General features: G+C 65.0%; 88 protein-coding genes, 1 other RNA gene and 7 pseudogenes (2 of these 96 cut by a window edge). 46 read left to right on the top strand and 50 right to left on the bottom strand.

From position 1 onward, the window contains the following. The 3 genes in view from ACCQ00_RS00735 to ACCQ00_RS00725 are tightly spaced (at most 37 nt apart) and all read right to left on the bottom strand, a layout consistent with a single transcriptional unit that may run on beyond the window. Positions 1–189 carry the 5' end (the start) of a TRAP transporter small permease gene (locus ACCQ00_RS00735; RefSeq protein WP_039573519.1) on the bottom strand. The gene continues 333 nt to the left of window position 1, outside the view, so only the first 189 of its 522 coding nucleotides appear in the window; it begins with the start codon at positions 187–189; its stop codon lies beyond the left edge, outside the window. A 10-nt stretch (positions 190–199) separates the two neighbouring features. After that, positions 200–1,198 carry a TRAP transporter substrate-binding protein gene (locus tag ACCQ00_RS00730; RefSeq protein WP_039573518.1) on the bottom strand — a complete coding sequence of 333 codons (999 nt, stop codon included), beginning with the start codon at positions 1,196–1,198 and terminating at the stop codon, positions 200–202. A gap of 37 nt (positions 1,199–1,235) precedes the next feature. Continuing rightward, complete coding sequence (locus tag ACCQ00_RS00725; RefSeq protein WP_007968138.1) at positions 1,236–2,057, bottom strand: 2-keto-4-pentenoate hydratase; 822 nt, start codon at positions 2,055–2,057, stop codon at positions 1,236–1,238. A 139-nt stretch (positions 2,058–2,196) separates the two neighbouring features. Between ACCQ00_RS00725 and ACCQ00_RS00720 the strand changes: the two genes are divergently transcribed. Both ACCQ00_RS00720 and ACCQ00_RS00715 read left to right on the top strand, forming a co-directional pair. Next, entirely contained in the window at positions 2,197–3,273 is a 1,077-nt protein-coding gene (locus ACCQ00_RS00720; protein WP_039573513.1) for an alpha/beta hydrolase, read from the top strand. After that, positions 3,270–4,892 carry a carboxylesterase/lipase family protein gene (locus ACCQ00_RS00715; protein WP_099770659.1) on the top strand — a complete coding sequence of 541 codons (1,623 nt, stop codon included), beginning with the start codon at positions 3,270–3,272 and terminating at the stop codon, positions 4,890–4,892. The genes ACCQ00_RS00720 and ACCQ00_RS00715 overlap by 4 nt, the downstream gene beginning before the upstream one ends. Before the next feature lie 44 nt (positions 4,893–4,936). Here ACCQ00_RS00715 and ACCQ00_RS00710 read toward each other — a convergent pair whose 3' ends face one another. The 5 genes from ACCQ00_RS00710 to ACCQ00_RS00690 form a co-directional block, all read right to left on the bottom strand. After that, positions 4,937–6,085, bottom strand: a complete 1,149-nt coding sequence (locus ACCQ00_RS00710) for an aldo/keto reductase (RefSeq protein ID WP_039573510.1) — start codon at positions 6,083–6,085, stop codon at positions 4,937–4,939. Between the two features lie 67 nt (positions 6,086–6,152). Then, entirely contained in the window at positions 6,153–6,647 is a 495-nt protein-coding gene (locus ACCQ00_RS00705; RefSeq protein WP_017158105.1) for a metallophosphoesterase family protein, read from the bottom strand. 192 nt (positions 6,648–6,839) lie between these two features. Next, positions 6,840–9,023, bottom strand: coding sequence for a 1,4-alpha-glucan branching protein GlgB (glgB, locus tag ACCQ00_RS00700; protein ID WP_039573508.1), 2,184 nt, complete (start codon positions 9,021–9,023; stop codon positions 6,840–6,842). An 11-nt stretch (positions 9,024–9,034) separates the two neighbouring features. Beyond that, a complete protein-coding gene (treS, locus tag ACCQ00_RS00695; protein WP_039573506.1) occupies positions 9,035–12,385 on the bottom strand; it encodes a maltose alpha-D-glucosyltransferase in 3,351 nt (1,116 codons plus the stop codon). Continuing rightward, a complete protein-coding gene (locus ACCQ00_RS00690; protein ID WP_039583375.1) occupies positions 12,382–15,498 on the bottom strand; it encodes a maltotransferase domain-containing protein in 3,117 nt (1,038 codons plus the stop codon). Before ACCQ00_RS00690 ends, treS begins: the two co-directional genes overlap by 4 nt. Before the next feature lie 876 nt (positions 15,499–16,374). On the opposite strand from ACCQ00_RS00690, the gene ACCQ00_RS00685 reads away from it, so the two are divergent. The 3 genes from ACCQ00_RS00685 (at position 16,375) to ACCQ00_RS00675 (ending at position 18,848) form a co-directional block, all read left to right on the top strand. Continuing rightward, positions 16,375–16,863 carry a MarR family winged helix-turn-helix transcriptional regulator gene (locus tag ACCQ00_RS00685; protein ID WP_039573499.1) on the top strand — a complete coding sequence of 163 codons (489 nt, stop codon included), beginning with the start codon at positions 16,375–16,377 and terminating at the stop codon, positions 16,861–16,863. A gap of 7 nt (positions 16,864–16,870) precedes the next feature. Then, positions 16,871–17,728, top strand: a complete 858-nt coding sequence (locus ACCQ00_RS00680) for an SDR family oxidoreductase (protein WP_039573495.1) — start codon at positions 16,871–16,873, stop codon at positions 17,726–17,728. 136 nt (positions 17,729–17,864) lie between these two features. After that, positions 17,865–18,848 (top strand): IS5-like element ISXfu1 family transposase, encoded by a 984-nt coding sequence (locus tag ACCQ00_RS00675; protein WP_022557821.1) that lies wholly within the window; start codon positions 17,865–17,867, stop codon positions 18,846–18,848. A gap of 2,850 nt (positions 18,849–21,698) precedes the next feature. On the opposite strand, the gene ACCQ00_RS00670 is transcribed toward ACCQ00_RS00675, so the two are convergent. Further along, positions 21,699–22,052: a SymE family type I addiction module toxin gene (locus tag ACCQ00_RS00670; protein WP_046735971.1), complete on the bottom strand. Its 354-nt coding sequence runs from the start codon at positions 22,050–22,052 to the stop codon at positions 21,699–21,701. Positions 22,053–22,689: 637 nt separating this feature from the next. Between ACCQ00_RS00670 and ACCQ00_RS00665 the strand changes: the two genes are divergently transcribed. Continuing rightward, on the top strand, positions 22,690–23,265 hold the full coding sequence (locus ACCQ00_RS00665; protein WP_372354041.1) for a hypothetical protein: 576 nt from the start codon (positions 22,690–22,692) through the stop codon (positions 23,263–23,265). A 63-nt stretch (positions 23,266–23,328) separates the two neighbouring features. Here ACCQ00_RS00665 and ACCQ00_RS00660 read toward each other — a convergent pair whose 3' ends face one another. Further along, on the bottom strand, positions 23,329–24,555 hold the full coding sequence (locus tag ACCQ00_RS00660) for an IS256-like element ISXax1 family transposase (RefSeq protein ID WP_011345585.1): 1,227 nt from the start codon (positions 24,553–24,555) through the stop codon (positions 23,329–23,331). A 68-nt stretch (positions 24,556–24,623) separates the two neighbouring features. Between ACCQ00_RS00660 and ACCQ00_RS00655 the strand changes: the two are divergent. Beyond that, a pseudogene (locus ACCQ00_RS00655) lies at positions 24,624–24,902 on the top strand (XVIPCD domain-containing protein); the annotation flags it as partial. A 582-nt stretch (positions 24,903–25,484) separates the two neighbouring features. On the opposite strand, the gene ACCQ00_RS00650 reads toward ACCQ00_RS00655, so the two are convergent. The 9 genes and pseudogenes from ACCQ00_RS00650 to ACCQ00_RS00610 form a co-directional block, all read right to left on the bottom strand. Next, complete coding sequence (locus tag ACCQ00_RS00650; protein ID WP_150115864.1) at positions 25,485–25,943, bottom strand: hypothetical protein; 459 nt, start codon at positions 25,941–25,943, stop codon at positions 25,485–25,487. A gap of 31 nt (positions 25,944–25,974) precedes the next feature. Beyond that, a pseudogene (locus ACCQ00_RS00645) lies at positions 25,975–26,592 on the bottom strand (IS3 family transposase); the annotation flags it as partial. A 41-nt stretch (positions 26,593–26,633) separates the two neighbouring features. Continuing rightward, positions 26,634–27,721, bottom strand: a protein-coding gene (locus ACCQ00_RS00640; RefSeq protein WP_087944778.1) for an IS3-like element ISXac2 family transposase whose coding sequence is annotated in 2 segments (ribosomal slippage) — positions 26,634–27,469 and positions 27,469–27,721 — 1,089 coding nt in all. Because the reading frame shifts where the segments join, the coding sequence is not laid out codon by codon here. Positions 27,722–27,788: 67 nt separating this feature from the next. Continuing rightward, a pseudogene (locus ACCQ00_RS00635) lies at positions 27,789–28,318 on the bottom strand (transposase); the annotation flags it as partial. 78 nt (positions 28,319–28,396) lie between these two features. Continuing rightward, positions 28,397–28,801 carry a hypothetical protein gene (locus tag ACCQ00_RS00630; RefSeq protein ID WP_145999012.1) on the bottom strand — a complete coding sequence of 135 codons (405 nt, stop codon included), beginning with the start codon at positions 28,799–28,801 and terminating at the stop codon, positions 28,397–28,399. 40 nt (positions 28,802–28,841) lie between these two features. Continuing rightward, on the bottom strand, positions 28,842–29,237 hold the full coding sequence (locus ACCQ00_RS00625) for a hypothetical protein (RefSeq protein WP_039584253.1): 396 nt from the start codon (positions 29,235–29,237) through the stop codon (positions 28,842–28,844). Between the two features lie 60 nt (positions 29,238–29,297). Continuing rightward, positions 29,298–29,507 (bottom strand): hypothetical protein, encoded by a 210-nt coding sequence (locus ACCQ00_RS00620; RefSeq protein WP_162292409.1) that lies wholly within the window; start codon positions 29,505–29,507, stop codon positions 29,298–29,300. Positions 29,508–29,694: 187 nt separating this feature from the next. Beyond that, positions 29,695–33,537 carry a LamG-like jellyroll fold domain-containing protein gene (locus ACCQ00_RS00615; protein WP_039584255.1) on the bottom strand — a complete coding sequence of 1,281 codons (3,843 nt, stop codon included), beginning with the start codon at positions 33,535–33,537 and terminating at the stop codon, positions 29,695–29,697. 384 nt (positions 33,538–33,921) lie between these two features. Beyond that, on the bottom strand, positions 33,922–36,702 hold the full coding sequence (locus ACCQ00_RS00610; RefSeq protein ID WP_039584251.1) for a TonB-dependent receptor: 2,781 nt from the start codon (positions 36,700–36,702) through the stop codon (positions 33,922–33,924). A gap of 285 nt (positions 36,703–36,987) precedes the next feature. Between ACCQ00_RS00610 and ACCQ00_RS00605 the strand changes: the two genes are divergently transcribed. Further along, a complete protein-coding gene (locus ACCQ00_RS00605) occupies positions 36,988–38,010 on the top strand; it encodes a sugar kinase (RefSeq protein WP_039584249.1) in 1,023 nt (340 codons plus the stop codon). Between the two features lie 182 nt (positions 38,011–38,192). Here ACCQ00_RS00605 and ACCQ00_RS00600 read toward each other — a convergent pair whose 3' ends face one another. Both ACCQ00_RS00600 and fabV read right to left on the bottom strand, forming a co-directional pair. Next, positions 38,193–38,480: a hypothetical protein gene (locus ACCQ00_RS00600; RefSeq protein WP_039584247.1), complete on the bottom strand. Its 288-nt coding sequence runs from the start codon at positions 38,478–38,480 to the stop codon at positions 38,193–38,195. A gap of 167 nt (positions 38,481–38,647) precedes the next feature. Next, complete coding sequence (fabV, locus tag ACCQ00_RS00595) at positions 38,648–39,856, bottom strand: enoyl-ACP reductase FabV (protein ID WP_039575331.1); 1,209 nt, start codon at positions 39,854–39,856, stop codon at positions 38,648–38,650. Positions 39,857–40,134: 278 nt separating this feature from the next. On the opposite strand from fabV, the gene ACCQ00_RS00590 reads away from it, so the two are divergent. Genes ACCQ00_RS00590 through ACCQ00_RS00580 form a run of 3 tightly spaced genes read left to right on the top strand, consistent with a single transcriptional unit; the run spans position 40,135 to position 43,873 of the window. Further along, entirely contained in the window at positions 40,135–41,109 is a 975-nt protein-coding gene (locus tag ACCQ00_RS00590) for an nSTAND1 domain-containing NTPase (protein WP_372354040.1), read from the top strand. Further along, positions 40,992–43,478, top strand: a complete 2,487-nt coding sequence (locus ACCQ00_RS00585) for an nSTAND1 domain-containing NTPase (RefSeq protein WP_372354136.1) — start codon at positions 40,992–40,994, stop codon at positions 43,476–43,478. Before ACCQ00_RS00590 ends, ACCQ00_RS00585 begins: the two co-directional genes overlap by 118 nt. Then, positions 43,475–43,873, top strand: coding sequence for a hypothetical protein (locus tag ACCQ00_RS00580; RefSeq protein WP_039575328.1), 399 nt, complete (start codon positions 43,475–43,477; stop codon positions 43,871–43,873). Before ACCQ00_RS00585 ends, ACCQ00_RS00580 begins: the two co-directional genes overlap by 4 nt. A gap of 138 nt (positions 43,874–44,011) precedes the next feature. Here the strand turns inward: ACCQ00_RS00580 and ACCQ00_RS00575 are convergent, their stop codons facing one another. The 4 genes from ACCQ00_RS00575 to ACCQ00_RS00560 all read right to left on the bottom strand — a co-directional run bounded on the left by ACCQ00_RS00575 (position 44,012) and on the right by ACCQ00_RS00560 (position 48,365). Then, positions 44,012–44,560, bottom strand: coding sequence for a hypothetical protein (locus tag ACCQ00_RS00575; RefSeq protein ID WP_039575326.1), 549 nt, complete (start codon positions 44,558–44,560; stop codon positions 44,012–44,014). A gap of 289 nt (positions 44,561–44,849) precedes the next feature. Further along, positions 44,850–45,248: a hypothetical protein gene (locus ACCQ00_RS00570; RefSeq protein ID WP_039575323.1), complete on the bottom strand. Its 399-nt coding sequence runs from the start codon at positions 45,246–45,248 to the stop codon at positions 44,850–44,852. A 1,288-nt stretch (positions 45,249–46,536) separates the two neighbouring features. Next, positions 46,537–47,169 (bottom strand): response regulator transcription factor, encoded by a 633-nt coding sequence (locus ACCQ00_RS00565; protein ID WP_039574445.1) that lies wholly within the window; start codon positions 47,167–47,169, stop codon positions 46,537–46,539. Further along, the gene (locus ACCQ00_RS00560) at positions 47,166–48,365 is read right to left on the bottom strand and encodes a sensor histidine kinase (protein WP_039574443.1); all 1,200 of its coding nucleotides are present in this window, start codon (positions 48,363–48,365) and stop codon (positions 47,166–47,168) included. Before ACCQ00_RS00560 ends, ACCQ00_RS00565 begins: the two co-directional genes overlap by 4 nt. Positions 48,366–48,425: 60 nt before the next feature. Between ACCQ00_RS00560 and ACCQ00_RS00555 the strand changes: the two genes are divergently transcribed. After that, the gene (locus ACCQ00_RS00555) at positions 48,426–48,992 is read left to right on the top strand and encodes a methyltransferase family protein (RefSeq protein ID WP_039574440.1); all 567 of its coding nucleotides are present in this window, start codon (positions 48,426–48,428) and stop codon (positions 48,990–48,992) included. 146 nt (positions 48,993–49,138) lie between these two features. Further along, positions 49,139–50,305, top strand: a complete 1,167-nt coding sequence (gene lldD, locus ACCQ00_RS00550; protein ID WP_039574437.1) for an FMN-dependent L-lactate dehydrogenase LldD — start codon at positions 49,139–49,141, stop codon at positions 50,303–50,305. 367 nt (positions 50,306–50,672) lie between these two features. On the opposite strand, the gene ku is transcribed toward lldD, so the two are convergent. After that, positions 50,673–51,632, bottom strand: coding sequence for a non-homologous end joining protein Ku (gene ku, locus ACCQ00_RS00545; protein WP_039574436.1), 960 nt, complete (start codon positions 51,630–51,632; stop codon positions 50,673–50,675). Further along, complete coding sequence (locus tag ACCQ00_RS00540) at positions 51,632–51,997, bottom strand: hypothetical protein (protein ID WP_228508045.1); 366 nt, start codon at positions 51,995–51,997, stop codon at positions 51,632–51,634. The genes ku and ACCQ00_RS00540 overlap by 1 nt, the downstream gene beginning before the upstream one ends. A gap of 184 nt (positions 51,998–52,181) precedes the next feature. Here ACCQ00_RS00540 and ACCQ00_RS00535 point away from each other — a divergent pair, with 184 nt between their 5' ends. Next, positions 52,182–52,361 (top strand): hypothetical protein, encoded by a 180-nt coding sequence (locus ACCQ00_RS00535; RefSeq protein ID WP_017157964.1) that lies wholly within the window; start codon positions 52,182–52,184, stop codon positions 52,359–52,361. Between the two features lie 316 nt (positions 52,362–52,677). On the opposite strand, the pseudogene xopAP reads toward ACCQ00_RS00535, so the two are convergent. Together xopAP and ACCQ00_RS00525 are read right to left on the bottom strand one after the other, a co-directional pair. After that, positions 52,678–53,927: pseudogene (gene xopAP, locus ACCQ00_RS00530) on the bottom strand (XopAP family type III secretion system effector). A 167-nt stretch (positions 53,928–54,094) separates the two neighbouring features. Continuing rightward, positions 54,095–56,233, bottom strand: coding sequence for a TonB-dependent receptor family protein (locus ACCQ00_RS00525; protein WP_039574432.1), 2,139 nt, complete (start codon positions 56,231–56,233; stop codon positions 54,095–54,097). Positions 56,234–56,389: 156 nt separating this feature from the next. On the opposite strand from ACCQ00_RS00525, the gene ACCQ00_RS00520 reads away from it, so the two are divergent. The 14 genes from ACCQ00_RS00520 (at position 56,390) to ACCQ00_RS00455 (ending at position 75,170) form a co-directional block, all read left to right on the top strand. Next, positions 56,390–57,592 (top strand): amino acid aminotransferase, encoded by a 1,203-nt coding sequence (locus ACCQ00_RS00520; RefSeq protein WP_039574430.1) that lies wholly within the window; start codon positions 56,390–56,392, stop codon positions 57,590–57,592. A 267-nt stretch (positions 57,593–57,859) separates the two neighbouring features. After that, positions 57,860–58,870, top strand: coding sequence for a class 1 fructose-bisphosphatase (locus tag ACCQ00_RS00515; protein ID WP_372354039.1), 1,011 nt, complete (start codon positions 57,860–57,862; stop codon positions 58,868–58,870). A gap of 322 nt (positions 58,871–59,192) precedes the next feature. Next, the gene (locus ACCQ00_RS00510) at positions 59,193–59,660 is read left to right on the top strand and encodes a hypothetical protein (RefSeq protein ID WP_052756688.1); all 468 of its coding nucleotides are present in this window, start codon (positions 59,193–59,195) and stop codon (positions 59,658–59,660) included. 404 nt (positions 59,661–60,064) lie between these two features. Continuing rightward, positions 60,065–60,304 carry a hypothetical protein gene (locus tag ACCQ00_RS00505; RefSeq protein WP_039574424.1) on the top strand — a complete coding sequence of 80 codons (240 nt, stop codon included), beginning with the start codon at positions 60,065–60,067 and terminating at the stop codon, positions 60,302–60,304. 97 nt (positions 60,305–60,401) lie between these two features. Next, a complete protein-coding gene (locus tag ACCQ00_RS00500) occupies positions 60,402–60,860 on the top strand; it encodes a hypothetical protein (RefSeq protein WP_039574423.1) in 459 nt (152 codons plus the stop codon). Positions 60,861–61,235: 375 nt separating this feature from the next. Beyond that, the gene (locus ACCQ00_RS00495; RefSeq protein WP_039574420.1) at positions 61,236–62,864 is read left to right on the top strand and encodes a TldD/PmbA family protein; all 1,629 of its coding nucleotides are present in this window, start codon (positions 61,236–61,238) and stop codon (positions 62,862–62,864) included. Positions 62,865–63,747: 883 nt separating this feature from the next. Further along, entirely contained in the window at positions 63,748–65,382 is a 1,635-nt protein-coding gene (locus ACCQ00_RS00490) for a TldD/PmbA family protein (RefSeq protein WP_039575536.1), read from the top strand. A 14-nt stretch (positions 65,383–65,396) separates the two neighbouring features. After that, entirely contained in the window at positions 65,397–66,731 is a 1,335-nt protein-coding gene (locus tag ACCQ00_RS00485; protein ID WP_372354038.1) for a TldD/PmbA family protein, read from the top strand. A 12-nt stretch (positions 66,732–66,743) separates the two neighbouring features. After that, the gene (locus ACCQ00_RS00480; RefSeq protein WP_080948821.1) at positions 66,744–67,553 is read left to right on the top strand and encodes a DUF4159 domain-containing protein; all 810 of its coding nucleotides are present in this window, start codon (positions 66,744–66,746) and stop codon (positions 67,551–67,553) included. 115 nt (positions 67,554–67,668) lie between these two features. Next, entirely contained in the window at positions 67,669–68,661 is a 993-nt protein-coding gene (locus ACCQ00_RS00475) for an AAA family ATPase (RefSeq protein WP_039569747.1), read from the top strand. Positions 68,662–68,674: 13 nt separating this feature from the next. Continuing rightward, positions 68,675–69,571, top strand: coding sequence for a DUF58 domain-containing protein (locus ACCQ00_RS00470; RefSeq protein ID WP_039569745.1), 897 nt, complete (start codon positions 68,675–68,677; stop codon positions 69,569–69,571). Between the two features lie 43 nt (positions 69,572–69,614). Continuing rightward, positions 69,615–70,814 (top strand): BatA domain-containing protein, encoded by a 1,200-nt coding sequence (locus tag ACCQ00_RS00465; RefSeq protein WP_039569743.1) that lies wholly within the window; start codon positions 69,615–69,617, stop codon positions 70,812–70,814. Beyond that, positions 70,811–73,087, top strand: coding sequence for a hypothetical protein (locus ACCQ00_RS00460; protein WP_372354037.1), 2,277 nt, complete (start codon positions 70,811–70,813; stop codon positions 73,085–73,087). Before ACCQ00_RS00465 ends, ACCQ00_RS00460 begins: the two co-directional genes overlap by 4 nt. A 118-nt stretch (positions 73,088–73,205) precedes the next feature. After that, on the top strand, positions 73,206–75,170 hold the full coding sequence (locus ACCQ00_RS00455; protein WP_039569738.1) for a thioesterase domain-containing protein: 1,965 nt from the start codon (positions 73,206–73,208) through the stop codon (positions 75,168–75,170). A gap of 360 nt (positions 75,171–75,530) precedes the next feature. On the opposite strand, the gene ACCQ00_RS00450 is transcribed toward ACCQ00_RS00455, so the two are convergent. After that, the gene (locus ACCQ00_RS00450; protein WP_099770657.1) at positions 75,531–76,187 is read right to left on the bottom strand and encodes a DUF938 domain-containing protein; all 657 of its coding nucleotides are present in this window, start codon (positions 76,185–76,187) and stop codon (positions 75,531–75,533) included. A gap of 185 nt (positions 76,188–76,372) precedes the next feature. After that, a complete protein-coding gene (locus tag ACCQ00_RS00445; protein WP_372354135.1) occupies positions 76,373–77,167 on the bottom strand; it encodes an EcsC family protein in 795 nt (264 codons plus the stop codon). Positions 77,168–77,337: 170 nt separating this feature from the next. On the opposite strand from ACCQ00_RS00445, the gene ACCQ00_RS00440 reads away from it, so the two are divergent. Together ACCQ00_RS00440 and ACCQ00_RS00435 are read left to right on the top strand one after the other, a co-directional pair. Continuing rightward, positions 77,338–77,811 carry an SRPBCC family protein gene (locus ACCQ00_RS00440; protein WP_017157983.1) on the top strand — a complete coding sequence of 158 codons (474 nt, stop codon included), beginning with the start codon at positions 77,338–77,340 and terminating at the stop codon, positions 77,809–77,811. A gap of 44 nt (positions 77,812–77,855) precedes the next feature. Continuing rightward, positions 77,856–78,122: a hypothetical protein gene (locus ACCQ00_RS00435; protein WP_127446443.1), complete on the top strand. Its 267-nt coding sequence runs from the start codon at positions 77,856–77,858 to the stop codon at positions 78,120–78,122. Positions 78,123–78,230: 108 nt separating this feature from the next. Here the strand turns inward: ACCQ00_RS00435 and proP are convergent, their stop codons facing one another. The 5 genes from proP to ACCQ00_RS00410 all read right to left on the bottom strand — a co-directional run bounded on the left by proP (position 78,231) and on the right by ACCQ00_RS00410 (position 85,851). Then, the gene (gene proP, locus ACCQ00_RS00430) at positions 78,231–79,718 is read right to left on the bottom strand and encodes a glycine betaine/L-proline transporter ProP (RefSeq protein ID WP_039584817.1); all 1,488 of its coding nucleotides are present in this window, start codon (positions 79,716–79,718) and stop codon (positions 78,231–78,233) included. A gap of 522 nt (positions 79,719–80,240) precedes the next feature. Then, positions 80,241–80,570 (bottom strand): thioredoxin family protein, encoded by a 330-nt coding sequence (locus ACCQ00_RS00425; RefSeq protein ID WP_039569731.1) that lies wholly within the window; start codon positions 80,568–80,570, stop codon positions 80,241–80,243. 20 nt (positions 80,571–80,590) lie between these two features. After that, positions 80,591–80,989 carry a host attachment family protein gene (locus tag ACCQ00_RS00420; RefSeq protein WP_003487911.1) on the bottom strand — a complete coding sequence of 133 codons (399 nt, stop codon included), beginning with the start codon at positions 80,987–80,989 and terminating at the stop codon, positions 80,591–80,593. A 379-nt stretch (positions 80,990–81,368) separates the two neighbouring features. Beyond that, the gene (locus tag ACCQ00_RS00415; RefSeq protein ID WP_372354134.1) at positions 81,369–85,097 is read right to left on the bottom strand and encodes a M48 family metalloprotease; all 3,729 of its coding nucleotides are present in this window, start codon (positions 85,095–85,097) and stop codon (positions 81,369–81,371) included. Positions 85,098–85,380: 283 nt separating this feature from the next. Continuing rightward, positions 85,381–85,851, bottom strand: coding sequence for an NUDIX domain-containing protein (locus ACCQ00_RS00410; RefSeq protein WP_039569728.1), 471 nt, complete (start codon positions 85,849–85,851; stop codon positions 85,381–85,383). A gap of 232 nt (positions 85,852–86,083) precedes the next feature. Here ACCQ00_RS00410 and ACCQ00_RS00405 point away from each other — a divergent pair, with 232 nt between their 5' ends. From ACCQ00_RS00405 to ACCQ00_RS00395, 3 genes are all read left to right on the top strand, one after another. Then, on the top strand, positions 86,084–86,740 hold the full coding sequence (locus ACCQ00_RS00405; protein ID WP_039569725.1) for an SDR family oxidoreductase: 657 nt from the start codon (positions 86,084–86,086) through the stop codon (positions 86,738–86,740). Between the two features lie 109 nt (positions 86,741–86,849). Continuing rightward, on the top strand, positions 86,850–87,920 hold the full coding sequence (locus tag ACCQ00_RS00400) for a M4 family metallopeptidase (RefSeq protein WP_039569722.1): 1,071 nt from the start codon (positions 86,850–86,852) through the stop codon (positions 87,918–87,920). Next, positions 87,917–88,228, top strand: coding sequence for a protealysin inhibitor emfourin (locus ACCQ00_RS00395; protein ID WP_039569719.1), 312 nt, complete (start codon positions 87,917–87,919; stop codon positions 88,226–88,228). Before ACCQ00_RS00400 ends, ACCQ00_RS00395 begins: the two co-directional genes overlap by 4 nt. A 301-nt stretch (positions 88,229–88,529) precedes the next feature. Here the strand turns inward: ACCQ00_RS00395 and ACCQ00_RS00390 are convergent, their stop codons facing one another. Both ACCQ00_RS00390 and ACCQ00_RS00385 read right to left on the bottom strand, forming a co-directional pair. Further along, positions 88,530–89,060 carry an SRPBCC family protein gene (locus ACCQ00_RS00390; protein WP_039569718.1) on the bottom strand — a complete coding sequence of 177 codons (531 nt, stop codon included), beginning with the start codon at positions 89,058–89,060 and terminating at the stop codon, positions 88,530–88,532. A gap of 58 nt (positions 89,061–89,118) precedes the next feature. Continuing rightward, the gene (locus ACCQ00_RS00385) at positions 89,119–89,271 is read right to left on the bottom strand and encodes a hypothetical protein (protein WP_162292266.1); all 153 of its coding nucleotides are present in this window, start codon (positions 89,269–89,271) and stop codon (positions 89,119–89,121) included. Between ACCQ00_RS00385 and ACCQ00_RS00380 the strand changes: the two genes are divergently transcribed. The 3 genes from ACCQ00_RS00380 to ACCQ00_RS00370 all read left to right on the top strand — a co-directional run bounded on the left by ACCQ00_RS00380 (position 89,270) and on the right by ACCQ00_RS00370 (position 91,077). Next, positions 89,270–90,436: an HDOD domain-containing protein gene (locus tag ACCQ00_RS00380; RefSeq protein WP_039569714.1), complete on the top strand. Its 1,167-nt coding sequence runs from the start codon at positions 89,270–89,272 to the stop codon at positions 90,434–90,436. The two genes, ACCQ00_RS00385 and ACCQ00_RS00380, sit on opposite strands and share 2 nt — an antisense overlap. A gap of 241 nt (positions 90,437–90,677) precedes the next feature. Then, positions 90,678–90,866 carry a CsbD family protein gene (locus tag ACCQ00_RS00375; RefSeq protein ID WP_022557884.1) on the top strand — a complete coding sequence of 63 codons (189 nt, stop codon included), beginning with the start codon at positions 90,678–90,680 and terminating at the stop codon, positions 90,864–90,866. A gap of 43 nt (positions 90,867–90,909) precedes the next feature. Further along, positions 90,910–91,077 (top strand): hypothetical protein, encoded by a 168-nt coding sequence (locus ACCQ00_RS00370; protein ID WP_157859479.1) that lies wholly within the window; start codon positions 90,910–90,912, stop codon positions 91,075–91,077. Positions 91,078–91,191: 114 nt separating this feature from the next. On the opposite strand, the gene ACCQ00_RS00365 is transcribed toward ACCQ00_RS00370, so the two are convergent. From ACCQ00_RS00365 to ACCQ00_RS00355, 3 genes and pseudogenes are all read right to left on the bottom strand, one after another. Then, positions 91,192–92,175, bottom strand: coding sequence for an IS5-like element ISXfu1 family transposase (locus ACCQ00_RS00365; RefSeq protein ID WP_022557821.1), 984 nt, complete (start codon positions 92,173–92,175; stop codon positions 91,192–91,194). Between the two features lie 182 nt (positions 92,176–92,357). Beyond that, a pseudogene (locus ACCQ00_RS00360) lies at positions 92,358–93,032 on the bottom strand (IS5 family transposase). Positions 93,033–93,182: 150 nt separating this feature from the next. After that, positions 93,183–93,428 (bottom strand): GNAT family N-acetyltransferase, encoded by a 246-nt coding sequence (locus tag ACCQ00_RS00355; RefSeq protein ID WP_223842580.1) that lies wholly within the window; start codon positions 93,426–93,428, stop codon positions 93,183–93,185. Between the two features lie 500 nt (positions 93,429–93,928). Here ACCQ00_RS00355 and ACCQ00_RS00350 point away from each other — a divergent pair, with 500 nt between their 5' ends. From ACCQ00_RS00350 to ACCQ00_RS00340, 3 genes and pseudogenes are all read left to right on the top strand, one after another. After that, positions 93,929–94,909, top strand: coding sequence for an IS5 family transposase (locus tag ACCQ00_RS00350; protein ID WP_046736103.1), 981 nt, complete (start codon positions 93,929–93,931; stop codon positions 94,907–94,909). Between the two features lie 272 nt (positions 94,910–95,181). Further along, positions 95,182–95,310, top strand: a pseudogene (locus ACCQ00_RS00345) (transposase); the annotation flags it as partial. Between the two features lie 81 nt (positions 95,311–95,391). Further along, positions 95,392–96,009, top strand: coding sequence for an NAD(P)H-dependent oxidoreductase (locus tag ACCQ00_RS00340; protein WP_039575748.1), 618 nt, complete (start codon positions 95,392–95,394; stop codon positions 96,007–96,009). 342 nt (positions 96,010–96,351) lie between these two features. On the opposite strand, the gene ACCQ00_RS00335 is transcribed toward ACCQ00_RS00340, so the two are convergent. Then, positions 96,352–97,439, bottom strand: a protein-coding gene (locus ACCQ00_RS00335) for an IS3-like element ISXac2 family transposase (protein WP_099770635.1) whose coding sequence is annotated in 2 segments (ribosomal slippage) — positions 96,352–97,187 and positions 97,187–97,439 — 1,089 coding nt in all. Because the reading frame shifts where the segments join, the coding sequence is not laid out codon by codon here. Between the two features lie 70 nt (positions 97,440–97,509). Further along, positions 97,510–98,118, bottom strand: a pseudogene (locus tag ACCQ00_RS00330) (hypothetical protein); the annotation flags it as partial. A 622-nt stretch (positions 98,119–98,740) separates the two neighbouring features. Here ACCQ00_RS00330 and ACCQ00_RS00325 point away from each other — a divergent pair. Beyond that, positions 98,741–99,820, top strand: a complete 1,080-nt coding sequence (locus ACCQ00_RS00325; protein ID WP_039570052.1) for an ATP-grasp fold amidoligase family protein — start codon at positions 98,741–98,743, stop codon at positions 99,818–99,820. Positions 99,821–100,033: 213 nt separating this feature from the next. Here the strand turns inward: ACCQ00_RS00325 and ACCQ00_RS00320 are convergent, their stop codons facing one another. Next, positions 100,034–100,945, bottom strand: a complete 912-nt coding sequence (locus ACCQ00_RS00320; protein ID WP_372354036.1) for a LysR family transcriptional regulator — start codon at positions 100,943–100,945, stop codon at positions 100,034–100,036. Between the two features lie 125 nt (positions 100,946–101,070). Here ACCQ00_RS00320 and ACCQ00_RS00315 point away from each other — a divergent pair, with 125 nt between their 5' ends. Together ACCQ00_RS00315 and ACCQ00_RS00310 are read left to right on the top strand one after the other, a co-directional pair. Next, positions 101,071–101,808 carry an SDR family oxidoreductase gene (locus tag ACCQ00_RS00315; RefSeq protein WP_039570049.1) on the top strand — a complete coding sequence of 246 codons (738 nt, stop codon included), beginning with the start codon at positions 101,071–101,073 and terminating at the stop codon, positions 101,806–101,808. 59 nt (positions 101,809–101,867) lie between these two features. Further along, the gene (locus ACCQ00_RS00310; protein WP_039570047.1) at positions 101,868–102,767 is read left to right on the top strand and encodes an SDR family NAD(P)-dependent oxidoreductase; all 900 of its coding nucleotides are present in this window, start codon (positions 101,868–101,870) and stop codon (positions 102,765–102,767) included. A 41-nt stretch (positions 102,768–102,808) separates the two neighbouring features. Here ACCQ00_RS00310 and ACCQ00_RS00305 read toward each other — a convergent pair. The 4 genes from ACCQ00_RS00305 to trhA form a co-directional block, all read right to left on the bottom strand. Further along, positions 102,809–102,884, bottom strand: a non-coding RNA gene (locus ACCQ00_RS00305) — sX9 sRNA. Positions 102,885–102,894: 10 nt separating this feature from the next. Beyond that, a complete protein-coding gene (locus tag ACCQ00_RS00300) occupies positions 102,895–103,239 on the bottom strand; it encodes a type II toxin-antitoxin system RelE/ParE family toxin (RefSeq protein WP_236493599.1) in 345 nt (114 codons plus the stop codon). Further along, positions 103,227–103,484: a type II toxin-antitoxin system prevent-host-death family antitoxin gene (locus tag ACCQ00_RS00295; RefSeq protein ID WP_039570045.1), complete on the bottom strand. Its 258-nt coding sequence runs from the start codon at positions 103,482–103,484 to the stop codon at positions 103,227–103,229. The genes ACCQ00_RS00300 and ACCQ00_RS00295 overlap by 13 nt, the downstream gene beginning before the upstream one ends. 66 nt (positions 103,485–103,550) lie before the next feature. Continuing rightward, a complete protein-coding gene (trhA, locus tag ACCQ00_RS00290) occupies positions 103,551–104,213 on the bottom strand; it encodes a PAQR family membrane homeostasis protein TrhA (protein WP_039570042.1) in 663 nt (220 codons plus the stop codon). A 177-nt stretch (positions 104,214–104,390) separates the two neighbouring features. On the opposite strand from trhA, the gene ACCQ00_RS00285 reads away from it, so the two are divergent. After that, positions 104,391–106,886: a DEAD/DEAH box helicase gene (locus ACCQ00_RS00285; protein ID WP_039570041.1), complete on the top strand. Its 2,496-nt coding sequence runs from the start codon at positions 104,391–104,393 to the stop codon at positions 106,884–106,886. Beyond that, positions 106,883–108,340, top strand: a complete 1,458-nt coding sequence (locus ACCQ00_RS00280; RefSeq protein WP_039583542.1) for a ribonuclease H-like domain-containing protein — start codon at positions 106,883–106,885, stop codon at positions 108,338–108,340. The genes ACCQ00_RS00285 and ACCQ00_RS00280 overlap by 4 nt, the downstream gene beginning before the upstream one ends. A 487-nt stretch (positions 108,341–108,827) precedes the next feature. Here ACCQ00_RS00280 and avrBs2 read toward each other — a convergent pair whose 3' ends face one another. After that, on the bottom strand, positions 108,828–111,017 hold the full coding sequence (gene avrBs2 / locus ACCQ00_RS00275) for a type III secretion system effector avirulence protein AvrBs2 (protein WP_039570038.1): 2,190 nt from the start codon (positions 111,015–111,017) through the stop codon (positions 108,828–108,830). 144 nt (positions 111,018–111,161) lie between these two features. After that, the gene (locus tag ACCQ00_RS00270) at positions 111,162–112,319 is read right to left on the bottom strand and encodes an ROK family protein (RefSeq protein ID WP_039570036.1); all 1,158 of its coding nucleotides are present in this window, start codon (positions 112,317–112,319) and stop codon (positions 111,162–111,164) included. Between the two features lie 102 nt (positions 112,320–112,421). Here ACCQ00_RS00270 and ACCQ00_RS00265 point away from each other — a divergent pair, with 102 nt between their 5' ends. After that, entirely contained in the window at positions 112,422–115,079 is a 2,658-nt protein-coding gene (locus tag ACCQ00_RS00265; RefSeq protein WP_180301609.1) for a TonB-dependent receptor, read from the top strand. 10 nt (positions 115,080–115,089) lie between these two features. Further along, positions 115,090–115,343: the beginning of a DUF1868 domain-containing protein gene (locus ACCQ00_RS00260; RefSeq protein ID WP_039570034.1), read on the top strand. The gene runs 532 nt beyond the window's last position; the window shows 254 of its 786 coding nt (coding positions 1–254); the start codon lies at positions 115,090–115,092; its stop codon lies off the right edge, out of view.

The following is a 115,343-nucleotide window of genomic DNA, read 5'->3' as shown; positions in this document are numbered from 1 at the left end:
CAACAGGGTCACCGGCTCGGTCCAGCTGGGTGAGTCGTTGAGCACGTAGCGGGTGAATACCTGCCAGCCCTGCACGACCACCAGACCCAGCAGCGCCAGCGAGGCCACGCCAATGGCAATGTCGGAAACGCGGTCCAGCGCGCGCTGCAACGGCGCGACCGTGACGGCAACAGTTTCGGGTTCGGTCATCGGGACACCTCTATGCGAAATCGCGGATGCGGCGGTACAGCGCTTCGATCTCCGGCTGCTTGCGGTATTCGGCCAGCAGCGGCGCGGCAGCGGCGCGAAACGCCAGCATGTCGACCTGGTTGAGCTTCACGCCGTAGTCGATCACCTGCTTGCGCGCCACCGTCTCGGAGGCATCCCACAAGTTGCGCATCACCGGCACCGAGGCGCGCGCCAGTTCCACCACCAGGCCACGGTCGGCCGCGCTCAGCGATTGAAAACTCCTGCGCGACATCACCAGGATGTCCGGCGCGTAGGAATGTTCGCTCTGCGACCAGTAATGCGCGGCTTCGAAATGCCGGCTGGACTGGAAGCTGCGCATGTTGTTTTCCGCACCGTCGATCATGTGCGTTTCCATCGCCGAAAACGTTTCGCCCAGCGACATGGGCGTGGGGTTGGCGCCCAGCATGCGCATCAACTTGAGGAAGATGTCCGACGAAGCCACCCGCAATTTCAGGCCCTTGAGATCTTCCGGGCGATGCAGCGGATGCTTGGTGTTGTAGAAGCAGCGCGCGCCCGAATCGTAGATGGCAAGACCGACCAGATCGCGCTGCTCGAAGCTGCGCAGCACGCTGTCGCCGACATGCCCGTCGATGGCGCGACGCAGATGCGGTACCGAGTCGAACACGTACGGCAGGCACAGCGCTTGCGTGAGCGGGAAGGTGTTGTTCAACGCGCCCGAATACACACGGGTGATGTCGATGGCGCCGAAGCGCGCCATGTCGATCGCCTCCGATTCGCGGCCCAGCTGGCCGGAGTGGTACTGGCGCAGCTTGAGCCGGCCATTGGTGCGTTCTTCCAGTTGCTTGCCGAACCAGCGCACCGCTTCCACGGTGGGGTAGTCTCCGACATGCACGTCGGTGGCGGTGAGCAACTGCCCGCCGGGAATCGGCGTGGTGGCGCCGGCACCCAGCCAGGGGGCGGCGGCAGCGGCGCCGAGCCCGGCACCAAGAAAATGTCTGCGTGTGATCATTGGCGCCCTCCCAAGCGTCTGGTCACGGGGACCGCCGTCAACTGGCGGACACGGCCGTACAGGAAATATCGCCGATGCCGGCGAAGCGAATCAGGGCACGTTGCCCCACTTCGATGTCGTGGATACCGGTGGCATTGCCGGTGGCAATCAGATCACCGCGCTTGAGCGGACGCCCGCGCTGTGCCGAACGGCTGAGCGCGAATGCGTAGGCCGCGCGCAGCCCGCCCGGCAGCGTGGTGGCCCCGCCGGTGCCGACCACCTTTTCGTCGATCAGCGTCTGGGCAGTGAGCGCAGCCTCGTCGCGCGCCAGCCAATCGGTCACTTCCGGGCCCAGAATCAGGCCGTTGTTGTTGCCGAAGTCCGAAATCACCACCCGCGGGCCCAACTGGTTGATGGTGGCCAGCGGGCTGCTGGCGATCTCCACCCCGATGAACAACGTGGCCGGCAGCTCTGCCGCCTGCTCCGGCGTGAAGTGGGTCTGCTCGGCCGGGGCGTCGGCGCCGAGCATCAGGACATATTCGGCTTCCACTGCGCCGAAGCCGCCGACAAAGATCGGGAACTCGGTTGTTCCACCGGTAGCATTCCAGACCTTCTGGGAGAAGATCGGGCCGAGCAGACGCTCGTCGCCGGACGCGTCGCGGCGCTCGGCGGCGATATACCCCACCTTCCAGCCGACGACGTGGTCGTGCCACTGGCTGATGGCGATGTCCTGCACCTGGTAGGCGGTGACCAGATCGTCGGGGATTTGCCCGGGAAAGTCGGGCAGCGATGCCCCTGCACGGCGTGCTTCCACAAAGCGCTGGGCGATGGCGGACAGCGCGGGTGTGGACGATGGCGGAGTGGCGGCGTCGTTGCTCAAGGGTGTCTCCCCGATAGGTGTTTTGTTGCACTGCCAATCGACAGCGGCACGGTGTGCTGTATATGGTAAACCGGTGTCATTGGCAATGTGCACTGCGGCAATTGTGGTCGCGGTGACGAAGTGGCCCTGGGAGGGGTGAATGGAACAGACACGCCAAACGCGTGCTTTGACCGCGCTTTCGCGCGCCACGCGGCATGGCCTGGCGGTCCTTGTGCTGGGCGCGCTGCTGGCCGGCCCGGCGCCGGCGGCCCAGCGACCGAGCGCCGACACTGCCGCCGAACAAGCCAGCCGGATCGCGCTGTGGCCAACGCGCCTGGCACCGGGGGATACGGCGTTGCCGCAACCGCAGCGCATCGTCGAGCGCAGCAGCGAGCCGGCGCAGCCGGATCGCTACATCCAGCAGGTCAGTACGCCGTATCTGGTGGTCTACCGGCCCAAACAGCCCAATGGCACCGCCCTGCTGGTCACGCCTGGCGGCGGCTACCAACGCATCGTGCTGGACAACGAGGGCAGCGCGCTGGTGCCCGGCTTTGTCGACGCCGCCGGCATCACCCTGTTCGTGCTGCGCTACCGGCTGCCGGGTGAAGGCCACCCGAACGGCGCCGACGTGCCGCTGGCCGATGCGCAACGTGCCTTGCGGCTGATCCGCGCCAACGCGGCCCGCTATGGCATCGATGCACAGCGCGTGGGCGTGATGGGCTTTTCGGCCGGCGGCCATGTCGCCGCCAGCCTGGGCACGCGCTACGCCGCGCAGGTGTATTCGCCCATCGACGCGGCCGATGCACTGAGCGCGCGACCGGACTTCCAGTTGCTGATCTACCCGGTGATCGACATGGACAGCGCCAACGCGCACAAAGGCTCCCGCGACCGTCTGCTCGGCAGCGCCCCGAGCCAGGCGCAGGTACAGGCCTATTCGCCGCAGCGGCACGTGGACGCGCGCACGCCGCCTACCTTTCTGCTGCATGCGCAGGACGACAGCGTGGTGCCGGTACGCAACAGCCTGCTGATGCACGATGCGCTGCTGCGCGCCGGGGTCCCCAGCGAGTTGCATGTGTTCCCGCAGGGCGGCCATGGTTTCGGTACCGCCAACGGCAGCGGTCTCACCGTGTCCGCATGGCCGCAACTGGCGCAAGCCTGGATCGCGCATGTCACCAAGCCGCAGCCGCCTGTGGCCAAGCCCGCTTCACCCGCACCCGCGAAGGAGATGGCGCAATGACCACCCAAGCCTCGCCTGATACGCGGCGCCGCACGCTGCTGCGTGGTGGCCTGTTCGCGACAGCGGCAGCAACGCTTCCCGGCTTCGCTGCCGCGGCCGTACGTGCACCGCCACGCGACGAGGGCGCGCCGCTGGCACGCGTGCGTGGCGGCGCGCTGCGCGGCTATCGCGACCAGGGCGTCTGCGTGTTCAAGGGCATCCCGTATGGCAGCGACACCGCCCCGCGGCGCTTTCAGGCACCGTTGCAGGAAACGCCGTGGCAGCACGTGCGCGACGCCAACGGTTTCGGTGCAGCGGCGCCACAGCTCAAGGCCAGCGAGCCCACCAGTGAGGACTGCCTGTTCCTCAATGTGTGGACACCCGGTCTGCGCGATGGCGGCAAGCGGCCGGTGTTGTTCTATATCCACGGCGGCGGCTACACCACCGGCTCCGGCAGCGACCCGCTCTACGACGGCGTGCGCCTGTGCAAGCGCGGCGACGTGGTGGTGGTCACCGTCAATCACCGGCTCAACGTCTTCGGCTATCTGTCGCTGGCGCAGCTGGGCGATGCCAGTTTTGCCGACTCCGGCAATGCAGGGCAGCTGGACCTGGTCCAGGCCCTGCAGTGGGTGCGCCAGCATGCGGCCGAATTCGGCGGCGACGCCGGCAATGTCACGGTGTTCGGGCAGTCCGGCGGTGGCGCCAAAATCGCCACGCTGATGGCGATGCCGGCCGCGCGCGGGCTATTTCATCGCGCCTGGACCATGAGCGGGCAACAGGTCACCGTGGCCGGGCCGCGTGCGGCCACCCAGCGCGCGCAGCTGCTGCTGGACGCGTTGAAGATCTCGCCAGATGAGATCGCGCGCATGCGCACGTTGCCTGTGGCCCAACTGCTGGCCGCCGCGCAGGTGCGCGACCCGTCGCGGGTGGAAAACACCGCGCTGTATTTCGGCCCGGTGCTGGATGCGCGCAACGTGCCGGTGCATCCGTTCTGGCCCACCGCGCCGGTGCAGTCGGCACGCATCCCGATGGTGATCGGCAATACGCGCGACGAGACGCGCGGCTTTCTCGGCCACGATGCGAAGAATTTCGCGCTGAGTTGGGACGAGTTGCCGGCCAGGCTGGAGGCGCAGCAATACGTGGACCTGTTGCCGCAGGTGGTCATCGCCGAATATCGGCGGCTCTATCCGCAGTACACGCCGTCGCAGGTGTTCTTCGCAGCCACCACCGCCGGCCGCTCGTGGCGCGGCGCTGTGGAAGAAGCCGACGCACGTGCCCGTCAGGGCGCGCCCACCTGGGTCTATCAACTGGATTGGGGTTCGCCCCTGGATGGCGGCAAGTTCGGTGCCTTCCATACCCTGGATATTCCGCTGGTATTCGACAACGTGCGCCAGCCGGGCTCGCGCACCGGCGATGGTGCCGATGCGCAGCGCATGGCCGAGCAAATGAGCGAGGCGCTGATTGCGTTTGCGCGGCATGGCGACCCCAATCGTCGCGGTGCGCCGCACTGGCAGCCATTTTCCTTGAAACGGCGCGAAACGCTGGTGTTCGATACGCCAAGCCGCCTGGAACTGGATCCGCGTGGTGGCGAGCGCGTGTTGTATCAACAAGCGCCCTTCATTCAACGCGGGACGTTTTGATTGCCTGGCGCGCTGGAACACTACGCGTTGCGCGCGCTCAGGCCTCAACGTGCAGCGGGCACGGGCGCGTCTGCCTCGATCACACCTTCGCGCTTGAGCGCTTCCCACAGCGTCGACGGAATCGCCACCTGCATCGAGCTCGCATTGGCGCGGGCCTGCTCGGCCGTGCGTGCACCGGGAATCACGGCCGACACCACCTTCGGGGCCGCGGCAAATTGCAGCGCAACGGTGCGTAGATCCACACCGTGCTTGTCGCAAATGGCCAACGCCTTCTGCCGCTTGGCAGGCGCCCACGACGGAATGGTGCCGTCGTAGAGATAACGCTCGCGCCCGGCCAGATAACCCGCCAACAACGGTGCACCGACCACCACCGAGGCGCCGTGCCTTGCGATCTTCGGGAAGGTGTCATGCAAGGCCTGCGCATGGTCGAGCAGCGAGTATTGGCAGGCGAGCAGGAAGATGTCGGGGTCGGCCTCTTCGATTGCACGCAAGGCCGGCTCAGGACGATTGACGCCAAAGCCCCAGGCCTTGATCAGGCCCTCCTTGCGCATCTTGGTCAACTCGGGCATCGCGCCCTTCACCGCCTCGGCGAACCGCCGCTCCCACGGCATGCCCAGGTCCTTTTCGTTCTCTGGCGAGAGATCGTGGATATACGCGATGTCGATCTGCGACACCCCCAGACGCTGCAGGCTGTCTTCGATCGAGCGCCGCACACCGGAGGCGCTGTAGTCGTAGCGATAGTCGAACGGCGAAGGTTGCTGCCACATCGTCTTGGGCGGCGTGTCGGTCGCGGTGAGCAGGCGCCCGACCTTGGTCGACAGCACGTACTCGTCGGCCGGATGGGTGTGCAGATGATGGCCGGTACGTCGCTCCGACAAGCCCAGCCCGTACCAAGGCGAGGTATCGAAATACCGCACGCCCGATTCCCATACCGCTGCCAGCGTCTGCTCGCTCTGTGCGTCGCTGGCCGGCGCAAAGCCATTGCCGATGGCCACGCCACCGAAGCCGAGACGGCTGCGCGGCCGGTAGCGTGCGCCCTTGACGACCGGATTGGTCGGCAATGCGCCCGCCTCGGTGTTTCCGCGCGTGGGCATCACGCTGCCCGGCGCCGACGATTGCGCCATCAACGGCGCAGCGGCCAATGCCGCGGTACCGGCCGCGGCAGCGGAAAGGAATTGGCGACGTGTATTCATGGGAATTCCCTGCAACAACGTGGCCCACGAGCATGGCCCCGCCGGTGTGCATGCCGAGTCAGCGGACTCAGCCCACCGCGAGTTGCTGCACATGCGCGCGTGACGCGCCATCGCCCAGCCACAGCATGGCCACACTGATCGGCAGACTGAAGCGGCGCGGCCCGGCGCTGCCCGGATTGAGGTACAGCACCCCATCGTGCATGTGCACCCGCGGCTTGTGCGAATGGCCGCTGATGACGACGTCGGCCTGCACCTGCGGTGCCAGCGTCTTCAGATCGTGCAGCACATGGATGCGCACGCCCTGGATCTGCAGATCCAGCGTCTGCGGTAAACCCCTCGCCCACGGCTTGTCGTCGATATTGCCTGCGATGGCATGCAGCGGTGCCAGTGCCCGCAACGCCTCAAGCACCTGCGGCGTGCCCACATCGCCGGCATGGATGATCTGCGTGCAGCCCTCGAGCGCGGCAAGCGCCTGGGGCCGGAGCAGGCCGTGCGTATCGGAGATCACGCCGATTCGCGTGGCGGCGCCCGTCTCGCCGTCACCGCGTTTGCGCACGATCATCAAGACGACCTGCTGCTGGATGACGTGCTATGTGCGTGTCGGCCTGCAGTGATCGATGCCATCGCAACCGAGTGGGAGCACAACAATGCAAACGATGCCAGCGCATGACCCACCCCGTCGAGAAGAGCTGGATGCATGACGCAGCTGCCGCCCACCACCGGGCCAGTTGCCCGATGGTAGGCGCAGGCGGCATCAGCCATACGGCGTCAGCACGATGGCGCCCAGCGGTGGCAACAGCAACGGCAGCGACTGCGCGTGCCCGTGCATGGATTGCTGCTCGGCCGTCACGCTGCCGCCGTTGCCCAGGTTGCTGCCGCCGTAGACGCCGGCGTCGCTGTTGAACACCTCGCGCCACTGGCCGCCTTGCGGCACGCCGATGCGGTAGCCGTGCTGCACGACCGGGGTGAAGTTGATCACCACCAGCACCGGTGCGTCGCCGCGTTTGCCCTTGCGCAGGAACGCCACCACGCTGTTGCCGGCATCGTCACCCACTACCCAGGCGAACCCGGACGGATCGTCGTCGTGCGCATGCAGCGCCGGGTATTGCACATACAGCCGGTTCAAATCGCGCACCAGCGTCTGTACGCCGCGGTGGCGCGGGTCGTCGAGCAAATGCCACGGCAGGCCGGCGTCGTGGTTCCATTCGGTGGGCTGGCCGAATTCGCAGCCCATGAACAGCAACTTGCGCCCCGGGTGGGTGAACATGAAACCCAGGTAGGCACGCAGGTTGGCGAAGCGCTGCCAGTCATCGCCGGGCATGCGGCCCAGCAACGAACCCTTGCCGTGCACCACTTCGTCGTGCGAGATCGGCAGCACGAAGCGCTCCGAATACGCATAGACCATGCTGAAAGTCAGTTCACCGTGGTGGTAGCGGCGATAGATCGGATCCAGCCCGGCGTAATGCAGGGTGTCGTGCATCCAGCCCATGTTCCACTTGTACTGGAAGCCCAGGCCGCCGTGCGCCACGTCGGCGGTGACACCGGGAAACGCAGTGGATTCCTCGGCAATCATCACCGCACCCGGCGTGTGCTCGCGCACCACCTCGTTGAGCCGGCGCAGGAACGCGATGGTCTCGTAGTTCTCGCGCCCGCCGTGGATGTTGGGTATCCACTCGCCGGCGTTGCGGCTGTAATCGCGGTACAGCATCGAGGCCACCGCATCCACGCGCAGGCCGTCGACGTGATAGCGCTGCAGAAATTCCATCGCACTGGCGATCAGGAACCCGGACACCTCACGGCGGCCGTGGTTGTAGATCAGCGTGTTCCAGTCGCGATGGAAGCCTTCGCGCGGGTCGGCGTGTTCGTACAGCGCGGTGCCATCGAAGTGCGCCAGGCCATGCGCATCGGTCGGAAAGTGCGCCGGCACCCAATCGACGATCACGCCGATGCCTTCGCGATGGCAGCGGTCGACAAAGCGCGCAAACCCATCGGGCGTACCGAAGCGCGCGGTCGGCGCGAACAGACCCAAGGGCTGATAGCCCCAGGAGCCGCCGAACGGATGCTCGCTCACCGGCATCAGCTCGACATGGGTAAAGCCCATATCGGCCACGTACGGAATCAGGCGGTCGGCCAGGCCATCCCAATCCAGGTCCACGTCCGCTTCGCGCAACCACGAGCCGGCGTGGATCTCGTAGATGCTCATCGGCGCGTCGTGGGCCTGGCGGCGCGCACGCGTGGCCATCCAGCCGTCGTCGCTCCACTGATGCGGCGTGGGATCGGCCACGATGGACGCGGTGCCTGGCGCAAGCTCCGCGCGGCGTGCCACCGGGTCGGCCTTGGCCGGCAGTTCGTGCCCGTGCGGGCCGCGCAGCTGGTACTTGTAATGCGCGCCCGGGCCAACGTCGGGCACGAACAACTCCCACACGCCGGCCTGGTGCCGCAGCCGCATCGGATGACGCCGCGCGTCCCAGCTATTGAAGTCGCCCACCACCGCCACGCGCGAGGCATTCGGTGCCCAGACGGCAAAGCGCGTGCCGCGCACGCCGTCCACTTCCACCACGTTGGCGCCCAATGCGTCCGCCAGTTGCAGATGGTGGCCTTCGCTGATCAGGTGCAGGTCGAAATCGCTGAGCTGCGGGCCGAACGCGTAGGGGTCGGCGGTTTCCTGCTCGCCACCGGGCCAGCCGATGCGCAGCCGATATCCGCCGTGGGCCGGCAACTCGCCGGCGAACAGGCCCGGCTCCGGGCCGGCATCCAGCGCGATCACCTGCCCGTCGTCGAGCACCGCACAGACGCGGTCGGCGCCGGGGAGATAGGTGCGCAACACCCGCCCGTTGTCGGACGGGTGTGCGCCCAAGACGGCAAACGCATCGCCGTGGCGCGCCTCTGCCAGGGCGCGTACCACGCCGGAATCCCATCGATTGCTCACTGCTGTCATTACTCCACTCATCATGTGTCTCCTGCACCGGCGCGTGCGCGTTGCAGGATGCGTCGCAAGCCTTCGATCGGCACCATCAACCAGCCAGGGCGATTGGCCGCTTCATAACGCACTTCGTAGCAAGCCTTCTCCACCAGGAACAGCAAGGTGGCTGCATTGAACGCCGCCGGCGCAATCCACGGATGGGCGCTGGCGTCGAGCACGGCATGGTAAGCGTCCAGGAAGGCTTGTGTGGAGCGGCGGCGGAATTGCACCAGGAATTCGTCCAGATGCGTGTCCACCCCGACGCCCGCGCGGGCGGCGGTACCCTCCTCGCCCCGTGCCGACACTTCGCTGGCGTAATCGAGCGAGCGCAGGAAGCCGGCCACATCGCGCAGCGGGCTGGCCTTGGCGCGGCGTTCGGCCAGCGGCTTGGCCGGCTCGCCTTCGAAGTCGATCAGCACCACATCGTCGAAGGCCACCAGGATCTGGCCCAGGTGGAAATCGCCATGCACGCGCGTGAGCAGGGAATCGGCCAGCACGCTGGGCGCCTTCGCGAGCAGGGCATCCAGCTGCGGGCGCTGCGCCAGCACCGCTTCCAGCGCCTCGCATTCGGCACTGTCTTCGCTGCCGGACAGGCGTGCATTGACGGTGTCCCACATCTCCTCGACCTGGCGTCCCACCCCGGCCACCACATCGTTGGCGGTGGGCAGGTCGATGCGTTGCGGCGCGAAGTCGGCATCGTCGGTGGCGCGCGACAGCGCTTCGTGCAACTCGGCCAGGCGCTTGCCGACCACCGCGGCGAAGGCGTCGTAGCCGGCGACTGCTTCGGCGCGCGCTTCGTCGGTCTGCGCGGTGGCGTATTCGTCGAAGCTGCGCGCCAGATGGTCCAGCGTCCAGCGCCAGGCATCGCCCTGGTTGCGGATGAAGCCCTGCAACAACGCGATGGTGGTGACGGTGCCCTGCCCGTCGATGCGGCTGACGCTGCCCAGCAGCGGCGCGGCATTGGCGTAGCCCATCTCGGTCAGGCGGCGGCCGATCTCGATCTCCGGGTTCGCGCCCACGGCCACATGCCGCAGCAGCTTGAACACGGCCTTGTCGGCGACCACCAGCGAGCTGTTGCTTTGTTCGGCCGACAACCAGCGGATTTCCGGATCTTGCGGGATGTCCAGCGTTGCCAGTGCCGGGGTGGCTTCGAAGCAGACCTGCCCCTGTTGCGAGGCATCGTCGCCATCGCAGAAATCCAGCGCTGCGTTGCTGCGCAGCGCATCGATCACGCCGCGCACCATGGGCTTGAGCGCAAACGCATCGGTGAGATACCCCACCTCGCGGCCCTGGCGCACACGCGCCAGCGCCAGCTGCTCGGCCAGCGTGCTCGGCTGCTCGCGCTCCCACACGATGCCCACCGGCAGCATGTAGCGCTCGTGGCGGCCGTCTTCCAGCTCTACCTCCAGCTCCAGCAGCGTCATCGGCTCATCGCCCGGCAGCGGCGTACGGCGCGCGATGCGCACGCTGCGCAGCGCCTGGTCCTTGGCCGAGAACCAGCGCCGTGCCGATAGCCAGGCCGGCAGGATCTCCCCTTCCAGGGTGGGCAGATGCGGCAGCAGTGCAGCGCTTTCGTCGGCATCGCTGCGCAGCACCAGCGTGCGGTAATCCGGCAGCGGTACCGGGCTGGGAACATGCCAGTCCGGCAGCCTGCCTTCGCTCACCAGCTGGAAGGCATAGAACCCGAACGGCGGCACCGTCAGCAGATAAGTCAGCCGCCCGATCGGCGGGAAGCTGCCGCCACCGATGATGTCCACCGGCACGCGGCCTTCGAACTCGGACAGATCCAGCTCCACCGCCTGCAGCGTGTGCGACAGGTTGGCCACGCACAGCACGGTTTCGTCCTGATAGCAGCGCAGGTAGGCCAGCATGCGGCGGTTGCCCGGGTACAGGAAGCGCAGGCTGCCGCGGCCGAAGGCCTGGTAGCGCTTGCGCACGCTGAGCACGCGGCGGGTCCAGGTCAGCAGCGAATGCTGGTCGCGGATCTGCGCTTCCACGTTCACCGCCTGGAAGCCGTACAGCGGGTCCATCACCGGTGGCAGCACCAGCTGCGCCGGGTCGGCCCGCGAAAAACCGCCGTTGCGATCGATCGACCATTGCATCGGCGTGCGCACGCCGTCGCGGTCGCCCAGATGGATGTTGTCGCCCATGCCGATCTCGTCGCCGTAATACAGCACCGGCGTACCGGGCATGGTCAGCAGCAACGAGGTCATCAATTCGATGCGGCGGCGGTCGCGCTCCAGCAGTGGCGCCAGGCGGCGGCGAATGCCTAGGTTGATGCGCGCGCGGCGGTCGGCGGCATAGGTCTGCCACAGATAATCGCGCTCCGAGTCGGTGACCATTTCCAGCGTCAGCTCGTCGTGGTTGCGCAGGAAGATCGCCCACTGGCAGCTTTCCGGAATCTCCGGGGTCTGCCGCATGATGTCGGTGATGGGGAAGCGGTCTTCGCGCGCGATCGCCATGTACATGCGCGGCATCAGCGGGAAGTGGAACGCCATATGGCATTCGTCGGCGTTCTGGCCGAAGTATTGCTGGGTGTCTTCCGGCCACATGTTGGCTTCGGCCAGCAGCATGCGGTCCGGGTATTCGGCATCCAGGGTGGCGCGGATCTTGCGCAGGATGGCGTGGGTTTCGGGCAGGTTTTCGTTGGAGGTGCCGGCGCGCTCGATCAGGTACGGCACCGCATCCAGACGCAGTCCATCCACGCCGCGATCCAGCCAGAAGCGCATCACTTCCAGCACCGCTTCCAGCACCGCCGGATTATCGAAATTCAGATCCGGCTGGTGCGAGTAGAAGCGGTGCCAGAAGTACTGCCCGGCCACCGGGTCCCAGGTCCAGTTGGATTTCTCGGTATCGCAGAAGATGATCCGCGTGCCTTCGTATTGCTGGTCGGTGTCCGACCACACATAGAAGTCGCGCTCCGGCGAGCCGGCTGGCGCATTGCGGGCGCGCTGAAACCACGGATGCTGGTCGGACGTGTGGTTGATCACCAGCTCGGTGACGATCCGGATGCCGCGCGCATGCGCCTGCGCCACCAGCTGCTCGAAATCTTCGATGCTGCCGTAGTCCGGATGCACCGCCATGTATTCGGCGATATCGTAACCGTCATCGCGGCGCGGGCTGGGATAGAACGGCAGCAACCAGATGGTGTCCACGCCAAGTTCGGCGATGTAATCCAGCTTGGAGATCAGCCCCGGAAAATCGCCGATGCCATCGTCGTTGGAGTCGAAGAACGACTTGACGTGCACCTGGTAGATGATCGCGTCCTTGTACCAGCGCTGGTCGGCAACCACCGCAGACTGCTCTGCGTCGGCTTGTAACGATGCCACTGCATTCATGCGACCTCTCCTGCGCGGATGCGCCATAACGCGAACGGTCGCGTTGCCTCTAGACGGATGTGTTGGTATTTGCCGTGCCACTCAAAGCGGTGCCCGTCCCACAGATCGTCCACGGCAACGCTGGCGTGATCGGGCAGGCCCAACTCCCACAACGGGATTTCGATATCGGCGTCCTGCCCGGCATGCGGGTCCAGGTTGATCGCCACCAGCACCATGCTGCGGCTGCGCGACAGGTAACCCGCATCCAAAAACTTGCCGTAATACAGCACTTGATCGTTGTGCGCCTGATAGAAGCGCGTGCCCAGATGCGACTGCAGTTCCGGATGCATGCGGCGCAGCTGGTTCAAGCGGGTGATCTCATCGACGATGTCGCCGGGCGCCCGTTCGGGCCACGCGCGCAGCTGGAATTTTTCCGAGTCCAGATACTCTTCCTTGCCCGGCGCCAGCGGTGTGGCTTCGCAGAGCTCGAAGCCCTGATACATGCCCCATAGCCCTGAAAGCGTGGTGGCCAGCGCAGCGCGGATCAGATGGCCGTTGCGCCCACTGGTCTGCAGGAACAGCGGATTGATGTCCGGCGTGTTGACGAAAAAGTGCGGGCGGAAACATTCGCGCGGCACGCCCTCGTTCAACTCTTCCACGTAGGCCTGCAACTCGTGCTTGTGGTTGCGCCAGGTGAAGTAGGTATAGGACTGCGAAAAGCCGCACTTGGCCAGGCGGTACATCATCTTTGGCCGCGTGAACGCTTCGGAGAGGAACACCACATCCGGGCGCCGGCCGCGCACATCGGCAATCAACCATTCCCAGAACGGGAACGGCTTGGTATGCGGGTTGTCGACCCGGAACAGCGTGACGCCTTCGTTGACCCAGAACAGCACCGCGTCGCGCAACGTATTCCACAGGTCCGGCACCGCGCCGCTGGCGTAGAAGTCGACGTTGACGATGTCCTGGTATTTCTTGGGCGGGTTCTCTGCGTACGGAATCGACCCATCCGCGCGCCAGGTGAACCAGTCCTTGTGCTCCTTCAACCACGGGTGGTCGGGGGCGCACTGGATCGCGAAATCCAGCGCCACTTCCAGCCCGTGCCCACGCGCCGCCTGGATCAGCCGGCGGAAGCCGTCCAGCCCACCAAGTTCGGCATGCACCTCGGTATGCCCGCCATCGCTGGCACCAATCGCATACGGGCTGCCGGGCTCGCCTTCCACCGCCGTGACCGAGTTGTTGCGGCCCTTGCGGTTGTTCAGGCCGATCGGATGGATCGGCGGCATGTACAGCACGTCGAAGTTCATCGCGCGGATGTGCGGCAGCCGCTTGATGACGTCGTCGAACGTGCCATGCCGGCTGACATCGCCACTTTGCGAGCGCGGAAACAGCTCGTACCAACTGGCAAAGTGCGCCGCGCGACGCTCCGATTCCACCCGGAAGGTGACCGGGTATTCCGAGCGGAATGGCTTGTCGTCGGCCAGCGCCATCGCCTGCGCGGTGTCCGGCTCCAGCACGATGGCCAGCTGCTGCAAGGGTTCGCTCTGCGCACCGATACGGGTCAGCACTGCCTGCAGGCGCTCGGCCAGCGCGCCGTCGCTGCGTGCCTGTGCGGCCTGCACGGCCGCAATCGCTTCCTGCACATCGACCGGCAATACCGTGTTGGCAGCGCGTTTCTTCTCCAGATCCGCGTGCAGGGTGGCGAAGACATCGCGCCAGGCTTCCACGCGGAATTCGTAGGTGCCGATGCGTTCCAACGGAAACTCCGCGCGCCAACGGTCGTTGCCCAACGCACGCATGGGCGCGCTGGCCCAGGCCTTGGCATCGGCCGGACGCCACAGCACCGCCACCGCAATGCGGTCGTGTCCATCGCAGAACGCGTCGGCTTCAACACAGATGCGGTCGCCCACCGTGCGCTTGACCGGAAAGCGGCCGTTATCCACCGACGGCGTCACCGACTCGATGCACACGCGTGGCCAGGTGCCGGCGGCCTGCGCACGCGGGCGCATGCGCGGCACTGCCAGCACATGGCGCGCCGGCACGCTGCGGTACACGCGTACTTCGCCCGGCTCCAGCGCTTCCAGCGTGGCCCCGGACAAGGTGCGGCCATCTTCGGCCACCAAGGCTTCGGCATCGCCGAGCAGCCGCAACAGGTCTGAGGCCGGCACCGGCACCACATGCCGGGTGTCGCCATTGATCAATAACAAGGAGGGCAAGCCGCGCCGTGGCTCGATCGCTACCGCGGTGAGCCCGGTCGCCTCACGCAGTAGCGGGCGCAACCGCATGCCTGCATTGCTGGTCGGCAGGCCATCGGTGGCACGGATCGACGATGGCAATGGCGCCAGGTGCGCGTCGTCCAGCAACCATGCCCCGCCCAACGCCAGCGCCAGTTGCCAATGCTGCTCGGGCGCCGCGGCGCGCTTGCCATCGGGTGCATCCAGCACCGCGACCACCTGCGCGGCCAGCGCGCGCAGCGCGCTGTCTTCGTCGAAGAACCAGCTGCCGCGACCATCCCACCAGGCAAGCGACGAAAACGCCGCATCGAACCCGGCACCGGCCAGCTGCTGCAATGCGTCCAGCCCCAGGCCCGGGGTCCACGCTGCAAACACCACGTCCGGCGCCTGCGCGTGCACGCGCGCAATCAGCTCGCGCCAGCGCTGTACCGGGACCTGCTGCGGCTGCAACAGGCGGAAGCCACCGACGCCCTGGCTCACCCACTCCAACAGGCGCGCGCTCCACCACTCCACCAGCGCCGCGCCTTCCTGCGCATAGGCAAAGCGGGCTTCGGCCACCTCCGGCGTCGCACGCGGCTGACGCGGGTCCGGGACCGTGGTGCTGCGCGCGCGGAACCACTGCGGGTTATCGCGTACCACCGCACTGGCACCGCCCACTTCGTCCAGGCGCACATCGATCAACAACGTGACGCCCGCGTGGCGCGCCGCCTGCGCTGCCTCGTGCAGGCGCTGCGCCTGCGTCTGCGCACCGGCCGCCGGCTCGATCAAACGTCCTTCGGCATCGCGCTCGAAGGGTGCGGCCATCACCACGTAATCGCAGCCGGCCTCACGCGCCGCCACGCAGCGCTGCTCCAGCCCGGTGGAGTCCTTCAGTGCTTCATTGAGAACACAGATGCGCATGGTGCCCCCTCAGCAAATAACGGCGCGCAGGGGCGCCGTTACGAGCGGAGCCGGCGCATGCTTGCCGCTCACCAGTGGTGCAAGCCTTTGCTCGCCACACGCCGCGCCATTACCTATCCGTACCGAACCTTGCCGTATTGACGCCTGCCGGCACGCTGCCCGACCGCCCCTGCCACCCGTGACTGCACTCATGCGCAACTCCGCAACGATTCTTGACCCATGCAGTCAAGCACCCCCGCTGCGAATTTCATGTGTCGGTGGAATTGACGAAAATCAAACAAGCGCGGCTGTGGTGTGTCAGTGGGGCACCGCCGTTCTGCGTGAGTGATCGCCTGCGCCGTCGGGTGACAGGGGCACACAGGTGAAGCGAGTCCACAGTGCAGGCCGACATGTCAACTAAGGAATACATCAGTTACGTCGCTGCCACAGTTACGTCGCTGCCACCGAGGCGGGCGCTTTTTTCGACGCCGGTCGTCTCGCTAGCCGATCGCATTGGGTCTAGCACGTAACTTCGATAACGGACCTCCCGCATCAGTAAGCCTGACATCCACGGGACACAGCGCTCCAGCGGTGCCAGAAAAACAGCGTGCTCCGCTGCGTCCATGCTGCGTGCTCGTCTAATGACAATGGGCCATCAAAACCATTGCGTTGATTATTTTTTATTTGGCTTTGAGGCAAATTTCTCTGCATTTCGACACCAAGCATGCTCGGCCGGTCTGCGTCGATTGCGCAGATGCACTCTCAAGACGCGTGACCCGCTTGGCCCGCTTTCGTTCGTGGTGGGCCCACGTCTCGTAACCGGCCCCTACGCCATACATCACGCGCAGCTCACTCTCCAATTGACAGCATGTTGTCAAATTGAGAAAGAGCTTTCGTATGCAGACCGACAACGAGCATGTCCGCGCGTTGGCGCTGGCGGTGTTCGCAGCTAACGGCCGCCTGGTCAGCGCTGGCAACGAGCTGGTTGCTCACCTGGGGCTCACTAGCGCGTGGTGGCAGGTGCTGGCCGCGCTGCGCTACGCGCCGATGCCGCTGCCCGCTGCTTCCATCGCACGCAACATGGGACTCACCCGACAGGCAGTGCAGCGCATCGTCGATGTGCTTGCCGAACATGGACTGGTCGAGTTCCAGCCGAATCCGCAGCACCTGCGCGCCAAGCTCGTTGTCCTGACACGCGCAGGCATCAAGGCCGTCAACGGCGCTGAAAACGCCGTGGCCCCCGTCGATCAAGCAATTGCAGACAGGATCGGCACCGATCGCATCCGCGATGCCGTCCGCACGCTTGAGCAGATGAGCGCCGTCATCTCGGAGTACCTGGGTGATGCGCCCAGCACTTCCAGTTCCATCGTCAAACTGCAGGAGTAATGCAATCATGATTCTGGTCTCAGGTGCCACGGGTGGTATCGGCGGCGAACTGTGCAGGCTCTTACAGGAAGCCGCCACGCCGTTTCGCGCGATGTGCCGCAAGCACGAGCAGGTGGAAAATCTGCAGCGCAAGGGCATGGACGCCGTGTTGGGCGACTTCGACACGCCGGACACACTGCAAAACGCCATGCAGGGTTGCGACACGTTGTTTCTCATCACCCCGCCCACACCCGATCAAGTGGCCCAGGAAACCGCCGCCATCGATGCGGCCAAGCGTGCCGGCATCGGCCGGATCGTGAAAGTGTCGGCATCCGATTGCAACGTGCGCTCACCGGTGCCGTGGGCGAAATCGCATGCGCTGATCGACCACCACCTGCGTGCGTCAGGCATCGCGTGGACCATCCTCAAGCCCACGGCTTACATGCAGAACTTCCTGTGGTTCAAGGGTCCGATCGCCAAGGGCGTGTTCCCAATGGCTGCCGGTCGCGGCAGCGTGTCGTGGATCGACCTACGCGACATCGCGCGCGTAGCCGCGACGGTGTTGACCGAGCAAGGCCACGCAGGCGCAACCTATTTCCTCACCGGGCCAGAGACGCTCGATATGAGCGATGTAACCTCGCGCCTTTCGAAAGGCATCGGGCGCAAGGTGCGCTATCTCGACCTGCCGACACCGGTCTTCCGCGTGCTGATGCGTGCGACCGGCAACTCACCCTGGATGGCCAAAGGCCTGACCGTGCAATTCGCAGATGTAGTGGCAGGCCATCACGATATCGATCCCACCTTCGAGATCGAGCGGCTCACCGGTAAGCGGCCGCGCACCTTCGATGATTTTGTTCGCGATCATCGGCAGGCGTTTGTGGGTTAGTCGTTGGGAGACCGCTGGGAACGAGTTGGGTGGCTTATGAAGTGAACCTGACCCCGTCGCCGCCGCTTTTAAGGAAACTCTGAACAATCCGTCCTGATCTGCCACAATCGATCATCGACCCGAGTAGACGATTTCGATGCAGCTGACCTTCGGCGACGCGGAGTACGACGGCAAGCGCAAGCGGACGCGGCGTGAGGTGTTTTTGGCCGAGATGGAGCAGGTCGTGCCGTGGAAGGAGCTGCTGGGGCTGATCGAGCCGCACTATCCGAAGTCGGGGCAACCGGGACGACAGCCGTATCGGCTGGAGACGATGCTGCGCATCCACTTTTTGCAGCAGTGGTATGCATTGAGCGATCCATCGGCGGAAGAAGCCTTGTACGACACGGTGTCGATGCGCCGTTTCGCCAAGATCGGCGGGCTGGATGAGGTGCCGGACGAGACGACGATTCTCAACTTTCGCCATCTGCTGGAGCAGCACGATTTGGCGCGCAAGCTGTTCAATCGGGTGAACGCGCATCTGTCGCGCAAGGGTCAGAGCCTGCGCGGCGGGACGATTGTGGATGCCACGATTATCTCTGCGCCCAGTTCGACCAAGAACAAGGACGGTGAGCGCGATCCGGAGATGCGCCAGACCAAGAAGGGCAACCAATACTTCTTCGGGATGAAGGCGCACATTGGAGTGGATGATGAATCCGGCCTAGTGCACCACGTGGAATGCACGGCAGCCAACGTGGCGGACATCACGCAAGCGCACAAGCTGCTGCATGGCAAGGAAGACACGGTGTGTGGGGACAGCGGCTACACCGGGCTTGAGAAGCGCGATGAGATCAAGGGCAAGCGCAAGCTACGCTACCTGATCGCGGAGAAGCCCTCGAAGCTGAAGCAGATCAAGAACAAGCGCGAACTGAAGTTGGCCAAGCGCTGGGAGCACACCAAGGCCAGCCTGCGTGCGAAGGTGGAACATCCGTTTCGGGTGATCAAGCGCCAGTTTGGCTATGCCAAGGTGCGCTATCGCGGCCTGGTCAAAAACACCGCGCAGGTGCTGACGCTCTTTGCGCTGTCGAACCTGTGGCTGAAGCGGAAGCAGTTGATGCCTGCCGTTGGGAAGTTGTGCCTGTAATGGGGAGAACGCCCCGAGAATGCGCTGGAAACAGCGAAAAACCGAAGGTGTGAGCGTAGTCAGCGCTACCGATGCGGGTCGACGCATCCTCTGGCCGCATTGATCAGACCATCCTTAAGTATCCGGATGACGGCAAATATCGGGTAGCTGATACATGCAACCAATACAAGCGGCTTGGCGAATCCCGCTAATAATCTAAGCCAGAAGTCCAGCCTATCAATTAACCGCAACTCGAATGTCGTGGCGGGTGACTTGGTGATATAGTAAGCGTGATACGCGATATTGAGAATAAGCAAGCATGATGCTGCTCCGAGGAGTGCGCGGAATAATAATGAAGGCTTTGGCATTTTGGAGCGTAGCGGAAAATAAGCGATGACCCACGGTGCAGTAGAAAGAAAAAGAATAGGAAGGTCACGATAATGATATCCAAAATTTTCGTTTGCGAATTGGGTCGACTGCCAAGAATGGGTTAGCCAATAAGTCAGGAATCCATAGCAAATTGGGATAAAGATCATTAGCTTCCTATTCATATTGATCTACTTGAGCGTGGTACGACGTGATCCTCTTTGACTTCCTGCCTGCCGTCAATCCCCACACGCAGCATTGCCACTTCGCTTGGTAGCAGCAGTGGATAAATTAGAAGCCGCTTATGCTCGGCTGTTTATAGGGCGCTGCCCCTGCCGACTCGGCTTACATCTCTTAGTCCTTATCAAGTTGGCCTATTAATTGCACCTGACCCCGTTTTTTGGAGATTGCTAGGGGTGTGCTGGGGTGTCCACTGCTGTGGTGGCACACCGAGAGTGCAACCCTGCCGATGAGATACGCGCAAGATTTCTCTGAGTCCCAGCCTGCCAATCTATCCCCACAAACAAGCTTGCCCACCCTTTCACAGTGAATGTCCGCGGAGCCTTGGCTGTCTCGCGGGCCGTACGAATTCCATGTAATATCATGCGGGCTGGGTTCGCGAATAAGGCTAGAGGCTCTCACGCAAATAGTTGGCCGGTACATCAATGGGGATTTCCCGAACCAATTCGAGGCTTACACAATATGCAAGACGCTTTTTGTGCCAATTCGGTGAGGGATGTTCTTACGGCAATTTTTATCTTCATAGGCTTGTTAGTCGCCGACCAAGCCATCGCGCAGAGCCCAAAGCAGAATCTTCAGTACTTTGCCGTTTGCCAGTCGGGTCCGTGCGACATTTACAATGGCAGATCACGCGATCCGTTTGGGTATCGGACCCGAATGTATTCCGGAGAAAATGAGGCGGCATCTAGAGCCATCGCGGATTATCTCGAAATTGATGGTTGGGATGTGGCTGAGATTCAATCGTTATGGCGGCGTAAATGCGAAAGGGCTGAGGTGACAACATTCCCCGTTGTCTATTACCCGTTCCCACAGCAGTGGATAGGACGTGTTGACTTCACTCATGAATGCTACACCTATCGGCCCGACGGTCTATCCCCCCCATCCAGTTCAGCTCCATACGTACGAAGCATAGCTATAAGTGCAAACTGTAGGCCGGGGTTCGTCGTGAAGGACTACGACACAGGCGAATGTTGGCGTGTTCCTAGCGCCTGTCCAGGATATCCAGAAAATAGCACTTTCGGATGCGGAGAAAGCGTGGCGGAACTTCAAGCAACTCGAAAGAGCTGGGTTGATCCCCGTCGTCTTTTTCACAGTCAGCAAGAGTGCATCGCCAGGACATCATGTGAATTGCGCTGCCAAATGGACAATTGCCAATGGATGGATTTGGTGATCCCCGCGTTCACCAGGCCTTATCTAGACGGGGATGGCATCTGGCCAATAGTCGAGACTAACTGTGGTGCAATGCAGGGCCTGTTGAGCGTGGTGCCTGGTGGCAAGTGGATCGCGGATAGAGAGTGTTTCTCGACTATGGGCTGGAATCACGTTCAGATAGACCTCAAGGCTGCGCTTGAGGCACATGGATGTGGAACGCAGAAAGATTGGGACTTGGTCGGAGACCAAATTGCACCGTGCCTACTTAAAACAGACCCCGGGTATCCTAACCAGTACTACGAATTTGGCGGCGTCTTCGTTCGCTTGGCTCGAGAGAGAGTGAGATCGCAGTGCCTTGCTAGTCGCAATGCCCGTGGCTTACCCATTGATATTAATTCTGGATTTGGAGGAAAGGTATGCCGAGCCGGGCCCTAATTTTTTTGCTTCTCGCCGCTAGCTCAATGCGCGCTCATGCACAGAACGACGCTCCACCTACTTGGACCATCCGTGCAGCGATTTCCGGAAATCAGCTAGTGGGAGAATGGGAGCTATCGAAGATAACTTCTCAGGATGAATTGCTCCAAAGAGCAGCATCTGCCCAGATTGGCATCGCCCGTGGAGCTTCATTCCAGATTCAAGTCACGCTAGTTAACCCCGTAGGTGTCGAGGTGGACGTTACCGGATCATCCAAATTGATTTATCGGCCCAAAGCTTGCTTGAATGTAACGCCTAGTGGCATGGCCACTCTGCCGAGCATCCCCAGTAGCCCGGGCACCTGCCAGCCTGGCGACCCCCTACCAATCACCATCATATATTTCGACAAGACCGCTGGAGTGGCAGCAGCAAACATGTATGCGATGAAAATCAATTAGCTTATTCCGGCTAGATCTGTTGGAATAAAGTTTCAGGGATTTACTTTGAGCAGAGCTTCGCCAGGTCGAAATTAAGTGAGCCTGACCCCCGTTCTTCGTTGGTCGCGCGTTCGACCTGCAGCGGCATCTATTTGCTGCCGAAGCGCGGGGATGTGTCGAAGGTGCTGGCCAGGGTGTCATTCACCATGCGAATTCTCCAATTGCGGGGTGCACGCGCCGTGCGCGGGATGCGGCGGGTTGGTCACTCTGCAGGTGCTACGGTGACGACCAGCTCGCCGTTGCGCATGCGGATGTGGAGTTTGCTGCCGATGGTGAAGCCGAGTTCTTCCAGCCAGCGGCCGCGTAGGCGCAGCGTGGGGATGCGTTGGTGGCTGTCGGGATAGTAGCCGTAGCCGACGGTGCAGTGTTGCGGGGCACGTGGGTGGCCTGGGCGACGCGGCTTGCTGGGATCGGGGCGGGGCTCGGGGATGGGGGTGCGCTCGACGTACGGCGGTGGCTTTAGCGTGGGGTCGAGGGTGTGCCAGCCGATCTCGGTGGGCGGCGGCACCGTAGCGCGCTTGCGCGCTGGCTTGGGACTGGACGTGGGTCGACGCATGGCAAAGCCCTCCTTGACGAACAGGCCCCGCCGCCGGGTGGCGACGGGATGTCGGGAGGTTAGAAACCGCGAACAGTCGGCGGGCGTATTTCCCCGAAGGGTGTTGTATTAGCCGCCCTCCCGACGCAGGCATCGCGTCGGTTGCGCCCGCAAGAATCTGCAGGCACAAAAAACCCACCGGTTTGACGGAGGTGGGTACCGCTGTTCGAGGAGTTTCTACGCTCCTTGGCGAAAAGACTGCTACGCGCTGCGTGACATGTCAACTGGCTGATGCTGGCAATCTGGAAAGCGTTGATGGAAGATCATTGCGTCAACGTTTGAAGCAGCAGCGTCAGAGTTGGATTGAACCTAGAGATTGCTATTCGAAACGCATCCCCACCCTCCAGCAAAAAGCTTTCCATCCCCTGGCTATCCATCACCATCGCGCCACTCAGGTTCGGGCTCGGTAGTGCAGGACACCAACGGCGCGAATGACAATTGGCCAGCATCGCAATGTCGCGTGAGTAGGATTCCGATGATAAAAGTTAGCTTCCGAAGCCTGTTCCCTTTGCTGCTGCTTTCACTAGCGCTGCCAAGTGCATGCGCTCGCGCGCCTGGTGAAGCAGGACGGGATGCAGGCACGCCATCTGCTGCCACAGTGACGCCAACCTCTGCAGAGAAAGGCAAGAGCACCGTTAACCGTGTCGATCCCGTCTCTGCCAACACCACTCCGCAAGAGCTGGAGCGCCGGCTGCTGCGCTTCATCGATGGTCTGACAGTGCCAGCGGATCTGGACTACCAGCGAATGGAATCTGCACTTGGCATCAAGCTTGGGTCACCGTCTGATCCGGCATACCCGTGGCGTGAAGCAAAAGACCTCGCTCTGGCCGATGGCTATGCGCTATATGCGACACATCGCCCAACGAAGGATGGCTTCTCGCGGATCGAAGTTGCGGTGTCTTTGCCTAACCACGGCGATCCCACGCGCGTGCCTACGTCGAGCTGCATCTGGCAAGCGGAAGCACTCTCCAAAGCGCTCGAAGGGATGGGATACACACGCGGCGGCCAGCGCCCCTTCCAGGGCGGATGGCTACGCCAGCATTGGCGCACAATCAACGGCGGGAATCAGATCTTCTCAGTCTCATTGCTTATCTATCGAACCAATGACCAACATGGTCAACATGGTCAACAAGAGTGCGTTAACGGCGTCAAGATCGATGGAGGCAAGCCATGAAATGGTTCACTCGAAGAGCAGAGCCTGGAGCGTGTGCAGAATTTTGTGTAACCGTGGTTTGGGTTACCGCTGAGGAAGTCGCCCCTCGAACTGGATCGTAAAGCGGTTCAGCGCAGCCTTCCAGTCGCGGATCGGCAGCGTCCATTTCTTGGTGATGTTGCGCAGAGCCAGGTAGAACAGTTTCATCAAGGCTTCGTCGCTGGGGAACGCGCCGCGGTTCTTGGTCAGCTTGCGCAGGCTCATGTTGACCGACTCGATGGCGTTGGTCGTATAGATCACCTTGCGGATCTCCGGTGGGTAGTCGAAGAACGGGATCAGTCGTGACCAATTGCGCCGCCATGACTGGCTGATGGGCGGGTACTGGGCGTCCCACTTGGCCTCGAACTCGGTCAGTGCCTGCTCGGCCTCCTCGACGGTGGCGCAGGCGTAAATGCGCTTGAGATCGGCGGCAACCTCGGCGCGGCGTTTCCACGAGACGTAGTTCAGGCTGTGCCGCACCATGTGCACGATGCACAGCTGCACGGTGGTCTGCGGGAACACCGCCTCGATCGCCTCGGGAAACCCCTTCAGGCCATCGACGCAGGCAATGAAGATGTCCTGCACCCCGCGGTTGCGTAGCTCCGTCACGACTTGCAGCCAAAACTTGGCACCCTCGGCCTGCGCCAGCCATAGGCCCAGCACTTCCTTCTCGCCGCCCATGGTGATGCCGATGGCCAGGTACACCGCCTTGACCCGCACCGCGCCCTCGCGCACTTTGACGTGGATGCAGTCCAGATAGACGATCGGATAGACCGGATCCAGTGGCCGCGCCTGCCACGCCTTGACCTCCTCGACGACCGCATCGGTGACTGAGGAAATCAGACTCGGCGACACCTCGGTGCCGTACATCTCCTCCAGGTGCGACTGGATCTCGCGCACGGTCATGCCGCGCGCGTACAACGACAAGATCTTGTCATCGAAGCCGGCCCAGCGGGTCTGGTGCTTGGGGATCAGCTGTGGCGCGAAGCTGCCGTGGCGATCACGCGGAATCTCGATCGGCAGCTCGCCGAACTCGCCCTTGAGCGTCTTGCGGCTGCGTCCGTTGCGCGTGTTGCCGGCCGCGTTGGCGACCGGCTCATGCTTGTCATGACCGAGGTGTTCGGTCATCTCCGCGTCCAGCGCCCGCTCCACCAACCGCTTGGTCAGCTGCTTGAGCAGGCCGTTCTCGCCGATCAGATCCTCGGGTTTGGTGTAGTTGACCAACAGGCTGCTAAGCAGCTCGTCGGGTACCTCATGTGTGCGTGGGCTCATGGTGTCTCCGGGTTAGGTGGCAGTCTCCTGCCTGTGGCCCGGTTACACAAAATCTAGGACACGCCCACAACGAGTTGAGCCGGGTGGACCACGTTTTGCTCAGCGAGAAGACCAAGGATCTTACGGCTGCACAGAATGTCTTCGTGGTGCAGGGCAGGCCGGATGACCCAGCGATGTTACGTGCACATATGCCCACTGTCGAAGCAGCTCAACGCCCGGTGCAGGAAAGCTTTTCGCAACTGGAATCCGTCAACCAACGCCTGGAACAAGATCGCGCGCGGGAACAATCGCTAGAACAGCAGCGCTCGCAGGAGCAACAACAGCGCGGGCCGACTCCTTCGCTGTGAGGATGACCCAACAGCCGAAGAAGGTTATCAACATGCTCAAATTCATCTGCTGATCGTCTACCAAAAACTCAACCTGACCCCGTTCTTCGCTATTTCAAAGTTCATAACACGCTCTAGGCCACGCCCTGATGTGGGCTCGGCTTGAACGAATTGTTATGCCGTGCTTGTACTATTTTTTTGACAAAATCCACAAGCCACCTGTAACGGCTGCACCCGCCAGAAAGAGCACGCCCCTGACAGCGAGGGTGGCACAACCATGCTGCGACTGACATGAGCGTACATTTACCTCACGGATGTCCTCGCGCGCCTCTCGAAGCACCTCTTTTTTGCATAATTAAGGCACTTATTTACTTCATCTTCATTTTCAGCATTAGCTGCAGATTCTTTAGAGTCAACCCTTGATTTGTTGTCAGATTTTCTCTGCAGCGTGAGAAATGCTTCCTTCTCCCGTCATTTGAAAGATGGTGCTCGGAAACATTTACTTCAATGCTCTTCTTCACAAATACTCTTGATAGTTGATGTACGGCCTAAAGCCTGAGTTAAGCGGCGGCGGAGCAGGTCGCTTTGAAAAAGTATTTAGATTCATTCGCCGGATTTGATGCGCTCGTTGATAGACATTAGCTCTTTAAGAAGACTTTTCGGGAGGCGTTTTCCGAATCTATCCATGATCATCTCAAAGGGCATGCCTGCTTTTGCCATCTCCAGTGCCTGTATATGAATCATATCTATCGGCATGTCTATCTCTCGCATACGATAGCGCTCCGTCTCATTTTCGAGACGGCGAATTCTCGAATTCATGATTCTGGTGTTTTCTAGAATTTCTCCGAGCACATCCTCCTTTGGCCGAGGCTTTGAAGGTGGTTGTGTCTCAGTGTTTGCAAGTATTGCATTAAATCGCCCCTCGAATTGAGGCCAATAAGTGTCGAACACCTGCTCGAGAATTCTATTGTCGAGCCCGTCGCTAGCCAAGGAGCCGTTCAATGTCTTCACGAGTCCAAGCACGCTCTCCCTATTAGGAAATGTGTGGTTGAACTGTGCCAACGGATTGATACGCCCAGGGTTCCGTAGACACTCAAGACCCTCGTTGCGCGTAGCGCCGTTCAAACTCTACAGGGGACAGGTCACCAGTTGAACCGTGGCGGCGGTTGGGGTTGTAGAACATCTCGATGTAGTCGAATACCTCGGCGCGTGCGGCGTCCTTGGTGGGATAGATTCGTCGCCTGATCCGCTCGCGTTTGAGCAGGCCGAAGAAGCTCTCCACGGGTGCGTTGTCGTGGCAGTTGCCACGCCGACTCATGCTGCACACCAAGCCATGGGACGCCAGGAAACTCTGCCAGTCATCGCTGGTGTAGACCGACCCTTGGTCTGAGTGAACCAAGCAACCAGCATTGGGTTTGCGCCGCCACACCGCAGACAACAAGGCCTGCACGACCAACTCGGTGTCGGCCCGATCGCGCATCGCCCAGCCGACGACCTGCCTGGAAAACAGATCGATCACCACAGCCAGGTACATCCAGCCTTCGTGCGTGCGGATGAAGGTGAAATCGCTCGCCCAGGCCGTGTCCGGCTCGGTCACGTCGAACTGTCGGTCAAGCAGGTTGGCCGCCGCCTTGCACTGCATCCCTCCATGGAAGCGCGGTTTGCGACCATAGCCCACCTGGGCACGCAATCCCTCGGCGCGCATCAATCGATGGGTAATCCCCCCACTTTTAGCGGTCGCCAGAAGTGGAGCTAAGCGGCCATCGCCAACTTCATGGCAGGCGTGATGCCGCCGAGCGCCATATTCGGACGCTCGTGGTTGTACGTCCATAGCCAGCGGGTGGCTTTGTCCTGCACCTGGTCGATGGTGTCGAACAGGGTTTGGGCGAGCCAGGCGTAGCGGATGGTGCGGTTGTAGCGTTCAACGTAGGCGTTCTGCTGTGGCTTGCCCGGCTGGATGTGCTCGACCCGGATACCATGCCGCTGCGCCCAGGACAGCAACGCGCCACTGATGTATTCAGGGCCGTTGTCGCAGCGGATCACGGCGGGCTTGCCGCGCCACTCGATGATCTGCTCCAGCGATCGGATCACACGGGCTGACGGCAGCGACAGATCCACCTCGATCCCCAGCCCCTCGCGATTGAAGTCGTCGAGCACATTGAACAGCCGGAAGCTGCGGCCGTCGGCCAACTGGTCGTGCATGAAGTCCATCGACCAGACCTGGTTGATAGCCTCCGGCACCGCCAGAGGCTCGGGCCGCTCACGCACCAGCCGCTTCCTCGGCTTGATCCGCAGGTTCAACTCCAGCTCGCGGTAGATCCGGTAGACCCGCTTGTGATTCCAGCCAAAGCCCTTCACGTTGCGCAGGTACAGGTAGCACAGGCCAAAGCCCCAGTCGCGATGGGCGGTCGTCAGGCGGACCAGCCAGTCGGCGATCCGGGCGTTCTGCTCGCTGGCCTTGGCCTGGTAGCGGAAGCAGGTCTCGCTCACCGCGAAGGCCTGGCAGGCGTGGCGGATGTTCGTACGCCCGCTCGTGACTGCCGATTGGGCCATCTCGCGTCGCTGAGATGGCCTCACCATTTTTTTGCGAGCGCTTCCTTCAGCAGGTCGGTACTGAGCTGCGCCTCGGCGTACATCTTCTTGAGCCGGCGGTTCTCCTCCTCCAGCTCCTTCATGCGCGCGACCATGGACACGTCCATGCCGCCGAACTTGCTGCGCCACTTGTAGAACGTGGCCGAGCTGATGCCGTGCTCGCGGCACAGCTCCGGCACGGGCGCACCGGCCTGGGCCTGCTTGAGCACGGCGATGATCTGGCTGTCGGTAAAGCGGGACTTCTTCATGGAACCTCCTCGGGAAAGGGGACGAGAAAATTCCACTTCTGGCGTCTGCTAATGGGCGGGGGGATTACCGAAGCACCCGATGGCGACTGCAACGCTCACCCAGATCGCGTAGATCCTTGGCGATCTTGCGATGCCCATACACACTGCCGCTGGCCAGCCAGTGGTGCTTGATCAGCCCCAGCAGGCGTTCGTCTTCCTTGGCGCGCTCACTGTCCGGCGACTTTAGCCACGCGTAGTATCCAGCCCGGTTCACCCGCAACACCCGGCACATCGCACACACCCTGAACTCCCCGCAGTGGGCTTGCATGAAGGCGTACTTTGCCTTTACCCCTTGGCAAAGTACGCGGCGGCCTTTTTTAGGATGTCGCGCTCCTCGGTCACTCGACGCAACTCTGCCTTCAGCCGCCGAACCTCGGCGCTCTGGTCCACCTCGGCGCGCTGTACCACGCCGGGCTTGCCGAACTTGCGCAGCCAGGCGTACAGGCTGTGCGTCGTGACACCCAGCCGCTCGGCGACGTCTGCCACCTTGAACCCACGATCCGTCACTTGCCGGACCGCCTCGATCTTGAACTCATCCGTATACCGCTTGCTGCTCATAGACATCTCCGAATCGACTATTTTCCATGGCCATGAGATGTCTAGGAAACCCTGGGCGTATCATCCCCTTGAATGTTGCTAGGTTTGCGGACTTGACAATTCAACCTCAACACAAGCAATCGTTCCGTCTTCGCATAAGGCAGGAGGAATTCCGCTGATCACTCCATTTGCATCATCGTATTCTCCGCCGCCATCAGTAATTATCTTGATTAGCTCCGCGCGCGTGTAGCGCCGCACGAACTCATAGGTGCGTTGAAGAGTAGATCGTTGAAGTGTTGGATCAAAATTATTATCGCCACAACTAATGACGGCATGCGGATATCTTTGACCATCAACATTGACCCAGCAAAGCACGTATCCGATACCCATAGTGGGAAGGTGAAACACTAACCGTGAGCAGTTCGCAAAGCAGTGATTCGCCACGACGTACTTCTTTGCTTCCCATTGGCACAATACGCCTTCGGGGATTGTAATGATTTTCATGGATTATCCTGAATCTTGTTCCACATGCCTAATGCCTAAATTAAGCTGCACTGCGAAGCGGAGTCGGCTTGACTAAATTTTTTAGCCCATCTTCGCTGTCAAACCAATGCGCCAGTTCATCAACTGGGTGAGATATTTCAATCTGGTCATCAGTCGTGAACATGCGGGCTTTGACGGCCCCAGTTCTGCCGCAAGTCGTATCCATGTTGCGGTCAAGTGTGGCAATCCACTTTTGCACGACTGGGTCGATCTTGCTCGTGTCTAGCTGATGAAGTCCTAGCGAAACATTATGAAGTTCTTCTGCAATGGACAATGCGCCCGTCCGTCCCTCACGTACCTGGCCTGCTGCAACCAGCGCCACCAGCAGTGCACCTGTCGCCGCGAGCATGACACCGGCAAGGCCGGCCAGCAGCTTCAGGAGTTTTTGATAGCGCATTCTTTGCGTTCTTGTTCTTGCATTACGCTGCACTTCCAAGTGGCGTTGGCTTGAAGCCTGCTAGGACTTGTGACGCCGATAGCGGTTGTTGGTACTCGTCCTGCGGTAGCTGCCACCCTTGTGCGAGGCACCGTGGCCTGCGCTGTAGTGACCGCCGTGACTGGTGGCGTGGTGCGTGCAGGCGGCCCTGACGCGCGCTTGCGCTGTTGGCGTAAACAAACCGAATGCGGCCACAGTCAGTGCCACGATGCTCCATGCCTTGCTCAACATTGTTTCTTCCCCCTGAAGAAATGTGTGGCTTTGTGGCTGCGTTACATGCTGCGTGACTTGATCCTCGCCGAGTTTTTGGGTTGCGTCAATGCGCTTGCGCGATTGATCGTTGGCTTTATCGGGTTTGCCCTCATCCGCCCTTCGGGCCCCTTCTCCCGCGTGCGGGAGAAGGGGTTGGTGTGCTGGGTTATTGGCTATTTTTTGCGGTTGCCGGCTTGGCCGGGGTGGGTAGAGCGAGTTTATTGTTGAGGTCGGTAATCTCTGGGGCGTTGCTTTCGGTCAGCACACGCAGGCGCGCGGTTTTTAGAGTTACCGCGTTGGTTAGTGGCAGGCGTACCTGGGTGGTGATTGGCTGCAGATTGCGTGGCGCGGCAAGCGCCGGAAACGCGCTCCGCGCCAACTCGCCACGCGTATCCTCCAGCACCACGAACCCCGCCGGTGCATCGGCATGGCCGAGGCTGTGCACGGTCACTTCGATCGCGTCTGCAGTCACCCGCACATCGCCATGGCCGATTCCCAGGTCCGGGCGCAGTTCGACCGGGGTTGTTGCTGCGATGCGTTCGAGTTGCAGGACGGTGGTGCGGCCTGCTGGAAAGTCGATGTCGATGGATGCGCTTTTTTCGAAAGCGACCTCTTGCGTCTTGGCGTTGCTGTCGAGCTTGCCGTCATTGCCTTTGCTTACACCCTGGGTGATGCGCCATTGGCCCGGGGCGACATTCCAGCCGGTCATGCTGGCGCGCTGGTTTTTATTCGAGGTGTTGTAGGCGATGACGGTGAAGCGGTCTTGCTGGGGTGCGGGGATGGCGATGGCCACTTGGGTGGCGGCCTCTGGGTCGTTGAAGCGCCAGCTCACGGTGTGGCCGGGGTAGGTCTGGTTGCGCTTGAGCGCCACGCCGCCTAGGCGTTCGCGTTGCAGGTTGACCGTGGGGGATTCCACGCGGTCGCTCCACCAGTGGCCTTCGGTGTTCATGTAGAAGTTCTGCAGTTTCTCTCTTGCCTCGCTGCGGTAAATGGCGGCGAGATAATCGAGATTGCCAGTTTGCTCCCAGGCCACGTGGTGCGGGAAGTCGGGGGCGCTGCCGTCGTCTTTATTTGCTGCATCGATGAGCTTGCCGCTCCAGTCGCTGCGCTTGCCCATGACGTCGAGGAAGTTTTCGTTGAGCAGCGAGAGGCCATTCGGGCCGCTGTTGGCGACGCGGTAGTTAATCGGCTTGAGATAGCGATCTTCGCCGGTGAAGCGGTAGGCGGCCCAGAAGGTGTGCAAGGTGTCGGCGCCGCCGCTGCCTTCGAACAGTTCGCCGCCGCGGGTTTTGCCGGTTTGCCAGTTGATCTCGTTGGGCAGCGCCCAGTTGCCCTTGGCGTTGGTGTAGGCGTGGGCGAGATAGCCGTCTGCCAGGCCGGTGACGATGCGGCGGCTGTTGGGGTCGGCGTTATAGCCGCCCAGCAGGATGGCCGGGTGCACGATGGGGAAGGAGTACGGTTTTTGCCATTGCCAGTTGGGTTCGCGGTAGACCTTGCGGCCGCCGAACCAGTTGCTGGCGAACAGCAGGTGACCTTGCGGGTTGACCTGGATGATGTTGTCGAAGGCTTTCACCGTTTCCATCAGGCGCTCGACGGTGCGCGGGTCGCCCCAGTTGAGGTACAGCAGGGCGCTGTTGAGGTTGATGCCTTCCTCATACGAGTGCAGCTCGTCGGTTTCGATGGTGGACAGGCCGTTGGTGAACATGCCGTTGCGGTAGTTGGCATCGGACAGCGCCAGCATGGAGGCGTTGAGCATGTCCGGGTCCACGCCCATCAGCGCGACGCCGGGCCATTGCTGCACCAAGTCCGAATCGTCGGAGATGCCGCCGCCGAAATCGCCATAGGCCACCTGGCGCTGCTCGATCCACCAGCGGATATAGCGACGGGTGGCGCTGAGGTCTTGCAGCTGCCAGAACGCCCAGGCGGGCACGCCCTTGGGCACGCTGGGCATCTCGACGGGCAAGGTGCCCTGGTTGGCGTAGCTGATGTCGTTCCAGTATTCGCGGCCGAGGGCGTGGTCCGGGTCGACGCGCAGTAAATCGGTGATGTCGGCATCCAGGCGTTTGTAGAGCAGCTGGCGCTTGGAGGTGGTGTGTTCTTCCACCAGAAAGCCCCAGTTGTCCTTGACCTGGTTGAAGCGGTCGGCGACGTGCTCTTTGATGGCCTCATTGCGCGGTTTGAACACCAGCTGCAGCTGGGTGCCATCGAGCGCGTTGGCGTCGAAGCCGGGTGCGGCGGCGGCGATGCTGAGCATCAGGCTGTCGTTGCTGAGGATTCTGTCGCGCAGGTCCAGCCACAGCGTGCGGGCCTGGCCGGGGGCGACGGCGACCGAGACGTCGATCATGTCGCGCGCGGGCCAGATGGGGTCCTTGATGCGGATGTTGAGCGGGATGCTGCCGTTGTGGGTGGCCGGCAGGTTCAGCGCCGGCAGGGTGATGGCGATGCCGTCCAGGCCGTCGTGCATGTTCTCCCAGCCGTAGGACCAGCTGCGCATCAGCGCCTGGTCCGGCGGCGGGTCGCCCAGGCTGGACGGCACCAGGATGTGCACGATGGGTTGCTGCGCGCTTGCTGCGGCCTTGTCGCTGGGGCGCTTGCGGGCGGGCGCCTTCGTAGGCAGCGCGATCACGGTCTGGCGCTCGCCCGACGGGTAGCGGCCTGCGATGACAGCGCGCAAGGGGGCGAGGTTGTCGTAGTCGGGCTGGATGTCGCTGCGCACGGTGTAGCTGAGTTGCGCGCTGCCGTTGGGCACCTGCCCCGGCTGCACGTCGTAGGCCCAGATTTCCTGGATGGGGGTTTCCTGCGCGGTGTTGGCAAAGCGCAGCGTGCCGCCGCGGCGCTCGGGGAACTGGTCCACGCTGCGCACCGCGCCTTGGCTACGTGCGAACAGCGGTTGCGGTGGTGCGTTGGGCGCGGCGTACGTGGCTTGGCCGTAAGCGGCGCCGCGCAGCTCGATGCGGTTGAAAGGCTCGTCCGGCAAGGTGAGGTCGAGCGCTTTTCCGCCTTCGACGTAGGTGTTCCAGTCGGGCAACTGGAAGTAGTCGTTGCGGCCGGGCAGGCGCGAGCGGTTATAGACGCCGGGCCAGGTGGTTTCGGCGATGCCGTCGGTGGCCTTCCACATCCATTGCTTGAGGTCGCGCGCGTCGGTGAATTCCACCTTGCGGATGCGGGTGACCGGTGCGGTGAGTGCAGGCGGTGCGTGGCCGTTGTCCCAGCCGTAGCGATGCAGGAAGGCGGCGTGTTGCGCGTCTGCAGCGATCGCGGGTGCGGTGGTGGGTTCTTGCAGGCGTGCGAGCGCGCTGGCGCCTGCGCCATCGAGCATGCGGTCGTAGATGCGGATCTCGTCGAAGTCGCTGCCGCGCAAAAAGTTGTAGCGGCTCTGCACCTGGTGCGGCGACATCACCCGGCCGGCCAGGCCGAATTGGTCCAGTGCCGCGTCGAAGTCGAGCGCGCCACCGTTGGCGCAAGGCGCACCGCAATCTGCGCGCGCAGCTTCCTTGCCGTCCACATACAGGCGCACGCCGCGGGTTTCGTCCCAGGCAAACGCAATGTGAGTCCAGTCGCTGGGCTTTGGCAGCGTGTCGAGCTTGAACGAAACGCGGGTACGCGCGAGGTTGGCGTCGGTGACGAAGGCGTCGAAGCCGTGGCCGTTCCAGTCGATGCGCAGCCAGGCCATGTCCCAGCTGGTGTGGTCGGCGTAGCCGACGCGGAAGATCACGAACGGCGCTTCGCCGACCGGGTAACGCGACCGCCAGAAGAAGCTGAGCGTACCGCGCTGGGTGTAGAGGTTGCCGGGGGCATTCCACGACAGCACGCCGTCGTCGGCCCATTCGATGGCGTTGCCGCGTTTGCCGGTGGGCACCAGCGCGATCTTGTCGCGGAAGTTGGGCACGCCATCGCCGCGGGCGACATCGGCCTGCAGGCTCTGGTCGGCCGAGACGCGGAACAACATCTCCGGTGCATCGGCAGCGGCCGCACACACCGGCAGCGCAATCAACACCAGCACACTCATCCACCACTTCTGCACGCTCACTGCCTGACTCCTCAAAAAGCATCGCCGCACGGGGTCACCGCGCGGCGAATATTCGATACTGCATGGTGTTGGCAGCCCCACGCCGGCACGGGTCTGCCACCTGTCTTGGCCGGCGCCGCGATGGCCTGCATAGCCTACGCGGCGCCAGCGTGCCCGTGCATCGCACCTTCGTCACCACTGCATGCGCGTTGATGACCAGGGCGGTGCGTTGTGCACTACGCGAGCGGGGTGCAATGCGCCACTGCGTTGCGTGCAGCGGCGTGCGGCCAGCGTGCGTCGTACAGATGCATTGCAACGTCGATCTCTCGCCCGCGACGCGATATCCGTCGCGGGCAGAGATCACCTGGAGCACCTTGGCTGCACTCAGAACTTGTAGCGCAGGCCCAGCAGGTACTGACGGCCGGTTTCGGTGTACTGCAGCGGCAACTCACCGGTTTGCGGCGACCACACCCATTCGTCGGAGGCTTCGTTGGTGAGGTTGATGCCCTCCAGGCTCAGCTCCAGCTGCTTGCTGATCTTGTAGCGCAGCGAGGCGTCGATCATGGTGGTGCCGGTCATGCCGTGCACGCCATCGACGTTGAATCCCGCTTCCGTGCCGGGGGCCTGGGTCAGGTAATCGTCACGATTGGTGGCCGAGATGCGGCCGGCGAAGGACTCGCCCTCGTAGAACAAGGTCGCATTCCACGACGAGCGTGACAGCCCGGTCAGGTCGTTCTTCATCACCGGAGCGCCGGTGCTGGACAGGTACTGGATCTGCGAATCCACCCAGGTGTAGTTCAATTGCACGCCCAGGTTGGCCCACTTGCCCGGCAGGAACGTAAATGGCTGGACATAGTTCGCTTCCACGCCCTTCAACTCGCCACCGGGTGTATTCAACGGAATGCTGAAGGTGAAGTCGTCGTTGATGCTGGCGCCGGTGCCATCCAGCAACGAAGCCGGCAGGCCACTGCTGGAATACGGGCGCACTTCGCGTGCGGTCTGGATGAAACTTTCGATGTCCTTGTAGAACACGCCGACGCCCAGCATCGCGCCTTCGTTGAAGTACCACTCCAGGCCAAGGTCGACATTGGTGGCTTCGATCGGATCCAGATCCGGGTTGCCGCCGGACACGGTGCGTGCGCCACCTGCCACGGCCACGGTCACGCCGGGCGTGAGGCTGCCCAGGCCGGGACGCGACATCACCTTGGCCGCGCCCAGACGCAGCAGCAGGTCGGGCGCGAGCTCGGCCACCAGGTTGAACGAGGGCAACGTGTTGTTGTACTTGCGGCCCACCGTGGTCAGCGCCGGTGCGTTGTTGATCAACGCGTAGCCGGTGGATTCCTGCTCGGTGCGCACGTAGCGCACGCCGAAATTACCCGACAGCGGGATGGAGCCCAGGTCGGTGGAGAACTCGCCCATCAACCAGACGCCGCGGTCCTTTTCTTCGACGCTGCGGGTGTTGTTGGCACGTGGCGCCACGGCATAGGTGCCGCTGTTGCTGTAGATGCCGAGCTGGTTGGCCACTGCATCCAGGTTGGGGACGACCCAGTTGGACGGGCTGCCGTTGATGCCCTTCAGGCCGGCCTGCTCGGTGAGGTCCGTCGGCACGATGCGGGTGCCATTGGCAAAGGTCGGCACCGACACTTCGCTGGCGCGGCGCAGTTCAACCGTGCTGAAGGTGTAGTCCTTGGCCAGCACGCCACCCTTGAGGCGGAAACCGGGGCTGATGTTCCAGTTGAAGTCGATCTGCGCCGTATCGAAATCGTTGTCCACCGTCTGCGGACGCAGGCGGATTTCGGCCAGTTCCCACCCGGCAGGATTGGTCGGGTCGATGCCGTAGTTCAGCACCGGCGCGCGGTTGTTGCCGCGATAGTCGTAGCTGTACCCGTCGACGTCGTACTTGTCCATGATGATGGTGGTCTGCACCGGGTTCTCGTGCGCCGAGCGCGAGGTACCGACACGGCCGGACACGGAGAAGGCATCGCTGAAGCGGTGCTCCAGATCCAGGCTGACCTGCTTGAACTCGGTGTTCCACTCGTCGTGGCGGTTTTCCGAGCGGATATCGACGTTGTCGAATTCGCCGTACACCAGCGCGTTGTTGCGGATCTCACCATTGCGCACGATGGTGGCCGGCTTGCCGTCGCGGTCGGCGCGCCGCGGCGTGCCGCTGTCGCGACCGCGGCTGAAGGAGATGGCCTCGATGTAATGCTCATCGCGCGTGGCGTCGATCTTGGAGTACAGCGCGTCCAGCGAGATGGTGGTGCGGTCGGTGGGCTTCCACTGCAACGACCCGGTCACGCCCAGGCGCTGCTGGTCGTGTTCCATCTGCACATAACGCGGGAAGCGCGGGTGATACACGTCGGCCGAGCGCGCAGCGGCGTAGGGCGAGGCCGCACTGAAGTTGCCGTTGCTGGTCCCATTGGCCCAGCGGCCGGTGTTGGAGCCTTCTTCCAGTACCTGACGCTCGGTGTAGGCCACCGACAGCAAGGCGCCGAAGGTGTTGTCGGCCCAGGTATTGGCGATCAACGCGGCCACACGCGGGTTGGCCTTCTCGGCCATGGCGTTGTAGGCCGCCTGGCCACTGGCGGCAAACGTAAAGCCGCTGTAGTCGAACGGGCGCGCGGTGCGCAGGTCGACGGTGGCGCCCAGCGAGCCCTCTTCCACATCGGCCGAGGCCGTCTTGCGGGCGATCAGCTGCGAGAACAGGTCCGAGGCGAAAACGTTGAAGTCGAAGCCGCGGCCGCGGTTGGTGCCGCCGCTCTGGTCGCCGGCGCCCACGGTGGTGAGCGCTTCCATGCCGTTGATGCGCACGCGGGTGAATTCCGGGCCCAAGCCACGCACCGTGATGGCGCGGCCTTCGCCGGCGTCGCGGGTGATCACCACGCCAGGAATGCGCTGCAGCGACTCGGCCAGGTTGAGGTCGGGGAACTTGCCGATGTCTTCGGCGACGATGGCATCGACCACGCCGGCTTCGCCGCGCTTGATGTCCAGCGCCTTTTCGACGCTGGCGCGGTAACCGGTCACCGTGACCGTGTCCAGGTCGACGGCGGGCTCGGCGGGCGATTGGGCAGTGTCTTGTGCGGCAGCCTGGCCGCTCAGCGCCAGCCCGATCGACAGCGCAAGCAAGGTAACCGGTGTCTTCCGGCTGGTGGTCCGAAATTGCATGTCCTCCCCTCCCAAGGGTCCATGAACAATGTGAAATAGCGGGTTGAGCGCGGCAATGACACCGCTGGTCAAAACGACGTTACCAGCTGAATCGTCCCGTAACATCTTGCAGCGCAGCAGAAAACGCCATCAAATTTCCGAAAAACCGGTGCAAGCCGTCACTTCACGTCGCATCATGGCCGTAGCAGCCGGCATTTCGCGCCGGCTAGAATGACACCGATGGTCATCCCAGTGCACGACGGCGCCCCCACCTGTCACGCACCACCCAGCCGAGGTAATTGCCGCATGAGCCGTGCCCGTATCCTGTGTTTTGGCGAGTTATTGCTGCGCCTGGGGGCGCCTGGTCATGAGCTCCTGCTGCAGCAGCTTCGGCTGGAGGTGCACTGCGGCGGCGCAGAGGCCAATGTGGGCGTCTCGCTGGCACATTTCGGCCATGAGGTGGCCATGGTCAGCACGGTGGCGGACAACCCGTTGGGTACCGCGGTGCTGGGCGAACTGCGCCGGCACGAGGTGGATACCCGCCACGTGCGGCGGGTGGATGGCCGCATGGGCTTGTATTTCCTGACCACCGGTGCGATCCATCGCCCCAGCGAAGTGATCTACGACCGCGCCGACTCGGCGTTTGCGCTGGCACCGGCCGATGCCTACGACTGGCCGGCCCTGCTGGACGGCGTGCAGTGGCTGCACCTGTCCGGGGTGAGCCCGGCATTGGGCGCCGAGGTGGCGCAGGCCACGCTGGCGGCGGCACGTGCCGCACGCGCGGCCGGGGTGAAGGTGTCGTTCGACGGCAATTACCGGCCCAAGTTGTGGCAACGCTGGCAGGGCGACGCACGCGGCATCCTGCATCAGCTGTTTGCCTGCGCGGACGTGGTGTTTGCCGACTACCGCGACATTGGCGTGGTGCTGGGCGGCGAGTTTGCCCAGGACACGCTGGAAGCGCGCGTGGAAGCGGCCGCCCGGCAAGCCTTCGCGGCGTTTCCGCAGCTGCAGTTGATGGCTTGCACGCAACGCGTGGCGCACAACGTGGACCACCACAGCCTGGGCGCGATGCTGGTGCCGCGCGCCGGTGCGATGGCGCGTGCGCCCAGCGAAGAACTCACCCCCATCATCGACCGCATTGGCGGCGGCGACGCGTTTGCGGCCGGCGTGCTGCACGGCCTGATCGAGGGATGGTCGCTGGAGGACACGGTGCGCTTCGGCCTGGCCGCCGGCTGTCTGAAGCACTCGATTCCAGGCGACTTCAATCCGCTGTCGGTGGCCGACGTGCAGGCCTGCGTGGGCGATGCGCGGTTCGATGTGCGGCGGTGACGCGCTGGGAATCGGGATTGGGGAATCGGGAATCGGAAGAGCGCTGGATTTCTGCGCTTTTTCTAAAGTTGCTAATCACAGCGCGCGTTCTCTAATGACGAGCACGCGTTGTGTGGCAGCAGGCGTGGTCTGCGGGCAGTGGGCAGATGCTCGCTAGGTGTTGTCTGCAGCGCTCACGGGTTTCAAGCCGGTCTGCGTGCGCGGCGTTTGTTGATAATCCATGCCATTGCGGTACTCACCAACACCACGCAGACCGATGCCGGAATGCTGAAGAACGACGCAATCAACAGCGCGTTTTGCCACGGCAGTGCCGAGCCGTCCTGCATCACCACGGCGCAGACCACGGTCGTGGTGATCAGCAGATTGATCAGTGCTTTGAGCGCGCCGTGCATCCGGATAATCCGCAACAGCACGGCGCAGACGCCACTGACCAGAAAGGCAAGGACGAGATGGGCGATGAGTTTGTCCATTGGGGGCGGAGATTTGGGATTAGGGAGTGGGGATTCGTCACAGCAAAGGCAACCAGCATCGCGTGCCGGTTGTCCTTGCCGCAAAACGTTCGGGTCCGCCGAAGATCAGCGATGCAGCCATCCACCGCCCTTGCGAATCCCTAATCCCCAATCTCTAATCCCGGCAATCAAGCCAACTCGATGCAATCGAAGGCGACATCCGTCGCCACGTCGGCGTCGTAATCCACGTCGCTGCGCTCGAAGCCGAACAGCTTGAGGAACTCGTGCTTGTAGCCGGCATAGTCGGTGAGCTCGAACAGGTTCTCGGTGGTGACCTGCGGCCACAATGCCTTGCAGGCGTCCTGCACGTCGTCGCGCAGTTCCCAGTCGTCCAGGCGCAGGCGATTTTCGTCGTCCACCTGCGCCGGCTGGCCGTCTTCGCGGTACAGGCGCTCGCGGAACAGGCGGTCGAGCTGCTCGATGGTGCCTTCGTGCAAGCCCTTCTCCTTCATGATCTTGTAGACCATGGAGATGTACAGCGGCATCACCGGAATGGCCGCGCTGGCCTGGGTGACCACCGATTTGAGCACCGCCACATTGGCGCCGCCACCGTGCTTGGCCAGGCGTGCGTTCAAGCGCTGCGCGGTGTGGTCCAGGTCGACCTTGGCCTTGCCGAGTGCGCCATGCCAGTAGATCGGCCAGGTGATTTCGGTGCCGATATAGCTGAAGGCCACGCTGCGTGCGCCATCGGCCAGCACGCCGGCGCCGTCCAGCGCATCGATCCACAGTTCCCAATCCTGCCCGCCCATCACGGTGACGGTATCTTCGATCTCCTGCTCGGTGGCCGGCTCGATCGAGGCCTGGATGATGGTGTCCTTGTTGGTGTCGATGGCGGTGGCTGTGTAGGTCTGCCCGATCGGCTTGAGCGCCGAGCGCTTCACTTCGCCGCTGCCCGGCAGCTTGCGCACCGGCGAGGCCAGCGAATACACCACCAGGTCGACCTGCCCGCCCATCTCGGTCTTGATCAGCTCGATCACCTTCGCGCGCGCGGCATCGGAAAACGCGTCGCCATTGATCGACTTGCTATACAGCCCGGCCGCCTTGGCATGTTTGTCGAAGGCGGCCGAGTTGTACCAGCCGGCAGTGCCGGCCTTGCTCGCGGTGCCGGGCTTTTCGAAGAACACGCCCAGCGTGTCCGCACCGAACCCGAAGGCAGCGGTGATGCGCGAGGCCAGGCCGTAGCCGCTGGACGCGCCGATCACCAGCACCTTCTTGGGGCCGTCAGTGCGTACGCCGCGCGCACGCGTTGCGGCGATCTGCTCGAGCACATTGCGCTCGCAGCCAAGCGGATGCGTGGTGGTGCAGATGAAGCCGCGCACTTTGGGATGGATGATCAACGTGGACTCCTGGTCAGCAAGATGCTGGCGGCATCTTAGTGCGTGTGGCGCGCGCGAAACAGCCTGATGCGTAAACACACGCCGCTGTATGGAAGCGCAGGAGGTCCGCGGCACGGCGGCCTGACGCCAGCACCTGCGCGCACCCAGCAACGAACAGCGACCACAATCGACTTTCGCGGCAGCGAGCTGTGCTACGTTTTCGCCTGCCGTGCCGTGCCTGGCCGCGCCTGATGGCGATTGTCGAGGCCCCTTCCAGTTGTGCGACCGGTATTTGAGCGATGTCTCTTCGAAGCGAGCGCGTCACGCAGCTGGGCTCCGTTCCGCGGTTCCGTCTTGGGCCATTGCTGGTCGAGCCGGAGCGGCTGACGCTGATCGACGACGGCCAGACCATCACGCTGGAACCGCGCATGATGGAAGTGCTGATCGCGCTGGCCGAGCGCGCCGGCGAGGTCATCAGCGCCGAGCAGTTGTTGATCGAGGTGTGGCACGGCAGCTTCTACGGCGATAACCCGGTGCACAAGACCATCGCCCAGCTGCGCCGCAAGCTCGGCGACGACAGCCGCCAGCCGCGCTTTATCGAAACCATCCGCAAGCGTGGCTACCGGCTGTTGCCGAAGGTGGTGTTTCCCGACGATTACCGCGGCGCGGTGATCGGCACGCAGGCGTGGGCGCATGGCAACCCGTACATGGGGCTGCAGGCATTCGACCCGGCACATGCAGACGTGTTCTTTGGCCGCAGCCACGCCATTGCGCAGGTGCTGGGCGCGTTGCGCGCGCAATTGCACAGCCAGCGCGGACTGGTGCTGGTGAGCGGCGCCAGCGGCTGCGGCAAGACCTCGTTGCTGCGCGCCGGCGTGGTGCCGTTGCTGTGCCAGCCCGGCGGCCTGGATGGGCTGGAGGCCATCGCGGTGGCGTACTGCAACCTGGCGCAATCCCGCGGCGGCGATGTGCTGGAGACGCTCGCACGCGCATTGGGCAATGGGCACCAGGCGAACGCGCGGTGTTGTCGCCGGCGCAGATGGCACGCCTGCCCGAATGGCTGCAGCAACCTGCGCCGCTGCACGCGGCCATCGACGAGGCGATGCGCCAAACCGGCCCAGCGCGCGAGAACGTGCACACCCAGCGCCATCTGCTGCTGGTCATCGACCATGCCGAAGCGATGGTGGCCACGCCCGGCATCACGGCCGCCGACCGCGCTGCGCTGGCGGCAGCGATGCACGCGCTGTGCGCCAGCGCGCACGTGGCCGTGCTGATGCTCACCCGCAGCGATTTTTATCCGCGCCTGATCGATGCACTGCCGGACATCGTCGAGCTCAAACGCGGCGATGGGCACGTGGATCTGCTGCCGCCACGCGATGGCGAGATCGGCCAGATCATCCGCGTGCCGGCAGCGATGGCCGGGCTGCGCTTCGAAGAAGACCACAGCGGTGCCGGTCGCCTGGACGATGTACTGCGCGATGCCACCACGCGCCAGCCCGATGCGTTGCCGTTGCTGCAACATCTGCTGCATGCCCTGCATGCGCAGCGCAGCGACGACGGCGTGCTGACGTTCGCCGCGTATCGCGCCCTGGGCGGCCTGGAAGGCGCGCTGGCGCATCATGCCGAGCAGACCTTTCGCGCATTGCCGTCCGATGCGCAGGCCGCGCTGGGCGAGGTGCTGGCGCTGCTGAGCGTGATCCACCCCGACAGCGATGCCGTCACCGCGCGGCGTGCGCTGTGGTCGGCCCTGCCGGCCAGCAGCCCAGCGCGCGTGCTGGTGGATGCGTTCGTGCATGCGCGTTTGTTCGTCAGCGAGCTGGTGGCCGGCGAGCCGGGCTTTGCGGTCGCGCACGAAGCCTTATTGCGGCAGTGGCCGCGTGCGGCCGAGTGGATCCATGAAAACCGCCGCCTGCTACAGGCGCGCAAGCGGCTGCAACTGGCGGCGCAACGCTGGGCCGCCGAAGGCCGGCGCAGCGATCACTTGCTCAACAGCGGCCGCCCGCTGAGCGAAGCACGCGAGGCTGCGCGACGCATGCCGCAGGATCTGGACGCACTGGAACATGCCTTCCTGCGCGCCTGCGAACGCTCGCAACGCCAGCGCCGCGGCCTGTACGCCGCCGCCACCTTGCTGGTGGTGCTGGCCAGCGCCTCGCTGCTGCTCGGCTGGCGGGCGCGCCAGGCCCAGCAGGTGGCCGAACAACGCCGCGATCAAGCGCAGCAACTGGTGGGCTACATGCTGGGCGATCTGGCCGAGCAGTTGCGCACCGTGGGCAACCTGAAATTGCTCGACAGCGTGGGCAGCCGTGCACTGCGGTATCTGGAAGATTTGCCCAGTGCCGAGATGCACACCGGTGATTTGATCAACCACGCCCGTGCCCTGCGCACCACCGGCGAAGTGTTGATGAACCAGGGCAAGGTGAAAGAGGCCCATGCCGCGTTCACGCGTGCCGCCGCTACCGCCGAACAGGCGCGCACGCAGGCGCCAGATGCATTGGAAGCGCAGGCGGAAACCGGACAGGCCGCGTACTGGCTCGGCTATTTGGCGTATCAGGCCAAGCAGCTGCCGTTGGCGCGTACGCACTGGTTGCAGTATCTGGGGGCCTGCGAACACTTGGTACGCGCAGCTCCACAGGATCCGCGCTGGCAACTGGAGTTGTCGTATGCGCTGAACAACCTGGGCACCTTGTCCAGAAGCGAAGGTCACACCACTGCGGCGATCGAGTTCTTTGCACGTTCCATCGCACTCAAGCGCCAGGTACTGGCGCGCACGCCGGATAACGCGGCAGTCCGCTACGAACTCGTCGACAGCCTGTCTTGGCTAAGCCTTGCGCAGGAAAATCAGGGCTTGCTGGCGCCAGCAGAACAAGGCTACCGCGAGCAGATCGCGGTGTTGCGCGTGTTGGTGAAGAACGATCCGGATGCCAATGCGTGGCGACGGCGCATGGCCACCTCGTTGCTACGCACCTCCAATCTGGCGCTGGCGCGCGGCCACCTTGCGCAGGCGCAGGCCGACGCGCAGGCCAGCGTGGACATCCTGGAACCGCTGGTCGCGCTGCAGCCGGACAACCGGACGTGGCAACGCGATCTGGCGCATGCCTACGCGCAGGCCGGTTGGGTTGCCGCGCTGGACGGGCGCGCCGATGCTGCCACCCGCCAACTCACCCAGGCGCGGCAGACGCTGGCAGGCGTGCTGCAGCGACAACCGCTGCCGGAGTGGCAATGGCTGGATGCCATCATTGCGCTGCGCTTGAACCGGGTGCAGGGGCTGCATGGCAGCGAGCAAACCTCCAGCCTGGCGGCGATCGTGGCGCGGCTGGACGCCTTGCATCGGTCCAGGCCCGCCGATCTGCTCGGCGTCTCGGCGCTGGCGCATGCCCTGGTTTGGTATGGCGAACAACTGGACGCCAGCGGCGATCACGTCGGTGCACGCGCCGCCTGGCAACGCACGGTGGCAGTGCTCGGCGCCGATATCGGCAATAGTCGCGACAAGACCTTGCTCGACCCCTGGATTCGCGCACAGATCCATCTGGGTCGGCGCGCTGCCGTGACGCAACAGCTCGGATGGCTGTATCAAGCGGGCTACCGCCACCCGGGATTCGTTTCCCTCTATGCCCCGCTCTTCAAGGAATCACCAACGTCATGACCGATCCCAAGATCATCCCCATCGAACTGACCGTGGCGCACGTGGGCTTCGGCGGCAATACCGGCAGGGGCACCTACTTCTACAGCTTCTCGCCGGACCTGCTCATCTGTGGCAAAGGCGAACAGGGCGTGACCCTGCGCTATGCGTTCTGCAAATCGGTGCCCCACCGCTTCAAGATCATCAGCCTGCTGAATTCCGATTCGACGGGGCAGATCGGCCCGGCGAAAATTGACCCCAACGGCAGTTGGGTAGAGGTGGTCAATGCCAATAAAGACCAGACCCTGATCTTTTTCAGCGTGGTGGTGAAAGATACCCACACCGGCGCGCATTTCAGCTGCGACCCCCAGGTCGGCAACGACCCGGAAATTTCGCCGACCGAATTCGGGCGTCACTGATCCTTGCGTCCATTTCCGTCCGACGGTTCGCCGCCGGACGGGAGCCGCCGCGCGATCAAGCGATGGCTCAGGCGCACACGACAAGGGACCCGGCCGCAGCGGACTTCCTGCACGCGCGATGCGCCTGCAGGCAGGTGCTCAGTTGGTGTCCCGAACGTAGGTATCGATGGCCTTGGGCGTCAGGGCAATCACGCGACCGGCAGGAAAACTGGATATCACATAGTTGTCTGGCGCATCGCTTTTGAAAGGCACGTCGAACGTGGACGCGAGAATGCGCGCCCACCCTTCCGGATAGGTGCTGCCGCTGACATGGACAACACTCATCGAAGGCCAATGCACTTGGCGTTTTGTCTGCGGATCCGTCAGGTCGGCCTGGCCGATCAGCACCCGACGCGATTGGAGTTGATGTGTTTTGGCACGTGCTGCCGGCTGAAGCTTGAAGCTATAGGTTCCGCTTTCAGGGTAATGCAGCTCGATGATCGATGCCGGCGAGGCGACGGTGACTTGAAATTCTTTCTCGTACCCGGCCTTGGTTGACCTGGCGCCCTCAAGCAGGCGCCACTCGCGATCGGCAATCGGACGCGCCGATACGATGACCGCGCCCCCCTGTTCCAGCATCGGCGCGTCGACGGTCACGATCAGTCGCGACGATAACGTCGGCTGCTTTGCACAGCCGGTGGCGGCCATGAGCAAACAGGCGATAGCCAAAACGGCGCAGCCAATCCGATACCTGCCCATCGTGTCACTTCCTCAACGCTGCACATCAGCATGGCCGCTCCATGCGGCCTTGCGTCTTTATACGTTCCTTCGCATCGACCGTGTTGCTGCGCGTCTAGCGCGTGTCGCCCGATCCTGCAGGATGATGGCGTGCTGCTGCCCGCCCGCGGCATCGATCTGGCGCCGCATGCACTGCGTGGCGCCCGCTCCTAGCCGCCGCTGCGGGCGTGGTGCATCCCAGGTCACCCTAGGAGCGTGGCTAGCTGTCGGCCGACCTGCGCAGCCGCTCGTCGCGCTCGGTTTCGTTGCTGAAAGCCGGCTTGATCTGGCCACGGCTCGACCACGTGCCGGACATGCCCGTGCCGATGCCCGCGCGTTCAGGGTCATCGGTTTGGCCGACCTGGCGTGGGCGACTCGCCAGACCTTGCCGGCAACCTGCTCCATCGAAGCGCCTGATCAGTCGATCGCAGGCGTGGGCAGCGGTTCCCTGCACTGCCGACGCGCATCCCACGACGACACGCATGTCGCGTTCGGCGACCGCTTGGGTCGGCAAGGCTGCGCGGGGCCAACTGACCGGCAATTCGGCCTGGGTCGACGCCCCCCAGGCGCTGGTGGACAGCACGACGATCACCACGAACCACGACCGGGCCAGACGCATGACGGACTCCGCAAAGACCGGAGCGCGGCGCGTCCCCGGGCGGCGTCGCTGGCCGCCGGATCACCTTCGTGCGTGGCCTCGCGCCAGACCTGACGGCAACCTTACGGTTGCTTGCCGAAGCTGACGGCTGGCTATAAATACTTATAAAACAGTCACATAGCAATGTAGGCCTGAACAAGCTCGGCACCCGGGACAGCGTGTCTGGGGCGAAATGGCAGCAAGTGGTATAGGCCGTACCCTCACCCCAACCCCTCTCCAGGGGGGAGAGGGGCTTGCGTCGTGTCGGGCAGCAGCAGACTTCGGTCGTTCTGCGGCGGGACAAGGTGGCACGTAGTTGCAGGATGACGGTGCAAGGCTGCGCACTGTTCTGGGATGCCAGGCGGAAGCGGCCGGTGAGGCCGACTGCAAGTTCAGGTGATGGCTGGGCTTGTTCGAGTTGGCTGTCTGCCGCCGTACCCTCACCCCAACCCCTCTCCCGGGGGGAGAGGGGCTTGCGTCGTGTCGGGCAGCAGCAGACTTCGGTCGTTCTGCGGCGGGACAAGGTGGCACGTAGTTGCAGGATGACGGTGCAAGGCTGCGCACTGTTCTGGGATGCCAGGCGGAAGCGGCCGGTGAGGCCGACTGCAAGTTCAGGTGATGGCTGGGCTTGTTCGAGTTGGCTGTCTGCCGCCGTACCCTCACCCCAACCCCTCTCCCGGAGGGAGAGGGGCTTGCGTCGTGTCGGGGCAGCAAGCAGATTTCGGTCCTTCTCCGGTGGGACAAGGTGACGCGTAGTTGCAGGATGACGGTGCAAGGCTGCGCACTGTTCTGGGATGCCAGGCGGAAGCGGCCGGTGAGACCGACTGCAAGTTCAGGTGATGGCTGAGCTTTGTTCGGGTTGGCTGTCTTCCGCCGTACCCTCGCCCCAACCCCTCTCCCGGGGGGAGAGGGGCTTGCGTCGTGTCGGGCAGCAGCAGACTTCGGTCGTTCTGCGGCGGGACAAGGTGGCGCGTAGTTGCAGGATGACGGTGCAAGGCTGCGCACGGTCTGGGATGTCAGGCAGAATTCGCCGGTGAGACCGACTGCAGTTCAGGTGATGGCTGGGCTTGTCCGGGTTGGCTGTCTGCCGCCGTACCCTCACCCCAACCCCTCTCCCGGGGGGAGAGGGGCTTAGGTTCTCTTTAGCTCTAGGGCTTTCCGATCCGATCCCCACCTGCCCGCTTTTCCGAATCCCCAATCTCGAATCCCCAATCCCCAATCTCAAATCCCGATTCCCGATTCCCGATTCCCGATTCCCCATTCCCCGCCCTCAAATCACCCGCAACGTGATCGCCTTCAACACCGCCCGCGTGCGGTCGCGGGTGCCCAGCTTTTCCAGGATGGTGGAGACGTAGTTCTTCACCGTGCCTTCGGCCAGGAACAGGGTGCGGGCGATTTCCTTGTTGGAATAGCCTCCGGCCAGCAGGCGCAGGATCGCCACCTCGCGTTCGTTGAAGGTCTCCCGCGGGGCCTGCTGGTCGCGGAACTGGTAGCGGGCGCGCACCGGGTCGGTACTGACCGGTTGCAGCAAGGTGTCGCCTGCGGCAATGCGCTCGATCGCCTCGCGCAGGTCTTCCGGGGCGGCGTCCTTGAGCAGGAAGCCCTGCGCACCGGCCTCGCTGGCGCGGAGCAGCAGGTCGCTGTCGTCGAAGGTGGTGAGCAGCAGCACCGGGGTGCGGTCGCCGCGGGCGCGCAGGTGCTCCAGTGCCTGGATGCCGTCCAGGCCGGGCATGCGGATGTCGCTGAGCACCACGTCCACCGTATGGATGGCCAGCGCATCCAGCAGGCCCTGGCCGTCGTCGGCTTCGCACACCACCTCCACGCCCTGCTGCTGCAGCAGCTCGCGCAGGCCGGCGCGCACCAGGATCTGGTCGTCGGCCAGGGCAATACGACGTGAACTCATACCGGTAGTCTCGCGATCAGGTGCATGCCGCCGGTGGGCGTGCGGCCAAGGTCCAGCTGGCCGTGCAATGCGGCCAGGCGTTCGCGCATGCCGGTAATGCCGTTGCCTTCGCGGATGCGCTCGGCGCGGCGGCCATCGTCGCAGATGTCCACGTGCAACTGTGCGCCTGCGCAATGCAGGTGCACGGCCACTTCATCGGCGTCGGCATGCCGCGCGGCGTTGGTCAGTGCCTCCTGCACCAGCCGCAGCAGCAGCTCGGCCACGCGCGCATCGGTGACACGCACCTCGGCATCGATCTGCAGGCGCAGCGCCGGGCGCGGGAACGGGGCGGCCAGTGCACGCAAGGCAGTCTGCAGGTCCAGGCCCTGGTCGTCGCGCAGCGATTGCACCACGTTGCGGATGTCCGACAGCAGTTCGGCCGACAACTGTTCCACCACCGCCACCTCGTCGCGCTGCGCCAGGGCCGGGTCGGCGCTGAGCAGGCGCAGGTTGATGCGCATGGCGGTGAGCTTGTGCCCGGCCACATCGTGCAACTCGCGCGCCAGCCGCAAACGCTCGGCATCGCGCGCACTGTCGGCCAGCAACGCGCGGGTAGCCAGCAGATCGGCGTTGACGTAGGCCAAGGCGTCGCGCGCCCGCTCGGCACTGCGGGCGTAATGCGCGGTGAGTGCGGCGAAGGCCTGGAAGCCGGCATAGATGCTCACGATCAACAAGGCGCGATCGAAGCCTGCGTGCACCAGCACCGCGTACATGCCCGCATTCAACGCCAGCGCCAGCAGCAGCACGCGCAACGGCGGCCAGGTCATGCCCGCCTGCGCCACCAGCATCACCAGCAGGACCGGCGCGGTGCCGGCACGCGGCTCGATCCAGACCAGCAGCAATGCCAACACCGCTTGCAGCAGGGTGGCCACCGTGCGCAGCGCATGCGTTTGCGGCAACACGGTGTGCAACACGAACAATGCGGTGAAGCCGGCCAGCGCGCCCCAGCGCCAGGCACCGTGGGCAGAGGCATCGGGCATGAACGACAGTGCGACCGCGGCAATGGTGAACGCAGCGGCCAGACGCAGCGGATGTAACAGGTGGCAGAAGGAAGAGTTCATGCGGCGATGCTGACCGCCATGCAGGCGCTCGGCAATGGTGCGCAGGCAGAAGGTGACTTCTGGCAGGTGGGATCGATGACCTGCGGCCCCTGGCACGGGCGTGGTGCGCGCGCAGACTGGCCTCATCCACTCACCGCGTTGCCACGGAGTCACACCATGTCTGCTTCCAGTCTGTTTGTTGCGCTCAACCTGGTCTGGGGTGGCTATGAGCTGCTGCTCAGCCGTCGTCGCCGCGCCAGCGATGGTGGCGTGCACGATCAAGGCACCCTGAAACACCTGTGGCGGGTGCTGTCTGCAGCAGTCGCTGTTGCGGTGGTGCTGGCCTATAGCGGCCTGGCGCACTGGCCGCAGGGCTGGGATGCGTCGCTGCAGTGGGCCGGCTGCGCCTTGATCGGTAGCGGGCTGGCGTTGCGCGTGTGGGCCATCCAGGTGCTGGCGCGCTGGTTCACGGTGGATGTGACCATCCAGCCCGATCACCAGTTGGTGCGTCGCGGCCCGTATCGCTGGCTGCGGCACCCGTCGTACACCGGCGCGCTGCTGGCCTTTTACGGGCTGGCGCTGGGCATGGGCAATGCGTTGTCGGTGATGGCGATCGTGGTGCCGGTGACCTGGGTGTTCCTGCACCGCATTCGCATCGAAGAGGCCGCGTTGCGGCGCGCGTTTCCGGTGGCTTACCCGGCGTATGCGAAGCAGAGCCGGCGCCTGCTGCCACTGGTGTGGTGAGGCCAGCGACTGTGCGGCAGGCGGCAACGCCAGGCATCGAGACGCCCCGCAATCTCGCGGCCCGGCCGCGGCGGGCCTGGCAACCCACCGGCTCCACCGATCGTCTTACACTCGGCGGCTCCCCCGCCGCTGCCGTGCCGTCTTCGATGATCATTTCCGCCGCTTCCGATTACCGCGCCGCCGCCGAAGCACGCCTGCCGCCCTTCCTGTTCCATTACATCGATGGCGGCGCGTATGCCGAGCACACCTTGCGGCGCAATGTCTCGGACCTGGCCGACGTGGCGCTGCGCCAGCGGGTGCTGCGCAATATGTCGGATCTGCGCCTGAGCACCGAGCTGTTCGGCGAAACCCTGGCGATGCCGGTGGCATTGGCGCCGGTCGGCCTCACCGGCATGTATGCACGCCGCGGCGAAGTGCAGGCCGCCCGTGCGGCGGCCGCGCGCGGGATCCCGTTCACCCTGTCCACGGTGTCGGTGTGCCCGATCGAGGAAGTGGCGCCGGCCATCGAACGGCCGATGTGGTTCCAGCTCTATGTGCTCAAGGACCGTGGCTTCATGCGCAATGCGCTGGAACGGGCCAGGGCCGCGGGCGTGACCACGCTGGTGTTCACCGTGGACATGCCCACGCCCGGCGCGCGCTACCGCGATGCGCACTCGGGCATGAGCGGGCCCAACGCGGCGCTGCGGCGCATGCTGCAGGCGGTGACGCACCCGCGCTGGGCCTGGGACGTGGGCTTGCTCGGCAAGCCGCACGATCTGGGCAACATCTCCGCCTACCGCGGCAGCCCTACCGGCCTGCAGGATTACATCGGCTGGCTGGGCGCCAACTTCGACCCGTCCATTGCCTGGAAAGACCTGGAATGGATTCGCGAATTCTGGACCGGGCCAATGGTGATCAAGGGCATCCTGGACCCGGAGGATGCACGCGATGCGGTGCGCTTCGGCGCCGACGGCATCGTGGTCTCCAACCACGGCGGCCGTCAGCTCGACGGCGTGCTGTCCAGCGCACGCGCGCTACCGGCCATCGCCGATGCGGTGAAGGGCGAGCTGAAGATCCTGGCCGACTCGGGCATCCGCAGCGGGCTGGACGTGGTGCGCATGCTGGCCCTGGGTGCCGATGCGGTACTGCTGGGCCGCGCGTTCGTCTACGCGCTGGCGGCTGGCGGCCAGGCCGGCGTGGAAAACCTGCTGACCCTGATCGAAAAGGAAATGCGCGTGGCGATGACGCTGACCGGCACGCAGTCCATCGCCGACATCAGTGCCGACGCGTTGAGCCGGGTCACGCGCGAGCGGGCAGAGACGATCTCGCCCTGAAGCGGCTGGCAATGTCGCGACCGTCGCCCGGCAGGTGTGCAGGGCGCGCCGAGACCAGCGCGGCACTGCCGATTCCAGGCACCGGTCAGGCACGCATGGCGGCAGGGCACTTTCTTCGTCGCTCTGGACGCGGCGAACGACCCTGACCTCATCGCTTGCCGGCGCAGATAGCCCGGAAACGGGTGTCGATCTCTCGCATTCAACGACGCTCATACAGCGTGTTGTTGCTCTGGCGCCACCGGCCCGGCTGATGAGGACGGCGCCGGTAGTCCCAACCTCGCTCCTGGCGGCGCCAGGTGCACAGCATCGCTGCGGGACGTGCGCCACCTCAGCTGCACGCCAGGCATGGTGCGCTTGGCGCGCCCGATTATCCGGCCTTGCGCCGGGGTGCAGCGCTCTTGGCGGCAGTCTTCTTGGTCGCCTTGCCTGCGGTCTTCTTGACAGCCTTCTTCGCCGCTTTTTTGCTGGCCGTTTTCTTCGCAGGTGCGCTTGCCGTTTCGGCCGTGCTGGATTTCTTGGCTGGCGTGCGCGTGTTGGCCTGCAGGCTCTTCTGCAGCAACGACATGAAGTCCACCACGTTGGTAGTGGCGTCTTCATGCTGAGGGGGCTCGACGTCCACGGTGGTCGTGCCGCCCTTCTCCTGGATGCGCTTGCGCAGGATCTTTTCCAGCTTGCCGCGGAATTCGTCGTGGTAATCCTCCGGCTGCCAGGTGCCGGACATCGACTCGATCAGCTGCTTGGCCATCTCCTGTTCCTTGGGCGTGATGCGGTACTCGCCCACCGCACCGGCCGGCAGTTTGAAGTCCTGCGGGTCCACCACCTCCTGCTGATAACGCAGCAGCAACAAGATCAATGCATCGCCCTGCGGCATCACCGCCGCCAGATACTCGCGGGTGCGGATCACTACCTTGGCAATGCCCACCTTGCCGGTGTCGCGCAAGGTTTCGCGCAGGAGCACGTAGCCCTTTTCGGCCTTCTTGCCCGGCACCAGGATGTAGGGCTTTTCGAAATAGCGTGGATCGATGTCGGCGGCATCGACGAAGGTTTCCACCTCGACCGTTTCATGGCTTTCCGGCGCCGCAGAGCGGATATCCTGTTCTTCGACGATGACGTAGCTGCCCTTGTCGTATTCGAATGCCTTGACGATCTCCTTCCACGGCACCTCGTCGCCGGTGTCGGCATTGACGCGTTCGAAGCGGATCGGTTTTTTGTCGCGCGAATCCAGCATCCGGAAATGCAGATCCACCTTGCGCTCGCCCGACATCAACGACACCGGCACGTTGAGCAAGCCGAAGGAAAGGGTGCCGGTCCAGATCGGTCGTGCCATCAGTGCGCTGCTCCATGAATTGCCGCTTCGGGAATGTGGTCCAGGGCCAGCCAGGCATCTTCGACGATGTCGCGCACATGCGGCCAGTCCAGTCGCGAGGCGCCACGCATGCTGTCCCACTGCGCAGCCAGGGCCTGCTCGCAATCGATATCGGCCCCACGCGGCCAGTCGGCGGCATGGGTGAACCGCGCGAACGCATAGGCCGGCGATAGGTCGCGCCAGGTCGGCCCGCCACGCCGGCGGCGGCGCTGGTAGTCGGCCAGGCTGTAGCAATGGAAGTCCTGCGCCACGCCCGCGGTGTCCGGCACGGGCGAAGTGCGATGCGCGCGCCTGGGCGGAGCGGGCTCGACATGGGCACTGAACAGGCGACGGTCGGGGCGGCGATCCTGGGGGCGCATGGCGGCTCCACGGTGCGGCATTGGGGGGCTGACATCAGTAACGCCGCTGCCGTGAGCCATGCGTGAGAAATTCGCTTGCACGACGCGATTTGCGTGCCCTTCACCGCAGGCGCGGTGAACTGCTCGCCCATCTTGCTGTCAGGAGTCCACCATGTCCCGCGACCCTTTACGCGACCAACCCACCCAGCCGGGCGAACAGCATGGCAAGCGCGACGCCGAACACTATGAAGACCGCGGCGCTGGCGATGCGCCCGGGCGCCTGATTCCCGCCGATGATCAGACGCCGGCCAAGAAGCCGGGAAGCGCGCCCTCCACGGGGAGCGATGACTGATACGCGTTCCTGGCAGTGATCTGGCTGCACGCAGGGTGGTTTAGCGCAAGCCAACCGGCACCAGGCCAGCGATGCCGGATTTTCGCTGTCGCGCCGCGCCACGCCGGTGCGCCGCGGCGGATCGGCCGAGCGGCTGCGCCAGGCCGACGGCAGCGTCCCGTTGCGTGACGAGATGCCCGGCCAACCGCCTGTCCGTTCGGCGCTGGCAGACGCACAACGTGGGAAACGCGCCCATTGCGGCGCATGTCGCTGCGACGTTCACCGGCCAAGCAAGATCAGGCATGTTGGGCGACGCATCGGCTACGACGTCACTGCCTCACTCTGGCCCGTTCTCGATCGATGGCCGAGGGCGCGGCAGGAACGGAGCGAGCAGGTCCCTGCGGGAAAGACGCGAGCCTTTCGATATCGCCGGCTGCGCCTGCATGGGAGCGAAGATACGCCGCAGCTCGGCCGGTTGGATCGTGGACAGGAAATAGGGGCGCCACAGCGTCAATTCGTGGTTGTCGGCCAGATTGATCCTGCTGGCCGGCTGGTCGGTAGAGGTGACGAACTGCGCGAAGCGATCGCCGCAGCCGCTGCCGTCACGCTCGGCAGCGGCTGCAGCATCGCTGTCGTGGTGCCAGTGCGGGTGATGCATGAACAACGGCGTGGACTGGATCGGATCCAGCGCACGGACGAACTGGCGCAGCGCGAATCGCAGTGCGCTGTCCTTGGATTTCAGTGTCTCCATATAGACCGTCTCGATGCCCGCCTGCCCCAGGCGTGGCGGGTTGAAGGCATACACGCTGACATTGCCGCTGACCCCGTCCGCACGCAGGAAGTGCGCAATATCGAAGCCGGCGACCGTGGCCACGGCCGCGCCCAGGCTGTGCCCCGTCAATGAGATCGACAGCGCCTTGCCGCTGCCCCGCGCGCGGTCCGCATAACGTGTCAGCACGTCCTTCATGACAGCGCCGTCGGTGCGCGGCAGCTGCGCCTCGGACTGCCACCATTCCTGCCAGCCGGCGCCCACATTGCCCAACGTCGGCAAGCGCTCGTCCAACAGATTGACGTGCGGCCGGGCGATTTGGCTCTTCAGGTCGCATAACACATCGTCCGCAGCATCCAGGCGCGTGCCGGAACAGCCCAGCACCACGACGATCGCCTCGTCCGTCGCGCCCTCCCACAGTTTCAACCGCGGCGTGGACATCGGCGCATCGAGATGGAGCCCACCGATATCGGCGACCGCCGCCAGATCCGCCGTGTACGCTTCGCTGGCGCAGGCGCGCATGCATTCGAGCACCACGCAGCAGTGCATCTCCCATTGCCCATCCTGCCCGGGCGACTGCGCCACTGTACCATCGACCTGCGCAATCGCAGCGGCGAGATCGCAGGTTTGCGCATCGATCTGCAGCAGGCGCGCGCCAGAGGACGGTGTCGCGTTTGCCGCGACCGAACGCGGCGCCTGGCGCACACGCCTGACCGGCGAAGCGCCGAGGCCGGCGAAACCCCTGCGCGGTCGCGCTCGCGGCAGGCAGAGACAGCAACGCAGACAGGCACGCTGGCGTCGGCGCCGGGCGACTGCACGGACGGCCGACTTGGCAGGGACGTCGCAGTCGTTCGCATGGCGCAGCTTCCGGACCAGTCTGCCGGGATCTTAGCCGTGGCCCTGCCTGGCGAGCGGCCCGCAGCGAACTACTGTATGAAAAACGGTAGCCGGCAAGGCGCGGTTGCGCGTCGCAGACAGGCTGGACTCAGTGCGCGAAATCCCACTGCAGGCCCACCGTGTAGGTGCGGTCCGGGCCAGGTTCGTCATAGCGGCCGTTGCCATCGTTGACGATGACCGAGCCCACGTACTGCCGGTCCAGCACATTGTCGATGCGTGCGAAGGTGCGCAGTGCGCCGTAGGTCGTCGTCCAGCGACGCGAGGCTTCCAGGTTCACCAGCGCGTAGCCCGGCGCGCGCTCGGTCGCCAAGTCGTTGACCACGGTGGCGCCGGAGGCCACCGATTCGGCAGCGAACTGCCACTGCGCCGGCTGCCATTGCCAGCGTGCAAACAGCTGCTGGCGCGGCACGCCCGGCAGGCGCGAACCAATGGCCACCACTGCGGTAGGCGTGGCGCAGCCGCTGCTGGCACAGGTGAGGTAGCCATCGCGCACGGTGGCATCGACGAAGGTATAGGCCAGCTGCAGCTGCTGGGCGGCACCGATTGGCTGTTGCCAGCTGAGCTCTGCACCCTGGCGCCGGGTGGCGCCGATGTTGCGATAGGTGCTGCGCCCGTTGGTATTGCTGGCCACCGCCAGCTCGTCGTCGGTGTCGGCGCGGAAGAGCGCAAATTCCAGCGCCGCGCCGCTTTGCGCGCGCCACTTGCTGCCCACTTCGTAGTTGCGGCTGGTGGCCGCGCCCAGGTCCAGCGCCAGGCCGGCGCCGCCATCGCTGCGGTAGCCCAGTTCGTTGAAGGTGGGCGTTTCGAAGCCGCGTCCGACCGAGGCGTAGAAACGCAGATCCTCCGCGGCACGGAACACGATGCCGGCGACCGGCGTGGTCGCCGAATAATCGCGCCGGCCGCTGTCGTCGGGATTGCGCCCGACGATGTAGTGGTCGTCCGAGTCGAAGCGCACCTGGCTATGGCGCACGCCCAGCAGTGCCGACCAACGCTCGCTCCACTGCCACCACAGTTGCGCAAACTGGTCCACGTTCTCGACCTGGTCGCGCTGGTTGCGGCGCAGTGCGCCCTTGACGCCCAGCGTATCGCCGAGGAAGTTTTCGTAACCGGTGCGATGCTGGCGCTGGCGGTCGACATTGGCGCCGACGGTCAGCTGCAGGGGCCGGCCCAGCGCGTCGCCCTGCCAGGCCCAACGCGCGTCGGCACCGTCGTAATTGCTGTCCAGATCGATCACGCCACCCGAATGCAGCGGGTTGCGCTGCACCGCCACCGGGATCGCCAGGAACTGCTCCACGCTGCGCTGCCCGCCATAGGCCATCAAGCGCAACGTCTGGTTGTCCCATTGCTGGGTGAAGATCGCACCGGCCTGCGACTGACGCACCGATTTGCGGGTGTTGAACTGGGTGGCCACCGAGGTGGCTTGCGCCGGGTCGGCGTTGAACTGGGCGCGGGTCAGACCGAGCGGATCCTGGGCATCGGGTGCGTCCAGATAATTGAGCACCAGGTCCAGCCGGCGGCCTTCGGCGAGATCAAAACCCAGCTTGGCATTGACCGACTCGCGCCTGGCGCGGCTATGGGCGCGGAAGCCATCGGTGTCGAAATGATTGGCCGCCACGTTGTAGTGCACCGCGCCCTGCTGGCCGAGCAATTGCGCACCGACATTGACGGTGGCGTTGCTGCCATAGGTGGCGCGCAGCCGCCACGGGTCGTCCGGCTGGCCGTCGGCGCTCCACAGCTGCAGCACGCCGCCGGAGGAATTGCCGTACAACGCCGAAAACGGTCCGCGCAGCACTTCCACCCGCTGCGCGCCCAGCACGTTGAAGTGCGACAGCTGGCCCTGGCCATCGGGCATGCTGGCCGGGATGCCGTCCACCAGCAGGCGCACCCCGCGCACGCCGAAGGTGGAGCGCGCGCCGAAGCCGCGGATCGACAGCTGGGTGTCCTGCGCGTAGTTCTGGCGGTCGCGCGCCACCAGCCCGGGGATGCCGTCCAGCAACTCGGAGACCTGCGCGCCGCGGCGGTTGTCGTCATCGGCCGCCACCACGGTGAACGAGGCCGGCAGGTCGAAGTCGTCCACCCCGCGCACACGCGCGGCGTCCACCTGCACGGTGGGCAGGCGCTGGATCGGGGTGGCGGCGGGCGGCGCCGGATCAGCGGCCAGGACGGGCGATGTGGCGCCCGTGGCGAACAGGCCGCAGGCGGCGGCCAACAAGGTGAGTCTGGACATGCATCTAGTGTCCCTCATCCGTACTGTCAGTGCATTGTTGCGTACGGAACGAAGCATGCTACGCCGGCCATGGGCTGCTACGATGAGTTGGTTTGGCCCAGCAGCGGCCAACGATCCGGAAGTACCCCACTCTTTCGTCCTTCAGCGAGTCTTGCCGTGTCCTTCTTTGCAAACGTGGAACAGGTTCCAGGCGACCCCATCCTGGGCCTGACCGAGGCCTACAACGCCGACAGCCGCCCCAACAAGGTCAACCTGGGCGTGGGCATCTATTACGACGAGAACGGGCGCATCCCGCTGTTGCGCGCCGTGCACAAGATCGAGCAGCAGCTGGCGCAAGACGCCAAACCGCGCGGCTATTTGCCCATCGACGGCCTGGCTGCATACGACAAGGCCACCCAGGAGCTGCTGTTCGGCGCCGACTCTGCGCTGGTGACCTCCGGCCGCGTGGCGACCTCGCAGACCGTGGGCGGCAGCGGCGCATTGCGCGTGGGTGCCGACCTGCTCAAGAAGCTGCTGCCCACCGCCACCATCGCCATCAGCAACCCCAGCTGGGAAAACCATCGCGCAGTGTTCGGCGCGGCCGGTTTCGAGGTTGTCGATTACACCTACTTCGATGCCGCCAGCCATGGCCTGAACTTCGACGGCATGCTCGCCGACCTGGCCACGCTGGAGCCGGGCACCGTGGTGTTGCTGCACGCCTGCTGCCACAACCCCACCGGCGCGGACCTGAGCCGCGAGCAGTGGAAGCAGGTGGCCGGGCTGTTGAAGGAACGCAACCTGTTCCCGTTCGTCGACATCGCCTACCAGGGCTTCGACCAGGGTATCGAGGCCGATGCCTACGCGGTGCGCCTGCTGGCGGCCGAAGGCATCGACAGCTACGTGGTGGCCAGCTCCTACTCCAAGTCGTTCTCGCTGTATGGCGAGCGCGTGGGCGCGCTGTCGGTGGTCTCGGCCACCGCCGCCGAAGCCAAGGCCGTGCAGTCGCAGGTCAAGCGCATCATTCGCACGATCTACTCCAGCCCGTCCACGCACGGCGCCGCACTGGTGGCCGGCGTGCTGACCAGCCCGGAGCTGCGCGATCTGTGGGAGCAGGAACTGACCGAAATGCGCGAGCGCATCCATTCCCTGCGCGCCGGGCTGGTGGAAAAACTCGCCACGCTGGGTGCGCCGGAATTCGACTTCATCCAGCGCCAGGCCGGCATGTTTTCGTACTCAGGCCTGACCCGCACGCAGGTGGACCGCCTGCGCGACGAATTCGCGATCTACGCCGTCGGCACTGGCCGCATCTGCGTGGCCGCACTGAGCCAGCGCAACCTGGACTACGTGGCCCAGGCCGTGGCCACTGTCAGCCGGGTGTAAGCGTCCGCCGCTGCACGCAGCTGCAGGGAAGGACTGCAAACCGGGAGCGCGCACGCCTCCCGGTTTCTTTTTGCCCGGCGACGCCGCTTGCTTCCCCCGTCTACGGGGGAAGGTGCCCGAAGGGCGGATGGGGGCAAGCATCGCCATCACCGGCCCCATTCGCACATATTCGATCACCGGCGATGCAAACCGCGCATCAAGTGATCGAAATCTAACGCGGCAATGGCGACAATGGCGGCCCACTTCCTACACAGGCTGCCCGTTCCCATGTCGCGTCCCTCGCTGACCCGCTTCCTGATCGAAGAGCAACACGCCGGCCGTATCGATGCGGAATTGCGCCAGCTGATCACCATCGTCTCGCGCGCCTGCAAGCGCATCTCCATCGCCGTGAGCAAGGGCGCCCTGGGCGGCGTGCTCGGCGATGCCGGTACCGGCAACGTGCAGGGCGAAGCACAGAAAAAGCTCGATGTGCTGAGCAACGACATCCTGCTGGAAGCCAATGCCTGGGGCGGCCATCTGGCCGCGTGCGCGTCCGAAGAAATGGACCACAGCCAGCCGGTGCCCGACCAATACCCCAGCGGCGATTTCCTGCTGTTGTTCGACCCGCTCGACGGCAGTTCCAACATCGACGTCAATGTCTCGGTGGGCACCATCTTCTCGGTGCTGCGCGCGCCAAAGGGCACGGAAAAGCCGGGCGATGAGCACTTCCTGCAGCCGGGCACCCAACAGGTCGCTGCCGGCTACTGCATCTACGGCCCCAGCACCATGCTGGTGCTCACGCTGGGCCACGGCACCCACGCCTTTACGCTGGAGCGCGAGGAAGGCAGCTTCCTGCTGACCCAGGCCAACATGCGCGTGCCCGAAGACACCGCCGAATACGCCATCAACATGTCCAACCAACGCCACTGGGAACCGGCAATGCAGGCCTACGTGGGCGACCTGCTGGCCGGCAAGGAGGGCGCCCGCGGCAAGGATTTCAACATGCGCTGGATCGCCAGCATGGTGGCCGACGTGCACCGCATCCTCACCCGCGGCGGCATCTTCATCTACCCCTGGGACAAGAAGGACGCCTCCAAGCCGGGCAAGCTGCGCCTGATGTACGAAGCCAACCCGATGAGCATGCTGGTGGAACGGGCCGGCGGCGCGGCCACCACCGGGCGCGAACGCATCTTGGAGATCCAGCCCACACAATTGCACCAGCGCGTACCGGTGTTCCTGGGCTCGAAGAACGAAGTAGCCGAGGCCACGCGCTATCACCTGGATGCCGATAAGGCGTAGGGCTGCGAGTGCAGCTGGCAAGGCATGCACACTGGATTCCACAAGACACCCGCCTAGTGCGGGTGTCTTGGTTCATGGCGCCCGCTGATTGCAGCGCCCATCAGACGATGGGAAACGAGGGCCGCCGGTGCGATATGTCTTCAAGGGTCGTCATTTGACTCCACACGTGGCAGCAGTGAGTATCGCCCTCGGGCCGGAGCCGGAGCCGGACGGTCTACGCGAAGTCGATTCCAATCGCACTGCCTTGCAACAGTCGGCCGACTGCCCGCAAGGATCACGTCTGGATCAGGGAGTTCTCATGAAAACCGCACGCGTTGCACTGGTGGCTGCCGTCCTGTTGCAGGCCACCCCCGCATTCTCCGCGCCGACCCCCGCATCGCCACTGGTCGGAACCTGGCTGCTGGACACCAGCAGCCTTCCGATGCCGGAAGCTGTACGCCCCAAACGTGTCGTTTTGCAGTTCAAGCAGGTCTCGGGCAACAAGTGGGCAACCCATGCCGAAATCGTCGAACACGACGATACGAAGCTGCAAGCGCAATCCACGCTACTGCTGGATGGCACCCCGGGTCGGGCGTCCGGTACATATCTGGTGGACCGCGCCGCGGTCAAAATGCCAGAGCCCGGTGTACTGGTGATGCAGCTGATGTATCAAGGCGTCCCCGCCTCCACCCGCACCTATACGGTCAGCGCCGATGGCAAAGTCATGACCGAAATCGAAGCGTATTTCAAAGATGGCAACCCGATGATGCGCACGGCCTATTTCAATCGCGCGCCGAGTCAGAGCAGGTAAGCAACACCACGTCGTGCCCATTCACGGCGCGACGTGGTTTTCGAGGCGCCGGTGTAGTTCGACGGCTCGCCTCCCAGGCCGCGTTGTGCGCTCCAGACAGTGAAGAGGCTGGAAGATCACCCTGATGGCACTCTGCACTAGCACTTCCAATGGCGGCGTGGGACCACTCGAGTTCGACATGACGCAAGCGCAAGTTGCCGAGGTCGAAGCGGTCATGGGGCCTATCGAGGAAATCGCCGCAGACTCGCTGCCTGCCGGTAGCCTTGCAATCAACCAGCTCCGTCATCGCGGTGCGCCGTTGTGCGCGTTTCACCGGGGGCGCTTGCGCTATCTCGATCGGGCCGTCCGACATCATCGCGGCCAGGTTCCAGGACATATCGCGATTCAGCGGCGATCCCAAACACGTGTATTGGACACCTGGACAGGCAGCCCGTGCCGTCTTTTGGCGTCACAACAGCGGTGTCCTGCCGTCGTTGGGGTTGGAATTGGCCGGTTTCGTGATCGAATACGGCCCGAAAGGCAAACCACTCGTGTTCGTCAGCACGACAGCGGCATTTACCTGGCCACACCCGGCGCTCTTTCATCCCGGCCGGGAACATTTCAGCAAAGGGGATCTGATCGCAACTTCCAACCTGGCAGCGTGAGGCCGCGCCAGGCAATCAGGCTTGGTGGCAGCAACCGCCTCCTCAGTGGAGCGCTGACATTGATTCCCAGCATGGCCTTGATTGCGATGCGGCAGGCATGACGGAGCCGCTGCAGCGCAATACGCTGCTGCTGACCGTGGCACAGCTGACGAAGGCGGGATTGAAGATTATCGCCGCCGCGATATACGCGTGCTTCGCCGCCTCATTTTTCAGTGGCATCGTCCTGTTCATCCCGTTCCTTTTTTTTGGCGGTTTTGTCGTTCTTTTTATCTTTTTTGTTACGTCATTCGTGATGGGGTTGCCTGCATTCTTGATGGTGGGCGTGCCCGTCTTGCACTGGATTCCCGCGCTGAAGTCCGCGCGTCCTCGCGACGCGGCGTTGGCGGGGGCAGTCAGTGCAGCTATCGTCGACTGCTACATTTATTGGGCTGGCTTTTTCCCGGATCTGACCCGTTCTTCAAAATCTGCGCCGCTATTTTTCGGATCCACCATTGTCTGGGCGGCCTTCGCTGGCTGGCTGTATCAGCGCGCCAGAAAACACCCTAAGAACACCTAGCCGCAACGGGTGGCGGTGTTGCCTGCTGCGCACCGTCAAAGGCAAACAGGCGGGACTGACGGATGCTCGCGCGGCGCAAAATGCCGGAATGCACATCGGCATGGCACCCGCTTGATCAGGCAGATCTTGTTGGGCGCAAAGCGCGGTCGCCAGCATCGGCAACCGTGCCAACGAGCGTGCTACGCGCCATCGCTACGCTTGACGATCGCCACCTGCTGGGCAGGTTGTGGTGGGTCATCGGCCTCGCTACCGGATGCGCTCGCCTCACACCTCTCGGCGTCTTGCCATTGCCCCTTGACCGCCAGCGCACACAACGGCCAGTCTCGAGGGCTGGCACGGCGGGGCCGTGTCGCGCGTCTTCAATGGAGAACCGCCGTGGACCGTCGTACCTTCCTCACCCTGTCCGGCATCGGTGCCGCCGGGCTGCTGCTGCCCAATACGCGGCTGATCGCCGCCGAGCAGTTGCTTGCGCCAGTGGATGCCGCACGCAACCGCCGCCTTTCCGATGCCGCGCTCACCACCGCCAAGGCCGCCGGTGCCAGCTATTGCGATGTGCGCGTGGGGCGCTATCTGCGTCAGTTCGTGATCACCCGCGAGGCGCAGGTGGAGAACGTGGTCAATGCCGAATCCAGCGGCGTGGGCGTGCGCGTGCTGGCCGATGGCGCCTGGGGGTTCGCGGCCACCAACACGCTGACCAGCGATGGTGTGGCCACCGCCACGCGGCAGGCGGTGGTCATTGCCAAGGCAAATGCGCGCTTGGGCGGCACGCCGGTGCAGCTGGCGCCGGTGACGCCGGCCGGACAGGTCAGCTGGAAGACGCCGATCAGGAAGAACGCCATGGAAGTGCCGCTGCAGGACAAGGTGGCACTGCTGATGGACGTCAACGCCGCTGCGCTCAATGCCGGTGCAACCTTCGTGGCCTCGCGCATGTTTGCGATCAATGAGCAAAAATATTTTGCCAGCAGCGATGGCTCCTATATCGATCAGGACGTGCACCGGTTGTGGCTGCCGTTCACCGTTACCGCAGTGGACAAGGCCAGCGGCAAGTTCCGCACCCGCGACGGACTGTCCTCGCCGATGGGCATGGGCTACGAATATCTGGATGGCGATGCCAGCCAGAAGCACCCGCTGCCAGGCGGGCTGATCGGTTACGGGCACAGCTACGATGCGCGTGAGGACGCGATCGCCGCGGCCAAGCAGGCACGCGCCAAACTCACCGCGCCGTCGGTGAAGGCAGGCAAGTACGATCTGGTGATCGACCCGAGCAATCTGTTCCTCACCATCCACGAATCGGTGGGGCATCCGCTGGAGCTCGATCGCGTGCTGGGATACGAGGCCAACTACGCCGGCACCAGTTTCGCTACCCTGGACAAGCGCGATGCCAAGTTCCGCTGGGGCAGCGATGCGGTGACCTTCGTCGCCGACAAGACGCAGCCGGGCAGCCTGGGCGCGGTGGGCTACGACGATGAAGGGGTGAAGACCAAGCAGTGGGAACTGGTGAAGGACGGCATCCTGGTCGACTACCAGTGCACGCGCGATCAGGCGCACCTGCTCGGCAAGACCGCGTCGGATGGTTGTAGCTACGCCGATTCGTGGTCGAACGTGCAATTCCAACGCATGCCCAATGTGTCGCTGGCGCCAGGCAAGATGCCGTTGGCAGTTGCCGACATGATCAAGAACGTGGAGCGCGGCTTGTACATCCATGGGCGCGGTTCGTATTCGATCGATCAGCAGCGCTACAACGCGCAGTTCGGCGGACAGCTGTTCTACGAGATCGAAAATGGCCAGGTCACCCGCCTGGTGGAAGATGGCGCCTACCAGATCCGCACGCCGGAATTCTGGAATGCCTGCAGCGCGGTGTGCGATCAACACGATTTCCGCCTGGGCGGCTCGTTCTTCGATGGCAAGGGTCAGCCCAGCCAGGTCTCGGCGGTGTCGCATGGTGCGTCTACTGCGCGTTTCGATGGCATCAACGTGATCAATACCGCGCGTTCGTTGGGGTGAGGCCAGCCAACCGTTGGATGGCAGGTGGCTTGGTTGAAACTGGCTTGGTTTTTGTGCAGATGGTGCATCCGCATCGTCATGTCGCTTCGAAGCACGCGAAAATGTCGCTTTATTTGGTTGCCTGTTGGATCAAACTCTGTTGGTCGAGTGCGCGGTGTCCTCACCGCTCGCGGGACACGCCGTGAACCCGTCCATGGGGCTCGATGGCGGCATCCATACCGCCAACGGTCCCGCAATCACCGCGCCAGACAGTTGGCTGGTGGTTTGTTGAAGAGCAAAGACGCTGCGTCGCTAATGTGGTGATCGCTTGTTCAAACCTGTGCGCACCGATCAACGCGACTGGCCCTTGCCCGCCCACCGTCGAAGGACCCGTGGCGGCATGCATGCCGCCACGGAGCTTGCATGGACGTACTTGCAGCGTATCCCGCAAGGGGGGGCGGGTAAGGGCCCTGCAGCGAGCGCACAGATCCTCCGCTCTGCACCTGAGTTTCCGCAGGCATCCAAACGCCACGATTTCATCTGTTGCAATCGCTTGGCATGCGCCGACCCTGGTCAGTCGAAGGCACGGTGCCTCACCGCGCCAGACAGTTGGTCGGTGGTCTGGTAAAGCTCTTTGTTGCTCGGCTTTGCTGAGAAGACACCAGTCTGCGTATCCAACGCGCTGCAACAGTCCTCGCACACCGCCAGCCGCGCCCGCCACACATCAACGCAAGCCGGGAGTGCCACCGGCTTCGTACGGGCCAACGTTTGCACACGCACCCCTGCCGAAAGTCATTTGACGCAGCATTCATCGGCCGGCAAGAATCGGTGGATACCGCGCGCAGAGCCATGTGCGTGTCACCACACCACCTGCGCGCCGCGCGGGACTATTGGGGAGTTGCCCGTGCAGCGACGTGATTTCCTGGCCCTCACCGGGCTGACCATGGGCGGGCTGATCGTGCCGGCCTATTTCGGCAAGGCGATTGCCGCCGAGCAGTTGTTGACACCCTTCGATGCGGGCCGCAAGAAACGCCTGGCCGATGCCGGCTTGAACGCTGCGCGCCAGGCCGGCGCCAGCTATTGCGATGTGCGCATCGGCCGCTATCTGCGCCAGTTCGTGATCACCCGCGAGGACAAGGTGCAGAACGTGGTCAACACTGAGTCCATCGGTGCCGGCATCCGCGTCATCGTGGGCGGCGCGTGGGGCTTTGCCGCCACCAACGAGCTGACCGAACAAGGCGTGGCCAAGGCTGCCGCGCAGGCGGCGGCGATCGCCAAGGCCAATGCCAAGGTGCAGGGCACGCCGGTGCAACTGGCGCCGACGCCGGGCGTGGGCGAGGTGAGCTGGAAGACGCCGATCAAGAAGAACGCCATGGAAGTGCCGATCAAGGACAAGGTGGACCTGCTGCTCGGCGTCAACGCCGCAGCCACCGCGGCTGGCGCCAACTTCGTCAACTCGATGCTGTTCGTGGTCAACGAGCAGAAGTATTTCGCCAGCACCGACGGCTCCAACATCGACCAGGATGTGCACCGCATCTGGGCGCCGATGAGCGTGACCGCGATCGACAAGGCCAGCGGCAAGTTCCGCACCCGCGATGGCCTGTCCGCGCCGATGAGCCTGGGCTACGAATATCTGGATGGCGCCGCCTCCGGCAAGTTCGTCTCGCCCAACGGCGTGGTCAATTACGGCCTGTCCTACGACATGAAGGAAGACGCCATCGCTGCCGCCAAACAGGCGCAGGAAAAGCTCAAGGCGCCGTCGGTGAAGCCGGGCAAGTACGACCTGGTGCTGGACCCCTCGCACACCTGGCTCACCATCCACGAATCGGTGGGCCATCCGCTGGAGCTGGACCGCGTGCTCGGCTACGAAGCCAACTACGCCGGCACCAGCTTCGCCACGCTGGACAAGCTCAAGGCCGGCTTCCAGTACGGCAGCGACAAGGTGCATATCCTCGCCGACAAGACGCAGGCAGGCAGCCTGGGCGCGGTGGGCTACGACGATGAGGGCGTCAAGACCAAGCAGTGGGACCTGATCCGCGACGGCAAGCTGGTGGACTACCAGGCCATCCGCGATCAGGCGCATATCCTGGGCAAGACCGCCTCCGATGGTTGCTGCTACGCAGACTCGTGGTCGAGCGTGCAGTTCCAGCGCATGGCCAATGTGTCGCTGGCCGCCGGCAAGACGCCGCTGAGCGTGAGCGATCTGATCAAGAACGTGGAAAACGGCATCTACATCATCGGCGATGGCTCGTTTTCCATCGACCAGCAGCGCTACAACGCGCAGTTCGGTGGCCAGCTGTTCTACGAGATCAAGAACGGCGCCATCACCCGCATGCTCGAAGACGTGGCCTACCAGATCCGCACGCCGGAATTCTGGAACGCCTGCAGCGCCGTGGCCGATCAACGCGACTACCGCCTGGGCGGCTCGTTCTTCGACGGCAAGGGCCAGCCGAGCCAGGTCTCGGCGGTCTCGCATGGTTCGTCCACCGCCCGCTTCGATGGCATCAACGTCATCAGCACCGCCCGCTCGCTCGGCTGACAGGAGAAACCCACATGAGCATCCTTACCGAAGCGCAGGCCAAGATCATTCTGGACAAGGTCATCAAGCTCTCCAAGGCCGACGAGTGCACCGCCACACTCACCGGCTCGATCGACGGCAATATCCGTTTTGCGCTCAACAACGTTTCCACCAGCGGCATCGTCGACAACACCGACCTGCAGGTGCAGGTGGCATTCGGCAAGCGCGTGGGCGTTGCCACCATCAACGAGTTCGACGACGCCTCGCTGGAACGGGTGGTGCGTCGCGCCGAAGACCTGGCGCGGCTGGCTCCGGAAAATCCGGAGTTCATGCCGGCGGTCGACAAGCAGACCTACAGGCCCAGCCCCACCTTCAGCGAATCCAACGCAGCGGTCGATCCGGCGTTCCGCGCGCAGGTGGCGGCCGATTCGATCGCCCCGTGCAAGGGCAAGGGCCTGATCGCCGCAGGCTTCCTGGAAGATGGCCAGAGCTTTACCGCATTCGCCAACAGCAAGGGCAACTTCGGTTACCAGCGCGGTGCGCGCTTCGACTACACCTGCACCGTGCGCACCGAAGACGGCCGCGGCTCGGGCTGGGTGGGCCGCAATCTGAAAGACGCCGCCGACTTCAAGGCCGAGCAGGACATCCGCATTGCGATGCGCAAGGCCAGCGATTCGGCCGAAGCCAAGGCGCTGGAGCCGGGCAAGTACACCGTGATCCTGGAGCCGGCCGCGGCAGCGGGGCTGATCTCCTTCATGATGAATTTCTTCGACGCACGCCGCGCCGATGAGGGGCGCAGCTTCCTGTCCAAGAAAGGCGGCGGCAACAAGCTCGGCGAGCAGGTCTACGACCCGCGCGTGAACATCACCGCCGATCCGTGGGACCCGCGTGCGGCGGTGATGCCGTGGGACGAAGAAGGCCTGCCGCGCGAGAAGATGTCCATCGTGGAAAACGGCAAGATCGCCAACCTGCAGTATTCGCGCTACTGGGCGCAGAAGAACGGCAAGCGCGCGGTCGGCGAACCAGGCAATCTGTTGATGGCCGGTGGCGAGAAGAACATCGCCGAGCTGGTGCGCGGCACCGAGAAGGGCATCCTGGTCACGCGGACCTGGTACATCCGCATGGTCGACCCGCAGACGGTGCTGCTGACCGGGCTCACCCGCGACGGCACCTTCTACATCGAGAACGGCCAGATCAAGTATCCGGTGAAGAACTTCCGCTTCAACGAATCGCCGGTGATCATGCTCAACAACATCGACGAGTTGGGCAAGCCGGTGCGCGTGGCCGGCGACGAATCCAACTTCGTGATGATGATTCCGCCGATGCGGCTACGCGACTTCACGTTTACCTCGTTGTCGGACGCGGTGTGACTGAGGGCCGGGATTGGGGATTGGGGATTGGGAATTGGGGATTCGGAGAGCCAAGCAAGCTCTCCGCAGCCCGATGCTTTTCCCACACGTCCCATTACCGGCCTGCCGGCCTCTGCGGCGTCCGCGACGCGTCGCCATTTCCTTGGCCTGTTGTTCGGTAGCGCCGCTGCGTTGGCGCTGCCGAGGCGCGCGTGGGCGGGTGGCAATTACGATTTCTGGTTTACCCGGTTGCGCTACGACTCCGGCGATTGGGATGTGGATGCGCGCATGCCGTCCAACCTGATCACCTCGTTGATCGACTACACCCAGCTGCGCGTGGATCCGCAGGAACATGTGCTGGATCTGGCCGACCCACGCATGTTGCAGGCGCCGTTCTGCTATCTGTCCGGGCACAAGCTGGTGGAGTTCAACCCGGCCGAGCGGCGCAATTTCGAGCGCTATGTGCGCAACGGCGGCTTCGTGTTCGTGGACGATTGCAACCACGATATCGATGGTTTGTTCGCCACCTCGTTCGAAGCGCAAATGACCTCGATCTTCGGCAAGAGCGCGCTGCAGAAACTGCCCAAGAACCATCGGCTCTACAGCGCCTTCTTCGCCTTCCCCGATGGCCCGCCGGCAACCGGTTTCGAGCTCAATGGCTGGGGCGACGACCTGGTGCACGATTATCTCAAGGGCATCAGCGTCGATGGTCGCCTCGGGGTGCTCTACAGCAACAAGGATTACGGCTGCGAATGGGATTACGACTGGCGCAACAAGCGTTTTCTGGCCGAAGACAACACCAAGTTCGCCGTGAACATCGTGATGTATGCGTTGACCAATTGATCGCCGCATGTCGTTCGCCCTGCAGGAGCGCGCTTGCACGCGATGAAAATGTACCTGTGAAGCATCGCGCGCACGCGCGCTCCTACATCAGCAGCCATCCAACGAGATCTCCCGTATGAACGCCCCCAACCACGACATCCTCGCCGCGCAGCTCTCCCAGCTGGGCACGTTGCGCGCGGCCCTGGCCCAGGCGGTGGTGGGCCAGGACGCGGTGGTGGAGCAATTGCTGATCGGCCTGCTCGCCGGCGGCCATTGCCTGCTGGAAGGCGCGCCGGGCCTGGGCAAGACGCTGCTGGTGCGCTCGCTGGGGCAGGCGCTGGAACTGCAGTTCCGCCGCGTGCAGTTCACCCCCGACCTGATGCCCAGCGACATCCTGGGCACCGAGTTGCTGGAAGAAGACCACGGCACCGGGCATCGGCATTTCCGCTTTCAGCAGGGGCCGATCTTTACCAACCTGCTGCTGGCCGACGAACTCAACCGCACCCCGCCCAAGACGCAGGCCGCATTACTGGAAGCGATGAGCGAACGCACCGTCAGCTATGCCGGCACCACCTATGCGCTGCCGGCACCGTTCTTCGTGCTGGCCACGCAAAACCCGATCGAACAGGCCGGCACCTACCCGCTGCCGGAAGCGCAGCTGGATCGCTTCCTGCTGCATGTGCGCGTGGATTACCCCAGCGAACAGGAAGAGCGCGACATCCTCAGCCAGACCACCGGCAGCGCAAGCGCGCAGGTGCCCAAGGTGATGGACGCGGCCAGCGTGCAGGCGCTGCAGCAGCACGTGCGGCAAGTGCATGTGGGCGCGGAGTTGCTGACCTGGATCAACCGCCTGGTGCGTGCCAGCCGTCCCGGCCCGCAGGCCAGCGACGCGGTGCGCCAGTGGATCAAATGGGGCGCCGGCCCACGTGCGGGGCAGTCGCTGGTGCTGGCGTCCAAGGCGCGCGCATTGCTGCACGGCCGCTTTGCAGCCACCCGCGAAGACGTGGTGGCGCTTGCGGCGCCGGTGATGCGCCATCGCCTGTTGCTCTCGTTCGCCGCCGAAGCCGAACAACGCACGGCCGACGACGTGGTCGCCGCATTGCTGCGTGCCGTGCCGTTGCCGACGTGAGACATCGCGCGGCGTGAATGCAGACCTGCCGGCATTGATTCCCAGCGACGTGCGCAGCCGCCTGCGTGGTCTGCAGCTGCGTGCGCGCCACGCGCAGGGTGCGCACGGCATCGGCCAACATGCCAGCCGCAGCCGCGGCGCCGGGCTGGAATTCGCGCAATACCGCGCCTACGAACCGGGCGATGCGCTGCGCCAGATCGACTGGAAACTCTACGCACGCTCGGACCGCTTCTTCGTGCGCGAAGCCGAGCGCGAAAGCCCGCTCACGCTGTGGTTGTTGCTCGACGCCACCGCCTCTGCCAGCCAGGCCGACCACGCGCGCCCCGGCAGTACGCGCCTGCAGGCAATGGCGACGGTGGCAGCCTGCGCTGCGGAGATCGCGCTGCAGCAGGGCGATCAGGTCGGTCTGTTTGCGGTGCACGGCGGCGGGCTGGTGGCAGTGCCGGCCGGCACCGGGCCGCGACAGCGCGACCGGTTATGGCTGGCCCTGCACGGACTGCAGGCCGGTGGGCGCTGGCCGGGCCTGGCCGCCGTACGCCCGCTGTGGGAACGCATCGCCACGCACGCGCTGGTGCTGTCGATCGGCGATGGCTTCGACGAAGAGCTGAACGTTGCATTGGAAAAGCTTGCCGCCGCTCGTCGCCAGGTCATGCAACTGCAGGTGCTGACCTGCGACGAACGCGATTTCGGTTTCAGCGGCGGCCACCGCTTCCGCGACCCGGAAACCGGCGAGGAACTCTTGGGCGATGGCGCAGCGATGCGCGCCGATTATCTGCAACGCTTCGGCGCGGCACAGCGCGCGCAGCAGGCGCGCTGGCAGGCCGCCGGCATCGCGCACGCACTGCATTATCTGGACGCCGCACCCGACGCGGCATTACGCCAGTTGTTCGGGCAAGGCACGCCGCGATGAGCTGGCAGATCGGCCGCACGCAGGTCGCCAGGCGGGTGCCGCGATGAACCTGCTGTTGCTGTTCCCTGCCGGCCTGGCCGCGCTGGCCGCGTTGCTGCTGCCGCTGCTGATCCATCTGGCCCGGCGCAGCGAACACCGGCCGACCGACTTCGCCGCGCTGCGCTGGTTGCGTGCAATGCCGCGCCCACGTCACCGCGTGCGTCTGGACGAATGGCCGCTGCTGCTGGTGCGCGTGTTGCTCCTGGTTGCGCTGGCGCTGCTGCTGGCCGAACCGGCCGTACGCGATCATGACGATGCACGCCCACGCATTGCGCTCAGCCCGGGGGTGGATGTGGCTGCCGCACGCCAGCTGGGCCACGCCGCGAACGCGCAATGGCTGTGGCTGGCGCCGGGCTTCCCGCCGGTCGATGCGGATGCGAATGCCGATGTACCGAAGACACCCGCCACCCCTGCGGGCGCGGCACCACCGGTCTCCAGCCTGTTGCGCGAGCTCGATGCCAGCCTGCCGGCGGATGCGGCGCTCAGCGTGATCGTGCCGGCCCGGTGGGGCCCGCTGGATGCGCAGCGTCTGCAGTTGTCGCATCCGGTGCGTTGGCAGGTCGTACCCGGTCAATCGCCAATTGCTGCGGCCGCCGCTGCCGCGCCGCTAGGCCTGCAGGCGATCGCCGACGACAACGCCGCGCCGGCCCTGCGCTATCTGCGCGCCGTGCATGCCGCCTGGGCGCTGCCGGGCAGCCTGCCGGTGGGCACGCCGGCCGATGCGCAGCCTGCGCGCTGGGCCGCCGGCACCGTGGTGGCCTGGCTGTCGCGCAGCGCCCCGCCGGCGCCGGTGATGGCCTGGGTCGCAGCCGGTGGGCAGCTGCTGCTGGATGCGCAGACACCCGTTCCACCCAGCCTCGCTGCGACGCTGCAGCCCGTGCAACAGACGGCCGCTGGCGCGCCATTGCTCGATGCCGCAGCGCTCGGCCGCGGACGCGTGCTGCGCTGGGCTGCACCGCTACAGCCGCGGCAACTGCCGGCGTTGCTGGATGCCGATTTTCCCACCCGCCTGCACGACGCCCTGCAACCGCTGCCCACACCACAGCGCGCGCTGGCGCAGACCCAGCAACCGCAGCGCGATGCCGGCAGCCGCCTGACCACTGCACCGTGGCCGCTGGCGCCATGGCTGATCGGCCTGGTGCTGCTGCTGTTCGCGCTCGAACGCTGGCTGGCCACCGCACCGCGCCGGGCCACCGCCGCATGAGCACGCCGGCGCTGCAGCGGGCGTGGCAGGCGGCACGGCGACGACAGGCCGCAGGCGTGCTGTTGTTCGGGCTGCCGCTGGCAGCGGTGCCGGCGGCGCTGGCGTGGCGCGCCGGCGCACAGGTCGCCGTGGTGCTGCTGCTTCTGGGCCTGCTGGCACTGGGCGGCATGGCGCTGCTGGCCGCGCGGCGGCTCGACCAGGCCTGGCTGATCCGCCGGCTGGACCGCGATGCAGATCTGGAAGACAGCAGCGACCTGCTGTTCGCCCCTGCCAGCCAGCTCGGTCCGCTGCAGACCCTGCAACGGCAACGGCTGGAACAGCGCCTGCGTAGCCGTCCACGCGACCTGCGCCCGGCCTGGCCGTGGCGCCGCGCCTGGCCCTGGAGCGTGCTGGGTGTGCTCGCCTGCGCCGCGTTGCTGCTGTGGCCCCCCCCGGCCACTCGACGCACCCCGCCAACCGACCGCGTTGCCGCCGCGCGTGCCAGCAGTGGCGCCCCCACGCTGCGGCACGCGCAGCTACGCAGCAGCCCGCCCGCCTATACCGGTCTGCCCGCCGCGCGCCTGCCCGGCCTGGAGGCGAAGGTGCCGGCCGGCACGCGGCTGGAGTGGCAACTGCAGGTCAGCCCGGCGCCGCGCAGCGTGGCCCTGCGACTGACTGACGGACGCACCGTCGCGCTGGCCCGACAGGGCGGCAGCGATGGCTGGCACGGCCAGTGGGTCGCCGAGCGGGCCACCCTCTACCGCGTCCTCATCGACGGCGCGCCGGCCGACCGCCGGCTGCATCGACTGGACGTGCTGCCCGACCGCCCACCGCAGGTGCGCGTGCTCGCGCCCGAGCAAAGCCTGGTGCTGTGGTCGCCGGCCAACCGCAGCTGGACGCTACGTTTCGAAGCCAGCGACGACTACGCGGTGGCCGCCAGCGCCGAGTTGCACCTCACCCTGGCCCAGGGCAGCGGCGAAAACATCACCTTCACCACCCAGCGCCGCCCGCTCACCGGCAGCGGCACGGCCAGGCAACGCAGCTTCGCCACCACCCTGCAACCGCAAGCCCTGGGCGTGAAAGCCGGCGACGACCTGATTGCCCAGCTCATCGTCCACGACACCCGCCAGCCCGGCCCGCAGGAAGGCCGCAGCGCCAGCGTGATCCTGCGCTGGCCGCCGCCCGAACAGACCATGGCCGCCGGTCTGGAAGCCAGCGTCAAGCAGACCTTGCCGGCCTACTTCCGCAGCCAGCGCCAGATCATCATCGACGCGCAGGCGCTGCTGAAGGAACAACCGCGCCTGGAGGCGGCCACCTTCCTCAAGCGCTCCGACGCCATCGGTGTGGACCAACGCCTGCTGCGGCTGCGCTATGGCCAGTTCCTGGGCGAAGAAAGCGAAGGTGCGCCGCAAGGCCCGCCGACTGCCGACGCGCCACCCACCAGCGACGCCCCGGCCGACGATTTACCCACCGCCGACATGCCCACCGCCGATGCGCCAAGCGCGCCCGCCGCTGTTTCTGACACGCAGGCCGGGCATGACCACGACCCTCACGATCACGACGCGCACGCCACCGAACCTGGCGCCGCCGCACTGGACGACCACGATCACGACCATGACCATGACGCCCGCAACGGCCGGCCCGAGCGCAGCAGCTTCGGCCAGTCCGAGAACGTGCTGGCCGAATTCGGCCATACCCACGACCACGCCGAAGCCGCCACCCTGCTCGACCCGCAAACCCGCGCCCTGCTGCGCGCCGCGCTGGACCAGATGTGGCAGTCCGAAGGCGAGCTGCGCCAGAGCCACCCCGAGCGCGCGCTGCCGTACGCCAACAAGGCGCTGGGCTTCATCAAGCAGGTGCAGCAGGCCGAACGCATCTACCTGGCGCGCGTGGGCACGCAGTTGCCGCCGATCGACCCCAGCAGGCGGCTGAGCGGCGATCGCGCCGGCCTGGGCGACCGCGCCGCCGGGCTGGACACCCGCCCGGACCCGGACCCGTCCGCGCTGCAGCTGTGGGATGCGTTGGGCGAGGCCGCCCCGGTGCCCGCTGCCACCCTGGCCCGCTACGCGCAGTGGCTGCAGACCCAGCAAGATCGCCTGCACGACCCGCTGGGCCTGGCCGCTGCCGTGGAAACCCTGCGCGCCGAACCCGATTGCGCCCATTGCCGCGCCCAGCTGCGCGCCCAGGTCTGGCGCACCCTGCTCGCCCCACCGGCAGCACCGCATCGCCGCGCCGCGCCCGACCCGCGTGGCCAGCGCTACCTGGATGCGCTGCGGCAGGAGATGCAGCCGTGAGTCCCACCCTGATCCGCCTTCTTCCGGTGCACCGGTCGTGCGGACCGACGTGGCGCGTAGAAGTGGCAGCAAGCAGCCAGCTGCGGTGCACTCGGCACGGTGCCTGGCGCCCCCGCCGATGCCTGGCGCCAGGAGCAGCAGCAATGAACTTCTCGATGCGACCGCGGTGCGCCATCGTCCGCTGCGGGCACGCGGCCGCAAGCTGCAGGCCACCCGCATGCGAGCACGCCGCGCCGCGCCGCGTGCACGGACAATGCGTTGCGGGCGCATTGCGCCAGGAGCGGCAACCATGACGCTCTCGCTGCCCTGGCTGGTCGGCGCGGCATTGCTGCTGATCGCCGTCATCGGCTGCGTGCGCCTGCTGCGCGCGTACCACCGGCAGCCGTATTCGCGCACCCGGCTCTGGCTGCTGCTCGCCGCCCAACCGTTACTCGCTGCATTGCTCTATCCGGTGCTGTTGCCCCCGCCGCGCGCCGGCACCGGTGCGGAACTGCATGTCGCCACCGCCGGCACCGCCGTCGGGCAGCGCTCCACGGGTGACACGGCGCACTGGGTCGCCCTGCCGGAGGCGCCCGCGTTACCCGGCGTCACACGCGTACCGGACCTGGCCACCGCGCTGCGGCACGCACCCGGCACCACGGTGCTGGTCGTGCATGGCAGCGGCCTGCCCGCTCGCGACCGCGAGGGCCTGAACATGCCGCTGCGGCTGAAGCTCGGTCCCGCCCCACGCGGCGTGGTCGCGGTTTCGCCACCGCCGCCAGTGGCCCCGGGCGACACCATCGCGGTGGCTGCGCAGGTGCAAGGCCTTGCCGACGCGCGCGTGGAACTGCTCGATCCGGCCGGGCAGGTGGTGGACAGCGCCGTGGCCGACCGCGCCGGCCGCGTGCGCCTGCGCGGCCTGGCGCGCGCGCCGGGCCGGGTGCTGTTCGTCGTGCGTGCACGCGATGCCGCCGGTGCCGAACGCAGCCGCGTGGAGGTGCCGGTCCTGATCGCGGCCATGCCGTCGGCGCGCGTGCTGCTGCTGGCCGGCGCACCACAGCCGGAGCTGAAGTACCTGCGCCGCTGGGCCAGCGACGCCGGGCTGGAGGTGCGTAGCCAGATCGCGGTCGGCCCTGGCGTGCAACTCGGCGAGGGCGCCGCGCTGGATGCGGCCAGCCTGGACCGGCTGGACCTGCTGATCGTCGACCCGCGCCGCCTGGTGGCGCTGGGCCCTGCGCAGCGCCAGACCGTGCGCGCGGCGATCCAGCGCGGCCTGGGCGTGCTGGTGCGCACCGACGGGCCGCTGGATGCCGGCACCCGCGCCGCCCTGGCCGAGCTGGGCCTTGCCGTCATCGGCGGCGGCACCAGCAGCCCGGTGTCCGCACCGCAGCGGCTCTCGCCGCCGGTCGCAGCGGCCGATCCTGCCAGCGGCCCTGGCGACGCCCCGACGCTGGCGCCGCTGCAACGTCGCGACCTGCAACCGCAAGCCACCGACGCCCTGGTCGGCGCACGTGCCGACGATGGCAGCGCCCTGGGCTGGTGGCGCGCCCAAGGCCGCGGGCGCATCGGCATCGGCCTGGTCGAAGACAGCTTCGCGCTGGTGCTGGCCGGCCGCAGCGATCTGCACGCCGCGCTCTGGGCGCAGTTGTCTGCCGCCGTTGCCCGCCCGGGCGGTGCGCTGCCCAGCCCGGTGCAGGAAGGCTGGTCGCAACAACGCATGCCGCTGTGCGAGCTGCACGCCGACGCTTTCGTGACCGCCCCTGACCAGGCCCGCCACCCATTGCTGCCGGAACGCAATGGCAATGGGCCGCGCTGCGCCGGCTACTGGCCCGCCAGCAGCGGCTGGCATCGCCTGCACACCGGCACCTCGCAACGCTGGCTCTATGTCCGCGCGCCCAACGACGCACCTGCCATTGACGCGCAGCAACGCCGCCTCGCCACCCTCGCCATGGCGGCCGGCACTGCTTCGATTCCCATCGCCACATCTGCTGCCCAACCCGGCGCGCGCTGGCCGTGGCTGCTGGTCTGGCCCGGCGCGGCCGCAGCGCTGTGGTGGTTCGAGCGGCGGCGAGCTTCGCCGCAGGTGACTGCTGCGGGCGCTTGAACAATCGACGCCAGGCAGGGTTGCAGCTAGCTCGCGTTTGGCTGCGCGGGATACCCTGCCGTGGCAACGCAACGCGTGGTCCTGCGCATCGCCGTGTGATTCAGAGCAGGCACTGCCGATGCTGGCGTCGTTCCCGCATTGCATCTGGACACGCGCGTTGGAAATTGCAGCACACGCGCCGGCGTGTCATTCCATGAACGCCACGCGTGGCGGCCAAACCGTTACCGGTTCCTGCACTCAAGCACTGCTTTGCATAGCGGCATTGGCCACACTGCGCGCGTCTAGCCGCAGCAGCACGCTGCACGCCTGCGCATTATCGACAGCGGCTTGTCTATCGGCCACGCTCGGCAAACCGATGATTCAACTGGCCACCGTCATCCGCCGCCACACGCGGCAGTGATTGTTCGCCGGCATTGCTACGTCGTCGATCAGCTGCAATCCCACCGACGCCGCCAGCGCATCCACCGCTTCGGCATCGCGAAGACCAGAGGCAGGGTCGCGCTCGCGCAGCATGGTGTCGAAGGCACGATTGCTGTCGCTGGTGAATTGCCCATTGCGGTTGAATGGCCCATAGATCGCCAGCACCGCATCGGGCGCCATCACCGTCGGCAAGCCTGCAAACAAGGCCTGCACCTGCGGCCAGCCCATGATGTGCAAGGTATTGGCGCTGTAGATCGCATCGAAGCCGCGCTGGCCGTCACGCAGCACGGGCAAGCTGGGCGCCGGTGCAAGCCCGGGCGTGGGTATCAGCACGGCCTGGAGCGGAATTGGTGGCGGCGTGTTCGGCAGCGCCGCCTCGTCCAGCCATTGCCGCATGCCGGCAAGATGATCGAGGTGGTCGCTGGCCTGCCACTGCAACCACGGCATCGCCGCAGCGAAATGCACGGCGTGTTGCCCGGTGCCCGCACCGATTTCCAGCACCTGCTGCCGGTCGGCAAAGTGCGGGCGTAGTACCTCAAGAATCGGGTCGCGGTTGCGCGCGGACGCTGGCGAAAACGGTTTGGGCATCATCGGCATCTGTCGTGGTGGCGGTGATTATCGCGGGCAAGCATCGCTGGGCGGCAACCGTTCGGTGAACACGGTGCCGCTGCCCTTTGCCCGCAGCGCGTGGTGTTGCATTGAGCAGCCTCACCCATGGCTGCGGCTGCGGTACTGCACGCTGAGCGCGCAGCCATGCTGAGCTTCGCATGCAGCCGCACGCATCACCGCGGTGGCGGCAAGGCCTCATACGCACGCCGCACTGCCTCTTCGCCGAAGCGACGCTCCAGCCGACGCACGATGAAATGTCCGCGCGCCATCGCCTGGAAGTGGCGCATGAACACGGTATTGAGCGTGGCACCGCTGACCGCGCCGACCAGCGGCACCGCCTGCACGGCGAGCTTTTCGCCCACATTGACCGAAAACTTCGCCGCGACGCGCGAGACCAGCGAGAACAGTGCCGGTGCACCCTTGCTGGCGAAGCCGTGCGCGGCCACGTAGCTGGCCGCGGCACTCAATTGCTGTGCCATCGCCGCACGGACCGCGAAGTAGCCGGATTCGGCGCCGTCGTCGCTGGCACTGCGCCCGCCATGCGCCAGCACTTCCAGGCACGCCAGCGCCGTGTCCGGGTCGTCCAGCGATTCGCCTTCGGCACGGGCAATATCGGCGATGGAGCGCAGCATCACCGTGGTGGTCACCGGCAGCTCCACCATCAAGCCCGGCAGCCCGAAAAACCCGCCTGCGCCACCGGAAACCGCCACCGCCAGCGTATGCCGCGTCGTGGATGCCGGCTGCTGCGCATCGGCCTTGCCGCGCAGGCTCAGTAACGCCGATTTCATCGCCACCTGCAGCGCGCGCCGGGTCACGCCATCGATGCTGCGGGTCACCACCTTGGGAAGCCGTTTGGTGATCAGGCTCTCGATCGGCGCGCCCAGCGCATTGGCCAGTTGCGCTGCCACGCCGGGGTTTTCCAGCAATGCGTGGGCCGTGGCCAGGTCGCGCTGCGCGGCAGCGTCCATCACCGGTATCGGAAGCGTTGTCATGCCTGCTCATCATGGTTGGGACCTGGCCGATGGTACCCAGCGCGATGTGAGTGCCGCACAAGCGAACTGGACCCTGTTGGGCCTGCAGCGCAATTGGCTGTTAAAATGCAGCAATCATCGGCGTCCAGGTAGCAAATGCGCAGCAGATGAATTGCGAGATCCGCCACAGCATCGTCATTGCCGCCGCGCCGGAAGTGGTCTGCGCTGCGTTGTCAGAGCCCAAGCAGCTTGCGCGTTGGTGGACCCGCGAAGTGAGCCTGGCCGACGATCTGGTGCGGCTGGACTGGAGCCGGCAGGGCTGGCGTGTGGAACTGAGCATCGACGAAGGCGCCAATCACCAACTGGTGTGCTGGCGCTGCCACGCCTCCAACATGCTCGACACCGACGCCTGGAAAGGCACGGTGATGCGCTTTGAACTGCGCTCCATCAGCCAGGGCACGCAGGTGGATTTCGTGCAGTCCGGCTATCGCGATTCGCCGTGCAAGGAGGCCTGCGCGCGCGGCTGGCGTTTCTTTCTCGGCAGCAGCCTCAAACGCTATGTGGAAACCGGCGAAGGTGCGCCGTCGGCCGATATGCCCATGTCTCCGTTGTCAGAGGACAACCCGCACACCGCATGCTGAAGGTAGCAGCGGCGAGCTGCAGCATCGTTCAACGCGCTGGGTCGATGACCGGCAACCGCGTGTGGACGCCAAACTTGGCAAGGTTTCCACCCATCCTGTGCGTGACGAACAAAGACAGCCAACAAGGCCGCTATGCAGACCGCCATGCGGTTGCTGCGGCCTTCGCACGCAGCGGTGAAGTGCACCTGCGCTGCGATGAACCATCGGGCCACTCACAAATCTCGGCATCTTCCGAACACGCGACGGTTGCTAGCCCGCAGAGCTTTATCTTCGAAGGTTCCGGCGGTCGCCCGCCGGCAAGTTGGCGGTGATGCGTCGCGCCATCGCCCGCATCGCGTCTCGCATCAACTAACCGGTTACTGCAACCGCACGCCATGCGCCTGAAGCCACGGACGCATGCCGTGCGAATTGCCGACAACTCACGCGGTGCGCGGTTGGCCCATCGACGCGGCGGTGGCAACCGGCAACTGCGCATCCACCGTCACCGGGCTGTCGGCCTGCAACAGGGCACGCGCTTCGGCATCGCTGGCCACCGCCGGCGGCGAGCCACGTAGCGGCAATCCCGCGGTTTCGCGCACGAACAGCATGGTCAGCAAGCCGATCGCCGCCGCACCCATCAGGTAATACGCCGGCACCAGCGGGTCGCCGGTGCGCTCCACCAACCAGGCAGTGACCAACGGCGTGGTGCCGCCAAACAACGACACCGACACGTTGAAGGCAATCGACAGCGCGCTGTAGCGCACCGGCGTGTAGAACAGCGCCGGCAAGGTGGACGGCATCGAACTGGTGAAGCACACCAAGGCCAGGCCAAGCAGCATCAGCCCGGCGAAGATCAGCCCATCGTGGCCGCTGCCGATCAGCAACAGGCAGGGAATGGCCAGCGCAAACAGCGCAATGCAGGCACCGATGATCATCGGCCGCCGGCCCAGTCTGTCGCTGAACATGCCGCCGACGATGTTGAGCGGCATCATCACCAGCATCACCAGGATGATCAGCAACAAGCCCTTGCTCTCGGCGTAACCCATCGTGACGCTGAGATAGCTGGGCATGTAGGTCAGCAGCATGTAGTCGGTGACGTTGAACACCAGCACCAGGCCCACGCACTTGAGCAGCTGCGGCCAATGCAGGCGCAGCAGCGTGGTCAGGCCTTGCGCGGCGCTCTGCCGTTCGCGCTGTTCGGATTGTTCGGTATAGGCGCGAAATGCCGGGGTTTCTTCCAGCTTCATGCGCATGTACAGGCCAAGCAACCCCAACGGCCCGGCGATCAGGAACGGCACGCGCCAGCCCCAGTCGAGCATCTGCGCCGGAGTGACGCTCATGTGCAAGGCCGTCACGGTGGCGGCGCCGGCGATGTAGCCGCCCAGCGTGCCGAACTCCAGCCAGCTGCCCATCAGGCCGCGATTGCGGTCGGTGGCGTATTCGGCGATGAAGGTGGCCGCGCCACCGTATTCGCCGCCGGTGGAAAATCCCTGCAGCACGCGCGCCAGCAGCAGTGCAGGCGCCCATAAGCCAATGCGCTCGTAGGCCGGAATCAGTCCGATGCTGAAGGTGCCCAGCGCCATCAGGATCATCGTGGCGGCCAGCACTTTCTGGCGCCCGTAACGGTCGCCGAGCGGTCCGAAGACCATGCCGCCGATCGGCCGCACCAGAAAGGCCACGGTGAAGGTGGCGAAGGTAGCGATCAATTGTGCAGTGGGGTTACTTGCCGGGAAGAACACCTGGCCCAGCGTCACCGCCAGATAGCCGTATACGCCGAAGTCGAACCACTCCATCGCATTGCCGAGCGCCGCAGCGCCGACGGCCTTGCGCAGCATGCCGCGGTCCACCACGGTAACGTCATCCAGTTGCAGCTGGCGGCGGCGTTTGAACCAGCCAAAGTGCGAACGCATCGCGCGGGCATCGTGCATCTATGGTCTCCGTAAGGTGCGCCTGGGATATCTCGCCGGGCGCAGGCCGTCGCTGCCCACTCGCCCTGGCAACGCACAGGACACGGCACATCACGCAAGCGCGGCAGCGCAGTGCACTCAGATGACACCGGAGGCATTCCCGGACGGTCGCGTGGATTCAACGACGCTGCGGGACAGACGACCAAGGGATGGGCATTGCCCAAGGGCTTGATAAGCGCGTCATGTTACTACAGACGCACAATTGATGCAGGCGCGACGGTGCCAGGCGCGAAAAACGCCTTGTTTTCTGGCCGATTCGTTGGCGTTGGTGCGCGATGCGCGCATATCCGATCGCTCTACGTACGCATCCGCTGCGACGAGGTCGCGCAGGCCTCGCGTGACGCCGCACGACGCATCGGATGTCCACTTGTTACGGCGAAGATGAAAACTGCTGCGCCTGTGTCAGGCGACCGCACGCCAACTTCCATTCGCCATTCTCAGCGCAGTGCAAGCAATCTCAAGGCACTGCGATGGTGCGCGCAATCAGGCTGGATCCAGCGCCGACAACAGGTCTTGTAGATCCTCACGCGTTTGCGGTCTGACGGCGCGCGCCACTTCCTGCCCATCGCGCAGCAGGATGATGGTGGGCCACAATTTGACGCGAAAAGAGCGACCTAGCGGCCGCCCTTTTCCATCTTCGATCTTTCGGTAATCGAGCGCTTCATACCCGCCCAACAGCTTTTGCAGCAGCGGCTGCGCGGCAATGCAATGGCCGCACCAGTCGGTACCGAATTCCAGAACCTGCAGGCCAGCCTGTGCCTCCACCGCGCTGCGTTCCGGGGCCTGGGTGGCGTACTGGCGAACGAAGCCCATCGTCTGGATGCTCCGCGTGGTTACGACAAGGCGCGCTGGATATCTTCCAGCGGCAGGTTGGTCAGATCCTTGGCCAGGTCGCCCACCAGGCGCTGCTGGGTTTCCTTGTGCAGCAGTGGGCGCACGCGGCCCAGCGTAGTCGGGTCGGCCACCAGCACCAGGTGCGTGTATTCGTGCTTCAAGGCGCCATCGTTCAAGGCATGCGAAAGCTGCTTGGCGAAGGTCATTTCGTCCAGGTCTGTTTCGGTGAGGTCTTGCGGCGCCTTGCCGGCCGGGCCGTCGTCATCGACGTTCTGCACGTCGGTGCGCGCGTGCTGACGCAGCACCACCTTGGCTTCGTTGCCGGTATTGGTGAACCAGCGGGCTTCGCCGCCGTCGGCCACCACTACCAAGGCGCCCTGAGGAATTTGCAGACTCATCCGATTTCTCCTGGTCGATGTTGACGCTGCACGTGCAGCCAGTCGGTCTCAACCTAGGCGAGAAGATGTAAGGATTTCGCCTAGCCGCTGTCAGCATCGCGTTAGTGCTGCCCATCCCATTGTGACGGCGGCAGTGCCAGTTGCTTGCCGAAAAGCGCGCGAGGACGCGTAGCGCCTGCTGGCGGTTCGCCAGCGCGTGAGCAATGGCAGGTATGCCGCCGCCGGTCTACACCCGCGCGGCGGCGAGCGCAGGTGTTGCTCGTTGCTTGGCGCCCTCCCGGCACCGCGGTGTCATCCCGTGCGCTTCGTTCGGCAGCGTTTCGAGCGCGGGACGTCACGTCCCACCTGAGCCGGTGCATTGCCATACAACGGCATTGCATCAGCCCAGATAGGGACGCTCGCTGTCGAACAGCAACTGCTGGGCGCCACGCCGCCATGCATCCGGGCAGCGCTGGCCCAGCAGCACCGCGGCCATCGTATAGGCCAGGCCGCGGCCGACCAGGCTCACGCCGCCCAACGCCGCTTCGGCCTGCTGCTGGCTGCCGCCGGCCTGCACCGCGTCGAAGAACCGCGCAATGTAGGCGCCATCCTCGCCGGTGCCTTGCAGCGTTGCCGCGCGCAACGCATCGGTTTGCCAGCCCTCGCGCGCGGCCAGTGCCCAGGCGCTTGGTGCTGTGATGGCGTCGAGCCCGGCGTTGTCGGGTAGCACGCGCGCGCGCTGCAGCAATGCGGCGCTGGCGCCACGGGACGCGGCCGCGAGCCGGACGATGCGCGCCTGCAAGTCGGCATCGGCGGCCGCCTCTGTCACTGCCGTGTCCAGTTGCCCGTGGGCCAGGGCGTAATAGCTGTGGTACGGCGTGCCCTGGGTGCGCTCACCGCCCTCCAGTGCCACGATCGATGCCAGTGATGGCGACTGCTGCGCCATGCCCGGCAGATCCGTCGCCAGGCCGCGGTAGCGCTGCAAACGGGCCAACAGCGGCAGCACTTCGTCGGCCAGTGCCGGCGCGCGCGCTGCCTGTTCGTAGAGCGCCTGGGCCTGCGGCAGATGCAGCTGGCCGACGTGCACGGCCGCTGCAGCGCGCTGCAGCCAAGGGTCGTTGGGCCAGCGCGCCTGTGCGGCGACAAACGCCTGGTCGCGCTCGGGGGTATCGCTACGGCAGCGGATCGCCGCGTACTGCAACGCAGGCGCATCCGGGTGCGCCTGCGCAGCGGCGGTCTGCTCGCCGCACACCTGCGCCCGTTGCTCGGGCGTGGCGGTGTCCTGCTGCATCCGCAGCGCCACCACGTCGTGCGGGTTGCGCTGCAGACGCTCGGCCAGAAGTGCAGGCACGGCCTGTGGCGCGGTGCGGCGCAACTGTTCCATCCACTGCTCCAGATACGCCGAGCCCGCATCGTCCCAGCGTGCGTGCGCGGTGATCAGGGCCAGATCGCGCTCCGGGCCCAGCTCGCCCAGCAGCTCGTGTGGCGAACGCCCGGACACGGCCGTCAGCACGTCGCGGTACTGGCCGCCCTTGCCACTGACCTTCTGCGGCGGCTCGCTGAAGATGTCCTGCGCCTGGGTGCGTTCCCAGCGTGTGGTGCTCAGGCTGCGCGTGGTGTCTTCGCTGGCCGAGCCGTAGCTGGCGCGCCAGTTCAGCAGCAGCGCGGCACCGGCCACGTTGTAGGCGAACTGGCCGCCGTGGCCGCCACTGGGCGCATCGAAACTTTCGATCGTCGCGCCGTCGGCCGTGCGGGTTTCGACGTGATGGGTCGAACGCTCGGACAGGCGAAACACATGGCGGTCATTGGCCGGGAGGGTGGCCGACTGCCCGTCGATGGCCACCGTCACGGTCTGCTGCAACCCGTTGTAGGCGACCACTTCGGCCATGCCCACCGCACCGCCGGCCCACAACACGCCAACCACGATCGATGCGGCCACCGCCACCCGCGCAACCGACGGAAACACGCCGTCGGCGGCCAGAAAGCGCTGCCACAGGTTCTGCCGCAGATCGCGTTGGCGCATCTGGCCCGGCAGGCGGATCGGGTAGTCGGCCGGCGCCGCCGCAGGGGTATCGTCGGTCGACGAAGCGTCGCCGTTGCGCAGCCGCTCGGCCACGGCATTTTCTGCACGCAGCAACTCTTCCAGGCTGGCATCGCGCAACGTGCCCAAGGCGTCCAGGGTGACTTGCACCCAGCTGCCGGCGGCCTTCATCCAGGCATTGATGTTGTTCTCGTCGGCCTCGACCAGACCGAATTCCGGCAGGCATTGCGACCACTGCGGCTTGTCCAGGGCCTGCGCCAGCGGCGCGTTCAACTGCACCTGCCCGGCTTGCGCATACACCTGACCCAGCGCGCGTTGCACCTGATTGCAGGCCGCCACCAGCTTGCGCAATTCCTTGGCCGAAACGCGGCCATCGGCAATCACGCTATGAAAGGTCTGCAGATACAGCAGGTTGGCGTCTTCCAGATCGGCGATGGTGTGGTCGGTGTAATGCAGCACCGCCAGATAGCCGCGCAGCAGCGCCGGCCAGCCGCCGCCGATACGGTTGGCGGCCGCCATGTGCACGCTGCGGCAACGCTGATCGTGGCCGCTGACGCGTGCGCGCAGCACCCGCAGTTCGTCGTCCAGCTCGGCGATCACCGCCGGCAGCTGTGTGCGCGACAGCGTCGTGCCCTTCCAGGTCACCACCCCGCCAGCGGCGCGCAACCCGCCATCTATCAAGCCTTGCAAGGTGGCGCGTTGGCGCTCGCGCTCGCGCTCGCGCAGCTGTTCGATCGCCTGGCCATCGTCGGGCAGGTACAGGCCGTCCAACGCCTGCAGCAGATCGCCCGACGGCAGCGGCGTGGCATACAGCTCGTCCAGGGTGCGCGCCGTGCGCGTGCACGAGCGACCCAGGTACAGCCCCTGGTAGCGCCGCGACAACGACAACGCGGCGAATTCGCGTTCCAACTGCTCCAGCGAGATGGCAGTGTCCACGCAGGTGGGCGCCTGGCCGTTGAACATGCCCAGCGAAATACGCTCACGCAGCGCCTGAGCATCGTGCAGCAGCTCCATGGCCGGGCGCGCATCGATGGGCCAGGCGATGTAGCGGCGCTTGAGATTTTCCTCGCGCGCGGCACTGGGCAGATGCGTGGCCCACATCTGCGAGGGCTGCGCGATGTCGCTCTGAAACAGCCGGTGCATCGGCGGTGCCTCGCTCGGCACCGCCGGCACCGCCCCATGGCCGGGGTCGTTCAACACCACGCGCATGTGTTCGATGATGCGCGACTGGATGGCGAACAGGTCCTTGACCGGACGGTCCTGGGCGCATTCGCGCGCGGCAAAGCGCAGCGCGCGCTGGAAGCCGTCATCGGCCGCTTCCAGCTTGTGCAAGGCGTGCACCAGCGCATCGCTGCCGGTGAGCGATGCGGCCACCAGGTCGGCCTGATATTCCATCTCGCGCGAGAGTGCGCGCTGCGCCAATACCACGCCGCGAAAGGTGATTTCGACCAGCGAGCGGATCGACCACACGATCAACGACAGCCCCCAGCCGATCCACGCCACGCGCAGGTCGATGCGCGACAGCGTGGCCAGCACGCGGTCCAGCGCATCGCGCTTGCCCACGATGTGCGCGGCGATCTGCTGGGCGATGTACACCCAACGGCCGACCGCCATGGTGCGCTGGGCGAAATGCCCGAATTCGTGCGCCAGCACCGCCTTCAATTCGCCCAGGTTGAGCACATTGACCAGCCCCAGGCCGATATCCAGATTCTTGCGCGAGGGCAGCAGCAGGTTGATCAGCGACAGGTCGTAGAACACCCCGGCGTTGACTTGCGCCGACAGATAGACCTTGTGCGGACGCGGTGCGCCGGCATCGTCGGCCAGCCGGTACAGGAAGGCGAACAGCGCCGGCTGCTCGGCGGGGGTGAGTTCCAGAGCGCGGGTGTCGCGTTCGGCGCGCTTGTTGAACAGCAGCGCCTTGGCCATGAACACCGCCAGAAATGCAGCGCCGGCGGCCACCACCCATCGCCAGAACGCCTGCTCGCCACCGGAACCCTGCAGCAAGCCGGCGACCAGCCGGTAGGCGGTCCAGCCGAACCACACCAGCAAGCCCAGGTACACGGCGATGAAACCGCCCAGGCCGAGCATGGCCAGCCAGGCGTTGCGGCGATAGTTGCTGCTGGGTGCAGTGAGCTGTTCCGGCACCACGGCCGGGCCTTGCGGATAGAGCGATTCCATTCGTGTCCCCTGATGAGTGGCCGGGCGCCACGCAGTCGTTCGGCATCCCGGCCGTGCGATTCGATCCGCCGGGCGTGCTGTCCCCTCGCCCCGGCAGCGCAGAAAATAGCCGAGCGTGGCGACAAAATCCATGTGGCCTGCGCGGCGCAGCACATGCCTGCCGCACGACTGCCTCAGCGCCGCCGTGACGCAGTCATGCCTGCGTGGCGGCGCGCTCGGCCCGCACCTGCTGCACCGCCTGCATGGCCGAGCGGGTCAATGGCGTGGGCAGGGCATCGAGTGCGAACCAACCAAGTTCCAGCAGCACCTGCGGTTCGCGCAGCACCGCCTGTTCCGGGCCCTGGATGCTGGCCAGATACACCGGCGCCACCCAATGCTGCGGCGGGTCCATGTCCGGCTCAAAGTGACTGACCACGCAGAGCACGCGCTGCGGGTGCACCTGCAGGCCGGTTTCTTCGAGCACTTCGCGCACCACCGTGGCTTCCACGGTTTCCATCCAGTCCACCTTGCCGCCGGGCAGCCCCCAATGGCCTTGCTCGGGCGCACGCCCGCGCAGCACCAGCAGCAAGCGCCCATCGGCTCGCTGGATGAAGGCACCGCAACCAACGCGCGGGCGTAATTCGGAAGACATCGGCATCAGCAACGCTCGCAAGCTCTGGCGCACCAGTGTCCTCGATGTGGCGGCTGCGGGGAATGCGGGCCGGCATGGTCGATCGCCATGCGCCTGGGTGTTTGAGGAGCGCCACGCAGCAAGCAACGTCTGCGGCGCGCAGATGCGGATGCATGCGCCTATCGCGTCATGGCAGTACCGATACGCGATGACATCGCCTTAGCACCGCATTGGCGAGGATGCCGGCTTTCGGCGCCATGCCGGCGCGCAGCTGTTGGAGAGGTGCATGTCCCGAGTTCTCGTCATCGGCGGCCACGGCAAGGTGGCGCGCCTGCTCACGCCGCTGTTGGTGCAAGGCGGGCATCAGGTCACCGCGCTGTTCCGCAACCCCGCACACGAAGACGACGTGATTGCAGATGGCGCCACGCCGGTGGTGTTCGATATCGAACACGCACAGACCGATGCCATCGCCGCGCAACTGGCCGGCCACGATGCGGTGGTGTGGTCGGCCGGGGCGGGCGGCGGCGATGCGGCGCGTACCTATGCGGTGGATCGCGATGCGGCCATTCGCTCGATGCACGCGGCCGAGCAGGCGCGCGTGCGTCGCTACGTGATGGTGTCCTATCTCGGCGCCGGGCTGGAACACGGCATCGGGCCAGACGATGGCTTCTTCGCCTATGCGCAGGCCAAGGCCGCTGCCGATGCGCACCTGCGCAGTACCACGCTGGACTGGACCGTCCTCGGCCCCGGCCGGCTCACGCTGGACCCGCCCTCCGGCCGCATCACCCGCGACCCGGGCAGCGATGCCGACGGCGGCGTCTCGCGGGCCAACGTGGCGCAGGTGATCGCCGCCGCACTGGCCACACCGCGCAGCATCGGCAAAACGATCGGCTTTATCGACGGACAGACCCCCATTGCGCAGGCGCTGTCGCAGCTGGAATGAACGCAACACCCCGCGCGATCCGCACTGCGCGCAGCAACCGGCTCCGGCTAACGAATTCCTAAAGCCGTCGCCCGCATAGTCGCCAGCGCAGCCATTGTGGAGGTCGCTTATGTCCGCGTTCGTCAGCCCGCGCCGCGCCGGGATCCTGCCACCGTATCTGCTCGAACACGTGGCGCAGGCCGCGCCCGCACATGCGCGCCAGTGCGCGCTGATGTCGCGGCACATCACTGCGCAGCTACGGCAGCAGCGCGCACTGGGGCTGCTGGCACGCACCGATGCGCTGGCGGCAGACGCCAAGGCGCAACAGACCGCCCAGGCGGTACAGCGGCGCATTTACGACGCCGAGCAAGGCACCGCCTTGCCCGGCACCCTGGTGCGTGACGAAGGTGCCCCTGCCACCCAGGATGTGGCGGTGACCGAAGCTTACGACTACCTGGGCGCCACCCACGATTTCTTCCAGACCGTGTACGGGCGCAATTCGATCGACGCGGCGGGCATGCCGCTGATCGGCACCGTGCATTACGAGCGCGGCTACGACAACGCGTTCTGGAACGGCGAGCAGATGGTGTTCGGCGATGGCGACGGCGAGGTGTTCAACCGCTTCACCATCGCCCTGGATGTGGTCGGGCACGAGCTCACCCACGGCGTCACCGAGCGCACCGCCAACCTGATCTATCAAGGCCAGTCCGGTGCCTTGAATGAATCGATTTCGGACGTGTTCGGCGTACTGATCAAGCAGTACACGCTGCGCCAGAGCGCCGACCAGGCCGACTGGATCATCGGCGCCGGCTTGCTGATGCCCGGCATCCAGGGCGTGGGCCTGCGCTCGATGCAGGCGCCCGGCAGCGCGTACGATGACCCGGCTCTGGGCAAGGATCCGCAGCCGGCCACCATGGCCGGCTATGTCGACACGCAAGAGGACGATGGCGGCGTGCACTACAACTCCGGCATTCCCAATCACGCGTTCTATCGCGCCGCCGTCGCAATCGGTGGGGCGGCGTGGGAGAAGACCGGGCGCATCTGGTATCGCGCGCTCACTGGTGGCGAGCTGGCCGCCGGCGCCGACTTCGCCACGTTCGCCGATCTGACCGCCAGCGTGGCCAGCGCCGACTACGGCGCCGACAGCCGCGAGGCCGTGGCGGTCCGGCAAGCCTGGCGCGACGTGGGCGTGCGCGCATGAGCCCACAACGGCCACCGGTGGAAGCGGGCGTGACCTTGCGGCTGGCGCGCGAAGGCGGAGTGGCGGCGTTTCCGGCCATGCGCCGCGAGCGCCAGTTGGCGATGGATGCGCTGGACGATGCGCAGCGGGAGCAGCTGCGCAGTCTGCTGGATCAGTGCATGGCGCACGCGCTGCCGGCGCCGCAGGCCGGCGGTGGCGACCGGCGCTATTTCAGCATCGTCTGGGACGGCGCCAGCGAGCCGCTGCGCATCCCCGAAGAACATGCGCCGGCCCAAATCGTGCAGCTGTGGAAGCAGGGCACGCTGTAGCGCAGGCCTTCGTCGCTGCGTCGCTTGCAGGGCTTGCTCCACGCCGCGCGTGCGCGCAAATCACGGCAGGCCCCTGCACGTAAACGAAAACACCGCGCAATGCACGGTGTCTGTCGGTCGGCGAAGATGGTCCAACTGCGGATGCCTGCACCCTTTAAGCTGCCTAGATGCTCCAAGGCTGCACAGCTGGTGACGCATGGTGGCGTGCAGCGCGTTAGCGCCACGTGCAGCGCAGCGGTCAGTCTGAAGACACGCTCCTCATTGCTGCAGCGCACCGCCGTCTGTGCGCGGAACGGCGCAGCTAGTGCTCCGGATGCGCTTCCACCAGATGCGCCAGCAGCATCAACGAATCCTGCCAGCCCAGATAGCAGGCATGCAGCGGAATCTGCTCGGGAATGCCTTCCTGCACCACGTGCAGATCGGTACCGCACGGCAGCGTATGCAACTGCACCGTGGTCAGCATGGTGCCGGGCAGCGAGGGGTTGTCGAACGCATCGTCGTAGCGCAACAGCACGTTGGGCTGCAGCTCGCGATAGGTGCCACCGAACGCATGCCGCTGGCCATTGGCGAAATGAGTAAAGGCCATGCGGAAGGTACCGCCGACATGCGCATGCAAAGGCTCCACGGTGCAGGTGAAGCCATTGGGCGGCAGCCACTTTGCCACCGCATCGGCTTGGAGGAAGGCACGATAGATCCGCTCGGGGCTGGCACGGATGACGCGGTGGAGCGTGACGGTGGACATGGGCACTCGCCTGGGCAGAGAACGTCTCTTCATCCTAGCGACGAACCGGCGGTTGCACATCATCGGCAGGCCATGGCCCGCATGCGCCACTCGCATGCCCGGGCCGCGACTGCTTCGGCACCGGCTGCTGGCTGCCGTACGCAATGCGTTACGTGAGCGGCGACGACACGATGATGGCCTTGCCGCATGTGCGCACCGGCCTGCCGATCGACCCCGCGGCAATGCCCAGCGACACACGCTCGCATTGCCGCCGCGACCGGCTTCGCGGATAGTCGCCGCACTGATCGGACGATTTTTCCATGATGCTTGTCACTGTGTTGCTGCTCGCCGCCGGACTGCTAGGTGCCGTTGTGCTCGTCGGAGGTCTGTGGTGGTGGCTGGCGCGACGCCGCGACGCCAACGCCGATGACATCGCGCCGTCGGCCGGGAATGTGCCCACAACACCAGCGTCGCCCTCGCCCATTGCACCGGAACCATCGCCCGCCGCGCCGATGCAGCAGCCCGTGCCGCCGCCCGTTGCGCAGATGTTGCAGATCGAACCGCCACCGATGCGCCCGCTGTTGCGGCGCATGTATGCGGCGGTGATGGCCACGCCATCGCTGGCCGAGGGCACGCTGCCCGCCGACCCCGCCCAGGCCGAGGTGCTGGCCGCCGTCGCCGCTGCGCTCGAACATGTTGACCTGCGCCCGCAATTGCTGCCGCGTCGCCCGCACCTGTTGCCGCAGCTGATGCGTGCGGTGAACGACCCCGACGCCTCCGGCCGCGGCATCGCCGCAATCATCGCGCAAGACCCCGCACTGGCGGCCAACCTGCTGCGCATCGCCAACAGCGCGCTGTACCGCCCGCAAGGCGGCCCGCTGGAAAGCCTGGAGCGCGCGGTCGTGCATATCGGCACCGAAGGCGTGCGCCAGATCGTCGCCGCGGCCGTCATGCAGCCGGTGCTGAGCCTGGATGGCGGGCTTTACTCGCGCCTGCCCGCCGCCGTGTGGGATTACGCCTTGCGCACCGCGGCCGCCGCGGCCGCCTATCTGCGCGAACGCGGCGGCGGCACCTTGTCCGGCCAACTTGCCGGCCTGTTGCAGGGCCTGGGTGCGGTGGTGATCCTGCGCGTATTGCGCGACACCTATGCCGAACGCCCCGCCGTGCCCTACAGCCTGGAAGTGGCCGCCGCCCTGGTCGAGCGCCACACCGCCGCCGTGGCCAAGACCATTGCCACCGCCTGGGAACTGCCGCCACAGCTCGGCACCGCGCTGGACGAACAGCGCCCCGAACACGACACCAGCTTGCTCGCCACCCCGCTCGGCCTGGCATTGCGCTACGGCCGCCTCGCCGCCGCCCTGGCCATGCTCGCCCGCCACGGCGCCGAGCACGAAGATCGCGCGCTCGGCATCCTGTCCACCCTGGAACCGGACAGCCAGGCCAACGCCGCCCTGTGGCAGCGGCTGGTGGCTGCGAGCGTGGAGTGAGGTGCTGCTATTTAACGGCCTTGGGTTACCGCAGCATCCAGCGCCAATCAGCCGATGACCATGTCCACAGGGCGCGTTTGAAGATTCGGCTCAGCCATGCCCTACCGGATGCAAGCGGCTCGCACGAATGCACTCACGCGTTGAGTGCATTCGCAACTGGGGCATCCGGACGCAAGCGCACATCATGCTCACACCGCCACGCACAGACTGGCCCGGTTCCCCAAACGATGAGAGACATCCCATGGATAAGAACCGTATCGAAGGCGCCGCCAAGCAGGTCAAGGGCTCGGTCAAGGAAGCCCTCGGCCGCGTCACCGGCGACAAGAGCACCGAACTGGAAGGCGCCGCCGAAAAGAATGTCGGCAAGGTGCAGCGCAAGGCCGGCGAAGTGGCCGATGACGTGCGCGACGCTGTCAAATCGACCAAGTAAGTTGGTTGCATCGCCGGCAAGCTGATGGCTGCCGGGATTGTCGATGCTGCATCTGCATGCGTTTGATGCATTGCACGCGACGATGCGGCGCAAGCAGGGCAATAGCAAACACGGCAAGATCGCCAACGCCCCGACTCGCTCGGGGCGTTGCATTTTTGCAGGAATTGGATGCACCGAATTTTCCTGCGCACTTGGTGATAGCGAGCGCTAAGGATGGTCTGATCAATGCGGCCAGAGGATGCGTCGACCCGCATCGGTAGCGCTGACTACGCTCACACCTTCGGTTTTTCGCTGTTTCCAGCGCATTCTCGGGGCGTTCTCCCCATTACAGGCACAACTTCCCAACGGCAGGCATCAACTGCTTCCGCTTCAGCCACAGGTTCGACAGCGCAAAGAGCGTCAGCACCTGCGCGGTGTTTTTGACCAGGCCGCGATAGCGCACCTTGGCATAGCCAAACTGGCGCTTGATCACCCGAAACGGATGTTCCACCTTCGCACGCAGGCTGGCCTTGGTGTGCTCCCAGCGCTTGGCCAACTTCAGTTCGCGCTTGTTCTTGATCTGCTTCAGCTTCGAGGGCTTCTCCGCGATCAGGTAGCGTAGCTTGCGCTTGCCCTTGATCTCATCGCGCTTCTCAAGCCCGGTGTAGCCGCTGTCCCCACACACCGTGTCTTCCTTGCCATGCAGCAGCTTGTGCGCTTGCGTGATGTCCGCCACGTTGGCTGCCGTGCATTCCACGTGGTGCACTAGGCCGGATTCATCATCCACTCCAATGTGCGCCTTCATCCCGAAGAAGTATTGGTTGCCCTTCTTGGTCTGGCGCATCTCCGGATCGCGCTCACCGTCCTTGTTCTTGGTCGAACTGGGCGCAGAGATAATCGTGGCATCCACAATCGTCCCGCCGCGCAGGCTCTGACCCTTGCGCGACAGATGCGCGTTCACCCGATTGAACAGCTTGCGCGCCAAATCGTGCTGCTCCAGCAGATGGCGAAAGTTGAGAATCGTCGTCTCGTCCGGCACCTCATCCAGCCCGCCGATCTTGGCGAAACGGCGCATCGACACCGTGTCGTACAAGGCTTCTTCCGCCGATGGATCGCTCAATGCATACCACTGCTGCAAAAAGTGGATGCGCAGCATCGTCTCCAGCCGATACGGCTGTCGTCCCGGTTGCCCCGACTTCGGATAGTGCGGCTCGATCAGCCCCAGCAGCTCCTTCCACGGCACGACCTGCTCCATCTCGGCCAAAAACACCTCACGCCGCGTCCGCTTGCGCTTGCCGTCGTACTCCGCGTCGCCGAAGGTCAGCTGCATCGAAATCGTCTACTCGGGTCGATGATCGATTGTGGCAGATCAGGACGGATTGTTCAGAGTTTCCCTAAGGAAGGTCTGAACAACGAGGCCTGACAGGGAGGAATGTGGCATCGTTCCGGAAAGTCGCGTTTGGAGCTTCGGGTTTCTCGCCATTTCTGGCGCTTTCCGTGGGAATTCCCGGGTTACAGGCGCACGCTCCATAGGGCAGGCAGTAATTGCTTTCGCTTCATCCACAGATTCGACAGCGCAAACAGGGTCAGCACCTGTGCCGTGTTCTTGGCCAGGCCGCGATAGCGGACCTTGGTGTAGCCAAACTGGCGCTTGATCACCCGGAATGGATGCTCCACCTTCGCGCGCACGCTGGCCTTGAAGTGTTCCCAACGCTGTTCCTGGGCACGCTCGCGTTTGTTGCCCATGCCTTGCATCGTCGAGGGCCTGGCGGCGATGGAGAATGCTGCTTGGCAGTCCCGCAGTTCTTGGCGGTTGTCCGCGCCGGTATAGCCGCTGTCGCCGAACACGCTGTCTTCTTTGCCATGCAGTAATGCGTGCGTCACCGTGACATCGGCGACATTGGCCGCTGTGCAATGGACATGGTGCACCAGTCCGGAAAACTCATCCACCCCGATGTGCGCCTTCATCCCGAAATACCACTGATTCCCCTTCTTGGTCTGATGCATCTCAGGGTCGCGCGCATGGTCGGCGTTCTTGGTCGAACTGGGCGCAGCGATCATAGTGCGGCGCGATCAGAGCAAGCAGTTGCTGCCACGGAACCACCTGCTCCATCTCGGCCAGAAAGATCTCCCGGCGGTCTGCTTACGCTTGCCCAGGCCCTCAGCGTCACCGAACGTCAGCTGCATGGATGAATCCTCTACATGAGGCGGTAGTATCGCGCATCTGTGGTGAGTTGATCAGACCTTCCTTAGCTCAACCTCGGGCGTCCGCTAGGAGCGGGGCTTACCGATACTAATAATTTATTTTTCTATATAGTGCCAACCCACAAATCGCGCTCAGCATCTTCGGCACATGCTTATCGCGGCTGGCGCGGTCGGCACAAACCCGTATTGCGCATAGAGAAGATTACTTGCCCCTTTTGCAATCAGACTCACCTCAGCACTGGGGGGCAAATTCTTATCCAACCAAGCGGTAAGCCTCAGCACCACCTCTCTCCCCAGACCCTGCCGCTGCAGCCGAGGATGCACAGCAATATCGCAGAGCTGGAGATGACAGGCGCCATCGCCGACAATCCTCCCCATTGCGACTAAGTCGCAACAGTGATACCCGGAGACTGCAAATACGGTCTTAGGCAACGCCATCTCTGCAGCTTCTTTAGCCTTTTCGCTTAATCCTGCGATTAATCTAAGTTGGCAATATTGGTCGACCGTTGGACAAACCTCATAAAAGCAAACCGCTGCCGCACCGCTCACCATAACACCTCGTCGTTCTAGCAATCAGGTTAGGTGATTATCTACTGCTCTAGTTACGAGCAGGATGTTTGAGAGCGTTTGATTCGCCCACGAACGGATTTTTTCGCTTCCACGCTATGAAAAATAAAGTCTGCACACAACTGCAAAACATTCGCAAGATCATTTCTGCGAAATTTCTTGACTCAAATCTCGCGATTGAAATGCATTTCTCCAACATTCAGGCCGAAATGCAAATGGCACTGTTGACGCCCGTATTTCCGCAGTTAAGGAAGGTCTGATCAACTCACCGCAGATGCGCGACACTATCGCCTTATGTAGAGGATTCATCCATGCAGCTGACGTTCGGTGACGCTGAGGGCCTGGGCAAGCGTAAGCAAACCCGGCGCGAGATTTTCCTGGCGGAGATGGAGCAGGTCGTTCCGTGGCAGCAACTGCTTGCCCTGATCGCGCCGCACTATCCGGTATCGGGGCGGCCAGGTCGGCAGCCGTACGCACTGGCGACGATGTTGCGGATCCATCTGTTGCAGCAGTGGTATGCGTTGAGCGATCCGGCGATGGAAGAAGCGTTGCACGAGATCCCGACCTTGCGGCGTTTTGCCCAGCTCGGTGGCTTGGACAATGTTCCTGACGAGACCACGATTCTCAACTTTCGCCGTCTGCTGGAAACCCATGGCCTTGCCGCGCGGATGCTGGACGCGGTCAACGCGCACCTGGCGCGCAAGGGCCAGAGCCTGCGGTCGGGCACGATCGTCGATGCGACGCTGATCGCTGCGCCCAGTTCGACCAAGAACGCCGACCATGCGCGCGACCCTGAGATGCATCAGACCAAGAAGGCGAATCAGTGGTATTTCGGGATGAAGGCGCACATCGGCGTGGATGAGTTTTCCGGACTGGTGCACCATGTCCATTGCACAGCGGCCAATGTCGCCGATGTCACGGTGACGCACGCATTACTGCATGGCAAAGAAGACAGCGTGTTCGGCGACAGTGGCTATACCGGGGCGGACAAACGCCAAGAACTGCAGGACTGCAAGGCTGCCTTCTTCATCGCCGCCAGGCCCTCGACGATGCGGGGCATCGGCAACACACGCGAGCGTGCTCGGGAACAGCGTTGGGAACACTTCAAGGCCAGCGTGCGTGCGAAGGTGGAGCATCCATTCCGGGTGATCAAGCGCCAGTTTGGCTACACCAAGGTCCGCTATCGAGGTCTGGCCAAGAACACGGCACAGGTGCTGACCTTGTTTGCGCTGTCAAACCTGTGGATGAAGCGAAAGCAGTTACTGCCGGCGATGGGGAGCGTGCGTCTGTAAACCGGGGAATTCCCGCGGAAAGCGCCAGAAATGGCGAAATTTCGAAGTTCCAAAAGCCACTCTTCGGAACGATGCCACCTTCCGCCCTGTCAGGGCGGAATGTGGCATCGTTCCGGAAAGTCGCGTTTGGAGCTTCGGGTTTCTCGCCATTTCTGGCGCTTTCCGTGGGAATTCCCGGGTTACAGGCGCACGCTCCATACGTAAGCTCCCCAGCCTGACAGACACCGCATAAGTGGATATTTCTGGCATCGTTACCTCAGCCAGGAGTTTCTATGCGCACTTCAAAGTTCACCGAGACGCAGATCGTCACGGCGCTCAAGCAGGCCGACGCCGGCGTGCCGGTCAAGGACGTCTGTCGCCAGGTTGGTATCAGCACAGCGACGTACTACCAGTGGAAGAGTAATTAGTCCGCATGACAGGTGTGTACGACGGTCCGCAGGTATAGGTACGCTACAGCGCTCTTTCGCTTGGAGACCCACGTAATGCATACCTTGATCGTTGTTGCGCACCCGGATCCCCGCTCGCACACGCACGCAGTGGCTGCGCAGGTGCGCGATGCTGTGCTGGCATCCGATGCAACGCATACGGTCGAGGTTGCCGATCTGGCGCAGGAAGGCTTCGACCCGCGCTTCAACCAGGCCGATGTCGCACTCTTTCAGCAGCGCGCGGCACCCGCGCCGGATGTAGCAGCCGAACACGCGCGTCTGGATCGCGCCGATGCGCTGGTGCTGGTGTTTCCGATTTACTGGTGGTCGTTTCCTGCGCTGCTCAAAGGCTGGATCGACCGGGTGTTTACGCTGGGCTGGGCGTTCGACGAAAGCGCCGATGGCAAGATCGTGAAGAAGCTGCAGCACCTTGATGTGCACCTGCTGGCCATTGGCGGTGCGGACGAGCGCACCTACGCGCGGCATGGCTACTTCGGTGCGATGAAGACGCAGATCGCCCACGGCATCTTCGATTTCTGCGGGGCGCCGGTGCGCACCTCCGAGCTGCTGACGGTGCCGGATGCGGCCTTTCCGCAATCGCATTTCGACACGGCGCGGGCGATTGGCGCGCGGTTGTTTGCCGCAAAAGCCTCTGCCGCTAGCGAACCCAGCTGACTCCAGGCTGCAGCTGCTGCGTCATGATGACTGGCAGGCCCGACCAGCTGCATGCCTGCATGCCTGCATGCCTGCATGCCAATAACGCTCGCGCGTTGTGCCGTGGCTTGCACGACTGCAGCTCTACTCCTGACGTGCCACCGCATCACCGTGTACTGCTCGCGCATGCAATCCAGGTGGCCACGCGTCCGGGGGCGTGCGGCAACGTGTCGCCCACCGCCAGACATCACTCGAACGGCCGGGGAGACGGCCTCGGGGATTTGGCAAAAGTCTGGTAAAGCACTGCCGCACGCTCGTCTGCGAGGGTAATCCCCCCACTTTTAGCGGTCGCCAGAAGTGGAGCTAAGCGGCCATCGCCAACTTCATGGCAGGCGTGATGCCGCCGAGCGCCATATTCGGACGCTCGTGGTTGTACGTCCATAGCCAGCGGGTGGCTTTGTCCTGCACCTGGTCGATGGTGTCGAACAGGGTTTGGGCGAGCCAGGCGTAGCGGATGGTGCGGTTGTAGCGTTCAACGTAGGCGTTCTGCTGTGGCTTGCCCGGCTGGATGTGCTCGACCCGGATACCATGCCGCTGCGCCCAGGACAGCAACGCGCCACTGATGTATTCAGGGCCGTTGTCGCAGCGGATCACGGCGGGCTTGCCGCGCCACTCGATGATCTGCTCCAGCGATCGGATCACACGGGCTGACGGCAGCGACAGATCCACCTCGATCCCCAGCCCCTCGCGATTGAAGTCGTCGAGCACATTGAACAGCCGGAAGCTGCGGCCGTCGGCCAACTGGTCGTGCATGAAGTCCATCGACCAGACCTGGTTGATAGCCTCCGGCACCGCCAGAGGCTCGGGCCGCTCACGCACCAGCCGCTTCCTCGGCTTGATCCGCAGGTTCAACTCCAGCTCGCGGTAGATCCGGTAGACCCGCTTGTGATTCCAGCCAAAGCCCTTCACGTTGCGCAGGTACAGGTAGCACAGGCCAAAGCCCCAGTCGCGATGGGCGGTCGTCAGGCGGACCAGCCAGTCGGCGATCCGGGCGTTCTGCTCGCTGGCCTTGGCCTGGTAGCGGAAGCAGGTCTGGCTCACCGCGAAGGCCTGGCAGGCGTGGCGGATGTTCGTACGCCCGCTCGTGACTGCCGATTGGGCCATCTCGCGTCGCTGAGATGGCCTCACCATTTTTTTGCGAGCGCTTCCTTCAGCAGGTCGGTACTGAGCTGCGCCTCGGCGTACATCTTCTTGAGCCGGCGGTTCTCCTCCTCCAGCTCCTTCATGCGCGCGACCATGGACACGTCCATGCCGCCGAACTTGCTGCGCCACTTGTAGAACGTGGCCGAGCTGATGCCGTGCTCGCGGCACAGCTCCGGCACGGGCGCACCGGCCTGGGCCTGCTTGAGCACGGCGATGATCTGGCTGTCGGTAAAGCGGGACTTCTTCATGGAACCTCCTCGGGAAAGGGGACGAGAAAATTCCACTTCTGGCGTCTGCTAATGGGCGGGGGGATTACCCGAGGACGTTCTCGATGTCACTCAAGTCGCGTCGTGCAATCGCTGCCGATGCCTTGCGATCGCCCAGCAGATAGGCGAGCCGCAGATACGCCGCACTCTCGACCAGGTTCTTTTGCGGAGTGTCGCCGTTGTAGGCCTCGGACAGTCCAGAGTAGGCGTAGAGATTTCCGGTGGCTGCGGCCTTGCGCAATATCGCCACGCCGCTCTCGAAGCGGCCACTGAGCGCGGTCTTGCTGCCGTAGAGCACTGTGGCCGCCGGATTGCCCGCCAGCGATTGAGCCTGCAACTGGGCCAGATCCATCCTGCTCAAGCGTGCGTGCTCGGCCGGCGATGGGTAGCCGTGGGCAATCAGCCAGCGCGCTTCGGCCTGCGAGCTGGCCAGCAGCGGGCCGCCAGCGCTGCAGGCGTCTGAGCCGGGGTGGCACAGATATGGCGCTGTGTCGGCATGGGTTTGCGCTACACGCGCCGCCGGTGACCGCGACAGCTTGTTCGGTGCGCTGCCGTGGCCGGTGGTGCGCACGTGGACGGTAGGCGCGCTGGCTGAGGTCGTTTGCGCTGGCGGCGGCGTGTCTGTGCAGCTGCCCAGGGCCATTGCAGTGAGCGCGATCAATGCGGTGCTAGCGAATTTCATTGGGCTGTCCCTGGCGGCGTGCGAGACGTGCGGGGCGCACATGCTGCAGCTGCGTTGCTCCTTGCGCCTTGCGCCTTGCGCCTGCACCTTGCGTGGCAGCGATGACGCGGTCAAGTCCGCTGCACGCTGCCGTCGCCTGGTAGTTACGCCGTGCATCGCCCGTGGCACGTGGCGAAGGCGCAGCAGACGCACGTCGATCTGTATCGCAGCGTTCGCTGGCGGTGAAGCGGGCTGACAGGCGGCCGAGTACGCGGCATTGGGCTGGCTGGCAGCGTTTGAACGCTTTGGCCGTGCCCGCGATGCGGGCCAGTGGCATTGGTTCGATCGACGGCCGGTGGGTAGGTGCCCCAGCTCTGCGGTTGCCCTTGCGGTTGCCCTGGTGGTTGCCCTCGCGCCTGCTCCCGCAGTGCATCAAAGCGGACGCAACCGTGGGCGGATCCGGCGTTATTGGACCGAAAACGCGGCCAGATTTGCACAGTAAGGCGGCTTGAGACGTAATGTGACGCAGGTCGGACTTTTCTCGTATACCGTGGCGCCCATCACTGTAAAACGTGATGTTCATCTCATATTCGAGAAGGAGCTTGCCGTGGCAGAGAACAGGATGTGGCTGCAAACGCAGCCGGTGGGTGGAGAGCGGGCGGCAGCCCAGCCATGGGCTGCGCTTCTGCCGGGGTTGGCACGGCCCGCAGGCACCGGTCGCCCGGCAGCTCTGACGCGCACCGCGGCAGATGCGGCCAACCTCAAGCGCCTGCTGCGCAAGGGCGCGCGCAGCCTGGTGCGTACGCTGCCCTGGCGGCACCAGGACCGGCTGTACTTCCTGCATACGTTTGGACGCCTGCCGGATCTGTACGCGCCGAAATGCTTCAACGAGAAGATCCTCTACCGCAAGTGTGTGCACGGTGATTACCTGCAATATCAGCGGTTGGCCGACAAGTTTGCGGTGCGGCCGTATGTGGCGGTCAAGATCGGCGAGGCGCATCTGATCCCGCTATTGCTGGACACCACCGATCCGCAGGACTTGCTGCGCTTGCCGCAGTGGCAGCAGACGGTGATCAAGGCCAACCACGGCGCGGCCATGGTGGAAGTGGTGCGCGAAGAGCCGGATGCGCAGCAGAAACGCCGCATCATCGCGCGTTGCGGCCAATGGATGCGCACGGATTTTTCCGCCATGGTGCGCGAGATCCATTACCGCGATATTCCGCCACGCATTCTGGTGGAAAAATACATCGGCGATGCACAGCAAGTGCCGGTGGACTACAAGTTCCACATGTTTCGCCAGGCCGACGGCACCTTCAAGTACGTGCTGCAGGTGATTTACGGCCGCTTCGACACGCCGAAATTGTCGATGACCTTTTTCGTCGGCAACTTGCACGATGCCTTTCACCGCATCCGCGACGACGGTCGCGCACCGCCGTGTGCACCGGAACTGCTCGAGCAGGCGCTGGAACTGAGCAAGGTGCTGGCCAGCGACTTCGACTATGTGCGGGTGGATTGGTATATCCAGCACGGGCAGGTGTATTTCGGCGAACTCACCTTCACCCCCGGCGCCGGGTTGGTGACCGGCTTGGACCGCGGGCTGGACCGGATGATGGGCGAGATGTGGGTGCAGCGGCGCGCGCCCGAACGACCGGGACTGCCGATGCGAGGGTTTGGTGTGGGCGGGCGCGTGCCACAGCAGTGAAGCGTCTGCGCAGGTGCACTGCGCAGGCGATGCCGATGCAGCGCGCCACTGCAGCGCCCGATGACTGCGGCGCTCCGGCACGCGTCGCACGGCAACTGACGATGTTGGCAGCGATGCGGAGGGTGCAGGTTGCCGCCACGCGGCGTGCTGCGGGTATCACCAACCAGCTGCCGCTACCACGCCGGTTACGCACTACAGAGCCCGCCGTTGCGGCTATCGAATTGGCTGCGCCACGCCCGCCTGTTTGGCAAATTCGCCAGCGGCCCAGTCCAGAAACACGCGCACCCGCGGCGACAGCTGACGGGCGCGGGAATACAGCAGCGACACCGGGTTGGACGGCGGCGGGGTATCGCGCAGGATTTCCACCAGCGTGCCTTGCTGCAAGTCGTGCGCTACGTGGAAACGCGGCACCTGCGCGATGCCCAGGCCAAGCCGGATGCCGGCCAGATAGCTCTCGGTACCGGTGACGCTGAGCGGGCTGGGCAATGCGAAGGTGCGCAGCCCGTGCGCGGTCTGGAACTCCAGCGGGGTGACCACGCCGGTGGTGATCGAACGCAAGCCGACCATGCGGTGGTGGTCCAGCGCTTCCAGCTGCGCCGGCATGCCGAAACGTTGCAGGTACTGCGGCGTGGCGCAGGTGAGGCGTTCGAGCATGGCCACGCGGCGTGCGACCAGTTCGCTGTCGCGCAGCGGGCCATAGCGCAACACGCAGTCGATGCCTTCTTCCACCAGATCCACCCAGCGGTCGCTCTCGCTCATCACCAGCTGGATCTGCGGGTACTGCGCAAAGAACGCCGGCAACCCGGGCAGCAGGAAGTGCCGCGCCAGCGTGCCCTGCACTTCCACCCGCAACAGCCCCTTGGGTGCCACGCCGCGGAAGCCGCCTTCGGCATCGTCCACGTCGTCGAGGATGCGCATGCAGCGTTGATGGGAGAGCTCGCCATCGAGCGTGGGCCGCACCATGCGCGTGGTGCGCTGTAACAGGCGCACGCCCAGACGCGCTTCCATCTCGGCAATCACCTTGGTGGCGGTGGAGCGCGGAATTTCCATGTCGTTGGCCGCTGCAGTGAAGCTGCGCCGCTCCACGATCCGCACGAACAAGCGCATGGCGTCGAACCGATCCATGGCATTCCTTGCCCACTGTTCGGGCGCTGGAAACAGTGCTGTGCAGTTTAGTGTGATTATCGTCGTGTCATTGCATTGGATAGTTTCCGCAACGCCGCAGCCCGCGGCATGACGGAAGAACATGCATGGCTCAGCAGCAGAAAGTGGCATTGGTGACCGGAGCCTCGCGCGGTATTGGCGCTGCCATCGCGCAGCGATTGGCCGGCGATGGCTTTGCCGTCGTGCTCAACTACGCCGGCCATGCGGATGAGGCCGATCAACTGGTGCGCAGCATCGAAGCGGCCGGTGGCCGCGCAATCGGTGTGCAGGCCGATGTCAGCGACCCGGCCGCCGTCGAGCGCCTGTTTGCCGCCGCCGAGGCTGCGTTCGGCGGCGTGGATGTGCTGGTCAACAACGCCGGCATCATGCAGCTGGCCACCCTGGCCGACAGCGACGATGGCTTGTTCGACAAACACATCGCGATCAATCTGAAAGGCACCTTCAACACGTTGCGCCAGGCCGCACGCCGGCTGCGCAACGGGGGCCGCATCGTCAACCTCTCCACCAGCGTGGTCGGCCTGAAGCTGGAAACCTACGGGGTGTATGCGGCCACCAAGGCGGCGGTGGAAACGCTGACGGCGATCCTGTCCAAGGAATTGCGCGGGCGTGCCATCACCGTCAACGCGGTGGCGCCTGGCCCGACCGGCACGGCGCTGTTCCTGGACGGCAAGTCGCCGGAATTGATCGAACGCTTGTCCAAGGCCAATCCGCTGGAACGCCTTGGCTGCCCGGACGACATCGCGGCGGCGGTGGCGTTCCTGGTCGGCCCCGATGGCGGCTGGATCAACGGACAGGTGCTGCGCGCCAACGGCGGCATGGTCTGACCCACTGTCGCGCGCGGCAGTGCGCACGCTGCTGGTTTTCCCTTTCAAGGAGCACTGACATGAGCAAACGCATCCTGGTCACTGGCGCGTCCAGCGGCTTCGGCCGATTGGCCGCGCAAGCGCTGGCCGCCGCCGGCCACACCGTCTACGCCTCCATGCGCGATACCGCCGGGCGCAATGCCGGCGTGGCGCAGGCGATGGCCGAATTGGCGGACAAGCGGCAGCTGGCCTTGCACACGGTCGAGCTGGACGTGCAATCGCAGGCCTCGGCCGACGCAGCGGTGGCATCCATCGTGGCGCAGGCCGGTGGGCTGGACGTGGTGGTGCACAACGCCGGGCACATGGTGTTCGGCCCGGCCGAGGCGTTTACCGCCGAACAGCTGGCGCAGGTCTACGACATCAACGTGCTGGGCACGCAGCGGGTCAACCGCGCGGCATTGCCGCACTTGCGGGCACAGCAGCAGGGTCTGCTGGTGTGGGTGTCCAGCAGCAGCTCGGCAGGCGGCACACCGCCGTATCTGGGCCCCTATTTCGCGGCCAAGGCGGCGATGGATGCCTTGGCAGTGCAGTACGCGCGCGAGTTGGCGCGCTGGGGCATCGAGACTTCGATCATCGTGCCAGGTGCCTTCACCAAGGGCACCAATCACTTTGCCCATGCCGGCACACCGGACGATGCCGCACGCGCCGCGGCCTACGAGGCCGGCCCGTATGCAGGTTTTGGCGAACAGGTGCAGCAGGCGTTTGCGCGCCTGGTGCCCGAAGACGCCGACGTGGCCGAGGTGGCGCAGGCGATCGTGCAGGTGGTGAACGCACCGTTCGGCAAGCGGCCGTTCCGGGTGCATATCGACCCAGCGGGCGATGGCGCAGACGTGGGCTTTGCCGTGCTCGACCGCTTGCGCGCAGAGATGCTGCACCGTGTGGGATTGGGCGACCTGTTGGCACCGCGCGTGGTGGCCTGATGGGATGCGGCAGGGCTTGGAGTGCCTGCCGGCCATAGAGCGGCTACCAGAACGTGGCGAGCAGTCGCCAGCTGGATGTGGACGGCGCACTCACTACCGCAGTGTCGCGTGGTGCATGCCGCACCGATCACCAGCCGCACCTGCCTGGCGGCTGTGCCGTGGTTTTGTTGGCCGCTCTTAGCGTGAAGACGGTTCCTGCGAAGCGCGCTCCCACCGCATGACGTGCACCACCACGATGCGTTGCCCATCCACGCGGTAGAACACGCGGCAAGGTGGTTCGACAATCTGGCGATAGCTGGCGCGTGAGTTCCTGCGGCCGGCTTCCGCGGTCCGGGCGTTCGATTAATTGCTCAACCTGCGCGAACACCCGTTTCACCCGCGCCGCTGCAGCGGGTGCGTTATCGATTGCGATGTAGTCGGCAATTGCGTCCAGATCAGCCAATGCCGGCACCGACCAGATTATTTCAGCCATCGCGCCATGCGTTGCCGTGCCTGTTCATGGCTCAGCGTACGGCCTTCCGCGACTGCCATTTCTCCACGGGCGATTCCTTCGAGCAGCGCAATGCGCTGCTGCATGCGCTCATCGCTGGCAACACCCACCAGATAGGCACTGGGTGAACCGTACTGTGTGATCAAGATTGGCTCCTTGTCGCGCGCTGCAGCTGCAAGGAGTTCGGTTGCCTGACGCTTGAGCGTGGTGACAAGTTCGGTGCGCATGCCGTGACATTGCAGTATCACTTCGGGCGAGGCGAGCGGCCGGCGCAAAGACGCCGAACTGCGCCTTCACGCCTCGGCCAACGGCCGCAGGCACAGCCAGATGGCGCACCAGTGCGACAGCGCGCCGCCCAGCACGTGGGCGTGCCAGATGGCGCGGTTGTAGACCATGGACTTGCGCACGTAGAAGCATACGCCCACCGTGTAGAACGCACCGCCGGTGACGATGAGCCAGAGCACCGCGCTGTCCAGCCCGGCGATCATCTGGTTGATCACCACGATGCCGGCCCAGCCCAGCAGCAGGTAGATCGCCACCCAGAAGCCCTTGGCGATGCCGGGCAGGCACAGCTTGGCGAACACGCCGAACAAGGCCACGCACCAGACACTGAGGATCATCACCCAGAGCCAGGTGCCGTCCAGTGCCACCAGGAAAAACGGCGTGTAGGAGCCGGCAATCATGACGAAGATGCCGGCGTGGTCGAACTTGCGCAGCATCGGCTGGCGCTGCGGCGGGGCGAAGTTGTAGGCCGCCGAACAGGCGAACATCACCAGCAGCCCCAGCGCGTAGATGCAGGTGGCCAGCAGCATGGTCTGGTTGGCGTGCGCGCGCACCACCATCCAGGCGCCGCCCACGATGGCCAGCAACAGGCCGGCGGCATGTACCGCGATATCGGCGCGGCGGGCAGAAACGGACTTGTAATGCGGAGCAGTGACGTTGGCAGGCACGGGCACGGCGTTTCTTCGATGTGGGGGATCCCACAGCGTGCAAGACAGCCGTGACGCCGTGGGGGCGACAGGATACCCGGCTTGCTGAATCCGCTCAGTGAGGCAGGCTGGGCGCAGGCGCGCCGGTCTCATACCCTGAGACATCCTTTTCGTTTGATCTCCCTCTTTGGGAGCCCTTGCCGTATGCCTCCGTTTGCCCTCGCTCCCCGCACCGAAACCGCCGAACGCGCATTGGCCACCACCGACGGCCGACCCAGCCGCGATGGTGCGCTGCTCACGCAGCGCCTGGAACGGCGCTACCACGACCGCATCACCGGCAGCTTCACCATTCCCGGGCGCGCGGGAAGCTACGCGCCGATCCCCGACGATGTGCCCAGCGCACTGGCCGATGCGCTGCAGGCGCGCGGCATCAGCCAGCTCTACAGCCACCAGGCCGACGCCTGGGCAGCCACCCAGCGCGGCGAGCATGTGGCGATCGTCACGCCCACCGCCTCGGGCAAATCGCTGTGCTACACGCTGCCGGTGGTGAGCGCGGCGATGACCAGCGGCGCCAAGGCCTTGTACCTGTTCCCTACCAAGGCGCTGGCGCAGGACCAGGTGGCCGAGCTGCTGGAGTTGAACCGCGCAGGCGAGCTGGGCGTGAAAGCCTTCACCTTCGATGGCGACACGCCCGGCGATGCGCGCCAGGCGATTCGATTACATGGCGATATCGTGGTGAGCAACCCGGACATGCTGCACCAGGCGATCCTGCCGCATCACACCAAGTGGGCGCAGTTCTTCGAGAACCTGCGCTATGTGGTGATCGACGAGATCCATACCTACCGCGGCGTGTTCGGCAGCCATGTCACCAACGTGCTGCGCCGGCTCAAGCGCATCTGCGCGTTCTATGGCGCCACTCCGCAATTCATCCTGTGCTCGGCCACCATCGGCAACCCGCATGCGCACGCGCAGGCCTTGATCGAAGAGCAGGTGCATGCCATCACCGAATCCGGTGCGCCCACCGGCGACAAGCATGTGCTGTTGTGGAACCCGCCGGTGGTCAATGCCGATCTCGGCCTGCGCGCCTCGGCGCGTTCGCAGAGCAACCGCATTGCGCGCATCGCCATCAAGAGCGGGCTGAAGACGCTGGTATTCGCGCAGACGCGGCTGATGGTGGAAGTGCTGACCAAGTACCTCAAAGACATCTTCGACCACGATCCGCGCAAGCCGGCGCGGATTCGTGCCTACCGCGGCGGTTATCTGCCCACCGAGCGTCGCGAGGTGGAACGGGCGATGCGCGCCGGCAACATCGACGGCATCATTTCCACCTCGGCGCTGGAACTGGGCGTGGATATCGGCGCGCTGGATGTGGTGATCCTCAACGGCTACCCCGGTAGCGTGGCGGCCACCTGGCAGCGCTTCGGCCGCGCCGGGCGGCGCCAGCAGCCGGCGCTGGGCGTGCTGGTGGCCAGCTCGCAACCGCTGGACCAATACGTGGTGCGGCACCCGGATTTCTTCGCCGATGCTTCGCCCGAACATGCGCGCACCGCGCCGGACCAGCCGCTGATCCTGTTCGATCACATCCGTTGTGCGGCGTTCGAATTGCCGTTCATTGCCAGCGAGCCATTCGGCCCGATCGACCCGCTGGTGTTCCTGGAAGCGCTGGCCGAAAGCGAAGTGATCCACCAGGAAGGCGACCGCTGGGAATGGATCGCCGACAGCTACCCGGCCAATGCGGTGAGCCTGCGCTCGGTGGCCGATGGCAACTTCGTGGTGGTGGACAAGAGCGACGGCAAACAGCAGATCATCGCCGAGGTGGATTATTCGGCCGCTGCGCTCACCTTGTACGAAGGCGCCATCCACATGGTGCAGAGCACGCCCTACCAGGTGGAGCGGCTGGATTGGGAAGGCCGCAAGGCGTACGTGACGCGCACGCATGTGGACTACTACACCGACAGCATCGACTACACCAAGCTGAAGGTGCTGGATCGCTTCGATGGCGGTGTGGCCGGCCGTGGCGATTGCCACCATGGCGAGGTGCATGTGGTGCGGCGCGTGTCCGGCTACAAGAAGATCCGCTACTACACGCACGAGAACATCGGCTACGGCCCGGTGAACCTGCCCGACCAGGAACTGCACACCACCGCGGTGTGGTGGCAGTTGCCGCAGGCCACGCTGGGCAAGGCCTTTGCGTCCAAGCAGGATGCGTTGGATGGCTTCCTGGGCGCGGCCTACGCGCTGCACGTGGTGGCCACGGTGGCGGTGATGGCCGATGCGCGCGATCTGCAAAAGGCCGTGGGCAATGGCGATGGCGCGTGGTTTGCGGTGGCCGACCAGACCGGGCGTGGGCAACTGCGCGGCGTGGAAGAAGGCGATGCGGCCACGGTGGAATTGCAGCAGGCCTTCGTGCCCACGGTGTATCTGTACGACAACTTCCCCGGCGGGGTGGGCTTGAGCGAGCCGCTGTGGCTGCGCCAGGCCGAGCTGCTGCAGCGCGCGGACGAGCTGGTACGGCGTTGCGATTGCAGCGCCGGGTGCCCGGCCTGCGTCGGCCCGGTGCTGGCAGCGCACGAGGAAGGCAAGGGCGAGTCGCCGAAGTCGCTGGCACTCACGGTGCTGGCGCTGTTGTTCGATGCCGATGCACCGTTACCACATGCCATGCAGGTGGACGACGACCTGGCGCTGGACGTGCTTGCATGAGTGTGAGTGCGGACCGGCTGCGCTTGTTGCGGCGTCAGGCCGGGCAGGTGGATGTGCCTGCGCCGGTGAAGGCTGGCGATGGCGATGCGCTGCACGATGCGTCGGCAGTCGATGCGAAGGCCGCGGATACCGCGCCTGTCGGTGAGCTCGCGCAGCCGGCTTCCGGCGCGGACATGCAGGGCGCCTTGCCTGCGCCTGGTCATGCGCCGGGCGTCAGCGCGGAACGTCTGCGCCTGCTGCGCCGTCAGGTTGGCGGGCTGACGCCTGCCGCGCGCAACGACGATGCGGTCATGCCGACACGCGCACAGCGGGCGGCGGTTTCCAGCACCGCGTCACCTGCTGCGCGCTTGCCGCTGCGAGGGAACGCGGCTGCGGGTCATGGCGCGGCGTCCGGCGGCCCTGACGCGGCGCGCGCCGCATCGACGCTCACCCGCCGCGCCTTGCAGTCGCCCATGCCTGCACCGCCCGCGCGCGACGCATCGGTCTTTGCGTGGGTGGAGCACGATGTGCGCCACAAGCCAGCGCTGCCATCGAATGGCGATGGCGATGCAATCAGCGCCGTGACTGCCGATCGCGCACGCCACTGCCCGACAGCGCGCAGCACAACGACCGCCGCGCTCGCGGCGATGTCGCCGGCACATCCGGTACAACGCCGCACCGATATCGCCGGCCTGCGCAAGATGATCGGCCTGCGCGAGCGCGCGGTCTCGGCGCACTCACCGGTCCGCACGCCATCCACCGACCGATCCCTGCCCGGCAACGAGATCGCGCCCGGCCTGCATCTGATCCAGGCGTTCCTGCCGCAGGCGATTCCCACCGAGGCGCTCTCGCTGGCCTTCGCCAAACGCGACGATGCCGTCGACCCGATGGACCTGCTGTTCTTCGATACCGAAACCACCGGCCTGGCCGGCGGTACCGGCACCCGCGCCTTCATGATCGGCGTGGCCGACTGGATGGTCGATGCCGTGCAAGGCAGCGGCCTGCGCGTGCGTCAACTGATGATGTCCACGATGGCGGCCGAAAGCGCGATGCTGGATCTGTTCCGCACCTGGCTGACACCGCGCACCGTGCTGTCCAGCTACAACGGTCGCTGCTACGACGCCCCGCTGCTGAAGACGCGCTACCGCCTGGCACGTCGCGGCGACCCGCTTTCTGCACTGGACCATGTGGACCTGCTGTTCCCCACCCGCCGGCGCTATCGCGGCACCTGGGAGAACTGCAAGCTCGCCACCATCGAACGGCAACTGCTGCGCGTGGTACGCGAAGACGACCTGCCCGGCTCCGAGGCCCCGGCCGCCTGGTTGAGTTACCTGCGTGGCGGCAGCGCGCGCAACCTGCGCCGCGTGGCCGAGCACAACCATCAGGATGTGGTGACGCTGTCGCTACTGATGCAACGGTTGGTGGCGGTGGACGCGCAGGAGCGCAATGCGCTGACGTTGGCGTGCACGCCTTGATCGGGTCATGCGAATGCGGTGAGCCGGTGGTGCGGGGCAGAACGTCGGCTTGACTGACCCCACTACAGGGCGCTCGGCGCACGTTGTGCAATCCACGACCACCCGTCCGGTCATTCATTGCGGCGTGACGCGCATATGGCGCGTCTGCCATGGATGAATGCTTGCGATGGAAAGCATCCAATGCAGTGGTGGCGCACTGCAGGCGGCTGCGGGGTTACTCCGAAGAGATCACGCACTTGCCTCCACCGATGCATCGATGGGAGGCAAGTGCGGATGCAGATGCATGTAACGCGACATCGCACGCAGCGGCACGTGGATGCAGTGCCCTGCAGCGCGCCTGCTCAGGCGCCCCATCGCTCGGGCGCTGGCTTGCCGGTGCAGGTGCATGAGCTCTCGCAAGTCCTGACGTTGCCCGATCGTGGCTTGGGGCGCCTGCATGCCGCCCCAAGCGCTCGACCTGCCAGTGGGAGCGGTGAGGTTAGAAGGCTCAATCCGTCTCGGTCTGCCTGGCCTGCTCATTGAGATAGTGGGTCACAGGCGCGCCACGGTATTTGTCGGTCAGCAAACCAAGCGCTTTGGCGCGCTTGTCCAGCGCACGCACTGCTGCAGGGTCATTGACCATGTCTGCGGTGTGATCGTGTTGTTTGCCTTCGCGAACCGCGGCGATGTGGTTCGGGTAGGCGGGGATGGAACTGGCCTGCAATTGCTGGGTTCGCTGCTTCACGATTTCCGCGTCCCGGTTGATGTCGATGGGCGTTTCCGGCGGCACGTCGAGTTCGTTGCCGGTATGGCCCCGGGCCAGCGTGCGGTTTTCCAGGATGGCGAGCAATTCCGCCTCGGGCTGATCGGTCAACAGGCTTTCGCCATCGTCGCGAATCGCGCCGGCCGTGGTGCGCTTGACGCCGAAGGCCTCGTTGGTGAGCTTTTGGGGTTCACCGAAGTTGCGGTAAACGTAGTAGTCCTTGTCGTGATTGGCGCGCGGCACGGAAAAGTCCTCATACCGGTAGCTCACCGAATACGCGGCCTTCGCGTAGGCCGAGTCCGGCTGGCGCATCCGCGTCCGAGCCATTTCCATGGCCATGCCGGCATCGCTGTCGTCGGTGGCCACCGCCTCCACGATCACCGGGCGCATCTTGGTCCAGCTGTCCAGCCACTGCATTGCGGTGTCTGCGAGCCCTGCGGCGCCCTGCTCATTGCTTTGAAAGAAGCCGCGCAAGCGCTCGTCGTTCAACATGCCCTGGCTCAAGACCGGCACCACGTTGATCTTGGCCAGCAAGCGGTCCAGCGCGGCGCGGCGCGGCGCATCCTGCGAGTGCAACGGGTTGATCTGGTAGTGCTTGTACAAATTGGACAGGAATTGGTCGAAGCCGCCCGTGTAGTACTTGGCATAGACCTTGATCGCCGCAGCCTGGCGCAGGTCCGGCCGGCGCATCAGCAGCATCGCCACCGCTTCGCCGGTATTTTCCTTGCAATCCAGCGCCACCGACATCGGCTCGGGCTTTTTGAGCACGTGCTCCAGCATCTGCTCCACACCGGCGATGGTCTGGTCGGTCTTGACGTAGTTTCCATCAGACGGGTTGCGAATCACCAACGGCATTTCACGCAGCTCGGCAAACGGCACCTGCGACACCAATCGGTTCTGCGGGTCACCTGCCATGCGGCCGATGCTGAAATCATGCATCAACACCGGCACGCCATCGGAACTGACTTCGACGTCCAGCTCCAGATTGCGGTAGCCCTGCTCGTAGGCATGATCGATGGACGCCAGCGAGTTTTCCGGAATGCCGGCGTGATTATCGAACAGCCCGCGATGCACCATGACGTCCTTTCCGAACGCACGCGTGCTGGGTGCTTCGAAGTAGTGGTCGTGCACGAGCGATTTTCGATGATTGCGCAACAGCGCTTGCTTGCCTTCCAGCAGACGATGGTCGTTGGCCTTGAAGAACCCGGCGCCACCGTCGCGGGCCGGCACCTCGTGGCCGTGGTAGCGCGCGGCTTGCTGCAACTTGCGCCGCCCCGGCGCGCGCGCGGCAGGCTGCAGCCAGTTCGGCGTCGCCAGCCCGTGGCCGGAAAGATTCAACTGCTTGCCAAGCGCGGCAAGCGCCGCGTCGCTGAAGGTGTCGCCAGGCGCAAACGCGCGTTGCAGGTTGAATATGATGCGGCCTTGCTGCGCATCGATCAGCACCGGGCCTGCCGCCGCACGTGCGCGTGCGGGCATTCCGCGCGACATGGCATTGAAGGCGGCGGTATCCAGATACACCGGTTCCAGTGTCCCGGCGGCAAAGCGTGCCGCAATGCTGTCGGGTTTGAGCGCCGTGCCGGCCTGCGCAAGATGCGTGGCAAGCTTGGTTTGCAGTGTCTGCACGGTGATCTGGCGCGCCTGCACTTCGGCCAGACGCTGCTCGGAGAATTCGCTGTCGAGCGCCACCAGGGCCGGCTTGCCGGTCATCGCGCTGTCGTTCAGTGGCACCAGCGGGGGCACGCTGCCGGCGCGGCGACGCGGCCGTTCTCGCAGTGGCGGGGTGTCGCCCGGCATGTGCGGCACCTGCGTCGGGCTGATCGCACTGGTGTGCGCTGGTAATGCCGCCGCAGCAGTGTGCGCGACAGAAGGTTGCAGAGGACCGATACGCATGATGACCTCGAAAACGCGGCGGGCGGCCAGTAAAGCGCGTGGCATATGACAATTCGCAAATCAGGCGAAAAGTACCGCCGGGATGCGAAACGATGCCTGCGTTGCGCGCGTTGTGTGGGCGCGCAGCGCATGCCTCGTTTGGCAGCGGTGCACAGCGCTTGGCACGCATATCGCCGCGCATGACGCGCGCTAGAACAGCGTTTCCTTGAACGGCAGCATGGCCGCGCCCAGCACGGTGGCATGCGCCGTCACCTGCCCGACCTGCAGGGTCGGATACGGCAATGCAACGCCCCGCCGCGGCGCAGGTTCGAAGGCGATGCGGGCGATCAGCCGTTGCGCAAGATCGGTTGGCAGGCGCGCGCCAAACACAATCACACGCGGATCGATCAACGCAATGATCGCCGCCACCGCAAGCGTCACGGTCGGCTGCACTGCATCCAGCCACGCGTCGATCTGCGGCCACGCCGCATCGTAGTGCTGCAGCATGGTGTGCAGGTCCGGCAGCGCGTGGCCATCGGCAGCCAGCGCCTGGCGCAGGCTTTCCAGCGTTGGCCGCGCCATGCCGGTGATGGCCGAGATGCGCCCCAGTTCGCCCACATTGCCATGTGCGCCGCGGCGCACCTTGCCGGCAGCAATCACGCCGGCAGCAAAGCCGTCGGAGATCGACAGATAGACCAGATCTGGCGATTGGCGGCCAATGCCGTACACGGCCTCGGCCAGGGCGGCGCAATGGGCGTCGTTGTCCATCCAGACCGGTAGCTGCAGGCAATCGGCGACAAACCGATCCAGCTCCACCTGCATCCATTCCGCTGCCAGCGACAAGGGCGGATTGACCCGTGTGCCATCGCCGATGCGCGGGCCGGTCATGCTCAGACCGACGCCGAACACATGCTGCCGATCCACGCCGGCCGCCCGTAGCAACGCCTCCACCAAGGCCGGCAGTCGTGCACGCACCACCGCCAGCGTCAGCGGGAAGGCCGTGAGCTGGCGCATGCCACGAACCTGGCCGGCGAAGTCGATCAGCACCACTGCAAAGCCATCGACCATCACCGACACTCCGACGCTGTATGCATACCCCGGCACCAGACTCACCTGCGCGCTCGGTTGGCCACGGCCACGCCGCAGCGAGGGCCGCAACTGCAGCAGGCCGTGCGCCACCAGCGGGTCGACGATGCCCTTGATGCCGGGCACGCTGAGCCCGCTGGCGCGCGGCAGATCCGCACGCTCGAACTGCCCGGCCCTGCGGATCAGATCCAGCAGCAGGCGCTCGTTGGAACCGGCGGCCTGCCCATCGCTGCGACGGCGGTAATGCGAACGAATGGCTACGTTTGCGAACAAAGAGGGCATGCAGGGCGAAACGTCCGTCGTTGTCATAATCGCTTTAATTAAGCAGCTTAATTTAATCCGTCCGCGGCCCTGCGTTGGGGCCATCGACGTTGGTATCGTGCCATGCGCCTGTTGCATCCCCCTTCCCGACCCCATTGCGCTGCCCTGTCTGGCCCACCGCATCCGCATGCGCTATCGCTGGCGCTGGGGCTGGCCTTGATCGCTTGGCTTCCCTGGCAATCCACCGCTGCGGACATGTCCGGCGGAGCCGACGCGCTGACCATGGATGCGGTGCAGGTGCGCAACCCGTTCCAGTCGCAGAACACGCGCGCCATCGCCACCAAGCAGGCGGCGCCCACCATCGTGGATTCGGTCGCTGCCGACAGCATCGGGCAATTGCCGGACTTCAATGTGGGCGATGCGCTGCGCCGGGTCACCGGCGTGAGCACGGTCGAGTACCAGGGCGAACCGCGCTATGTGACGGTGCGCGGCCTCAACGGCAACTACAACAGCATGCTGATCGACGGCTTTGCATTCGCCAGCAACGACATCGGTAGCCGCCAGGCGCTGATGGATGTGCTGCCGGCGAACTTCGTGGACCGCATCGATGTGGTGAAGTCGCTGCTGCCGGAGAACGATGGTGGCGCGATCGGGGGCGTGACCAACCTGGTCACCGCCACCGGCTTTGCCCGGCCCGATGGCCTGCTGACCGCCTCGGCCAAGGGCGGCGCCAACCTCATGGGAAGCCGCTATGGCGGCCGCACGCCGGTGGGCGAAGGCGAGCTGAAATGGGGCAAGCGCTTCGGGCGTGACGGCCAGTTCGCGTTTTTGGGTGCGGCCAGCATCTGGCGCCGTGAGATTTCGGTGCCGCAGCAGGAAAACGGCGGCGCCCTGAACTGGTACAACGCCGATGGCACGCGCGCGCCGTCGGCCTATGGCGGCACCGGCGCTGCGGTGCCCAGCGAACGGCGCTGGTACAACTACGACAACACCCGCGAACGGCGCGGCGTGACCGCGCGCGTGGATTGGCAGCCGGACGGTCCGCTCAGCGGCCATGTGTCCGGCTACACCTTCAACCAGCGCGAATCCTCCGACCGCAATACCCAGGCCGCCCAGGTGCAGAACAGCGCGCGCCTGACCCGCAGCGGCCCGCAGAGCGGCACGCTGGACAATCTCAACCAGCTCGTCGAGTTGGGGCAACTGCGCTGGAAGCGGGGGCTGTCCGGCATCAACGGCGAACTGCTGGCCGAGCTGCCTGGCCAGTGGCGCGGCGCGCTGCGGGCAAGCACCTCGCGCGCCACGGTGGACAACCCGCAGACCTGGGACCGCTTCCAGCAGAACCGCCTGGCTTACGGCTTCGATTGGAATGGCACCCTGCCGGCATTCACGGCCCTGGACCCGGCACTGGCCGACGACCCGACCCGCTACGCCAACCTCAACCACCAGCAGGAGCGCACCACCTACGCCGAACGGGTGAGCGACCTGCAACTGGAGCTACGTCGCAACATGGACGACGACAGCCGGGGGCTGGGACTGGCCTGGGGCCTGCGACAGGTGCGCACGCACATGCAGACCGCGTTCCAGCGCACGACCTGGAGCGGGTTGCCCTATTCGCTGGCCGATGTGCTGGGCGATCCCACCTGCGCCCTGGGTTGCAACGCGCCCATGTTGACCATCGACCCGGACCTGGCCGACGCCCGCTGGGAGACCGCGTCCGGCCAGGCGCGCGGCGTGGTGGACACCACCGCGCAGAACAGCGGCACCTACACGGTGGATGAGCAGGTGCGCGCCGGCTTCGCGCAAGCACAGTGGCGCGGCGAGCGCTGGCGGTTGACCGGCGGCGTGCGCCTGGAGCAGACCCGCTTTGGCAGCAGTGGCCAACAATTGAGCGGAACCGTCTGGGCGCCTGTCAGTGCGCAACGCACCTACCGCAACTGGTTGCCATCGCTGGCCGGCCAGGTGCAGACCAGTGCCAACGGCACCTTGCGCTTCGGCGCCTCGCGCTCGATCGGGCGACCGCGCCTGGACCAGATGGCCTTGAACGGCGGCGTGCTCACACTGGGCAGCAACCCGCCCACGCTCAACCAGGGCAACCCGGATCTGCAGCCGCGTCGCTCGCAGAATCTGGACCTTGGCCACGACTGGACGTTCGACGATGGCGGCAGCCTGCTGTCGATCGCGCTGTTCCACAAGACCATCGACAACGAGATTTTCCGTTACGGCCAGCTGCAGAGCATCGACGGCGAGCAGGTGCTGGTCACCCAACCGCGCAATACCGACCGGCCGGTCCGCATGCGCGGCGCCGAACTCGGCGCGATCAAGGAACTGGGCCCGTGGCTTCCCGCGCTGGCCGGGCTGTCGGTCGGTGCCAATGTCACCTTCCTGGACGTGGACTACCCGGTGGTGCTCGGCGATGGCAGCCGCACCACCTTGTCGGTGCTGCCGCAGCAACCCAAGCAGCTGTGGAATCTGACCCTGAATTACGCCCGTGGGCCGCTGCGCGGCACCCTGGCCTGGAGCCGGACCGGCGAGCTGTGGGACGACCGCTACCCCAACTACAGCAACCAGCAGGAGTTTTATCGCAACCGCTACCAACAGCCGCTGGACCGTCTGGACCTGAAGCTGGCCTGGGACGTCTCGCCGGCAGTGGCAGTGAGCCTGGATGTGCTCAACCTGACCGGCCAGGGCTACGAATACCGCATCGGCCGCCACCAGGAATACGTGCAATCGGCCTGGAAAATGGCACCCACCGTGATGCTCGGCATCAACGTCAAACTCTGAGGCTTTTCCCATGTCGTCGCTTCTGGACACACGCATCAGCCGCCGCCACCTGATGGCTGCCGCCGGCACCTCGCTGCTGGCCACCGGTCTGCCCACGCTGGCCATGACGCCGCCACCAGCGGATGTGGGCCGCAAGTTTCTGCGCTCGCGACGACCGATGCCGTTCGCCGGCAATACCTTTGTGGGTCACCTGGAACAACAGGGCGATGGCTACGACAGCTTCGACCGCGTGCTGAATATCTACCGCCAGTTTCCCGAGCAGCG

It is taken from the genome of Xanthomonas sp. NCPPB 3761, from assembly GCF_041475705.2.
Classification (GTDB): Bacteria; Pseudomonadota; Gammaproteobacteria; order Xanthomonadales; family Xanthomonadaceae; genus Xanthomonas; species Xanthomonas phaseoli.
This window is presented reverse-complemented; position numbering and strand designations above follow the sequence as displayed.

Bases quoted from the DNA above. Each gene is read 5' to 3' on its own strand.
- ACCQ00_RS00660 (WP_011345585.1), bottom strand. From the start codon at position 24,555: ATGAGCCCACGCACACATGAGGTACCCGACGAGCTGCTTAGCAGCCTG.
- ACCQ00_RS00680 (WP_039573495.1), top strand. From the start codon at position 16,871: ATGATTCTGGTCTCAGGTGCCACGGGTGGTATCGGCGGCGAACTGTGC.
- ACCQ00_RS00350 (WP_046736103.1), top strand. From the start codon at position 93,929: ATGCAGCTGACGTTCGGTGACGCTGAGGGCCTGGGCAAGCGTAAGCAA.
- treS (WP_039573506.1), bottom strand. From the start codon at position 12,385: ATGAATGCAGTGGCATCGTTACAAGCCGACGCAGAGCAGTCTGCGGTG.
- ACCQ00_RS00705 (WP_017158105.1), bottom strand. From the start codon at position 6,647: ATGATCGTGCGCAAACGCGGTGACGGCGAGACGGGCGCCGCCACGCGA.
- ACCQ00_RS00325 (WP_039570052.1), top strand. From the start codon at position 98,741: ATGTGGCTGCAAACGCAGCCGGTGGGTGGAGAGCGGGCGGCAGCCCAG.
- ACCQ00_RS00265 (WP_180301609.1), top strand. From the start codon at position 112,422: ATGCGCCTGTTGCATCCCCCTTCCCGACCCCATTGCGCTGCCCTGTCT.
- ACCQ00_RS00485 (WP_372354038.1), top strand. From the start codon at position 65,397: ATGAGCATCCTTACCGAAGCGCAGGCCAAGATCATTCTGGACAAGGTC.
- ACCQ00_RS00580 (WP_039575328.1), top strand. From the start codon at position 43,475: ATGACCGATCCCAAGATCATCCCCATCGAACTGACCGTGGCGCACGTG.
- ACCQ00_RS00375 (WP_022557884.1), top strand. From the start codon at position 90,678: ATGGATAAGAACCGTATCGAAGGCGCCGCCAAGCAGGTCAAGGGCTCG.
- ACCQ00_RS00365 (WP_022557821.1), bottom strand. From the start codon at position 92,175: ATGCAGCTGACCTTCGGCGACGCGGAGTACGACGGCAAGCGCAAGCGG.
- ACCQ00_RS00415 (WP_372354134.1), bottom strand. From the start codon at position 85,097: ATGCTCGGCCTGGGCGGTTTCATCGCCGTGTACCTGGGCTTGCTGGTG.
- ACCQ00_RS00690 (WP_039583375.1), bottom strand. From the start codon at position 15,498: ATGCGCATCTGTGTTCTCAATGAAGCACTGAAGGACTCCACCGGGCTG.
- ACCQ00_RS00475 (WP_039569747.1), top strand. From the start codon at position 67,669: ATGAACGCCCCCAACCACGACATCCTCGCCGCGCAGCTCTCCCAGCTG.
- ACCQ00_RS00395 (WP_039569719.1), top strand. From the start codon at position 87,917: ATGAGCCCACAACGGCCACCGGTGGAAGCGGGCGTGACCTTGCGGCTG.
- ACCQ00_RS00535 (WP_017157964.1), top strand. From the start codon at position 52,182: ATGTCCCGCGACCCTTTACGCGACCAACCCACCCAGCCGGGCGAACAG.
- ACCQ00_RS00575 (WP_039575326.1), bottom strand. From the start codon at position 44,560: ATGGCCGCCACCGGCTGTGCAAAGCAGCCGACGTTATCGTCGCGACTG.
- ACCQ00_RS00295 (WP_039570045.1), bottom strand. From the start codon at position 103,484: ATGCGCACCGAACTTGTCACCACGCTCAAGCGTCAGGCAACCGAACTC.
- glgB (WP_039573508.1), bottom strand. From the start codon at position 9,023: ATGACAGCAGTGAGCAATCGATGGGATTCCGGCGTGGTACGCGCCCTG.
- ACCQ00_RS00675 (WP_022557821.1), top strand. From the start codon at position 17,865: ATGCAGCTGACCTTCGGCGACGCGGAGTACGACGGCAAGCGCAAGCGG.
- ku (WP_039574436.1), bottom strand. From the start codon at position 51,632: ATGGCACGACCGATCTGGACCGGCACCCTTTCCTTCGGCTTGCTCAAC.
- ACCQ00_RS00720 (WP_039573513.1), top strand. From the start codon at position 2,197: ATGGAACAGACACGCCAAACGCGTGCTTTGACCGCGCTTTCGCGCGCC.
- ACCQ00_RS00300 (WP_236493599.1), bottom strand. From the start codon at position 103,239: ATGGCTGAAATAATCTGGTCGGTGCCGGCATTGGCTGATCTGGACGCA.
- proP (WP_039584817.1), bottom strand. From the start codon at position 79,718: ATGCACGATGCCCGCGCGATGCGTTCGCACTTTGGCTGGTTCAAACGC.
- ACCQ00_RS00385 (WP_162292266.1), bottom strand. From the start codon at position 89,271: ATGGAAAAATCGTCCGATCAGTGCGGCGACTATCCGCGAAGCCGGTCG.
- ACCQ00_RS00455 (WP_039569738.1), top strand. From the start codon at position 73,206: ATGCCTGGCGCCAGGAGCAGCAGCAATGAACTTCTCGATGCGACCGCG.
- ACCQ00_RS00285 (WP_039570041.1), top strand. From the start codon at position 104,391: ATGCCTCCGTTTGCCCTCGCTCCCCGCACCGAAACCGCCGAACGCGCA.
- ACCQ00_RS00370 (WP_157859479.1), top strand. From the start codon at position 90,910: ATGCTGCATCTGCATGCGTTTGATGCATTGCACGCGACGATGCGGCGC.
- ACCQ00_RS00590 (WP_372354040.1), top strand. From the start codon at position 40,135: ATGTCTCTTCGAAGCGAGCGCGTCACGCAGCTGGGCTCCGTTCCGCGG.
- ACCQ00_RS00610 (WP_039584251.1), bottom strand. From the start codon at position 36,702: ATGCAATTTCGGACCACCAGCCGGAAGACACCGGTTACCTTGCTTGCG.
- ACCQ00_RS00310 (WP_039570047.1), top strand. From the start codon at position 101,868: ATGAGCAAACGCATCCTGGTCACTGGCGCGTCCAGCGGCTTCGGCCGA.
- ACCQ00_RS00465 (WP_039569743.1), top strand. From the start codon at position 69,615: ATGAACCTGCTGTTGCTGTTCCCTGCCGGCCTGGCCGCGCTGGCCGCG.
- ACCQ00_RS00340 (WP_039575748.1), top strand. From the start codon at position 95,392: ATGCATACCTTGATCGTTGTTGCGCACCCGGATCCCCGCTCGCACACG.
- ACCQ00_RS00270 (WP_039570036.1), bottom strand. From the start codon at position 112,319: ATGCCCTCTTTGTTCGCAAACGTAGCCATTCGTTCGCATTACCGCCGT.
- ACCQ00_RS00630 (WP_145999012.1), bottom strand. From the start codon at position 28,801: ATGAAAATCATTACAATCCCCGAAGGCGTATTGTGCCAATGGGAAGCA.
- ACCQ00_RS00685 (WP_039573499.1), top strand. From the start codon at position 16,375: ATGCAGACCGACAACGAGCATGTCCGCGCGTTGGCGCTGGCGGTGTTC.
- ACCQ00_RS00400 (WP_039569722.1), top strand. From the start codon at position 86,850: ATGTCCGCGTTCGTCAGCCCGCGCCGCGCCGGGATCCTGCCACCGTAT.
- ACCQ00_RS00605 (WP_039584249.1), top strand. From the start codon at position 36,988: ATGAGCCGTGCCCGTATCCTGTGTTTTGGCGAGTTATTGCTGCGCCTG.
- ACCQ00_RS00620 (WP_162292409.1), bottom strand. From the start codon at position 29,507: ATGTTGAGCAAGGCATGGAGCATCGTGGCACTGACTGTGGCCGCATTC.
- ACCQ00_RS00715 (WP_099770659.1), top strand. From the start codon at position 3,270: ATGACCACCCAAGCCTCGCCTGATACGCGGCGCCGCACGCTGCTGCGT.
- ACCQ00_RS00600 (WP_039584247.1), bottom strand. From the start codon at position 38,480: ATGGACAAACTCATCGCCCATCTCGTCCTTGCCTTTCTGGTCAGTGGC.
- avrBs2 (WP_039570038.1), bottom strand. From the start codon at position 111,017: ATGCCACGCGCTTTACTGGCCGCCCGCCGCGTTTTCGAGGTCATCATG.
- ACCQ00_RS00525 (WP_039574432.1), bottom strand. From the start codon at position 56,233: ATGTCCAGACTCACCTTGTTGGCCGCCGCCTGCGGCCTGTTCGCCACG.
- ACCQ00_RS00555 (WP_039574440.1), top strand. From the start codon at position 48,426: ATGTCTGCTTCCAGTCTGTTTGTTGCGCTCAACCTGGTCTGGGGTGGC.
- lldD (WP_039574437.1), top strand. From the start codon at position 49,139: ATGATCATTTCCGCCGCTTCCGATTACCGCGCCGCCGCCGAAGCACGC.
- ACCQ00_RS00625 (WP_039584253.1), bottom strand. From the start codon at position 29,237: ATGCGCTATCAAAAACTCCTGAAGCTGCTGGCCGGCCTTGCCGGTGTC.
- ACCQ00_RS00450 (WP_099770657.1), bottom strand. From the start codon at position 76,187: ATGCCGATGATGCCCAAACCGTTTTCGCCAGCGTCCGCGCGCAACCGC.
- ACCQ00_RS00380 (WP_039569714.1), top strand. From the start codon at position 89,270: ATGATGCTTGTCACTGTGTTGCTGCTCGCCGCCGGACTGCTAGGTGCC.
- ACCQ00_RS00320 (WP_372354036.1), bottom strand. From the start codon at position 100,945: ATGGATCGGTTCGACGCCATGCGCTTGTTCGTGCGGATCGTGGAGCGG.
- ACCQ00_RS00710 (WP_039573510.1), bottom strand. From the start codon at position 6,085: ATGAATACACGTCGCCAATTCCTTTCCGCTGCCGCGGCCGGTACCGCG.
- ACCQ00_RS00405 (WP_039569725.1), top strand. From the start codon at position 86,084: ATGTCCCGAGTTCTCGTCATCGGCGGCCACGGCAAGGTGGCGCGCCTG.
- ACCQ00_RS00515 (WP_372354039.1), top strand. From the start codon at position 57,860: ATGTCGCGTCCCTCGCTGACCCGCTTCCTGATCGAAGAGCAACACGCC.
- ACCQ00_RS00280 (WP_039583542.1), top strand. From the start codon at position 106,883: ATGAGTGTGAGTGCGGACCGGCTGCGCTTGTTGCGGCGTCAGGCCGGG.
- ACCQ00_RS00315 (WP_039570049.1), top strand. From the start codon at position 101,071: ATGGCTCAGCAGCAGAAAGTGGCATTGGTGACCGGAGCCTCGCGCGGT.
- ACCQ00_RS00355 (WP_223842580.1), bottom strand. From the start codon at position 93,428: ATGGGGAGGATTGTCGGCGATGGCGCCTGTCATCTCCAGCTCTGCGAT.
- ACCQ00_RS00565 (WP_039574445.1), bottom strand. From the start codon at position 47,169: ATGAGTTCACGTCGTATTGCCCTGGCCGACGACCAGATCCTGGTGCGC.
- ACCQ00_RS00615 (WP_039584255.1), bottom strand. From the start codon at position 33,537: ATGAGTGTGCTGGTGTTGATTGCGCTGCCGGTGTGTGCGGCCGCTGCC.
- ACCQ00_RS00445 (WP_372354135.1), bottom strand. From the start codon at position 77,167: ATGGACGCTGCCGCGCAGCGCGACCTGGCCACGGCCCACGCATTGCTG.
- ACCQ00_RS00460 (WP_372354037.1), top strand. From the start codon at position 70,811: ATGAGCACGCCGGCGCTGCAGCGGGCGTGGCAGGCGGCACGGCGACGA.
- ACCQ00_RS00670 (WP_046735971.1), bottom strand. From the start codon at position 22,052: ATGCGTCGACCCACGTCCAGTCCCAAGCCAGCGCGCAAGCGCGCTACG.
- ACCQ00_RS00570 (WP_039575323.1), bottom strand. From the start codon at position 45,248: ATGCGTCTGGCCCGGTCGTGGTTCGTGGTGATCGTCGTGCTGTCCACC.
- ACCQ00_RS00420 (WP_003487911.1), bottom strand. From the start codon at position 80,989: ATGAGTCTGCAAATTCCTCAGGGCGCCTTGGTAGTGGTGGCCGACGGC.
- ACCQ00_RS00440 (WP_017157983.1), top strand. From the start codon at position 77,338: ATGAATTGCGAGATCCGCCACAGCATCGTCATTGCCGCCGCGCCGGAA.
- ACCQ00_RS00425 (WP_039569731.1), bottom strand. From the start codon at position 80,570: ATGGGCTTCGTTCGCCAGTACGCCACCCAGGCCCCGGAACGCAGCGCG.
- ACCQ00_RS00435 (WP_127446443.1), top strand. From the start codon at position 77,856: ATGACCGGCAACCGCGTGTGGACGCCAAACTTGGCAAGGTTTCCACCC.
- ACCQ00_RS00730 (WP_039573518.1), bottom strand. From the start codon at position 1,198: ATGATCACACGCAGACATTTTCTTGGTGCCGGGCTCGGCGCCGCTGCC.
- ACCQ00_RS00500 (WP_039574423.1), top strand. From the start codon at position 60,402: ATGACGGAGCCGCTGCAGCGCAATACGCTGCTGCTGACCGTGGCACAG.